This window comes from Streptomyces rubradiris (assembly GCF_016860525.1).
Classification (GTDB): domain Bacteria; phylum Actinomycetota; class Actinomycetes; order Streptomycetales; family Streptomycetaceae; genus Streptomyces; species Streptomyces rubradiris.
This window is the reverse complement of record NZ_BNEA01000015.1, coordinates 4,728,341-4,843,683: the sequence shown is the minus strand read 5'-3', so window position 1 is coordinate 4,843,683 and position 115,343 is coordinate 4,728,341. Positions and strand designations below refer to the sequence as shown.

Annotated in this window: 95 protein-coding genes, 3 tRNA genes, 1 pseudogene and 1 riboswitch (2 of these 100 running past the window's edge); of the genes and pseudogenes, 37 read left to right on the top strand and 62 right to left on the bottom strand. The window is 72.4% G+C overall.

What is annotated here, in order from left to right; genetic code table 11:
* Together Srubr_RS34795 and Srubr_RS34790 are read right to left on the bottom strand one after the other, a co-directional pair.
* A protein-coding gene (locus Srubr_RS34795) for a 4-hydroxybenzoate 3-monooxygenase (protein WP_189991999.1) crosses the window boundary here: on the bottom strand, positions 1-853 show its 5' portion. The gene continues 323 nt to the left of window position 1, outside the view; only the first 853 of its 1,176 coding nucleotides appear in the window; it begins with the start codon at positions 851-853; its stop codon lies beyond the left edge, outside the window.
* A 262-nt stretch (positions 854-1,115) separates the two neighbouring features.
* Positions 1,116-1,199 (bottom strand) — tRNA-Leu (locus Srubr_RS34790).
* Positions 1,200-1,615: 416 nt separating this feature from the next.
* Between Srubr_RS34790 and Srubr_RS34785 the strand changes: the two genes are divergently transcribed.
* Both Srubr_RS34785 and Srubr_RS34780 read left to right on the top strand, forming a co-directional pair.
* Complete coding sequence (locus Srubr_RS34785) at positions 1,616-2,386, top strand: ABC transporter ATP-binding protein (protein WP_189992001.1); 771 nt, start codon at positions 1,616-1,618, stop codon at positions 2,384-2,386.
* The gene (locus Srubr_RS34780; protein WP_189992004.1) at positions 2,386-4,914 is read left to right on the top strand and encodes an ABC transporter permease; all 2,529 of its coding nucleotides are present in this window, start codon (positions 2,386-2,388) and stop codon (positions 4,912-4,914) included. The genes Srubr_RS34785 and Srubr_RS34780 overlap by 1 nt, the downstream gene beginning before the upstream one ends.
* Before the next feature lie 62 nt (positions 4,915-4,976).
* Here Srubr_RS34780 and Srubr_RS34775 read toward each other — a convergent pair whose 3' ends face one another.
* From Srubr_RS34775 to Srubr_RS41130, 15 genes are all read right to left on the bottom strand, one after another.
* Complete coding sequence (locus Srubr_RS34775) at positions 4,977-6,269, bottom strand: SAM-dependent methyltransferase (RefSeq protein ID WP_189992007.1); 1,293 nt, start codon at positions 6,267-6,269, stop codon at positions 4,977-4,979.
* Between the two features lie 218 nt (positions 6,270-6,487).
* Entirely contained in the window at positions 6,488-7,867 is a 1,380-nt protein-coding gene (locus Srubr_RS34770; protein WP_189992009.1) for an NAD(P)/FAD-dependent oxidoreductase, read from the bottom strand.
* A 444-nt stretch (positions 7,868-8,311) separates the two neighbouring features.
* On the bottom strand, positions 8,312-9,253 hold the full coding sequence (locus Srubr_RS34765) for a Ppx/GppA phosphatase family protein (protein WP_189992011.1): 942 nt from the start codon (positions 9,251-9,253) through the stop codon (positions 8,312-8,314).
* The gene (locus Srubr_RS34760) at positions 9,250-9,786 is read right to left on the bottom strand and encodes a DUF501 domain-containing protein (RefSeq protein ID WP_189992013.1); all 537 of its coding nucleotides are present in this window, start codon (positions 9,784-9,786) and stop codon (positions 9,250-9,252) included. The genes Srubr_RS34765 and Srubr_RS34760 overlap by 4 nt, the downstream gene beginning before the upstream one ends.
* A gap of 29 nt (positions 9,787-9,815) precedes the next feature.
* Complete coding sequence (locus Srubr_RS34755; RefSeq protein WP_189992015.1) at positions 9,816-10,292, bottom strand: FtsB family cell division protein; 477 nt, start codon at positions 10,290-10,292, stop codon at positions 9,816-9,818.
* Between the two features lie 105 nt (positions 10,293-10,397).
* Positions 10,398-11,678: a phosphopyruvate hydratase gene (gene eno, locus Srubr_RS34750; protein ID WP_189992017.1), complete on the bottom strand. Its 1,281-nt coding sequence runs from the start codon at positions 11,676-11,678 to the stop codon at positions 10,398-10,400.
* 398 nt (positions 11,679-12,076) lie between these two features.
* The gene (locus tag Srubr_RS34745; protein WP_189992019.1) at positions 12,077-12,826 is read right to left on the bottom strand and encodes a LysM peptidoglycan-binding domain-containing protein; all 750 of its coding nucleotides are present in this window, start codon (positions 12,824-12,826) and stop codon (positions 12,077-12,079) included.
* 5 nt (positions 12,827-12,831) lie between these two features.
* Positions 12,832-13,006: riboswitch (cyclic di-AMP (ydaO/yuaA leader) on the bottom strand.
* 183 nt (positions 13,007-13,189) lie between these two features.
* A complete protein-coding gene (locus Srubr_RS34740; RefSeq protein ID WP_189992021.1) occupies positions 13,190-14,323 on the bottom strand; it encodes a LysM peptidoglycan-binding domain-containing protein in 1,134 nt (377 codons plus the stop codon).
* 168 nt (positions 14,324-14,491) lie between these two features.
* A complete protein-coding gene (locus Srubr_RS34735) occupies positions 14,492-15,724 on the bottom strand; it encodes a cytochrome P450 family protein (protein WP_189992741.1) in 1,233 nt (410 codons plus the stop codon).
* A 731-nt stretch (positions 15,725-16,455) separates the two neighbouring features.
* Positions 16,456-17,508 (bottom strand): nucleoside triphosphate pyrophosphohydrolase, encoded by a 1,053-nt coding sequence (locus tag Srubr_RS34730; protein WP_189992023.1) that lies wholly within the window; start codon positions 17,506-17,508, stop codon positions 16,456-16,458.
* 159 nt (positions 17,509-17,667) lie between these two features.
* Positions 17,668-18,321 carry a SurA N-terminal domain-containing protein gene (locus tag Srubr_RS34725; RefSeq protein WP_189992025.1) on the bottom strand — a complete coding sequence of 218 codons (654 nt, stop codon included), beginning with the start codon at positions 18,319-18,321 and terminating at the stop codon, positions 17,668-17,670.
* 151 nt (positions 18,322-18,472) lie between these two features.
* The gene (locus Srubr_RS34720) at positions 18,473-19,300 is read right to left on the bottom strand and encodes a glycoside hydrolase domain-containing protein (protein WP_189992027.1); all 828 of its coding nucleotides are present in this window, start codon (positions 19,298-19,300) and stop codon (positions 18,473-18,475) included.
* Between the two features lie 74 nt (positions 19,301-19,374).
* Positions 19,375-20,868, bottom strand: coding sequence for a serine/threonine-protein kinase (locus tag Srubr_RS34715; protein WP_268257572.1), 1,494 nt, complete (start codon positions 20,866-20,868; stop codon positions 19,375-19,377).
* Positions 20,869-20,906: 38 nt separating this feature from the next.
* Positions 20,907-21,578, bottom strand: a complete 672-nt coding sequence (locus Srubr_RS34710) for a hypothetical protein (RefSeq protein ID WP_229926550.1) — start codon at positions 21,576-21,578, stop codon at positions 20,907-20,909.
* 184 nt (positions 21,579-21,762) lie between these two features.
* Complete coding sequence (locus Srubr_RS41130; protein WP_229926551.1) at positions 21,763-24,420, bottom strand: N-6 DNA methylase; 2,658 nt, start codon at positions 24,418-24,420, stop codon at positions 21,763-21,765.
* Positions 24,421-24,617: 197 nt separating this feature from the next.
* Here Srubr_RS41130 and Srubr_RS34695 point away from each other — a divergent pair, with 197 nt between their 5' ends.
* Together Srubr_RS34695 and Srubr_RS34690 are read left to right on the top strand one after the other, a co-directional pair.
* Entirely contained in the window at positions 24,618-25,334 is a 717-nt protein-coding gene (locus Srubr_RS34695) for a hypothetical protein (protein WP_229926552.1), read from the top strand.
* 151 nt (positions 25,335-25,485) lie between these two features.
* A complete protein-coding gene (locus Srubr_RS34690; RefSeq protein ID WP_189992034.1) occupies positions 25,486-26,232 on the top strand; it encodes a hypothetical protein in 747 nt (248 codons plus the stop codon).
* 31 nt (positions 26,233-26,263) lie between these two features.
* Here the strand turns inward: Srubr_RS34690 and Srubr_RS34685 are convergent, their stop codons facing one another.
* Together Srubr_RS34685 and Srubr_RS34680 are read right to left on the bottom strand one after the other, a co-directional pair.
* Positions 26,264-27,007, bottom strand: a complete 744-nt coding sequence (locus tag Srubr_RS34685) for a GNAT family N-acetyltransferase (RefSeq protein WP_189992037.1) — start codon at positions 27,005-27,007, stop codon at positions 26,264-26,266.
* A 49-nt stretch (positions 27,008-27,056) separates the two neighbouring features.
* Positions 27,057-27,773, bottom strand: a complete 717-nt coding sequence (locus Srubr_RS34680; RefSeq protein WP_189992038.1) for an HNH endonuclease family protein — start codon at positions 27,771-27,773, stop codon at positions 27,057-27,059.
* Positions 27,774-27,961: 188 nt separating this feature from the next.
* Between Srubr_RS34680 and Srubr_RS34675 the strand changes: the two genes are divergently transcribed.
* Positions 27,962-28,738 carry an SDR family NAD(P)-dependent oxidoreductase gene (locus tag Srubr_RS34675; protein ID WP_189992040.1) on the top strand — a complete coding sequence of 259 codons (777 nt, stop codon included), beginning with the start codon at positions 27,962-27,964 and terminating at the stop codon, positions 28,736-28,738.
* A gap of 27 nt (positions 28,739-28,765) precedes the next feature.
* Here Srubr_RS34675 and Srubr_RS34670 read toward each other — a convergent pair whose 3' ends face one another.
* From Srubr_RS34670 to Srubr_RS34655, 4 genes are all read right to left on the bottom strand, one after another.
* The gene (locus Srubr_RS34670; RefSeq protein ID WP_189992042.1) at positions 28,766-29,125 is read right to left on the bottom strand and encodes a MerR family transcriptional regulator; all 360 of its coding nucleotides are present in this window, start codon (positions 29,123-29,125) and stop codon (positions 28,766-28,768) included.
* Between the two features lie 30 nt (positions 29,126-29,155).
* Positions 29,156-32,704 carry a transcription-repair coupling factor gene (mfd, locus tag Srubr_RS34665; RefSeq protein ID WP_189992045.1) on the bottom strand — a complete coding sequence of 1,183 codons (3,549 nt, stop codon included), beginning with the start codon at positions 32,702-32,704 and terminating at the stop codon, positions 29,156-29,158.
* 297 nt (positions 32,705-33,001) lie between these two features.
* Positions 33,002-35,581 (bottom strand): ABC transporter permease, encoded by a 2,580-nt coding sequence (locus Srubr_RS34660; RefSeq protein ID WP_189992047.1) that lies wholly within the window; start codon positions 35,579-35,581, stop codon positions 33,002-33,004.
* Positions 35,578-36,366 carry an ABC transporter ATP-binding protein gene (locus tag Srubr_RS34655; RefSeq protein ID WP_189992050.1) on the bottom strand — a complete coding sequence of 263 codons (789 nt, stop codon included), beginning with the start codon at positions 36,364-36,366 and terminating at the stop codon, positions 35,578-35,580. The genes Srubr_RS34660 and Srubr_RS34655 overlap by 4 nt, the downstream gene beginning before the upstream one ends.
* A 445-nt stretch (positions 36,367-36,811) precedes the next feature.
* Between Srubr_RS34655 and Srubr_RS34650 the strand changes: the two genes are divergently transcribed.
* Entirely contained in the window at positions 36,812-38,308 is a 1,497-nt protein-coding gene (locus Srubr_RS34650; RefSeq protein ID WP_189992052.1) for an MFS transporter, read from the top strand.
* Between the two features lie 15 nt (positions 38,309-38,323).
* Here the strand turns inward: Srubr_RS34650 and Srubr_RS34645 are convergent, their stop codons facing one another.
* From Srubr_RS34645 to Srubr_RS34635, 3 genes are all read right to left on the bottom strand, one after another.
* Positions 38,324-39,211 carry a cellulose-binding protein gene (locus Srubr_RS34645; RefSeq protein ID WP_229926553.1) on the bottom strand — a complete coding sequence of 296 codons (888 nt, stop codon included), beginning with the start codon at positions 39,209-39,211 and terminating at the stop codon, positions 38,324-38,326.
* Positions 39,212-39,433: 222 nt separating this feature from the next.
* Positions 39,434-42,559 (bottom strand): SUKH-4 family immunity protein, encoded by a 3,126-nt coding sequence (locus tag Srubr_RS34640; RefSeq protein ID WP_189992054.1) that lies wholly within the window; start codon positions 42,557-42,559, stop codon positions 39,434-39,436.
* Positions 42,560-42,569: 10 nt separating this feature from the next.
* The gene (locus tag Srubr_RS34635) at positions 42,570-43,565 is read right to left on the bottom strand and encodes an SMI1/KNR4 family protein (protein ID WP_189992056.1); all 996 of its coding nucleotides are present in this window, start codon (positions 43,563-43,565) and stop codon (positions 42,570-42,572) included.
* 299 nt (positions 43,566-43,864) lie between these two features.
* Between Srubr_RS34635 and Srubr_RS34630 the strand changes: the two genes are divergently transcribed.
* Together Srubr_RS34630 and Srubr_RS34625 are read left to right on the top strand one after the other, a co-directional pair.
* Positions 43,865-44,380 carry a YwqJ-related putative deaminase gene (locus tag Srubr_RS34630; RefSeq protein ID WP_189992058.1) on the top strand — a complete coding sequence of 172 codons (516 nt, stop codon included), beginning with the start codon at positions 43,865-43,867 and terminating at the stop codon, positions 44,378-44,380.
* 46 nt (positions 44,381-44,426) lie between these two features.
* Positions 44,427-44,921: an SUKH-3 domain-containing protein gene (locus tag Srubr_RS34625; protein WP_189992060.1), complete on the top strand. Its 495-nt coding sequence runs from the start codon at positions 44,427-44,429 to the stop codon at positions 44,919-44,921.
* A gap of 57 nt (positions 44,922-44,978) precedes the next feature.
* On the opposite strand, the gene Srubr_RS34620 is transcribed toward Srubr_RS34625, so the two are convergent.
* Complete coding sequence (locus Srubr_RS34620; protein ID WP_189992062.1) at positions 44,979-46,301, bottom strand: sensor histidine kinase; 1,323 nt, start codon at positions 46,299-46,301, stop codon at positions 44,979-44,981.
* A 166-nt stretch (positions 46,302-46,467) separates the two neighbouring features.
* Here Srubr_RS34620 and Srubr_RS34615 point away from each other — a divergent pair.
* From Srubr_RS34615 to Srubr_RS34585, 7 genes and pseudogenes are all read left to right on the top strand, one after another.
* Positions 46,468-47,075 (top strand): annotated as a pseudogene (locus Srubr_RS34615) (hypothetical protein).
* Between the two features lie 29 nt (positions 47,076-47,104).
* Positions 47,105-47,176 (top strand) — tRNA-Gln (locus Srubr_RS34610).
* A gap of 115 nt (positions 47,177-47,291) precedes the next feature.
* Positions 47,292-48,740 carry a bifunctional UDP-N-acetylglucosamine diphosphorylase/glucosamine-1-phosphate N-acetyltransferase GlmU gene (glmU, locus tag Srubr_RS34605; RefSeq protein ID WP_189992064.1) on the top strand — a complete coding sequence of 483 codons (1,449 nt, stop codon included), beginning with the start codon at positions 47,292-47,294 and terminating at the stop codon, positions 48,738-48,740.
* A 154-nt stretch (positions 48,741-48,894) separates the two neighbouring features.
* Complete coding sequence (locus Srubr_RS34600) at positions 48,895-49,875, top strand: ribose-phosphate diphosphokinase (RefSeq protein WP_181793527.1); 981 nt, start codon at positions 48,895-48,897, stop codon at positions 49,873-49,875.
* A 206-nt stretch (positions 49,876-50,081) separates the two neighbouring features.
* The gene (locus Srubr_RS34595; protein WP_189992066.1) at positions 50,082-50,675 is read left to right on the top strand and encodes a 50S ribosomal protein L25/general stress protein Ctc; all 594 of its coding nucleotides are present in this window, start codon (positions 50,082-50,084) and stop codon (positions 50,673-50,675) included.
* Between the two features lie 69 nt (positions 50,676-50,744).
* Positions 50,745-51,347, top strand: a complete 603-nt coding sequence (gene pth / locus Srubr_RS34590; RefSeq protein WP_189992069.1) for an aminoacyl-tRNA hydrolase — start codon at positions 50,745-50,747, stop codon at positions 51,345-51,347.
* 92 nt (positions 51,348-51,439) lie between these two features.
* A complete protein-coding gene (locus Srubr_RS34585; RefSeq protein WP_189992071.1) occupies positions 51,440-51,946 on the top strand; it encodes a hypothetical protein in 507 nt (168 codons plus the stop codon).
* Positions 51,947-52,033: 87 nt separating this feature from the next.
* On the opposite strand, the gene ppc is transcribed toward Srubr_RS34585, so the two are convergent.
* Positions 52,034-54,766, bottom strand: coding sequence for a phosphoenolpyruvate carboxylase (gene ppc / locus Srubr_RS34580; RefSeq protein WP_189992073.1), 2,733 nt, complete (start codon positions 54,764-54,766; stop codon positions 52,034-52,036).
* A gap of 306 nt (positions 54,767-55,072) precedes the next feature.
* On the opposite strand from ppc, the gene Srubr_RS34575 reads away from it, so the two are divergent.
* Together Srubr_RS34575 and Srubr_RS34570 are read left to right on the top strand one after the other, a co-directional pair.
* Positions 55,073-56,080, top strand: a complete 1,008-nt coding sequence (locus tag Srubr_RS34575) for an acyl-CoA desaturase (RefSeq protein ID WP_189992074.1) — start codon at positions 55,073-55,075, stop codon at positions 56,078-56,080.
* Positions 56,077-56,754, top strand: coding sequence for a TetR/AcrR family transcriptional regulator (locus tag Srubr_RS34570; RefSeq protein ID WP_189992077.1), 678 nt, complete (start codon positions 56,077-56,079; stop codon positions 56,752-56,754). The genes Srubr_RS34575 and Srubr_RS34570 overlap by 4 nt, the downstream gene beginning before the upstream one ends.
* A gap of 103 nt (positions 56,755-56,857) precedes the next feature.
* On the opposite strand, the gene Srubr_RS34565 is transcribed toward Srubr_RS34570, so the two are convergent.
* Complete coding sequence (locus Srubr_RS34565) at positions 56,858-57,670, bottom strand: trans-aconitate 2-methyltransferase (RefSeq protein WP_189992079.1); 813 nt, start codon at positions 57,668-57,670, stop codon at positions 56,858-56,860.
* Positions 57,671-57,758: 88 nt separating this feature from the next.
* Here Srubr_RS34565 and tamR point away from each other — a divergent pair, with 88 nt between their 5' ends.
* Positions 57,759-58,256, top strand: a complete 498-nt coding sequence (gene tamR, locus Srubr_RS34560) for a MarR family transcriptional regulator TamR (protein WP_030616064.1) — start codon at positions 57,759-57,761, stop codon at positions 58,254-58,256.
* On the opposite strand, the gene Srubr_RS34555 is transcribed toward tamR, so the two are convergent.
* Positions 58,215-58,982 (bottom strand): LuxR C-terminal-related transcriptional regulator, encoded by a 768-nt coding sequence (locus Srubr_RS34555; protein WP_189992080.1) that lies wholly within the window; start codon positions 58,980-58,982, stop codon positions 58,215-58,217. The genes tamR and Srubr_RS34555 overlap by 42 nt on opposite strands.
* A gap of 328 nt (positions 58,983-59,310) precedes the next feature.
* Here Srubr_RS34555 and Srubr_RS34550 point away from each other — a divergent pair, with 328 nt between their 5' ends.
* On the top strand, positions 59,311-59,751 hold the full coding sequence (locus Srubr_RS34550) for a GNAT family N-acetyltransferase (RefSeq protein WP_229926554.1): 441 nt from the start codon (positions 59,311-59,313) through the stop codon (positions 59,749-59,751).
* A gap of 16 nt (positions 59,752-59,767) precedes the next feature.
* On the opposite strand, the gene Srubr_RS41480 is transcribed toward Srubr_RS34550, so the two are convergent.
* The 4 genes from Srubr_RS41480 to galT all read right to left on the bottom strand — a co-directional run bounded on the left by Srubr_RS41480 (position 59,768) and on the right by galT (position 63,236).
* Positions 59,768-59,893 (bottom strand): hypothetical protein, encoded by a 126-nt coding sequence (locus tag Srubr_RS41480; RefSeq protein WP_268257570.1) that lies wholly within the window; start codon positions 59,891-59,893, stop codon positions 59,768-59,770.
* A gap of 168 nt (positions 59,894-60,061) precedes the next feature.
* On the bottom strand, positions 60,062-61,216 hold the full coding sequence (gene galK / locus Srubr_RS34545; protein WP_189992084.1) for a galactokinase: 1,155 nt from the start codon (positions 61,214-61,216) through the stop codon (positions 60,062-60,064).
* A complete protein-coding gene (gene galE / locus Srubr_RS34540) occupies positions 61,216-62,178 on the bottom strand; it encodes a UDP-glucose 4-epimerase GalE (RefSeq protein ID WP_189992085.1) in 963 nt (320 codons plus the stop codon). Before galE ends, galK begins: the two co-directional genes overlap by 1 nt.
* On the bottom strand, positions 62,175-63,236 hold the full coding sequence (galT, locus tag Srubr_RS34535; RefSeq protein WP_189992087.1) for a galactose-1-phosphate uridylyltransferase: 1,062 nt from the start codon (positions 63,234-63,236) through the stop codon (positions 62,175-62,177). Before galT ends, galE begins: the two co-directional genes overlap by 4 nt.
* A 177-nt stretch (positions 63,237-63,413) precedes the next feature.
* Between galT and Srubr_RS34530 the strand changes: the two genes are divergently transcribed.
* Together Srubr_RS34530 and Srubr_RS34525 are read left to right on the top strand one after the other, a co-directional pair.
* Positions 63,414-65,105 carry a sodium:solute symporter family protein gene (locus tag Srubr_RS34530; protein WP_189992089.1) on the top strand — a complete coding sequence of 564 codons (1,692 nt, stop codon included), beginning with the start codon at positions 63,414-63,416 and terminating at the stop codon, positions 65,103-65,105.
* Positions 65,106-65,126: 21 nt separating this feature from the next.
* Positions 65,127-65,462, top strand: coding sequence for a hypothetical protein (locus tag Srubr_RS34525; RefSeq protein WP_189992092.1), 336 nt, complete (start codon positions 65,127-65,129; stop codon positions 65,460-65,462).
* A gap of 142 nt (positions 65,463-65,604) precedes the next feature.
* On the opposite strand, the gene Srubr_RS34520 is transcribed toward Srubr_RS34525, so the two are convergent.
* From Srubr_RS34520 to Srubr_RS34505, 4 genes are all read right to left on the bottom strand, one after another.
* Positions 65,605-66,291: a helix-turn-helix transcriptional regulator gene (locus Srubr_RS34520; RefSeq protein ID WP_189992093.1), complete on the bottom strand. Its 687-nt coding sequence runs from the start codon at positions 66,289-66,291 to the stop codon at positions 65,605-65,607.
* A gap of 174 nt (positions 66,292-66,465) precedes the next feature.
* Positions 66,466-68,259: an outer membrane protein assembly factor BamB family protein gene (locus Srubr_RS34515; protein ID WP_189992095.1), complete on the bottom strand. Its 1,794-nt coding sequence runs from the start codon at positions 68,257-68,259 to the stop codon at positions 66,466-66,468.
* A gap of 76 nt (positions 68,260-68,335) precedes the next feature.
* The gene (locus tag Srubr_RS34510; protein ID WP_189992097.1) at positions 68,336-70,270 is read right to left on the bottom strand and encodes an outer membrane protein assembly factor BamB family protein; all 1,935 of its coding nucleotides are present in this window, start codon (positions 70,268-70,270) and stop codon (positions 68,336-68,338) included.
* A 237-nt stretch (positions 70,271-70,507) separates the two neighbouring features.
* Positions 70,508-72,316 carry an ABC-F family ATP-binding cassette domain-containing protein gene (locus Srubr_RS34505; protein ID WP_189992099.1) on the bottom strand — a complete coding sequence of 603 codons (1,809 nt, stop codon included), beginning with the start codon at positions 72,314-72,316 and terminating at the stop codon, positions 70,508-70,510.
* Between the two features lie 182 nt (positions 72,317-72,498).
* Between Srubr_RS34505 and Srubr_RS34500 the strand changes: the two genes are divergently transcribed.
* Complete coding sequence (locus Srubr_RS34500) at positions 72,499-73,089, top strand: Uma2 family endonuclease (protein WP_189992101.1); 591 nt, start codon at positions 72,499-72,501, stop codon at positions 73,087-73,089.
* 3 nt (positions 73,090-73,092) lie between these two features.
* Here the strand turns inward: Srubr_RS34500 and Srubr_RS34495 are convergent, their stop codons facing one another.
* From Srubr_RS34495 to rsmI, 6 genes are all read right to left on the bottom strand, one after another.
* On the bottom strand, positions 73,093-73,986 hold the full coding sequence (locus Srubr_RS34495) for a 4-(cytidine 5'-diphospho)-2-C-methyl-D-erythritol kinase (protein WP_189992103.1): 894 nt from the start codon (positions 73,984-73,986) through the stop codon (positions 73,093-73,095).
* The gene (gene rsmA / locus Srubr_RS34490; RefSeq protein ID WP_189992105.1) at positions 73,983-74,852 is read right to left on the bottom strand and encodes a 16S rRNA (adenine(1518)-N(6)/adenine(1519)-N(6))-dimethyltransferase RsmA; all 870 of its coding nucleotides are present in this window, start codon (positions 74,850-74,852) and stop codon (positions 73,983-73,985) included. Before rsmA ends, Srubr_RS34495 begins: the two co-directional genes overlap by 4 nt.
* A 66-nt stretch (positions 74,853-74,918) precedes the next feature.
* Positions 74,919-76,304 (bottom strand): resuscitation-promoting factor, encoded by a 1,386-nt coding sequence (locus tag Srubr_RS34485; protein WP_189992107.1) that lies wholly within the window; start codon positions 76,302-76,304, stop codon positions 74,919-74,921.
* Positions 76,305-76,437: 133 nt separating this feature from the next.
* Positions 76,438-77,337, bottom strand: coding sequence for a TatD family hydrolase (locus tag Srubr_RS34480; RefSeq protein ID WP_189992109.1), 900 nt, complete (start codon positions 77,335-77,337; stop codon positions 76,438-76,440).
* Between the two features lie 47 nt (positions 77,338-77,384).
* A complete protein-coding gene (locus tag Srubr_RS34475) occupies positions 77,385-77,831 on the bottom strand; it encodes a hypothetical protein (protein ID WP_189992110.1) in 447 nt (148 codons plus the stop codon).
* A gap of 287 nt (positions 77,832-78,118) precedes the next feature.
* Entirely contained in the window at positions 78,119-78,967 is an 849-nt protein-coding gene (rsmI, locus tag Srubr_RS34470; RefSeq protein WP_189992111.1) for a 16S rRNA (cytidine(1402)-2'-O)-methyltransferase, read from the bottom strand.
* Positions 78,968-79,072: 105 nt separating this feature from the next.
* On the opposite strand from rsmI, the gene Srubr_RS34465 reads away from it, so the two are divergent.
* The 3 genes from Srubr_RS34465 to Srubr_RS34455 all read left to right on the top strand — a co-directional run bounded on the left by Srubr_RS34465 (position 79,073) and on the right by Srubr_RS34455 (position 84,340).
* The gene (locus Srubr_RS34465) at positions 79,073-80,830 is read left to right on the top strand and encodes a dolichyl-phosphate-mannose--protein mannosyltransferase (protein ID WP_189992112.1); all 1,758 of its coding nucleotides are present in this window, start codon (positions 79,073-79,075) and stop codon (positions 80,828-80,830) included.
* A 109-nt stretch (positions 80,831-80,939) separates the two neighbouring features.
* Entirely contained in the window at positions 80,940-82,577 is a 1,638-nt protein-coding gene (locus Srubr_RS34460) for a penicillin-binding transpeptidase domain-containing protein (protein WP_189992114.1), read from the top strand.
* A 95-nt stretch (positions 82,578-82,672) separates the two neighbouring features.
* On the top strand, positions 82,673-84,340 hold the full coding sequence (locus Srubr_RS34455) for a penicillin-binding transpeptidase domain-containing protein (protein ID WP_189992116.1): 1,668 nt from the start codon (positions 82,673-82,675) through the stop codon (positions 84,338-84,340).
* On the opposite strand, the gene Srubr_RS34450 is transcribed toward Srubr_RS34455, so the two are convergent.
* Positions 84,341-84,679 carry an SsgA family sporulation/cell division regulator gene (locus Srubr_RS34450; protein WP_189992118.1) on the bottom strand — a complete coding sequence of 113 codons (339 nt, stop codon included), beginning with the start codon at positions 84,677-84,679 and terminating at the stop codon, positions 84,341-84,343.
* Between the two features lie 148 nt (positions 84,680-84,827).
* Here Srubr_RS34450 and Srubr_RS34445 point away from each other — a divergent pair, with 148 nt between their 5' ends.
* From Srubr_RS34445 to Srubr_RS34430, 4 genes are all read left to right on the top strand, one after another.
* Positions 84,828-85,883, top strand: a complete 1,056-nt coding sequence (locus tag Srubr_RS34445) for an energy-coupling factor ABC transporter permease (RefSeq protein ID WP_189992120.1) — start codon at positions 84,828-84,830, stop codon at positions 85,881-85,883.
* Position 85,884: 1 nt separating this feature from the next.
* On the top strand, positions 85,885-86,646 hold the full coding sequence (cbiQ, locus tag Srubr_RS34440) for a cobalt ECF transporter T component CbiQ (protein WP_189992122.1): 762 nt from the start codon (positions 85,885-85,887) through the stop codon (positions 86,644-86,646).
* Positions 86,634-87,392, top strand: coding sequence for an energy-coupling factor ABC transporter ATP-binding protein (locus Srubr_RS34435; protein ID WP_189992124.1), 759 nt, complete (start codon positions 86,634-86,636; stop codon positions 87,390-87,392). The genes cbiQ and Srubr_RS34435 overlap by 13 nt, the downstream gene beginning before the upstream one ends.
* Positions 87,393-87,515: 123 nt before the next feature.
* The gene (locus tag Srubr_RS34430) at positions 87,516-88,676 is read left to right on the top strand and encodes a serine hydrolase domain-containing protein (protein WP_189992745.1); all 1,161 of its coding nucleotides are present in this window, start codon (positions 87,516-87,518) and stop codon (positions 88,674-88,676) included.
* 34 nt (positions 88,677-88,710) lie between these two features.
* Here Srubr_RS34430 and Srubr_RS34425 read toward each other — a convergent pair whose 3' ends face one another.
* Positions 88,711-88,989 (bottom strand): DUF1876 domain-containing protein, encoded by a 279-nt coding sequence (locus Srubr_RS34425; RefSeq protein WP_189992126.1) that lies wholly within the window; start codon positions 88,987-88,989, stop codon positions 88,711-88,713.
* Between the two features lie 69 nt (positions 88,990-89,058).
* A complete protein-coding gene (locus Srubr_RS34420; RefSeq protein WP_189992128.1) occupies positions 89,059-89,571 on the bottom strand; it encodes a YbaK/EbsC family protein in 513 nt (170 codons plus the stop codon).
* Between the two features lie 111 nt (positions 89,572-89,682).
* On the opposite strand from Srubr_RS34420, the gene Srubr_RS34415 reads away from it, so the two are divergent.
* Positions 89,683-90,111 carry a hypothetical protein gene (locus Srubr_RS34415; protein WP_189992130.1) on the top strand — a complete coding sequence of 143 codons (429 nt, stop codon included), beginning with the start codon at positions 89,683-89,685 and terminating at the stop codon, positions 90,109-90,111.
* Positions 90,112-90,198: 87 nt separating this feature from the next.
* On the opposite strand, the gene Srubr_RS34410 is transcribed toward Srubr_RS34415, so the two are convergent.
* A complete protein-coding gene (locus Srubr_RS34410; protein WP_189992133.1) occupies positions 90,199-92,403 on the bottom strand; it encodes an MMPL family transporter in 2,205 nt (734 codons plus the stop codon).
* A gap of 117 nt (positions 92,404-92,520) precedes the next feature.
* A complete protein-coding gene (locus Srubr_RS34405; RefSeq protein WP_189992135.1) occupies positions 92,521-93,114 on the bottom strand; it encodes a TetR/AcrR family transcriptional regulator in 594 nt (197 codons plus the stop codon).
* A gap of 187 nt (positions 93,115-93,301) precedes the next feature.
* Between Srubr_RS34405 and Srubr_RS34400 the strand changes: the two genes are divergently transcribed.
* Positions 93,302-96,610: a S41 family peptidase gene (locus tag Srubr_RS34400; RefSeq protein ID WP_189992137.1), complete on the top strand. Its 3,309-nt coding sequence runs from the start codon at positions 93,302-93,304 to the stop codon at positions 96,608-96,610.
* Positions 96,611-96,617: 7 nt separating this feature from the next.
* Here Srubr_RS34400 and Srubr_RS34395 read toward each other — a convergent pair whose 3' ends face one another.
* From Srubr_RS34395 to Srubr_RS34380, 4 genes are all read right to left on the bottom strand, one after another.
* Positions 96,618-96,815, bottom strand: a complete 198-nt coding sequence (locus tag Srubr_RS34395; RefSeq protein WP_189992139.1) for a hypothetical protein — start codon at positions 96,813-96,815, stop codon at positions 96,618-96,620.
* Positions 96,816-96,903: 88 nt separating this feature from the next.
* Positions 96,904-97,788 (bottom strand): SDR family oxidoreductase, encoded by an 885-nt coding sequence (locus Srubr_RS34390; RefSeq protein ID WP_189992141.1) that lies wholly within the window; start codon positions 97,786-97,788, stop codon positions 96,904-96,906.
* On the bottom strand, positions 97,785-98,720 hold the full coding sequence (locus Srubr_RS34385; protein WP_189992143.1) for an alpha/beta fold hydrolase: 936 nt from the start codon (positions 98,718-98,720) through the stop codon (positions 97,785-97,787). Before Srubr_RS34385 ends, Srubr_RS34390 begins: the two co-directional genes overlap by 4 nt.
* Positions 98,717-100,225, bottom strand: coding sequence for a flavin-containing monooxygenase (locus Srubr_RS34380; protein WP_189992145.1), 1,509 nt, complete (start codon positions 100,223-100,225; stop codon positions 98,717-98,719). The genes Srubr_RS34385 and Srubr_RS34380 overlap by 4 nt, the downstream gene beginning before the upstream one ends.
* Positions 100,226-100,403: 178 nt before the next feature.
* Between Srubr_RS34380 and Srubr_RS34375 the strand changes: the two genes are divergently transcribed.
* Positions 100,404-101,024: a MerR family transcriptional regulator gene (locus Srubr_RS34375; protein WP_030779089.1), complete on the top strand. Its 621-nt coding sequence runs from the start codon at positions 100,404-100,406 to the stop codon at positions 101,022-101,024.
* A 50-nt stretch (positions 101,025-101,074) separates the two neighbouring features.
* Here Srubr_RS34375 and Srubr_RS34370 read toward each other — a convergent pair whose 3' ends face one another.
* Positions 101,075-101,878: an exodeoxyribonuclease III gene (locus Srubr_RS34370; protein WP_189992146.1), complete on the bottom strand. Its 804-nt coding sequence runs from the start codon at positions 101,876-101,878 to the stop codon at positions 101,075-101,077.
* 78 nt (positions 101,879-101,956) lie between these two features.
* Here Srubr_RS34370 and Srubr_RS34365 point away from each other — a divergent pair, with 78 nt between their 5' ends.
* Positions 101,957-102,433, top strand: coding sequence for a GNAT family N-acetyltransferase (locus Srubr_RS34365; protein WP_189992148.1), 477 nt, complete (start codon positions 101,957-101,959; stop codon positions 102,431-102,433).
* 96 nt (positions 102,434-102,529) lie between these two features.
* On the opposite strand, the gene Srubr_RS34360 is transcribed toward Srubr_RS34365, so the two are convergent.
* The 7 genes from Srubr_RS34360 to galU form a co-directional block, all read right to left on the bottom strand.
* A tRNA-Ala gene (locus tag Srubr_RS34360) sits at positions 102,530-102,603 on the bottom strand.
* Between the two features lie 82 nt (positions 102,604-102,685).
* Positions 102,686-103,921, bottom strand: a complete 1,236-nt coding sequence (sepX, locus tag Srubr_RS34355; protein ID WP_189992150.1) for a divisome protein SepX/GlpR — start codon at positions 103,919-103,921, stop codon at positions 102,686-102,688.
* Positions 103,922-104,048: 127 nt separating this feature from the next.
* On the bottom strand, positions 104,049-104,663 hold the full coding sequence (locus Srubr_RS34350) for a GNAT family N-acetyltransferase (RefSeq protein WP_189992152.1): 615 nt from the start codon (positions 104,661-104,663) through the stop codon (positions 104,049-104,051).
* Positions 104,664-104,683: 20 nt separating this feature from the next.
* Positions 104,684-105,184, bottom strand: a complete 501-nt coding sequence (locus Srubr_RS34345) for a MogA/MoaB family molybdenum cofactor biosynthesis protein (RefSeq protein ID WP_189992154.1) — start codon at positions 105,182-105,184, stop codon at positions 104,684-104,686.
* A complete protein-coding gene (gene moaC, locus Srubr_RS34340) occupies positions 105,181-105,660 on the bottom strand; it encodes a cyclic pyranopterin monophosphate synthase MoaC (RefSeq protein WP_189992156.1) in 480 nt (159 codons plus the stop codon). The genes Srubr_RS34345 and moaC overlap by 4 nt, the downstream gene beginning before the upstream one ends.
* Before the next feature lie 126 nt (positions 105,661-105,786).
* A complete protein-coding gene (gene glp, locus Srubr_RS34335; protein ID WP_189992158.1) occupies positions 105,787-107,109 on the bottom strand; it encodes a molybdotransferase-like divisome protein Glp in 1,323 nt (440 codons plus the stop codon).
* Positions 107,106-108,017, bottom strand: coding sequence for a UTP--glucose-1-phosphate uridylyltransferase GalU (gene galU / locus Srubr_RS34330; protein WP_189992160.1), 912 nt, complete (start codon positions 108,015-108,017; stop codon positions 107,106-107,108). The genes glp and galU overlap by 4 nt, the downstream gene beginning before the upstream one ends.
* 96 nt (positions 108,018-108,113) lie before the next feature.
* Between galU and Srubr_RS34325 the strand changes: the two genes are divergently transcribed.
* Positions 108,114-108,734 carry a 5-formyltetrahydrofolate cyclo-ligase gene (locus tag Srubr_RS34325; protein WP_189992162.1) on the top strand — a complete coding sequence of 207 codons (621 nt, stop codon included), beginning with the start codon at positions 108,114-108,116 and terminating at the stop codon, positions 108,732-108,734.
* Positions 108,735-108,837: 103 nt separating this feature from the next.
* Here the strand turns inward: Srubr_RS34325 and Srubr_RS34320 are convergent, their stop codons facing one another.
* A complete protein-coding gene (locus Srubr_RS34320; RefSeq protein ID WP_189992163.1) occupies positions 108,838-111,753 on the bottom strand; it encodes a penicillin acylase family protein in 2,916 nt (971 codons plus the stop codon).
* Positions 111,754-111,958: 205 nt separating this feature from the next.
* Between Srubr_RS34320 and Srubr_RS34315 the strand changes: the two genes are divergently transcribed.
* The 3 genes from Srubr_RS34315 to Srubr_RS34305 form a co-directional block, all read left to right on the top strand.
* On the top strand, positions 111,959-113,497 hold the full coding sequence (locus Srubr_RS34315; RefSeq protein ID WP_229926578.1) for a potassium/proton antiporter: 1,539 nt from the start codon (positions 111,959-111,961) through the stop codon (positions 113,495-113,497).
* A gap of 406 nt (positions 113,498-113,903) precedes the next feature.
* Positions 113,904-115,202 carry an MFS transporter gene (locus Srubr_RS34310; protein ID WP_189992165.1) on the top strand — a complete coding sequence of 433 codons (1,299 nt, stop codon included), beginning with the start codon at positions 113,904-113,906 and terminating at the stop codon, positions 115,200-115,202.
* Between the two features lie 67 nt (positions 115,203-115,269).
* On the top strand, positions 115,270-115,343 hold the start of the coding sequence (locus Srubr_RS34305) for an FmdB family zinc ribbon protein (protein WP_189992168.1). 232 nt of this gene lie beyond the right edge of the window; only the first 74 of its 306 coding nucleotides appear in the window; its start codon is at positions 115,270-115,272; its stop codon lies off the right edge, out of view.

Genomic DNA, 115,343 nt, shown 5'->3' with positions numbered 1-115,343 from the left:
CGGCGAGGAAGAGCCGGCCGTGCCGCATCGGCTCGTGCACGAAGGAGCGCATGGGGGTCACCGACTTCTGGGTGATGGGGCCGCGTTCCAGCCGCCAGTCGTCGTCCGTCTCCAGCCGCCTGTCCAGCTCGTCCCAGATCTCCTCGTCGCCCCACTGCCCGGCGTCCGTTCCCGCGGGGACCTGGAGGTAGAGCCGGGAGACAGCCGGGGACCGCATGGACAGCAGGGCGAAGCCGCGCTCGTGGCGGGCGTAGACGAGTTCGTCGTGCGAGGGGGCGACGTCGGCGAGGATCCCGAGCCAGGCGTACGGGTACGACCGCTCGAACACCCGGGAGACCCCGTCCGGGAAGGCCTTGCGGGCCACCCCCCAGAACCCGTCGCAGCCGACGACGTACTCGCACTCCAATACGTCTTCGCGCCCCTGGTACCGGAACGGGACCCGCGGCCGGTCGCCCCCGGCTCCCTCCACCGCCAGGGCCTCGGCCTCGAACAGCAGCGGCCCGCCCTCCTCCAGCTGGAGCGCGATGAGGTCCTTGCAGACCTCGGTCTGGGCGTAGACGGTCACGGACCGCCCGCCGGTGAGCGCGGGGAAGTCGACGCGGTGCCGGCGCCGGTCGAAGCGCAGCTCGATCCCGTCGTGCCGCAGTCCCTCCCGGTCCAGCCGCTCCCCGGCCCCGGCGGCGCGCAGCACGTCGACCGTGCCCTGCTCCAGGATTCCGGCGCGCTGCCGCCGCTCGACGTAGGCACGGTCGCGGCTCTCCAGGACGACCGACTCGATCCCGGCGCGATGAAGCAGCCGCGCGAGCAACAGCCCGGCCGGCCCCGCCCCGATGATCCCCACGGTGGTACGCATCGACCGTCCCCTTCTCTTCGCCTTGTTCGCCAGGTGAACTTTCCTTCACCAGTTGCCCGCGAGTCTCGGCCCCTCGGGTCCGGACTGTCAATGGCCTGGGCCGCATCGGGGGATCAGGGGTACGCCAGCGGCCGGCGACGCGGTGGCAGCGGTCACGGGAGGGCGTCGAGGGAGGAGGAGGGGTTTCCAGGAAGCGGCCAAGCCGACGGAGCGTCCTCATACCGCGGTCGTAACCGTACAAAACGCGCCAAGAGGCGGAAAGTGCCCGGAGCCGGACTCGAACCGGCACGCCCGCGAAGGGGCAGCGAGGTTTAAGCTCGCCGTGTCTGCATTCCACCATCCGGGCTTGCCAGGGGCTCCGCATCGAGTGGTCCGAGCCTATCGGGACCCCTCCCCCGAACAGCGGATGGGTGACCCGATGTTGTCTTATTTTATTGACGTCTGAGTGGGCATCAGCGGACGGAACTAGCCATCCGCACTTGCCAACAGCGTGCCGCGAGAGGTGCGCGCGTGTACGCGAAATGACGGAATTTCACCGCTCGAACAAGACCGGTCCACCGGTTAACGAGATACCGGACATCCGTCGGAGCGCCCCGCGCCCCCTCAGGGTCGGCCGTCCTCCCCAGGTATGACACGGCGGCCCCGCGTCCGACCCCAGTCGCCCCCCGGAACCGGAACAGCGACTGACTCCGGGCGCGCACCGCGCCGGGACGATGGAACGGTCCCCAGGAAACACGTCGTCCCGAGTAGGAGCACCGTCCCGTGACCACCACACCCACCGCCGGCCGGACCACCGCCGTAGCCGCGCGCGCCATGGAGCTGTCGAAGATCTACGGGCAGGGTGAGACCCGGGTGGTCGCCCTGGACCGGGTCTCCGTCGGCTTCCGGGCCGCCGAGTTCACCGCCATCATGGGCCCGTCCGGCTCCGGCAAGTCCACGCTGATGCACTGCGTGGCCGGTCTGGACACCTTCTCCTCCGGATCCGTGCGGATCGGCGACACCGAGCTGGGCTCCCTGAAGGACAAGCAGCTCACCAAATTGCGCCGGGACAAGATCGGCTTCATCTTCCAGGCGTTCAACCTGCTGCCGACGCTGACCGCGCTGGAGAACATCACCCTCCCGATGGACATCGCCGGGCGGAAGCCGGACAAGGCGTGGCTGGATCAGGTCATCCAGATGGTGGGTCTGTCCGGGCGCCTGGGCCACCGGCCCTCCCAGCTGTCCGGCGGCCAGCAGCAGCGCGTCGCCGTGGCCCGCGCCCTCGCCTCCAAGCCCGAGATCATCTTCGGTGACGAGCCCACCGGAAACCTGGACTCGCGTTCCGGCGCCGAGGTCCTCGGCTTCCTGCGCAACTCCGTGCGCGAGCTGGGCCAGACGGTGGTCATGGTGACCCACGACCCGGTGGCCGCCGCCTACGCGGACCGGGTGATCTTCCTGGCCGACGGGCGGATCGTCGACGAGATGTACGGCCCCACGGCCGAGTCCGTCCTCGACACCATGAAGCAGTTCGACGCGAAGGGCCGTACCAGCTGATGTTCCGCACCGCCCTGCGCAACGTCCTCGCGCACAAGGCCCGGCTGTTGATGACCGTGCTCGCCGTCATGCTCGGCGTGGCGTTCGTCTCCGGGACCCTCGTCTTCACCAACACCCTCTCCGACGCCTACCAGAAGAGCTTCGCCAAGGGCTTCGACCAGGTCGACGTCGCCATACGGGCCAAGTCCCAGGCGTCCAAGGGCGACCGGGTCGGCAAGGACGCCGAGCTGACCCAGGCCCTGCTGGACCGGGCCGCCAAGGTTCCCGGGGCCGCGTCCGCCACCGGTGTCGTCACCGGCTTCACCGCCCTCGCCGGCAAGGACGGCGAACTCGTCGGCGGCGACTGGCAGTCGGCCGGCGGCAACTACTGGGGCACCAAGGACCCCCGCTACCCCCTGGTCAGCGGCCACGCCCCGCACGGCAAGGACGAGGTGGTGATCGACTCCGCGACGGCGAAGCGGGCCGGCTTCAAGGTCGGCGACACCGTGCGCCTGTCCGTCGACGGCCCGGTCCTCACCCCCACCGTCAGCGGCATCTTCACCACCGACGACGGCAACGTGGCCGCCGGCGGCAGCCTCACCCTGTTCGACACGCCGACCGCGCAGTCCCTGTTCGGCAAGAAGGGCACGTACGACGAGATCGACGTGCAAGCGGCGGCCGGTACCAGCCAGGAGGCGCTCAAGTCCGCGGTGGACAAGGCCCTGCCCGCGGGGCTGGTGGAGACCGCCACCGGCGAGCAGCTCGCCGACGACCAGGCGGTGGCGATCGCCGACTCCATGAGCGGCCTGAAGCAGAGCCTGCTGGTGTTCGCGGGCATCGCCCTGTTCGTCGGCACCTTCATCATCGCCAACACCTTCACCATGCTGGTCGCCCAGCGCACCCGTGAGCTGGCCCTGCTGCGGGCGGTCGGTGCCTCCCGCCGCCAGGTCACCCGCTCGGTGCTCGTCGAGGCGTTCGCGGTCGGCGCGGTCGCCGGTGTGGCCGGTCTGGTGGCCGGTGTCGGCATCGGCGCGGGTCTGCGCTCCCTGCTGCGTTCCATGGGCGAGAGCGTGCCCGACGGACCGCTGGTGATCAGCCCCGGCACGGTGGTCGCCGCCCTCGCCGTCGGCATCCTCGTCACCGTGCTCGCCGCCTGGCTGCCCGCCCGCCGGGCCGCGAAGATACCGCCGGTGGCGGCGATGAGCAGCCTGCACGCCAAGGCCACCACCAAGTCCCTGGTCCTGCGCAACACGCTCGGCTCGCTGTTCGCGGCCGCCGGTGTCGCGGTGGTCCTCATGGCCACGAACATGGACGCCGACTCCGCCCAGGGCCCGATGGGCATCGGCGCGGTCCTGCTGATCATCGGCGTGTTCGTGCTGACCCCGCTGCTGTCCCGTCCGCTGATCGCCCTCGCCGCTCCGGTGCTGCGCGCCTTCGGGGTGTCGGGCAAGCTGGCCCGCCAGAACTCGGTGCGCAACCCGCGCCGTACCGCGGCCACCGCCTCCGCGCTGATGATCGGCCTGACCCTGATCACCGGCATGACGGTGATGGCGGGCAGCCTGCAGTCCTCCATCGACCGGCTGGCCAGCTCGGCGATCCGCGCCGACTACGTCGTCTCGATGGCCAACCGCGGCCCGCTCTCCCCCGACGTGGCAAAGAAGCTCGCCACCGCCGACGGGGTCACCGCCAGCAGCCCGCTGCGCAGCGCCGAGTCCCGCATCGACGGCGGCACCGAGTGGCTGACCGGCGTCGACGGCGCGGCCATCGGCAAGCTGACCGACCTGAAGGTGACGGACGGCTCCTTCGCGGTGGACGGCACGCGGATCGTCGTGGACCAGGACCGGGCCAAGGAGCACGGCTGGAAGGCCGGTTCGCAGCTCACCGCGCACTTCGAGGACGGCGCGGCCCGCCGGCTGACGGTCGCGGGGGTCTACGAGGGCAACGACATGATCAACGGGATCATCCTCGACAACAAGGTCCTCACCCCGCACCTGACCGATCCGGCCGACATGCAGGTCATGGTCAAGATGGCGGACGGCGCGTCCGACGCGGCCAAGGACGGCCTGGTGAAGACCCTCGGCACCAACCCGGCGGTCAAGATCCAGGACAAGCAGGACATCTCCGATGAGATCGGCAATGTGTTCACGCAGGTGCTGAACATGGTCTACGGCCTGCTCGGCATGGCGGTGATCGTCGCCGTGCTGGGCGTCGTCAACACGCTGGCCATGTCCGTCTTCGAGCGCGCGCAGGAGATCGGCATGCTCCGCGCGATCGGCCTGGACCGCCGGGCGGTCAAGCGGATGGTCCGCCTGGAGTCCCTGGTGATCTCCCTGTTCGGCGGCGTGCTGGGCCTCGGCCTGGGCGTGTTCTTCGGCTGGGCGGCCGGCGAGCTGCTGGCCACGAAGATACCGACGTACGAGCTGCAGCTGCCGTGGGGCCGGATGGCGGTCTTCCTGCTGCTGGCGGGCGTGATCGGCGTCCTGGCCGCCCTGTGGCCGGCCCGCCGCGCGGCCCGGCTGAACATGCTCGCGGCGATCAAGGCCGAGTAGCGGTCGCACGCACAAAGTGGAGGGGGCCCCTCGAGGAGGGGCCCCCTCGCCGTGCGTAACGGTCAGCCGTGCCAGGTGCGGGGCCGCAGGCCGAGCCCGGAGGCGCCGGAGACGGGGGTGCGGATCGCGAGGACCTGGTTGACACCGATCCGGTTGCGTTCGAAGGCGAGCGCGGAGGCGGCCATGTACAGCCGCCACACCCGGGCCCGGCCCGGGCTGGTGAGCCGGACCGCGCGGTCCCAGTCGTCCTCCAGGTTGGCCACCCAGCGGCGCAGGGTGCGGGCGTAGTGCTCGCGGATGGACTCCACGTCCCGCACCTCGAACCCGGCCCGCTCCAGCTGGGTGACGGTGGTGCCGACGGGGGCGAGTTCGCCGTCGGGGAAGACGTAGGAGTCGATGAACTCGTCGACCTGGTACGCCGACTCGTCCCGCTGCGGGCGGCGGGCGATCTGGTGGTTGAGCAGCCGGCCGCCGGGCTTGAGCAGCGCGTACAGCTGGCGGGCGTACTCCAGGTAGCGTTCGGCGCCGACGTGTTCGGCCATGCCGATGGAGGAGATCGCGTCGTAGGGGCCGTCCACGACGTCCCGGTAGTCCTGGACCCTGATCTCCACCCGGTCGGTCAGGCCCGCGTCGGCGACGCGCTTGCGGGCGTAGGCGGCCTGCTCCTGCGACAGGGTGACCCCGACGACGCTCACCCCGTGCTCGCGGGCCGCGTGGATGGCCATGGAGCCCCAGCCGCAGCCGACGTCGAGCAGCCGCTGACCCTCCTTCAGACCCAGCTTGGCGCAGATCAGTTCGAGCTTGTCGCGCTGGGCGGTCTCCAGGGTGCCGTCCTCCTCCCAGTAGGCGCAGGAGTACACCATGGAGGGGCCGAGGACGATCTCGTAGAAGTCGTTGCCGACGTCGTAGTGGTGGCTGATGGCCCGCTTGTCGGTGCGGCGGGTGTGCAGGTGCCGGCGGGGTCTGCGCATCTCCTCGCGCGGCGGGGTGGGCGGGATCGGCGGGCCGGCCAGTTTCAGCAGGTCGCGGGCGGCGGCCCGGACGGCGGGGTCGCGCACGGCCTGACGCAGGGTGCGGGCGTCCTCGCCGCGCTCCCAGACGAGGCCGGCCATGGCGTCCAGCACGGTGTACAGGTCGCCCTCGACGTCCAGGTCACCGGCGACCCAGGCGCGGGCGAGGCCGAGTTCACCGGGTTTGAAGAGCATCCGGCGCAGGGCGCGGCGGTTGCGCACCACGAGGGCCGGCGCGTCCGGCGGGCCGGCCTGCGATCCGTCCCAGGCCCTCAGCCGCACCGGGAGCGGGGCTCCCAGCACCTGCTCGGCAAGACTCCTCAGCCGCTGCGCGGCGTCGGCCATGACGCACACCTCCGTGACGGACGATCCCGGAATGCCAACACCACGTAAACACACGCGGGCCCCGGCCGTAGTCCCCGCGCCGTGTTGCGGCCGGGTAAAAAGCCGGTATGCGCCGGCCGCTTCCGGCCCGGGGGCGATCGGTTCCGGACAGCCCGAAGGGGCCGCCCGCACCACGGATGGCAGGCGGCCCCTTCGGGGTCGAAAGAGTGACCGGGAGGTCAGGAGGCCTTGGCCTTCTCCTCCGGCTTGGCGGCGGCGACCGGGGCCGGCTTGGCGGCCTCGTAGAACTCCTCGCGCGGGTTCTCCATGGCGCCCAGGGAGACGACCTCGCGCTTGAGGAACATGCCGAGCGTCCAGTCGGCGAAGACCCGGATCTTGCGGTTCCAGGTCGGCATCGCCATACCGTGGTAGCCGCGGTGCATGTACCAGGCGAGACGGCCCTTGAGCTTGATCTTCATCTTGCCCATGACGATCATCGCCACGCCCTTGTGCAGGCCGAGGCCGGCGACCGCGCCCTTGTTGGCGTGCTCGTACTCCTTCTGCGGGAAGCCCCGCATGCCGGAGACCACGTTGTCGCCGAGGACCTTGGCCTGGCGCAGCGCGTGCTGGGCGTTCGGCGGGCACCAGGCGTTCTCGTTGCCCGCCTTGCGGCCGACGAGGTCCGGGACCTGCGCGTTGTCACCGGCGGCCCAGATGTAGTCCGTGCCCTTGACCTGGAGCGTGGGCTCGCAGTCGACGTGGCCGCGCGGGCCGAGGGGCAGGCCGAAGCGGGCGAGGGCCGGGTTCGGCTTGACGCCGGCCGTCCACACGATGGTGTTGGCGTCGACCTCGAGGCCGTTCTTCAGCACCACGTGGCCGTCGACGCAGGAGTCCATGGAGGTGGAGAGGTAGATCTCCACGCCCCGGCTCTCCAGGTGCTCCTTGCCGTACTGGCCGAGCTTGGGGCCGACCTCGGGCAGGATCTTGTCGGCGGCGTCGACGAGGATGAAACGCATGTCCTCGCGGGACACGTTCTTGTAGTACTTGGCCGCGTCCCGGGCCATGTCCTCGACCTCGCCGATGGTCTCCGCGCCCGCGAAGCCGCCGCCGATGAAGACGAAGGTGAGCGCCTTGCGGCGGATCTCCTCGTCGGTCGTGGAGTCGGCCTTGTCCAGCTGCTCCAGGACGTGGTTGCGCAGGCCGATGGACTCCTCGATGCCCTTCATGCCGATGCCCTGTTCGGCGAGGCCGGGGATCGGGAAGGTGCGGGAGACCGCGCCCATGGCGATGACCAGGTAGTCGAAGGGCAGCTCGTACGCCTCGCCCACCAGCGGGGCGATCGTGGCGACCTTGCGGTCCTGGTCGATGGTGGTGACCCGACCGGTGAGGACCTCCGCCTTCGGCAGCACGCGTCGCAGCGGGACGACGACGTGGCGAGGGGAGATGCTGCCGGCGGCGGCTTCGGGGAGGAAGGGCTGGTAGGTCATGTACGACCGGGGGTCGACGACCGTGACGGTCGCCTCGCCGTAGCGCATCTTCTTGAGGATGCGCCGAGCTGCGTACAGGCCTACGTACCCACCGCCTACTACGAGGATCCTGGGACGCTCCGTGGTGCTCATGCCATCGAGTATCCACCCGCCCCAAGGGGGGTGCTCGTGCGCCCCTTCACAAGAACCGACAGGCCCTGTGTTAAACTCCGCGACCCGCGTGACCGAGGTCATGCGGCCCAGCGGGAACCGCGCGGCGGTTCGCCCCGTTGTCAAGGCCGCGTGAGCAGCCTCTCCGGAGTCGCGGGGTGGTCGTGGAAGTGTCGTGAAGCCTCCGGATCAACCTCCTCCAGGGCCCGTTCGCGTCCTTCATCTGAACATGTTCAAACGGTCTTTGATGCCCCGGAAGGGCCAACCGGCCCCGTTCGGGGGACCCCCGGGACCGAATTCCTTGTGAAGAACTTCACGAAGCTTTCCGCGCGCATGCGACGAAGGGCCCCCGAGGGGGCCCTCCAGGACGCTCAAACGTTATCCAACCTGCTCAGCGGTCGGCTACCGGTGAGTAACAAAAGAGACCTACGCCACCGACCACGCGATGCCGTCCAGGATGTCGTGCTCGCTCACCACGACCTCCTCGGCGCCGGTGCGTTCCATGATCGCGAGCAGCACGAGGGCGCCCGCGCCGATGACGTCGACCCGGCCCGGATGCATGGACGGGACGGCGGCGCGCTCGGCGTGCGTGGAGCGCAGCAGCCACTCGGTGATCTCCCGGACCCGGCCCTGGGAGATCCGGGAGTGGTGGATGCGCGCGGAGTCGTACTCGGGCAGTTCCTGGGCGATCGCGGACACCGTGGTGACCGAGCCGGCCAGACCCACCAGGGTGCGCGCCTCGCGCAGCGGGACCGTCCGCTCGGCCAGGTCCAGGGCGGCCTCCACATCGGCCCTTATGGCGGCGATCTGCTCCCCGGTGGGCGGGTCGGAGACCTCGCCGCCGTGCACCAGGTGCCGCTCGGTCATGCGCACGCAGCCGATGTCCACCGACCGCGCGGCGCGCACGTGGTCGTCGCCGACGACGAACTCGGTGGAGCCGCCGCCGATGTCCACCACCAGGTAGGGCCGGGTGAGGTCGGTGCGCCCGGTGAGTTCCTTCGTGGCGCCGGTGAAGGAGAACTCGGCCTCCTGGTCGCCGCTGATGACCTCCGGCTCCACCCCGAGGATGTCCAGCACGCCGCGCGTGAAGTCCTCGCGGTTCTCGGCGTCCCGGGAGGCGGAGGTGGCGACGAAGCGAACCCGCTCGGCGCCGTGCTCCTTGATGATCCCGGCGTACTCGCGGCAGGCGGCGAAGGTGCGCTCCAGCGCCTCCGGGGCGAGCCGGCCGGTGCGGTCGACGTCCTGGCCGAGCCGCACGATCGTCATCCGGCGGTCCAGCTCGGTCAGTTCCCCCGTCGCCGGGTCGGCGTCGGCGACCAGCAGCCGGATGGAGTTCGTGCCGCAGTCGACGGCCGCCACACGGGTCACTTCGCGTCCTCCTCGGGGGTGCCGGCGGTCACGCACGCGCCCTTGCGCCACCACTCCGGCAGCATCGCCAGGGCCTCGTCGCCGAGCGGGTTCACGCCCGGCCCTGCGGCCAGCGAGTGGGCGACGAGGACGTGCAGGCACTTCACCCGGTCGGGCATGCCGCCCGCGCTCGGGAAGCCCTGGAGGACCTCGATCTCGTCCCGGCGCCGGATGTAGTCCTCGTGCGCGGCCCGGTAGGCGGCGGCCAGCCCGGGGTCGCTCTGGAGCCGCTCGGTCATCTCCTTCATGACGCCGTTCGCCTCCAGCGTGCCGATGGCGGAGGACGCCTTCGGGCACGTCAGGTAGTACAGCGTCGGGAAGGGCGTGCCGTCGGGCAGGCGCGGCGCCGTCTCCACGACGTCCGGCTGACCGCACGGGCAGCGGTGCGCGATGGCCCTGAGGCCCCGCGGCGGGCGGCCCAGCTGCTGCTTGAAGGCCTCTACGTCCGCGTCGGTGGGCTCGGTGCGCGGAGTGGGCGGCGGAGGGGTTTCCATGACTGGCTGCTCGGAGACTTTCTGTCGGTTCACTGGTCGGAGGCGTCGGACTTGTCGACGCCGTCCCAGACGTTCGCGTACCAGGGCCGGCCGGCGGCCCCGAGGTCGGCGCGGGACTGCTTGGCCGCACCGGGGTCGACGACCACGTACCCGGTCTCGCCGGGCCGTACGTAGTGCAGCCGGCGGCGGATCTGCTGCTCGGCGTAGGCGTCGTCCTGCCAGCGCGCCTTGAGGTCCCGCAGCCGCTCCACCCGCTCGCGGGCCTGCCGCTGCTCGCGCTGGAGGTCGGCGATCTCCGCACGCTGGGAGACGTACTGCCGCATCGGGTAGGCGAGGGCGACGACCATCGTGCACAGCACCAGCGCGAGCAGCGCCGCCCGGCCGGTGAGCCGGGAGCGGCGGGCCTGCCGTTTGGTCTGCGAACGGTAGACGCGGGCCGCGGTCTGCTCGCCGAGCAGCCTGATCCTGGTCGCGGTGGAGAACCGGTCACGGTCCTTCACGCCCATCTTCCCCGCCTCCCGTCACACGCGCGTACGTCCCCGGACACGGTACGGGACCGGGTACGGGGACGTACGTACGACTGGCTAGGACTTAGCCCAGGTTGGGTCGGCTCAGCCCTTGAAGCGCGGGAACGCGCTGCGGCCGGCGTAGACCGCGGCGTCGTCGAGGATCTCCTCGATGCGCAGCAGCTGGTTGTACTTGGCGACGCGCTCGGAGCGGGCCGGGGCGCCGGTCTTGATCTGGCCGCAGTTGGTGGCGACGGCCAGGTCGGCGATGGTGACGTCCTCGGTCTCGCCGGAGCGGTGGGACATCATGCACTTGAAGCCGTTGCGCTGGGCCAGCTCGACGGCGTCCAGGGTCTCGGTCAGCGAGCCGATCTGGTTGACCTTGACCAGCAGGGCGTTGGCGGCGCCCTCCTCGATGCCCTTGGCCAGACGCTCGGGGTTGGTGACGAACAGGTCGTCGCCGACCAGCTGCACCTTGTCGCCGAGCTTGGCGGTGATGGTCTTCCAGCCCTCCCAGTCGTCCTCGAAGAGCGGGTCCTCGATGGAGACCAGCGGGTACGCCTCGACCAGCTCGGCGTAGTACTCGGTCATCTCGGCGGCGCTGCGGTTCTTGCCCTCGAAGACGTAGGAGCCGTCCTTGTAGAACTCGGACGCGGCGACGTCGAGCGCCAGGGCGATCTGCTCGCCGGGGGTGTAGCCGGCCTCCTTGATCGCCTCCAGGATGAGGTCGAGGGCCTCACGGTTGGAGCCGAGGTTCGGGGCGAAGCCGCCCTCGTCGCCGAGGCCGGTGGACAGGCCCTTGTTCTTCAGGACCTTCTTCAGGGTGTGGTAGACCTCGGTGCCCCAGCGCAGGGCCTCGGAGAAGGACTCCGCGCCGATCGGGGCGATCATGAACTCCTGGATGTCCACGTTGGAGTCGGCGTGCGAGCCGCCGTTCAGGATGTTCATCATCGGCACCGGCAGCAGGTGCGCGTTCGGGCCGCCCAGGTAGCGGAAGAGCGGCAGGTCGCTGGCCTCGGAGGCGGCGTGGGCGACGGCGAGCGAGACGCCCAGGATGGCGTTGGCGCCGAGGGAGCCCTTGTTGTCGGTGGCGTCCAGGTCGAACATGGCCTGGTCGATCAGGCGCTGCTCGGTGGCGTCGTAGCCGACCAGCTCCGGGCCGATCTGCTCGATGACGGCGAGGACGGCCTTCTCGACGCCCTTGCCCTGGTAGCGGTTCGGGTCACCGTCGCGCAGCTCGATGGCCTCGAAGGCGCCGGTCGAGGCGCCGGACGGCACGGCGGCACGACCCGTGCTGCCGTCGTCGAGGCCGACCTCGACCTCGACCGTGGGGTTGCCTCGGGAGTCCAGGATTTCCCGGGCTACGACGACGTCGATGGACGGCACGAGCATCTCCTTCTTGGATGTGACGCTGGAAGTGCGGGGCTGGTGTGCCTTGCGACTAGAGCCTAACCGTCCCGGGCCGCTCGGCCATCGACCGACCGCCCCGTGGACAGAGCGACGGTACCTTTTGTTTCTGAACGAAACAAAGGGGGCCGGGTCATTCCGGGGCCAGGGGCGCCGGGCCGGACGCGGAAAACCCCGCCCTGGCGCGTACGGGGGAACACGCGCCGGGGCGGGGAGCCCTTGGGGGACGGGGGTGGCCCGCACGGGGCCTTGGGGGGCCGCCTGGATGTACGGGCCTTGGGGGCCTTGGCCGTACGGACCCTGGGGGCCGTGGCCGTACGGGGCCCGGGGGAGCCTGGGGCCCGCCGGGATGTGCGGGCCGTGGGGTCCCGGGGGGCTTACTTCAGGTGGAGCTGCTGGCCCGGGTAGATGAGGTCGGCGTCCTGGACGATGTCCTTGTTCAGCTCGAACAGCTTCTGCCAGCCGCCCGCGACGTGGTGCTCCGCGGCGATGGTGCTGAGCGTGTCGCCCTCGACGACCTTGTACTCGCCGTCGCCCTTCTTGACCTTCTTGCCAGTCGGGGTGGTGACGGTCTTGCTCGCGCCGCCGGTGCTCTTGCCCGAGCCGGTGCTCTTGCTGGTGCTGGTGCTCTTGCCCGTGGAGGCGGCCGGACGCTCGGCGGAGCGGGAGGCGGCCTGCTGGTCGGCGGAGCGGGTGGAGGTGCCCGAGTCCTGGGCGGACGGGACGGACGGCGCCGGGGCGGAGCCGTTGTACGGGGTGCTCGACAGGCCGGTGCCGCAGACCGGCCAGGCGCCCTTGCCCTGGGAGGCGAGGACCTTCTCGGCGACGGCTATCTGCTGCGACTTGCTGGCCTGGTCGGCGGTGGCGGCGTACTGCGTGCCGCCGTACGCGGCCCAGGTGGAGGCGGAGAACTGCAGACCGCCGTAGTAGCCGTTGCCGGTGTTGATGGACCAGTTGCCGCCGGACTCGCACTGGGCGACCGCGTCCCACTGGGAGGCGGTGGCGGCGGAGGCGTTGCCGGCCGCCATCAGCGGGGCGGCGACGGCGGCACCGGTGACACCGGCGAGCGTGACGGCGCGGACGGCCTTGGACGGACGACGGTGCTTGCCCTTGCCGGAAAACAGCATGGATCGATTCCCCTCACCGACGCCTGCGAGGTGAGCTGTCGGGTTCGGGCCGGTTGAGTTGCCCGGCCGCGTCCGACGCTTTCGCGTGACGCGGCTTCACCCCCAGCCGGTCCCAGCCTCAACTGCTGGGCCCGGCGCTTACCTTGGGTCCCCCGCTCCTGCCTACGGCGCTTGACGCGACGACTGTTCCCGGGCGACCGCCGGCAGGATTCGGCGTGGCGGAAGCCGGGGCTCGCGGTGACGAGCGGCCTCGACCGTAGACAGGTGATCGCCGGAATTTCAAAGACGATCAGGGCTTCTGAGACTCATCCCACACTTTCGCCAAACCGGACATCAGGGCAGTAAGTGGGGCACCAAGTCCCGCTACTTCGCGTCCGATTCGCCCTGGACGTTCAGGGTCTGACCGGCGGTGATGTGGTTCGGGTCGGCACCGATGGCCTTTTTGTTGCCGGCGTACAGCGCGTGCCACCCGCCGTCGACGTCAAGGGAGTCGGCGATGGAGGACAGCGAGTCGCCCTGGCGGACGGTGTAGGTGTCCGTTTCACGGGAGGCGTGACGGCCGGACGCAGTACCGTTCTGACCGTTTGTCAGGGTTTCGTCCGCACTGGGGCCCCGGTGGCGTCCGCCGGTGCCGACGGTTCCGGTGTCGACCAGACTCCAAGACCCGGCCGCCTGCTGCGGGTTGCTCACGGTCCCGGCGTCCGGGGTGGCCGTCGGGGCGCCGCCGGGGTACTGGGTGTTTCCGGTGTCGGGCGTGGGGGACTTGTCGGACTTGGTGGTGTCGGTGCCGGTGGAACCGGGGGTCTCGCCCGCCCCCTTGTCGGCCGCCTTGTCCGCTTCTTCGCCGGCGGCCTTGCCCGTACCCTCGCCACCCTTGCCGGCCTTGTCGCCCTTGTCCTGCTTGGTGGACGGCGTGCCGGTCGGGTCCGAGGAGGGGCCGGACCCCGGGTCGGCGGTGGAGCCGGTGGAGCCGGTGGAGGGCGACGCGTCCGGCCGGCCGGACGGGTCGGAGGTTCCGGGAGCCTTGGACGTACCGGAGCCGCCTGCCGATCCGGACGCATCCGCCGAACCGCCGGTGCCGCCGGAGTCGTCGACGCCCGTGTCGACCTCCATGGACCCCGAGTTCCGCGTCAGGCCGGACAGCAGGGCACAGGTGGCCCAGGGGGTCGTACCCCGGTCGGCCAGGATCTTCTCGGCGACGGCGATCTGCTGCTGGCGGCTGGCCTGGTCGGGGCTGGCCGCGTACTGGCCGCCGCCGTACTTGTCCCAGTCCTCCTGCGAGATCAGCAGGCCGCCGTAGTACCCGGTGCCGTTGTCCGCGCTCCAGGAGCCGCCGCTCTCGCACTCGGCCACCTTGTCCCACGTGGTGCCGTCGGCCGCGTTGGCGCTCGCCGCGCCGAGGAGCGGGATGGCGATGGCGGAGCCGGTCACTCCGGCCGCGACAAGGAGGGCCGGAGCCTGGCGGGGGCGACGGTGTCGACCGTTCCCGGAGAGCATGCAGAAGCCTTTCGAGCGACAGCAGGACCGGCGCGGCGGTTGGAGCCGCTCGCCGCGCTGATGGGTGAACGTATCGGCAGACGATCACTTGTCACAAGTTCATGCCGCACAGATCACGTGAAGATCACAGGGTTGAGAAAGTGTCACCTTTGTCTGGAGAGACTGTGTTCAGGCGGGCGGTGTGAACTCCACCGGCAGGGTGCGCAGGCCGCGCATGATGAGCCCGCCGCGCCAGCGCAGGTCGGCCGGATCCGCGGCGAGCCGCAGGTCGGGCAGGCGGGTGAACAGGGTGGCCAACGCGGTCTGGCCCTCCAGCCGGGCGAGCGGAGCGCCCAGGCAGTAGTGGATGCCGTGGCCGTACCCGAGGTGCTGGTTGTCGCGGCGGCCGAGGTCCAGCGCGTCCGGGTCGGCGAACCGCTCCGGGTCCCGGTCGGCGGCGGCGAGGACGACGAGTACCGGGTCGCCCGGCGCTATGTCCTGCCCGCCGATGGTCAGCGGCTCGGTGGCGAACCGCCAGGTGGCCAGCTCAACCGGGCCGTCGTAGCGCAGGAGTTCCTCGACGCCCGTCTCCAGCAGGTCCCGTTCACCACGGGCCAGGGAGTCCTGGAGCCGGGCGCGCTGGCCGGGGTGGGTGAGCAGGGCGTAGGTGCCGTTGCCGATGAGGTTGACGGTCGTCTCGAAGCCGGCGAACAGCAGGATGAAGGCCATCGCGGCGGCCTCGTTCTCGGTGAGGTGCTCGCCGTGGTCGGAGGCGCGGATCAGGCCGGAGATCAGGTCCTCGCCGGGCGCGGGCGTGGCGGACAGCGCCGCGCGCTTCCGGTGGATCAGCTCGGCGAGATAGCCGCGCATCTTCTTCACGGACCGCGCGACCCCTCCCCTCGGTCCTCCCCCGTGCCGGATCATCATGCCCGCCCAGTCCCGGAAGTCGTCCTGGTCCTCGCGCGGGACGCCGAGCAGGTCGCAGATGGCGTAGATGGGCAGCGGGAAGGCGAACTCGTGGATGAGGTCGGCGGAGCCGGTCTTCGCGAACCGGTCGATGAGCTGGTCGGTCAGCTCCTGCACCCGGGGGGCGAACTCGGCGACCCGGCGCGGGGTGAACGCCTTGCTGACCAGCCTGCGCAGCCGGGTGTGGTCCGGCGGGTCGATGTTCAGCAGGTGCGTCATCAGCTCGGCCTTGCGCTCGCCGGGGATGCCGGTCTTGCCCTTGGCGTGCGCGGGCTCGTCGTGGTGGGCCGGGTTCTTGCTCAGCCGCTGGTCGGCCAGGGCCTGCCGGGCGTCGGCGTACCGGGTGACCAGCCATGCCTCGACCCCGCTCGGCAGCCGGGTGCGGTGCACGGGGGCGTGCTCGCGCAGCCAGGCGTAGGCCGGGTAGGGGTCGGCGGCGAACTCCCACGTGAACAGGGCGGGGGCCGGCTCGTCGGCGGCGGCCGGCTCGTCCGCGAGGGCCGAGTGCTCGGCGGGGGCCGGCTCCTCCGCGGCGGCCGGCTCCTCCGCGGCGGCCGAGTGCTCGGCGCGGGTCGGCTCGTCCGCGGGGGCCGACTGCTCGGCGGGGGCCGGCTCCTCCGCGAGGGCCTGCCCGTCCGCGGGGGCCGACTGCTCGGCGGGGGCCGGCTCGTCCGCGAGGGCCTGCCCGTCCGCGGGGGCCGACTGCTCGGCGGGGGCCGGCTCGTCCGCGAGGGCCTGCCCGTCCGCGGGGGCCGACTGCTCGGCGGGGGCCGGCTCGTCGGCGGCGGCCGGCTCGTCCCCGAGGGCCGAGTGCTCGGCGGGGGCCGGCTCCTCCGCGGGGGCCGAGTGCTCGGCGCGGGTCGGCTCGTCCGCGGGGGCCGACTGCTCGGCGGGGGCCGGCTCGTCCGCCGGGGTCGGCTGGTGGGCGGGGGCCGGCTGGTCGGGGTGGTGCTGGTCGGTCACTCTTCGACGGTATCCGGCGGAGCGGGCACCTCGCCGAGCGCCTTCGGGCGGCGGGGCGGCGGGCAACTGGGTGGCGGGGCGAGGGCCCGGTCCGGCGGCCGGGCTACGGGGCAGCTGAGCGGCGGCCCAGTCCCGGCGGCCGGGCAGCGGGGCAGCTGAGCGGCGGCCCAGTCCGGTGGCCGGGCGGTATCAGGTGGGGCCCCGGGAGCCGGAAGGTGGTCCGCCTACGCCTCGTCCTCCTTCCCGCCGCCCGCCGCGCGCGCCGCCTCGCTGTCCTTGATCGCGTCCCGGTACACCCGGGCCGCCGCCCGCAGCGCCGCCTCCGGGTCGACGCCGTCCGCCTCGGCGGCGACCGCCAGCGCCAGCAGCTCGTACCCGATGCCCTCGCCGCGGGGCAGGGGCACCTCCAGGCCCGCCGTGCGGACGCGGGAGGCGAGCTTGGCGGCCAGGGCCAGGCCGGGCTGGCCGAGCGGGACGCCCTCCGTTATGGAAGTGCGCCGCTTCTCCTCGGCCTTGGTGCGCAGCCAGTGCGCCTTGACGTCCTCCGGGGTCTCCGCCCGCTCGTCGCCGAAGACGTGCGGGTGGCGGTGGATCAGCTTGGTGACGATGCCGCCGGCCACGTCGTCCACGGAGAACGGCGCGTCCGGGTCCTCCTCGGCTATCCGGGAGTGGAAGACGACCTGGAGGAGGACATCGCCCAGTTCCTCGCGCAGTTCCTCGCGGTCGCCGGCCTCGATCGCCTCGACCAGTTCGTATGCCTCCTCGATGCCGTACTTGGCCAGGCCCTCGTGGGTCTGCCGGGAGGACCAGGGGCACTCGGCGCGGATGCGGTCCATGACCTGCACCAGGTCCAGCAGGCGGGCGCCGGGCAGGTCGTAGGAGGCGGGGAGCAGCTCCAGCTCCGGCATGGCGACCCGGCCGGAGCCGGCCAGCCGGGCGAGGCCGTCGGTGAGCGCCGGTTCGCCCTCGCCGGTCGCCACGACCACCACCGTCCGGCCGCCGGCACAGGCGTCGACCAGCTCCCGCGCGGTGGGGGACGCCTCCGTGACCGCTATCCCGGCCTCGCGCAGATACGGCAGCTGCGGGTGCGCGCCGTCCGCGCACAGCACGGTGTCGGCGGCGCGCAGGGCCTGCCAGGCGGGCCAGGACAGCAGGCCGGGGGCGACGCGGTGGCTGGTGGTCAGCAGGATGACGCGGCCGGGGGCGGCTTCCCGGCCGGGGGCGGGGCTGGGGTCGGCGCTGGGTTCGTGGCGGGCTTCGGCGCTGGATTCGTTCACGATCCGAACGTAACCCACGCCGCGGAGGGGTGGACCGAGTTATCCACAGGGCTCAGGCGCTCGTGTGATCGTACGACCGGAAGTTCCGGTTCCGATTCCGTTTCCGGGTTCCGGTCCGGTACGGGATCCGCACCGGCCGCCACCCCGCCCGGTCCCCGTCTACATCGTCACCGGCTGTCCGCCCGCCACCGCCGTGGCCTCCCGTACCCATGGCGTCTTGGCGTCCACCCGGCTGCTCTTCTGCACGTCCCAGGAGCCGTAGCGCGGGTTGAGGTCCACGTGGAGCTCCGTGGACGCCTTGGACAGGGCCTTCCAGAACGCGGGCTGGCTGGTGTCGGTGCCGAGCTCGGCGGCGAGCTTCTGCGCCTCCAGTTGCAGGCGCAGGTTGTCGTCGAGGCGGGCCGGCGCGATGCCGTACTTCTGCAGCCAGGCCGTCTCCAGGCCCTTGCCGCCGCCGGCCTGCCGTTCGAGGCCCGCGCGCATCCGCTGGATCTCCGCGCGGGTGACCGTGACGCCCTTGTCCCGGGCGGCGCGGTGCAGCACCCGGTCGAGCACCATGTTGTGCAGGGTGTCCCGGGTGAGGCTGCTGGTGGAGGAGACGACCTGCTGGTACTGCGTCTCGTCCGGGACCGCGGCCCGCTGGGCCCGGCGGACCTCCTGGACCCGGCTCTCCAGCTGGGCCACGGTGATCCGCTGTCCGCCGACGACGGCCGCGGCGCCCGGGTGCGCCTCGCTTCCGCAGGCGGTCAGCAGGGGGGCCGCGGCGGCGATCGCGGCGGTGAGGACGAGCGCGGTGCGACGGCGGCGGTGCAAGGTGAACCTCCTGGGGGGAGATTGTGCGACGGTGCACAAAGTCTTGCGGTGATCGATGGTAGGCAGTGGGCAGGCCGCGGCCAACCCATTCGACCAACGATTCGCACCCGCTTCGGGCACCGCCGCGCCGCTCGGGGAGCGGGCCGCCGGGTCAGCCGATGATGGCCACCGGCGCGTCCCAGGAGTTCCGGTCCACGGTCAGCGTGACACCGCCGCGCGTCTCCTTGCTGTTGACCAGGTACTGGTGGCCGCGGCTGTGCGGGGTGAACTGACCGGCGCCCCACGGCCAGTCCGCGGTCGTCGTGTCCTTCTTGTCGTACAGCGCGTACCAGAGGTTGCCCGGCAGGTCCTTCTTGTCCGCGGCGGTGGCGACGGCCTTGGCACTGGAGCTGGTGAAGCCGTAGTAGCCGGCCCGGTAGGTCTTGGCGCGCAGCGTCTTCGTGAAGGAGCGCACGTACGTCAGGACGGCGTCGTTGCACGCCTTGTTCTTGATGTCGTACGCCTCCATGTCCAGGTAGATGGGGCTGCCTGCCTTCATGCGGAGCGCGGAGGCCTTGGCCACGGCGTCGGCGGCGTCCTTCGCGCCCAGCGAGGCGGCCGTCGCGGCGGACAGCTTCTCGGGGCTGGAGCCGGTCTGGCAGGGCGGCTGCGCGCCGACGTAGATCGGGATGAGCTTCCAGCCGAGGGAGTTCACCGACTTCACCCAGGAGGCGGTGAGGTTGGGCTGGGCGCAGCCGCGGTTCTTGCCGCCCACGTAGACGGCGACGGCGCCGTAGTAACCGGTGTGCCAGGCCTTCATCGCGGACAGCGACGGCGCGGTGCAGGTGTCGAAGGCGCGGCCGGTGAACGTCTTCTGCGCGGGCCAGCTGGTGGCGGCCATGGAGGTCTGGGCGGCGATGCCGGCCCCGGCGGCCACCACCACGCCGACCGCTCCCCACGCGATGTATCTGCGCTTCTTGGACTGCCGGTGTCCGGCCATGTATCCCACCCCTGTTCGTGTACGGCGGCTCGCGCGCGTGCGTGCGCGCGTGCCTGGCGAAGCCGACGGACAATCTATCCGCGCACCTGTCCGAGCCACTGGAGGGTCCGCCGGATCTCCACGGCCAGCGGATGGCCGGGGCCGTGCAGCCGCTCGACGTCCGTCACCAGCCGCGCGAGCGTGTCGTGGGCGGCCGCCCGGTCGCCGAGCGCGAGCAGCAGATGACCGACACGCCGGCGCACCTCGTGGGCGAGTCCCGGGTCCCCGGAAACGTACTGGTTCTCGTAGTACGGCAGCAGGGCGCGGTACTCGGCCAGTGCCGCCGCCGGTTCGCCCAGTTGCTCCAGGCACTGCGCGGCCTCGTAGCGGTAGCGCAGTGCCTGCGCGTCCGCCTGGCCCGCCTCGGCGGCGCGTTCGTCGGCGAGGCGGCGCAGTTCGGGCAGCGCGCGCCGGTACTGGCCGTCGTCCAGGAGCGTGGCCGCGTACTGCTTGCGCAGGGTGCGTACGACCGGGGAGTGCTCGCCGTGCTGTTCGGCGGCGGCCGGCAGGATCGCGCCCAAAATGTCCACGGCCTGCGTGATACGGCCCTCGCCCAGCAGTTGTTTCGCCTCGTCCACAGCGGCGGCGACATCGGGCTTCTCGATCTCCGGCGGCGCGGGCGTGACCGGAGCGGGCTGGTGCGCGGGGGTCCGCGCGCGGTCCGGCCAAGGGGCGTGCGGACGCAGGAAGGGGCGCGTGGGGTCCAGGGGCGCCCCGGTTGGTGTGCCGCGCGCCGGCAGCAGCAGCGCCAGGTCCTCGTAGACCTCCTGCGCGGACGCCGGCCGGTGCTGCGGGTCCTTGGCCAGCAGGCGCAGCACCAGGGACTCCAGCGCCTCGGGGACCTCGGGTCGGATCCGGCGCACGGGCAGCGGCGGCTCGTACAGGTGCCGGTGCAGCACCCCGAGCGCGGTGGAACCGGCGAACGGCACCTCCCCGCTGAGCAGTTCGTGCATCAGCACACCGAGCGCGTACAGGTCGGTGTACGGGCCGACCGCGCCGCCCATCGCCTGCTCGGGCGCCATATAGGCCGGCGAGCCGATCGGGGAGCCGGTGTGCGTGAGCCGGGTGGTGTCGGTGTCCATCACCGAGGCCACGCCCAGGTCGAGCACGGTGACCGTGCCGTCCTGCTTCACCATCACGTTGCGCGGCTTGAGGTCGCGGTGCACGATCGGCACGGCGTGCACGGCGCTCAGCACGGCGCACAGTTGCGCGGCCACCGCGACCGCCCACGGCCACGGGTACGGGTCGTGCTCGGCGAGGTGGTCGGACAGGTCGGCGCCGTCGACGTACTGCATGACCAGGAACAGCTCGTCGCCCTCGCTGCCCGCGTCGTGCACCGTCACCAGGCCGGGGTGGTCCACCTGCGCGGTGGTCCGGCACTCGCGCAGGAACCGGCGGCGCAGCTCGTCCGTCTCCTGGCCCGCCACCTTGTCCGGGCGCAGCAGCTTCACCGCCACCCGCCGGTCCAGCCGCCGGTCGTACGCCGTCCAGACCTGGCCCATGCCGCCCTGCCCGATGAGCGTGGACAGTTCGTAGCGCCCGGCGACGACTCGTCCCGTCGTCACGCTCACCGACCGCCCTCGTGGCCGTCCTGCCGGCGCAGGTAGTCACTCAGCTCGTCCAGCTCCGCGCGCACCTGCTCGATCCGCGCGGGCGCCGGGGGCCGCGGCAGCGGGGCGGCCGACGGAGGCGCGGGAACGGGCGCGGGCGGGGGCGCGTACGGGGCCGGGGGTGGGGGCGGGGGCGTGGCGGTGGGTACGGCCGGGGCGGACGCGGTCGGCGCGGCCGGTACGACCGGTACGGGCGGTACGGGCGGTATGAGCGCCGTCGGCGCCGGGGTCGGTACGGTCGTCGCGCCGTACGCGGCCGCGGGGGCCGGGTAGCCGTACGTCGGCGCCCCGGGCACCGCCGCGTACGCCTGCCGGCGCAGCGCGAAGTGCTGGATGTCCGCGGCCAGGTAGTACGCGATCGAGCCCACGAGCGTGCCCAGCACCAGTATCAGGCCCACATAGCCGCCCGTGGTGTGGATCTCCTCGCCCGGCTCCAGGCCCAGCAGGACGACGGCGAGGATGTCGGCGGCCAGCACCGCCACGAACAGCCCCCAGTCCAGCGACCGGCGCGTGACGATCGCCAGCCGCAGCAGCAGCGCCCAGGACATGAAGCCGATGGTCAGGATTCCGAGCGCCACGAACAGCACACGCAGGCAGACCAGCCACGCGGTGTGCGGTGGCTGCGTCACCGGCTGTCCGTGGCCGTGGCCTTGCATGGCTGCTCCCGGTCCTGGAAGTGGGCGTGCCGCCCGCCCGGCGGGTCGGCGGGCGGGCGGACCACGCCGCTCGTGCGATGGTCGCTTCGAGCATATGGCCCGGCACGGACAAATGATCGAGGCTGTACCGAACCGTTGTCCGCCCGCCCGCGCGCCATCAGTCCGGTGCCACCGTGCCGTCGGTGAGCCCGTCGTACATCCCGCGCACCAGCTGCTCCCCGAGCCGGCTCGCGTGCCTGAGCGCCCGCTCGAACTCGTCGAGGGCACGGAAGCGCGCGCCGTAGCGGCGCTGTTCCTCCAGCGGGAGCCGGGGCAGGTGCAGCCGGCGCACGTCCAGCCGGGTCGCCGTGGAGGCGTAGCTGCTGGCCTGCCGGTTGTTGGCGGTACCGCGCAGGAACCCGGCCAGGAACCACGGATCGAGCGCCGTGCGATCGGGACGCAGCAGCACCAGGTTGCGCCCCAGGGCGACGCCCCCTGTCGCCTCGTCGATCACGCGCGCCACCGCGCCCCCGCCGAGCACGGGTACAACGACGTCGCCGGGCTCGGTCAGCACGGCCTCCTCCTCGCTCTCGGGCAGCGTCCCGGAGGGCGACGTCCCGGCGAGGACGTCGTGGTCGGTGAGCACCGGCACGCGCGCGTGGCCGCCGTTTCCGCCGGTACGCATCACCAGCGCGCCCCCGCGCGCGAGCTCGCCGACGGTGGTCAGCGGCCAGCGCGCGGGCGGGGCCGGGTCGGCGGGCGGCGGGGTGAGGTCGGCGGTCAGCCGCAGGGTCGCGCCCAGGCGCTCGCGCACCCGCGTGAGCTGCTCCGCGCCGTCGGCCACCGCGGCCGGCGGCAGATGCCGGGCGGGCGCCAGGTCCACATCGTCGTCGAGGAGTTCGATCACCGGCACGGAACGGGCGAGGCCGGGCCGCTCCGCGAGCCGCCCCTCGCGCGCGAAGGCACGCCAGGCGTCCAGTACCGCCTCCCGTACCGCCTCCCAGTCCGGGCCGCCCCGCGCCTCCCCGGCGAACCTCCCGGTGTCCACGAGCAGCACCTCGGGCGCCGCCGGTGTCCGGTCGGGCCGGCGCAGCACCCACAGGTGCAGCGGGATGTTGTACGGCGGTGCCGCGCCGACCGGCAGCGCGGCCACGGCCCTGAGCGCGCCCCGGCGCAGCAGATCGGCCCGGATCCGGCGGCCGGAACGGCGGGAGGCGGCGGCCGGCGGCATCAGCAGGACGGCGGTACCGCCGTCGGTCAGCCGGGCCAGCGCGTGCTGCACCCAGGCCAGCTCCGACTCCGTGCGCGCCGGGAAGCCGTACTCCCAGCGCGGGTCGTAGGCGAGTTCGTCGTGACCCCAGTTGCGCTCGTTGAACGGCGGATGGCACAGCACCGCGTCGGCGAGCAGCCCGGGGTGGGCGTCGGCGCGCAGGGTGTCGCCGACGGCGGCACGCACGGTGGCCCGGCTGTGCAGCGCCAGCCGCAGCGTGCTGAGCGCGGCGAGTTCGGGCGCGCTGTCCTGGGCGTACAGCTCCTGACCGGGGCGGGGGTCCACGGCGCGCAGCAGGGCACCGGTGCCGCAGGCCGGGTCCAGGACGGTGCGGGCCGGGCCGGCCAGGTCGGCCATGAGGCCCGCCAACTCGGCCGGGGTGAGCGTGTACTGGCGGGGGTTGGCGTCCAGGTGCCGGCCCAGCAGGAACTCGAACGTCTGCCGGGCACCGATCTCGGCGGCGAGTTCGGCGGCACCGCGGAGGAGGGGGACGGAGGGGAGGAGTTGGGGGCCGGTGGGGGTGGTCAGGGCGGGAGTGGGGGTGGGAGTGGGGGTGGCGGGGGCGGGGACGGCGGGGGTGGTCGGGGCGCTGGGGGTGCCGGCGGCGCTTGTGGGGGTGCCGGGAGCGGGGCTGTGAACAGTGGGCCGAGTGGGTCGGTTGTGAACGGCCGACGCGTTGTGAACCGGTGATTGGCCGTGGCTGGTTGGGGCGTTGTGAGCGGGTGACTCGTTGTGAACGGGCGGCTCGTTGTGAACGGTGGGCGGAGTGTTCACAGCTGGTGCCGATGACGATGTGTTCACAGCGGGCTGGGTGGGGGCGGAGTTCACACCGGGCGCGGTGGGTTCGGGGTTCACAGCAGGCACGGTGAGATCCGAGTTCACATCGGCCGACCCTGACTCCCAGTTCACACCGGCCGACCCCGGCTCCGAGTTCACACTGGCCGCCCCTGACCCAGAGTTCACACCGGGCGACGCGAAACCCGCGTTCCCAACGGACGTGTGGCTCGGCCCGTTCACACCGGCTTGCCCAAACGCCCCGCTCACACCAGCCCGCCGGAACGCCGCGTTCACGCCATCACCGGCACCCGCGGCCACCCCGGCACCGGCGCCCGCCCTCACACCCGCACCCGCGCCCGCGCCTCCAACCCCCGCTCCCCCGCGCCCCCGTACTCCCCCCACTCGCGGTGTCAGCACCTTCTCCAACGCCCCCGGCAGCATCGCGGCCAGCCTCGCGTCGGAGCCAGCGCTCGCGTCGAGCCAGACCGTGGGGCGCTCGTGGATCAGCAGCAGCACGCAGCCGGTGTGCACCAGGGCCGTCAGCGGGCCCTCCGGGTGGCCGGCGAGTTGCTGCCAGACGCGTTCACGCAGCGGTACTTCCGCGAGTTTTCCCTGCTTGCGCAGCCAGGCCTCGACCTCGGCGAGGGCGAAGGAGGGGCTGGTCTCGGTGCCACCGACCGGCTTGGGGAAATCGGCGTGCCGGCGGCGCCAGTTGCTGACGGCGGCCCGGCCCACTCCGGCGAGTCGGGCGATCCCCGCCGCGGTCACCTCTGTCGCGTTGTCCTGCACCGGCTTCGCTCCCCTCGTCCCGTGTGTGCGCCGAGCATACCGGCGTACACAAAGATCGATGGGTTCACGGACGTGTACTCACCCCCAAGTGTGAACCGTGTTGACTCGGTTCACACGCTCTGTTGTTATTGACCCAGCGAACGAGCGGTCGCCGGAGGGGGAGACCGTCCGCATTCGGGGAGGGATACGTCATGGGCATGAGGGCCAGGCTCGCGGTCGGTGCGGTGGTGGGGCTCGCCGTCATCGGGGCCGTGTCCGCCACCGTCGGCAGCCATTCCAAGGCCGGCGGTTCGGGTGACGGCGCCCGGGCCGGCTCCTCGCCCTCGGCCCCACACAAGCCCGGCGGTGCAAGCGAGAATTCGGGCGGCTCCGCCGACTCAAGGCGCGCCCGGGCGGCCGAGAAGATGAAGACCACCTTCGGGGACAACGGCGACTACCAGGTGGGCACCGACATCAAGCCGGGGACATACCGCACGACCGGCAACCCCGATGACACGTGCTACTGGGAGCGCGCCAGGGACGCCTCCGGCCAACCGGACGCCACACTCGCCGGCGACCGGCTCAACGGCACGGGTTACGTGACCGTCATGCCCACCGACAAGGTGTTCCGGTTCTTCGGCTGCGCCGACTGGGAGCTCGTGGACCCGACTGCCCCCACGGCGAAGGGCACTCCCGCCACCTCCATGGACGGCGACGCGGGCATGTTCCAGGTGGGGACGGACATCGCGCCGGGCACCTACAAGTCGACCGGGAACACCGGCGGCACCTGCTACTGGGAGCGCACCAAGGACGCCGAGCACGGCCCGGACTCGTTCCTCGCCGGTGACCATGTGACCGGTACGGCCGTCGTCACCCTCAGCGCCTCGGACGGCTACTTCAAGACCGACGACTGCGGTGACTGGAAGAGGATCTGACCCGTTTGCCCGCCCCGGCGCGGGGACACCCACACCCAGCGCCGTTACGGCACCTCACCCCACCACCCCGTAGAACCCCCGTACCACTCACCCCCCACGGAGCCGTCCGGCTCCCCGCTCACCAGAACACCTATCTCACCAAGGAACCCCCATGCGTCGTACCGCGTTTGCCGCTCTCTGTCTCGCCGCCGCGGCCACCGCCGGCCTCACCACCGGCTGCCAGTCCGGGGACGACTCGGCCGACAGCAAGCCGAAGGGCCCGTTCGCCGGGCTGAGCGGCGGTCAGATCGTCGAGCGGTCGATGAAGACCACCACCGGTTCCTCGTCGCTGCGTATGAAGGGCCGGGTCCCCGACGACGAGAGCAAGGGCTTCATCGACATCGACATGGCGCTCGACAAGCAGGGCCGGTGCGCCGGCACGCTGAGCTTCAGCGGCCAGGGCAAGGCCGACCTGATCAGGTCCGGCGGCACGATCTACATGAAGTACGACGAGAAGTTCCTGCGTGCCCAGAGCGAGGAGTCCAAGGAGGACACCGACGCGGCGGTCGGCATGCTCGCCGGGAAGTGGACCAAGACGGCCGCCAAGGGCCAGGACGCCAAGGACATCGCGAGCTTCTGCGACCTGGACACGATCCTCGGTGACATGAAGGACGGCGACACGGAGGCCACCCGCGGCAAGACCACGAAGGTCGACGGCAAGCCCGCGATCGTCCTGCACGAGAAGGACGGAGCGGACGACTACACGGCGCACGTGGCGACCGAGGGCAAGCCGTACCTGCTGCGGATCGACAGCGGCGCCAAGGCCAAGGAGCAGATCCACCTGTCCTTCAGCGACTTCGACCGGCCGGTCGCCGCGGACAAGCCCGCGGGGGAGATCATCGACCTGGACGCGCTGTAAGGGCCGGTACGGGGCCGGGCCCGGCGCGGGGTCACAGCGGGTGCCACATCCAGACGTTGGGTTCGACGTAGACGGCGTACCCGCGTTCCGGTTCGCAGCGGACCGGGACCAGCGCGCCGGGCACCTCGATGTCGCCGGGGCGGTCGAAGGGCAGCCCGGTCCAGCGGCGCCACTCCTCCAGCGAGCCGCCGACGGTCATGGAGGCCGGGGCGATGGAGTCGATGGTGGCGCCGGCCCGGGCGTGGACGCGCAGCCACGGGTCCTCGGGCAGCCCGTCGGGGCGGACCCGGTGGGCGTACTCGGCGATCGGGGTGCGCGGTTCGCGGTGCTTGGCGCTCGGCCGGACGGGGGCGACGACCTCGCGGAAGCCGCGCTCGCGGGCGTTGTCCCGTATCGCGGAGAGCAGGACGGCGGACAGGCCCCGGCCCTGGGCGTGCGGGGCGATGGTGACCGAGATGGCGCTGACCGTGTCCGGGCAGGTGCCGTGGCGCAGGTCGGCGAAGGCCCATGCCAGGACCTGGTCCCAGCCCCGGGCGGGCAGGGTGCCCCGGCCCGGCGCGTGCAGGGCGAAGGGCACGCTGTAGGCGTGGGCGACGACCCGGCCGTCCCCGTCCTCGGCGAACAGGGCGTATTCCGGCAGTTCGGTGGGGATGCGGCCGTAGTGGGTGGCGCCCACGAGGTCGTGGGTGACGAACTCGGGCCAGGTGTCGGGCATGTCGAACACCGCCGGCAGCCGGTCGGGCCGCTCGGCGAGGCTGCTCACCTTGATGTCCATAGGGGTCACGGTAGGCGGGGCGGGCCCGCCGGGACAGTGATTTACCTGGTCACCGGGCCCGGAAGCGTTCGGGCGCCCGGGTCGGGTTGCCGCCGGTGGGCAGCTTCTGGTCCGGGCAGCCGGTGAGGACCTTCTTCATGGCCGACTGTTCGGCGGCGGTGACCCACAGGCCGTACTTCTTCTTGACCGCCACCTGGGCGGCGACGTACTCGCACCGGTAGGCCTTGTCGGGCGGGAGCCAGGTGGCCGCGTCGCCGTCGCCCTTGCCGCGGTTGGTGCGCGCGTCCACGGCGAGGAGGTTGAGCGGGTCGTTGGCCAGGGCGATGCGCTTGCCGGGGTCCCAGTACTTGGCGCCCTTCTGCCAGGCGTCGGAGAGGGCCACGACGTGGTCGATGTCGACCTGGCTGCGACCGCGCCGGTAGGTGATCCTCTTGCCGGAGTAGGGGTCGGGGTCCAGCAGGCCGTAGGTGACCTTGCAGGTGCCTCCGGTGAACTTCACTTCCTTCAGGTCGCGTTTGAGGATGTCGTCGCGGGTGTCGCAGGAGTTGGAGTCGGTGTCGGCCCACGCGGTGCCGAAGCGGTCTCGGGAGTAACCGCTCTTCGGCGCGCGTCCCTTGACGGTCAGTGACTCGGCGGCGGCCAGGGCCGCGCCGCCGCCTTTGCCCTCCCCGGGCCCGGCGGACCCCTTGTCCTGCTCGGCCGTGCAGCCGGTCACGGCGACCAGCGTGGCCACGGCGGTGACCACCCCGCCCCTCAGACGCGTCACGGTGCGCCCCCCTTGCTCGTGCTGGTCCGCCCTTCAAGCGGGGCGGGTCGTTCCGCCCTCCACGGTAACTTCCCGTCGCCGCCCAGCAGATGGGGCGTTATCTGATAATGGCAGGAAAAGTACTGTTTCATCCGGTGAACATGCGCCGCTTGACCTTGTCATTGGCGTCAGGGTCCGACGATCCCGGCATGAGCGAGAACAGCACCTCCCGCACCAGCCCCTCCCCGCACCCTCGTACGGTCCTCGTGACCGGTGCCGGTACCGGCATCGGCCGGGCGACGGCGCGCGCGTTCGCCGCCGAGGGCGCCCGGGTCGTCGCCGTCGGCCGCCGTTCCGCGCCGCTGGCCGAGACCGCCGAGGGGCACCCCGGGATCACGCCCCTGTCCGCCGACCTGACCGCCGAGGACGGGCCCGCCGCCGTCGTACGGACCGCGCTGGAGCGCTACGGCCGGATCGACGTGCTGGTCAACAACGCGGCCGTGGTCACCACCGACTCCCTGCGCAGCTACACCCGCGCGTCGGTACGGCCGCTGCTGGAGACCAACCTCCTCGCGCCCGTGCTGCTCACCCAGGCCGCGCTGCCCGCACTGGAGGAGAGCCGGGGGGTGGTGGTGAACGTGACGACGGCGGTGGGCCAGCGCGGCTGGCCCGGCAACTCGCTCTACGCGGCGGGCAAGGCGGCGCTGGAGGTGCTGACCCGCAGCTGGGCGGTGGAACTGGCGCCGCACGGCATCCGGGTGGTCGCGGTGGCCCCGGGCGCGATCGAGACGCCGATCGCCGACCACTCCGGCTACACCCCCGAGCAGCGGGCCGCCATCCGGCGATGGCAGCTCGCCCACACCCCGCTCGGCCGGATCGGCCGCCCCGAGGAGGTCGCCTGGGCCATCACCCGTCTCGCCTCCCCGCGGGCGTCGTTCGTGACGGGCGTCGTACTGCCCGTGGACGGCGGCGCGGTCGTCTCCTGACCCGACTCAGGCGGGTCGGCCACTTCTTCAGGGGACCTCGGCGCCCGCCTCCCGCAGAGCCGCCGCCAGCCGCTCCCGCAACTCCGTCTGGGCCGCTATGCGGGCGTCCAGGACGGCCAGCCGGTCCCGGGCGACCTTCAGCGCCTTCGCGGAGGCGGGGCCGGCGGTGACGTCACCGTCGAGGCAGGGCAGGAACACCAGGACGTCGTCCAGGGTGAGGCCCGCCGCGAGCAGCCGGCGGATGTTGCGCACCCGCACGACCGTGCCGACGTCGTACTCGCGGTAGCCGTTGGCCGCGCGGGCGGAGGTGATCAGGCCCTGCTGTTCGTAGTGGCGCAGGGCGCGCGGTGTCGCTCCGGTCGCCTCGGCCAGCTCACCGATACGCACGCGCGCCCCCGTCCACGTCCAGGTCCTCCGCTACCCCAGGACGGAGGTGAGGAACTCGCCGACCCAGGCCAGCAGTTCCCGGCCGACCAGCGGCTTGCCGCCGACCTTGGCGGTCTTCGGGCGCGGGACCAGCACCTGGTGGGCGGCCGGCTTGATGACCGTACCCGGGTAGAGCCGCTTGAGCCGCAGTTCCTGAGACTCGCGCAACTCCACCGGCGCGAAGCGGATGTTGGTGCCCTGGAGCACGATCTCGCCGACGCCGCAGGCGCGCGCGAGCATCCTCAGGCCGGCCACCAGCAGCAGGTTCTCCACCGGTTCGGGCAGCTTGCCGTAGCGGTCGGTGAGTTCCTCGCGGACCGCCTTGATGTCCTCCTCGCTGTTGGCGGAGGCGATCGAGCGGTAGGCCTGGAGGCGCAGGCGCTCGCCGGGCGCGTAGTCGTGCGGGACGTGCGCGTCGACGGGCAGCTCGATCTTGACCTCCAGCGGCGGCTCCTCCGCCCCTCCCGCCGAAGGCTCCCCTGCCTCCAGCTGACGCCGGTAGTCCGCGACGGCCTCGCCGACCATGCGGACGTACAGGTCGAAGCCGACGCCCGCGATGTGGCCGGACTGCTCGCCGCCCAGGAGGTTTCCGGCGCCGCGGATCTCCAGGTCCTTCATCGCCACGTACATGCCCGCGCCCATCTCGGTGTGCTGGGCGATGGTCGCCAGGCGCTCGTGCGCGGTCTCGGTGAGCGGCTTCTCCGGCGGGTACAGGAAGTAGGCGTACCCGCGCTCGCGGCCACGGCCGACCCGGCCGCGCAGCTGGTGCAGCTGGGACAGGCCGAAGGTGTCGCCGCGCTCCACGATCAGGGTGTTGGCGTTGGAGATGTCGATGCCGGACTCCACGATCGTGGTCGACACCAGCACGTCGAACTTCTTCTCCCAGAAGTCGACCACGACCTGTTCCAGCGCGGACTCGGACATCTGGCCGTGGGCGGTGGCGATGCGCGCCTCGGGGACGATGTCGCGGAGCCTGGCCGCCGCGCGGTCGATGGACTCGACGCGGTTGTGGATGTAGAAGACCTGGCCCTCGCGCAGCAGTTCGCGGCGGATGGCGGCGCCGATCTGCTTCTCCTCGTACGGCCCGACGAAGGTGAGCACCGGGTGGCGCTCCTCGGGGGGCGTGGTGATCGTGGACATCTCGCGGATGCCGGTGACCGCCATCTCCAGGGTGCGCGGGATCGGGGTCGCGGACATCGTCAGCACGTCGACGTTGGCGCGGAGCTTCTTCAGCTGCTCCTTGTGCTCGACGCCGAAGCGCTGCTCCTCGTCGACGATGACCAGGCCGAGGTCCTTGAACTTGGTCTCGGAGGAGAACAGGCGGTGGGTGCCGATGACGACGTCCACCGAGCCGTCCTTCAGGCCCTCCAGGACGGCCTTGGCCTCGGTGTCGGTCTGGAACCGGGACAGGGCGCGCACGTTGACGGGGAACTGCGCGTACCGCTCGGAGAACGTGCCGTAGTGCTGCTGCACCAGCAGGGTGGTGGGCACCAGGACGGCGACCTGCTTGCCGTCCTGTACGGCCTTGAAGGCGGCCCGCACCGCGATCTCGGTCTTGCCGTAGCCGACGTCGCCGCAGATCAGCCGGTCCATCGGGACCGACTTCTCCATGTCCTCCTTGACCTCGGCGATGGTGGTGAGCTGGTCCGGGGTCTCGGCGTAGGGGAAGGCGTCCTCCAGCTCGCGCTGCCAGGGGGTGTCGGTGCCGAAGGCGTGGCCGGGGGCGGCCATGCGCGCGCTGTACAGCTTGATCAGGTCGGCGGCGATCTCCTTGACGGCCTTCTTGGCGCGGGCCTTGGTCTTGGTCCAGTCGGCGCCGCCGAGACGGTGCAGGGTGGGTGCCTCGCCGCCGACGTACTTGGTGATCTGCTCCAGCTGGTCGGTCGGGATGTACAGCCGGTCGCCGGGCTGGCCGCGCTTGGCGGGCGCGTACTCCACGACCAGGTACTCGCGGGTGGCGCCCTGCACGGTGCGCTGCACCATCTCGATGTAGCGGCCGACGCCGTGCTGTTCGTGGACGATGTAGTCGCCCGGCTCCAGGGTGAGCGGGTCGATGGTCTTGCGGCGGCGGGCCGGCATGCGGGCGCCGTCGCGGCCGGCGGTGCGCTGCCCGGAGAGGTCGGTCTCGGTGAGCACGGCCAGCTTGAGGGCGGGGTCCACGAAGCCGTACTCGATGGAGCCGCAGGAGACGTGCACCACGGAGGGGGCGAGTTCGCCGAGGTCGGCGTCCAGGCGGGCGGCGATGCCCTCGCCGCCGAGTACCTCCACGGTGCGGGCGGCCGGGCCGTGGCCCTCGGTGACGAACACCGTGCGCCAGCCGTCGGCGAGCCAGCCCTTGGTGTCGGCGAGGGCGCGCGCGGTGTCGCCGCGGTAGGTCTCGGGCGCGTGCATGCCGAGCTTGAGGGTGTCGGCGTCGCCCGCGGCGTCGGCGTCGGCGGCGAACGGGGAGACCGACCACCACATCATGTCCAGCTCGCGGGCACGGTCACGGACATCGGCGAGGGACCACAGGGAGGCCGCGCCGACGTCGATGGGGGCCTCGCCGCCGCCGGCGGTGGCCGCCCAGGACGCCTGGAGGAACTCCTGGCTGGTGGCGACGAGATCGGCGGCGCGGGTGCGGACCCGCTCCGGGTCGCAGACGACGGCCATGGCGCCCTTGGGCAGCACGTCGAGCAGCAGCTCCATGTCGTCCACCAGGACGGGGGCCAGGGACTCCATGCCCTCCACCGCGATGCCCTCGGCGATCTTGCCGAGCAGTTCGCCCAGCTCGGGGTGGTCCTCGGCGAGGGCACGCGCGCGTGTGCGGACGTCGTCGGTGAGCAGCAGCTCGCGGCACGGGGGCGCCCACAGGCCGTGTTCGGCGACTTCGAGGGAGCGCTGGTCGGCGACCTTGAAGTAGCGGATCTCCTCGACCTCGTCGCCCCAGAACTCGATGCGCAGGGGGTGTTCCTCGGTGGGCGGGAACACGTCCAGGATGCCGCCGCGCACGGCGAACTCGCCGCGCTTCTCGACCAGCTCCACGCGCGCGTAGGCGGCGGCCGCGAGGGCTTCGACGATGTCGTCCATATCGGCGCTCTGCCCGGTGCGCAGGGCCACCGGTTCCAGATCGCCGAGGCCCTTGACCTGTGGCTGGAGCACGGAGCGCACGGGGGCCACGACGACGGAGACGGGGCCGGTCTCGGGGTCGTCGGGGCGGGGGTGGGCGAGGCGGCGCAGGACGGCGAGGCGGCGGCCGACGGTGTCGCTGCGGGGGCTGAGCCGCTCGTGCGGGAGGGTCTCCCAGGAGGGGTACTCCACGACGCCCTCGGGCGGCAGCAGGGAGCGCAGGGCCGCGGCCAGGTCCTCGGCCTCGCGGCCGGTCGCGGTGACCGCCAGCACCGGGCGGCCGGCGTCCCGGGCCAGGGCGGCGACGGCGAAGGGCCGGGCCGCCGGGGGGCCGACCAGGTCGACGTGCGGGCGGTTGCCGTCCGCTGCCGCGCGCATCGCTTCCGCGAGGGCGGGGTCCTTGACGACGGCGTCGAGCAGACCGTGCAGGCTCATGGAGGCTTTTTCCGTCCAGGGGGTCGGCAACACGAAGGGCCCGACTCGTGTGGCGGGCCGGGGCTGTCCAGCGTACGACGGTGTCGGCGCCGCCGCTGGAGCCTGTGGACAACCCCGCGCCCTGGGTACGGGCTCGGGTACGGGCCCTGTGGAAAACCCGGGACCGCCCGCACACGACCCGGCGCCGGGAAGCCCCGAGGCTCCCCGGCGCCGGACGCTCCCCCGCGTCCCCTGTGCGCGGTGGCCGTCGGCCGCGGCCCGGCCCCGCCGTGCGCGGTGGCCGGCCGGGCCGGTGCGCTAGTCGGTGGCGATCGCGTTCAGGACGTTCATCCGGGCCGCCCGGAACGCCGGGACCAGCGCGGCGAACAGGCCCACGAAGGCCGAGCCGATGAACACGCCGGTGATCGTCGGCCAGGGGATGTCGAGGACGTTCAGGCCCTCCAGGGCGAGGAGCTGCTGCGCGGTGGCGCCCCAGCCCATGCCGAGGCCGAGGCCGAGCAGGGCACCGAAGACGGCGATCACCACGGACTCCAGGCGGATCATGCGGCGCAGCTGGCGGCGGGAGAGGCCGATGGCCCGCATCAGGCCGATCTCCCGGGTCCGCTCGACCACGGACAGCGCCAGGGTGTTCACCACGCCGAGGACCGCGACGATGATCGCCAGCGCCAGCAGGCCGTAGATCATGTTCAGCAGCTGGCCGATCTGGTCCTTCAGTTCCTGCTTGTAGTCGGTCTGGTCGCGCACGGTGTACTGCGGGAACTCGTGCAGCGCCGACTTCAGCGCCTGGTAGGCGGGCTTCTCCTGGCCGTCCTCGGCGGTGGCGAACAGCAGGTCGTCCAGCGGCATGCGGTCGGCGGGGACGTACTTGGCGACCGTGGTGATGGAGGCGTACATCGCGCCCTTGTCGATGACGGCCTCGTCGCTGGTGATCGCGCGGACGGTCAGCTTCGCCGTCCCGCCGTCCTCGAAGCGGACGGTGACCGTGGAGCCGAGCTTGATGCCGTGCTCCTTCGCGAAGCCCTCGAAGACGGACATCGAGTCGGGCCGGTAGGCGTCGGCGAGGTCGCCGGCGACGGTCTTGGTGCGCACGTCCCGGGCGTACGCCGGGTCGGCCGCGTTGATCGTCTCCTTCGGGACGGTACGGCCGTCCGGCGTGGTCAGGGTGGCGTCCAGGAGCTTGTACTCGGTGACCCGGGCCAGGCCGGGCGTGTCCTTGACGGCCCGCACCGCCTGCTTGGTGATGACCTCGCCGTTGTCCTCCTGGATGATGAAGTCGGCGCCGACGGTCTTGTCCAGCTGGTCGGTGGCGGAGGCCACCATGGAGGAGCCGACCACCGACAGGCACGCCACCAGGGCCAGGCCGATCATCAGGGCGGCGCCGGTGGCGCCGGTGCGGCGCGGGTTGCGCAGCGCGTTGCGTTCGGCCATCCGGCCGACGGGTCCGAAGACCCGCAGGAGGACCGCGCCGAGGACGCGGACCAGCGCGCCGGCGAGCAGCGGGCCGACGACGACGAAGCCGATCAGGGTGAGCAGCACGCCCAGGCCCAGCCAGCCGGAGCCGGTCTTGGCCTGCTCGGCGGTGGCGGCCGTGTACAGGCTCCAGCCGCCGGCGGCGGTCAGCAGCAGGCCGAGGACGGCGCGGACGGCACCGGACCGGGCGTCGGCGGGGGCGCCGGCGTCGCGCAGGGCGGCCATCGGGGAGACCTTGCCGGCGCGCCGGGCGGGCAGATAGGCGGCGAGGACGGTGACGGCCACGCCGAGGAGCAGGCCGAGCGCGGGGGTGGTCCAGGCCACCGTCAGGTCGTCGGTGGACAGCTTCATGTCCATCTGCCCCATGAGCTTCATCAGGCCGATGGCGAGGCCGACGCCCGCGCCGACGCCGAGGACGGAGCCGACCACGCCCAGCAGCAGCGCCTCGACCAGGACCGAGCGGTTGACCTGCTTGCGGGAGGAGCCGATGGCGCGCAGCAGGCCGATCTCCCGGGTGCGCTGGGCGACCAGCATGGAGAAGGTGTTGATGATCAGGAAGATGCCGACCAGGAAGGCGATCCCGGCGAAGCCGAGCATCGCGTACTTCATGACGTTCAGGAAGCTCTGGAGCTCCTTCTGGTTGGCGTCGGCGACCTCCTTGGCGGTCTGCACCTTGTAGTCCTGGCCGAGGACGGCGACGACGTTCTTCTTCAGCCGCTCGTCGCTCACGCCGCCGGCGGCGGTGACGTTGACGGTGGTGTAGACGCCGGTGCGGCCGACGAGGGTCTGCTGGGCGGTCCTGGTGTCCAGGTAGAAGATCGCCGCGCCGGGGTTGGTGACCTTGAAGGCGGCGATGCCGGACACGCGCGCGTGGTGCGTGCCGACGGCCGTGATGATGCCGATCTCGTCGCCGCGCTCAAGGCCGTGCCGGTCGGCGGTGTCGGCGTCGATCATCACCTGGTCCGGGCCCTTGGGGGCGGTGCCGGAGGTGATCTCCATGGTGCGGGCGTCGTTGCCGTTCCAGCTGCCGACGATGGTGGGCCCGCCGTTGCCGGGCGACAGCTTGTCCTTGTCGGCGTCCACGACGGTGACCGAGGTGGAGAACACCGTGCCCTCGGCCGACTTCACGCCCTGGGCGCCGCGGACCTTGCCGACGACCGAGGCCGGCAGCACGGGCGGCTTGCCGGTGCGGGTGGTGGTCTGCCCGGTGTCGGAGGCGCTTGCGGGGCTGACCTGGACGTCGGAGCTCGTGGCCTGGAACAGCTTGTCGAAGGTGGTGTTCATGGTGTCGGTGAACACCAGCGTGCCGCACACGAACGCCACCGACAGCAGCACGGCGACCGCCGACAGCGCCATGCGTCCCTTGTGCGCGACGAAGTTGCGCATCGAGGTCTTGAGAACGGTCACGACGTACGTCCCCGGGCGTCGAAGTCCTTCATGCGGTCCAGGACCTGTTCGGCCGTCGGCTGGTACATCTCGTCGACGATGCGGCCGTCGGCGAGGTAGAGCACGCGGTCGGCGTAGGAGGCGGCCACCGGGTCGTGGGTGACCATGACGATGGTCTGGCCGAGTTCGTCCACCGAGCGGCGCAGGAAGCCGAGCACCTCGGCACCCGCGCGCGAGTCGAGGTTTCCGGTCGGCTCGTCCCCGAAGATGATCTCCGGGCGGGCGGCGAGGGCGCGGGCCACGGCGACGCGCTGCTGCTGGCCGCCGGAGAGCTGGGTGGGGCGGTGCTTGAGGCGCCCGGTGAGCCCGACGGTCTCCACCACCCGCTCCAGCCAGGCCCGGTCGGGCTTGCGGCCGGCGATGTCCATGGGCAGCGTGATGTTCTCCAGGGCGTTCAGCGTGGGCAGCAGGTTGAACGCCTGGAAGATGAAACCGATGCGGTCCCGGCGCAGCTGGGTGAGCTTCTTGTCCTTCAGGCCGGTGATCTCGGTGTCGTCCAGGTGGATGTGACCGCTCGTCACCGTGTCCAGGCCGGCCAGGCAGTGCATCAGGGTCGACTTGCCGGACCCGGAGGGGCCCATGATCGCGGTGAACCGGCCGCGGGCGACGTCCACGTCCACGCTGTCCAGCGCGACGACACGGGTCTCCCCTGTCCCGTACGCCTTCACGACCTGGCGCGCCCGCGCCGCGACGGCCGTACGCCCTCCAGTACCCCCGTGCCTGGGAATCGTTACAGCCGATGTCACGGTATGTCTCCTATGTCGGTCGACAGGGCGGTGCACGGCGCCCGGAGGTGCCGGGTCGTCGTCTGAGTACGTCGATGAGTCTCGCGGTCGGCGAGGGCGTCGCGCGCTGGTGCGGAGCCCCTTCTTTCCGGGGGGAAAACCCCACCCCCGCCGGTGTGGTTCGCCGCCCCCCAGCGGCGTGAGACCAGGTTATGGAGTGCCCTCGGCCGGGCTCCTCCTCCGCCGGGACGAACCCTCCCCGAGCCGGGGTACGGAGGAACCCCTAGGAGGCCTCCATCGTCGGGTGGAGGCATTCCCGGGAATGCCTCCACCCTTCGGCGCGCGCCGCCTCCGCCCGGCGCCAGGCCGGGGCCCCGGCCCGCCCTCCGTGGAAAGCTGTCGTCGCAGACATGGGTGCAGGGGACACCTGGGTAGCTTCCGACGGGAAGCAGGGGAGGGGTTTGCGGTGGGGAGTACGACACCCGCGATACGCGGCGGCGCGGCCCGGCACCAGGGAGAACGGCGCCGGGGGGCGGTCGTGGCCGCCCTGATGCTGGCGATGGCACTGGCCGCGCTGGACTCCACCGTCGTCTCCACGGCGGTCCCCCAGATCGTCGGCGACCTGGGCGGCTTCTCCGTCTTCTCCTGGCTGTTCTCCGGCTACCTGCTCGCCGTCACCGTCACGCTCCCCGTCTACGGCAAGCTCTCCGACACCTTCGGCCGCAAACCGGTGCTCGTGGTGGGCGCCGCCGTGTTCCTCGCCGGGTCGCTGCTGTGCGCGGTCGCCTGGAACATGGGCGCGCTGATCGCGTTCCGGATCGTCCAGGGCCTGGGCGGTGGGGCGTTGCAGGGCACCGTGCAGACGCTCGCCGCCGACCTGTACCCGCTGGCCGAGCGCCCGAAGATACAGTCCCGGCTGTCCACGGTCTGGGCGGTCTGCGCGGTGGCAGGGCCCGGACTCGGCGGAGTGCTCGCCGCCTACGCCGACTGGCGCTGGATCTTCCTGATCAACCTGCCGATCGGCGCGGCCGCCCTGTGGCTGATCGTGCGTCACCTGCACGAGCCCGAACGGGAAACCGCCCGCCACGCGCGCGTGGACTGGGCCGGCGCGCTCGCGGTGTTCGCGTGCGGCGGGGTGCTGCTGACCGCGCTGGTGCAGGGAGGGGTCGCCTGGCCGTGGCTGTCGGCGCCGTCACTGGCTCTGTTCGGCGCGGGTCTCGCCCTGGTCGCCGTGGTGGTGGCGGTGGAGCGACGGGCCGCGCAGCCCATCATCCCGGGCTGGGTGTGGCGGCGCCGGACGATCGCCGCCGTCAATCTGGCGCTCGGCGCGCTGGGACTGCTGATGGTGGCGCCCGCGGTGTTCCTGCCGACGTACGCCCAGTCGGTGCTCGGACTCGGCGCGGTGGCCGCCGGGTTCGTGCTGTCGGTGTGGACGCTGAGCTGGCCGGTGTCCGCCGCGCTCAGCCAGCACGTCTACCGGCGGATCGGCTTCCGGGACACCGCGCTGATCGGCATCGGCCTCGCCACGCTCATCCTCCTGGCGTTCCCGTTCCTGCCCTACCCGGGGGCCTGGTGGCAGCCGACGCTGCTGATGCTGCTGCTCGGCGGGGCGCTGGGCCTGTTCCAGCTGCCGCTGATCGTCGGGGTGCAGTCGACGGTGGGCTGGTCGGAGCGGGGCACCGCGACCGCCTCGGTGCTGTTCTGCCGGCAGACCGGCCAGACCCTCGGCGCGTCCCTGTTCGGCGCCATCGCCAACGGGGTGCTGGCCGCGCGGCTGGGCGGGGCCGGCGACCTGGACTCCGTCACCCGCGCGCTGGACACCGGCACGGCCCCGGAGGCGACCCGGCGGGCCATCGCCGACGCGGTCCACGCCGTCTACCTCGGCGCGGCGGGCGCGGCGGCCCTGGCGTTCGTGGTGCTGCTGCTGGTGGCACCCCGCCGGTTCCCGGTGCTCCCGGAGTGAGCCCCGCGGGCCCGCTCACTCGGTGACGGCTCTTCCGGTCAGCGACATCAGGTTCTCGCGCGCGCAGTCCATGTGCGCCTGCACGGCGTCCCAGGTGTCGCCGTGCTCGCGCAGCACCCGCTCGGTCTCCTGGGCGATGCGCTCCTCGCGCACGCGCGCGTCCGCGACGATCTCGGCGGCACGCGCGCGTGCCCGCTCCTCACACCGGCGGGCGTACTCCCCGGCCTCCTCCACGGCCCGCCCGGCCGCCGCCAGCGCGGCCTCGGCCCGGCTCGCCCGCTCGGCGTGCCGGGCGTCCAGCTCCGCCGCCCGCTCGGCCGCCTCGCGTTCGGCCGCCGCCCAGCGTCCGGCGTTCTCCCGGGAGTTCTCGGCCAGCATCCCGGCGGCGCGCTGGCGTGCCTCGCGCACCAGGGCGAGGGCCTCCATGCGCGCCGCCCGCACCTCGCGCCGGGCCCCGACCCGGATGCCGTTGGCCTCGGCGCGCGCGGCCAGGACGCGTCCGCGCGCGTGCTCGTCGGCCGCCGCGCGGACCGCGTCCGCCGCCTCTCGCGCCTCCCGGCGGACCCGCTCGGCCTCCGCCTCGGCCCGCGCGACGTGCTGCGCGGCCGCGCGCCGGGTGCGCTCCCTGAGGTCCGCCGCCTCGCTCTGCACCCGCTGGAACAGCCGCTGGGCGCCCTCCCCCAGCGCCTCGTACGTCTGCGGCTGGAGCCCGGCGACCACCTCGCCCAGCCGCGCCGCCTCCGCCTCCATGTCCTTGGCGAGCACGGTCAGCCGGGCGGCCCGCTCCCAGGCGGCGTCCCGGTCCTCGGACAGCGCCTCCAGGCAGGCGTCGACCTGGTCGGGGCGGTAGCCGCGCCCCCGGACGGTCGCGAAGCCGTGCGGCGGCATCGATGCGCTGCTCACCCTGGGACTCCTCTCCACCGGACCTACACGACAGAATGATTTCGTGCATATCTTGATGGATCGGACATAAGCGGTCATAACCCGACACTCCGCAGAACGGCGCGCGGACACGGAACGCGCGCCGGGCACACACCGGGCACGCGACCGGCAAGCGTCGGGCCCTTCACGCACGCGCGAAGGGCCCGACAGCGGCACGCAGCGGACGTGCCCGCGCTGGAAGGGCTACAACAGCCCGTCCCACATCTGCTCCAGCAGCACCGACCACCAGCTCTCCGGCGAACCGAGCGCCGCCGGGTCCAGGGCGGCCAGCTGCGCCTGGAAGTCGACGGTCCAGCGGCCCGCCTGCTCCTGGTTCAGCCCGTACCTCAGACGCCACATCCGGCCCAGCAACGCCAGACAGCGCACGAACTCCGGCAGCCCGGAATTCACGAACTGCGGCGGCACCGGCGCACCGCCCGGACCCGCCTCCACCGGCACGGCCACGATGCTCGCCGTCCCGTACTGCACACAGACCGCCTTGCCGAAGTCGGTGCCCATCACCAGGTACGAGCCCGCGTCCGGCGCCGCCATCACCCCGCGCTCGGCCGCCAGCTCCGCCAGCGTCGGCACCGGACGGCCCGGCTGCGCCTGCGCCCAGAAGAACGGGCCCATGTCCAGCGGCAGTCCGGCCACCACCAGGGTGTGCGCCACGATCGGCGGCACACCCTGCCGGGACACCGCCTGCTGCTCGAACCGGAAGATCCCCGGCCCGAACGCGGCCGCCAGCTCCTGCGCGACCCCCTCCGGCGGCACCGGCGGCGCGGCCTGCACCGGCGGCAGCGGCGCCCGCACCGGCGCCGGCCGCGCCGGGCCGTCCGCCACCTGGTGCAACTCGCCCTGGTGCGCCAGCAACTGATGCATGCCCTGACGCCGGCCCGCGTGGTCCGTGCCGTACGGCGCGATGCTCGTGATCCGCGCCTGCGGCCACTGCTCCCGGATCATCCGCGCGCAGTAGGCACCCGGCAGCTCACACGACTCCAGCTCGGTGTGCAGCTCCAGCACCTGGTCCGGCGGCACGTTCATGGCCCGCAGCTCGTGGAAGATCTGCCACTCCGGGTGCGGCATGCCCGGCGCCGAACGCCGGATCAGCTGCTGCTCGGAACCGTCCTGCGCGCGGTAGCGCAACACGGCCTGATAGCCCGGACCCACCGTCGGCTGCCCCTGCGGATACCCGTACGCCGGCCCCGGTACGGGCGCACCGGGCGGCGGCATCGCACCGGGCGGCATCGGGGGCGGGGTGCCCTGAGCGCCCGGAGGCATGCCCGGGGCGCCGCCCGGCACACCAGGGGCGGGCGGGGACGGCGGCGCGGCGTTCGGGGCGGCACCCGGGGGCGCGACGGCACCCGGACCGCCGGTCACGGGGGGTGCGGCCAGCATGGTCTCGGCCTGGTGCACGGCACCGGGAGCGCCGGGGGCGCCCGGAGCACCTGGAGTACCTGGAGCGCCCGGAGCATGCGGCGCGGCAGGAGGCTGGGGCGCGCCGGGTACGGGGGCGCCCGGGGCGTGGGGCGCGCCCGGGGGCTGCGGGGCACCCGGCGCCGGGGGCATGCCGGGCGCGCCCGGGGCCGCGGGGGCTCCGGGCGGGGTGGGCATGCCTTGGGCACCCGGCGCACCAGGGGCACCAGGGGCACCCGGCGACTGCGGGGCCGCCGACGGCTGGGGCGCGCCCGACGGATGGGGCGCCCCCGGCGGATGGGGCGCGCCGGGAGGCTGGGGTGTGCCTTCGCCCGGTCGGTTCGGGTCGGCCAGCATCGTGGCCGCCTGGTGCACACCCCCCGGAGGCGTACCACCCGGGGCACCCGGGGGCGCGGCGGGCGGGTTGGGGGCGCCCGGAACGTTCGGCGCGCCCGGCGCCCGCGTTCCCTCCGCGCCCCCAGGACCGGCCTGCCCCTCGGGACCCTCCGGCCCGAGCGCCGACACCAGCTGCGTCGGCACGTACCCGCCCGCGGGAGCGCCCGGCGGCGTCGCACTCCCCGGACGCGCGCCCGGCATGCCCGGGGCGCCCGGCGGCGGAGGGGGCGTACCCACTCCCCCGCGCCCCTTCTTCGGCGGCGGTGCCGCCTTGCTCGTCGCGGCGTCCGCGATGTCCCCCGCGTGCGGCGGCAGCGGACGCGCGGGCGCACCCGGACCCGCCGGAGGCCGCGGCGCGCCCGGCGCACCACCCGGCGCACCACCCGGCGCCTGCGGATAGCCGTATCCCGGAGCGCCGCCCGGCCCCTGCGGGTAGCCGTACGACGGAACGGGCGGCGGGAGCGGCGCGGACGTGCCGCCCTGCGGGGCGCCCGGCGCCCCGCAGGCCATGGGCGGAGGCGGGGGCGGAGTGCCGTGCGCGGGAGGGTACGGCGGTACACCCGGCGCGGGCGTACCCGGAGCCGCCTGCGCCTGCGCCTGCGCCTGCGCCTGCGCCTGCGCCTGCGCCTGCGGATGACCGTACGCCGACGCGCCCGGTGCCGGCGGGGACGTGTCGTTCCGGCCGGCGCCCGGCGCGTCCGGCGCGTCCGGCGCCGGTGCGACCGCCGTCGGCGGCAGCTGGCTGCCGCCCGACATCAACGCCGTCGGCGCGTCCGCCGCGACCGCCGGAGGCCGCGGCGCGTCGTCCGAGTCGCTCAACGGCGGCGCGAACACCGTCGCGGGCAGCGGCACGGAACGGTCGTCCTCACCGGACCCCGCGTTCGTGTCGGTCCCGGCCCACGGCGTGGCGCCCTCGGGCACCTCCGCGGGAGCGGGCACGCCCGGCACACCGGCCGTCCCCGGAGCACCCGGCGCCGTACCCCCGCCCGAAGCCGGCCCACCACCCGACTCCGCCGAAGCAGAGTCCGAGGCCGAGGCCGAGGCCGTATCCGAGGCCGAGGCCGTATCCGAGGCCGAACCTGGAGCCGGAGCCGCCCCCACCGTCGACCCCGTCGAACCGCTCGAACCCGCCGCGCCCTGTTCACCCGCCCCCAACTTGTCCGCCGCCTCCTGCAACCACTCCGGAGGAGTCAGCAGGAACGACGTCTGGTTGAGGTCCAGCCGCGCGGGCGCCGGCACCGCGTCCTGCGGCTCCCCGGCACGGCCGTACTCCTCCTCGTACCGGCGGATCACCTCACCCACCGGCAGCGCGGGCCACAACGTGGCATCCCCGCTGTCCCGGGCGATCACCAGCCGCAGACCGCCCGCGTCCGAACGCGGACCCTCCGCCCGGTCCTCGCCCCACACCACGAACCCCAGCCCGAACTCCCGCACCCGCACCTCACGGTGCTGGTACACGGGCACGTCGCCGTTGATCCACTCCTCGGCGCGCTCCTGCGCCTGCGCGTACGTCACCATCGCGTGCAGCTCACTCCCCCACCGGACCGGAAGACACCGGGACGACCCGGACGAAGCCGCCGTCCACCATCAGACCGGCCACCGTCTCCAACTCCGGCGGACCACCGGCCAACCGGGACAAGAACGCGTCGAAGTCGTCACCGCACGGCAGCAGCAGACGCTCCACCCGCTCCGCCGGCGACCACGCCGCGTCCACGTCCCGCACATCGTCGTACGCGCAGAACCACACCGAACCGGCCCGCTCGCCCTTCACCTTCACCGCGAGCAACCCGCCCTGCACGAACCCCACCCCGAGGTAATCCTTCGTCAGGTGGTCGCGCAGGCACTTGTTCACATACACCAGGTCATTGACCGCGGCCTCGTCCCGCACCGTGAAGAACGGCTGGTCCACCAGCAGCCCCAGCCCGGCGTCCAGCGCCGCGCCGACCGGCGCACAACCGCCCGCCGCCTTCAGGAACGAACGGTAGGCACCCGGCAACCGGTAACCCAGGTCCTCCTCGATCCCCTGCACCTGCGCCTCCGACACCGCCACACCCGACTTCGGCAGCCCGAAGTGCACCGGCCGCGACTCCTGCAACGGCCGCGTCCCGCGCTTGGCATGGTCCACCCGCGCCGTCGCCACCCCGCCGTGATGCCTCAGCAGCGCCTTCACCTCGACCGGAATCAACTCCAGCCGCCGGGTGCCCGCCACGTGATGCCACGTCCAGCCGTGCGGCGTCGCCACATTCGGCACCGTGTCCCACAACTCGTGCCCCGCCGCCGCCAATGCCGCGTTCGCCGACACGTAGTCCGTCAGCCGCAGCTCATCGACCCCGAAACCCTCCGGCGGCTCGGCGATCTCCACCGCCACGCGCGCGTACGGCGAGAAATCCGGATAACCCCGCTCGTCGACCCGCACCCCCCTCGGATGACGTGCCGCCCGGACCGGATCCGGAAAGTGCACGACCTGCCCGGCATAGGCCGCGTTCGGCGGCGCGGCTTGCTGCCCGAGCCGACCTGTCGTCATGACGGATGCCCCCTGCGGCGTTCTCTCTGGCCGTGAACGGCGGTGTCGATCGCGGATGGCGCCCACCCTATGCGGAACACCAACCCCGGTCACCGGCCCACCGCAACACCGCCCACACCCACACCCACCCGCACCCGCAACCCGCGCCCGCACCGGCGGCCACCACCGTGACCAGCCGTCACCCCACCGTCACACCCCGCCCCGGAACAGGCGTGTCACACCGCCCCAGCTTCCCCACCAGCCACGGCATTTGGCACCCTAAGTCCTTCGGGGGACGCCCCAGGGGAGGGACAACGATCATGACAACCTTGCAGACCGGAGGTGCCGACGTGCGGGCCGGCGACCCTCGCATCGACTGGAGCGGCACCGAAACACCCCCCACCCCCACCCTCCGGCACCGCCGCGACGGCATCCTGCCCGCCATCGCCGCCGCCCTCTCCGTCCGCGGCACCACCCTCACCTGCACCGCCGCCCGCGGCGACCGGCCCCCCACCCTGCACCCCCTCGTCCAGGACTTCCTCGACACCCTCCCCAGCACCCAGCGCGACCGCTTCACCGGCCGCTGCGCCGAGACCATCCTCATCTCCCGGCACCTCACCACCGCCGACGCCGCCCGCAGCAAACGCGCCGCCCGCAGACCCATGACCAACGGCGAAGCCCGCAAAGCCCTCAAACACGCCAAACTCACCACCCGCCGCATACGCGAGGACGGCGACCCCTTGCACGGCCGCTTCGCCGCCCCCTGCCGCGCCTGCACCGCCCTCAGCGCCCACTTCGGCGTCCGCATCGTCGACACCACCCCCACCGACGGCTGACCCCACCACCACGAACCACCCGGCAAGCTCGACGAACGAAGGGCAGATGCACCCCGACCGCACGTCTACCACGCGCTTCCCCGTACCCGTCGACGCCGCCCTGCGCGCCGCCGGCTGGCAACCCGGACGCTGGGACATCAAACAGGCCGAGATCTGGGCCGACGCCCTGCGCACCCACACCTCACCCGCCGGACACCGGCACACCGTCTTCCCCGCCGCCGTCGAAGCCTGGGCCGAATTCGGCGGCCTCACCATCACCCCCACCGGCCCCGGCCGCCAGATCGCCCCCACCACCCTCCACCTCGACCCCCTGCACGGCCTCCACCTCGCCCGCACCCTCGGCGACCTCGGCCACGCCCTCGGCACCCAGCTCTGCCCCCTCGGCGAGGAAACCGACACCGCCGCCCTCCTCGCCATCGACGCCGAAGGCCGCGTCTACACCATCGACCACACCGGCGACTGGTACACCGGCCCCGACATCGACCGCGCCCTGACCACCCTCATCACCGGCATCCAGCCCGTACGCCTCACCGCCGGCTGACCCCCCGCGCCGATGGCCGGCGGCTGGGCGGTCACACCCCGGCCCGCCCCCCACGGCTCACGCCGCCGGAATCACCGCCGACACCCGGAACCCACCCGCGTCCGTCGGCCCCGACACGAACACACCACCCAGCGCCACGACCCGCTCCCGCATCCCCACCAGGCCGTTACCCCCCGACGGCAACCCCGCCGCCGACGCCGACGCCGGCTCCGGCGGCGGCTCGTTCTCCACCTGCATCGCGATCTCCGACACCCGGTGCGCCAGCCGCACATACGTCTTCGCACCCGCCGCGTGCTTGTGGACGTTCGTCAACGCCTCCTGCACCACCCGGTACGCCGTCTGCTCGACCTCCGCCGGATACGACCGCACCTCCCCCTCCACCGACAGATCCACCACCATCCCCGCGGCGGCCGACTGCCCGACCAACTCCTCCAGCTCCGACAGACACGGCCCCTCCCCCGCCTCGGCCGCCGCACGCGACTGCGCCGCACGCGACGCCGCCGCCTCGGCCGCCTCCCCCACCGCCGCCAACGGCACCCCCGAAGGACGACGCACCGCGTCCCCACCCGCCCGCAGCACCCCGAGCATCTCCCGCAACTCCGTCAACGCCTGCCGCCCCATATCCCCCACCAGAGCCGCGTTCCGCACCGCCTTCTCCGGATCCTTCCGCGCCACCGCCTGCAACGCCGCCGCGTGCACCACCATCAGACTCACCCGGTGCGCCACCACGTCGTGCATCTCCCGCGCGATCCGCGTCCGCTCCTCGTTACGCGCCCACTCCGCCCGCTCCTCCGCCCGCTCCGCGAGCAACTGAAGCTCCCGCTCCAACGAATCCGCCCGCTCCCGCAGACTCTCCATCAACCGCCGCCGCGCCCCCACGTACAACCCGAGCAGCACCGGCGGAGCCGTCAGCCCCAGCGACGTCGTCACCGCCGCGAACGGCAGGAACCAGTCACCCAGCGTGAGATCACCGCGCGCCATGTCCTGCCGCACCCGCACGAACGTCACCACCGCCGTGCCCAGCAACGACATCCCCGACAACGCCCCGATCACCCGGCGCGGCAGCTCGCACGACGCCAGCGTGTACAGGCCGACGACACCCATCAGGAAGCCCATCTCGGCCGGCGTCACCGCGATCGCCACCAGCACCACGGCGATCGGCCACTTCCGCCGCACCAGCAGCACCGCGCCCGCGATCAGCCCGAACAGCACGCCCACGGACACCGGAATCCCGGCCTCCCGGGCGAACGGAACCCCCTCCGCGGCGCACTCCGCGGCGGACAGCAGCGCGAGCCCCCCGTCGAGCACCGCGCTGCGCCGCCTGGCCCACCACCATGGCCCGGTCAAGGCCCTGGCGTGCTCTTCCCCCGTCGTGGTCATGCCTCCAGCCTACGGGCGGCGGGTGCGGCATTTCCGGTGACTTTCACCTACCTCCACACACCACACTCCGTAACCGAACGACACCGAAACCTCCCTCTATCCCTCGAACTGGTGAACCTTTCCCGTTCGACCCCGGAACCTCCCATTCCGGCCGGACGGTATGCCCATGGCACAGACGTACGGCACATACGCCGACTTCGAGGGGCTGCGGGAGCGGGCAGTGGCGTTGCGGCGGGAAGGACTGAGCCGGCGCCAGATCCGCGACCGGCTGCACGTCGACAACAACGACATCCTCAACCGCCTCCTGGAGGGCGAGCCACCACCCGAGTGGACAAAGCGCCCGAACGCCAAGGACGACCTGCGCGACCGGGCGAGAGCGCTGCGCCTCCAGGGCTGGACGTACGACCGGATCCAGCTGGAGCTGGGGTGCTCGAAGAGCTCCATCTCCCTGTGGGTCCGGGACCTGCCGAGGTTTATCTGGCGTGGCTCGACCTGCTCCGGGTGGAACGCGAGCGCCTCAGGTTCAACGTGATGATCCACGAGAACGCCGACATCGAGGGGGCCGAGCGCTACTGGGCCGACCTGATCGGCGCCGACACCTCGGCCTTCAACAAGACCACCTTGAAGAAGCACAACCCCAAGACGGTCCGCAAGAACACCGGGGACGCCTATCGCGGCTGCCTGGTGATCAAAGTCCTGAAGGGCGCCGAGTTGTACCGTCGCATCGAAGGCTGGTGGTGCGGCATAGTAGGGGCGGCGACCTCAACGGACTAGCGAAATGTCCGTTTAGGTAGCTTATGCACTCCCCTGTGGTGTAATGGGCAACACGGGTCACTTTGGATGATTTGTTCCAGGTTCGAGTCCTGGCAGGGGAGCTCACACCATCACCGGGCCCTGACACCACCGTCAGGGCCCGCCCCCGCATCCCCCACCCCTCCCCCCGGTATCCTGCGGCTGTCACCCACCCACCCCCAGCCGAAGGGCAACCCCGTGAGTGCCATCCGCCCGGCAGCCGTCGTCGTTCTCGCAGCGGGTGAGGGCACCCGTATGAAGTCGGCCACACCCAAGGTCCTGCACGAGATCTGCGGCCGCTCCCTCGTCGGCCATGTGCTGGCCGCCGCCCGCGCGCTGACCCCCGAGAACCTCGTCGTCGTGGTCGGCCACGCCCGCGAGCAGGTGAGCGCCCACCTCGCCGAGATCGACCCGGACACCAGGACCGCCGTGCAGGCGGAGCAGAACGGCACCGGGCACGCCGTACGGATGGGCCTGGAGGAGCTGGGCGGCGCGGTGGACGGCACCGTCGTGGTGGTGTGCGGGGACACCCCGCTGCTGACCGCCGAGACGCTCCAGCGGCTCACCGACACGCACCACGCGGACGGCAACGCCGTGACCGTGCTGACGGCCGAGGTGCCGGACGCCACCGGCTACGGCCGGATCGTGCGGGACGAGGCGACGGGTGCCGTCACCGCGATCGTGGAGCACAAGGACGCGTCCGACGCCCAGCGGTCGATCCGGGAGATCAACAGCGGTGTGTTCGCGTTCGACGGGCAGCTGCTGGCGGAGGCGCTGAAGCAGGTGCGCACGGACAACAGCCAGGGCGAGGAGTACCTGACGGACGTGCTCGGGATCCTGCGGGACGCCGGGCACCGGGTGGGCGCGTCGGTCGCGGCCGATCACCGGGAGATCGCGGGTATCAACAACCGGGTGCAGCTGGCCGAGGCGCGCCGCATCCTGAACGACCGGCTGCTGACGCGGGCGATGCTGGACGGGGTGACGGTGGTCGATCCGGCCACCACCTGGGTGGATGTGACCGTGACGTTCGAGCGGGACGCGGTGGTGCTTCCGGGTACGCAGCTGACCGGGTCCACGCATCTGGGCGAGGGTGCCGAGGTCGGGCCGAACAGCCGGCTGAGGGACACGCACGTGGGTGCGGGGGCGCGGGTGGACAACACGGTGTCCGACGGGGCCCGGATCGGCGCGGGGGCGAGCGTGGGGCCGTACGCGTATCTGCGGCCCGGTACCCGGCTGGGTGCGAAGGGCAAGATCGGTACGTACGTGGAGACGAAGAACGCGTCGATCGGGGAGGGCACGAAGGTGCCTCACCTGTCGTACGTCGGGGACGCGACGATCGGTGAGTACACGAACATCGGCGCGGCGAGCGTGTTCGTGAACTATGACGGTCAGGACAAGCATCACACGACGATCGGGTCGCACTGCCGGACGGGGTCGGACAACATGTTTGTGGCTCCTGTCACGGTCGGGGACGGTGCTTACACCGCCGCCGGGTCGGTGATCACGAAGGATGTGCCGCCGGGTTCGCTGGCCGTGGCCCGTGGCCAGCAGCGGAATATCGAGGGTTGGGTGGCCCGGAAGCGGCCGGGGAGCGCGGCGGCGAAGGCGGCCGAGGCGGTGTCCCGCCGGGGCGAGAGCGAGGACTGACCGGAAACGTGTGCGCCAAACACGGCGTACCGTGATAAGTGCACATCCGCACATGTGCACCCCGCACCCTTACCAGCTGATTCGGCCTCTCATGCCCAGCCGAGAGGTCGCCGAGCAGCCGGCTGGCTGAGACAACCTCTGAGGAGACTGTGCTGTGACCGGGATCAAGACGACCGGCGAGAAGAAGTTGATGTTCTTCTCCGGCCGCGCCCACCCCGAGCTTGCCGAGGAGGTCGCCCAGCAGCTGGGTGTCGGGGTCGTCCCGACGAAGGCCTTCGACTTCGCGAACGGGGAGATCTACGTCCGTTACCAGGAGTCGGCGCGTGGTGCGGACTGCTTCGTGATCCAGAGCCACACGGCTCCGATCAACCAGTGGATCATGGAGCAGCTGATCATGATCGATGCGCTGAAGCGGGCTTCGGCGCGGTCGATCACCGTCATCGTGCCGTTCTACGGTTACGCGCGGCAGGACAAGAAGCACCGGGGTCGTGAACCGATTTCGGCGCGTCTGATCGCGGATCTGATGAAGACGGCGGGTGCCGACCGGATTCTGACGGTGGATCTGCACACGGATCAGATCCAGGGCTTCTTCGACGGTCCGGTGGACCACCTGTTCGCGCTGCCGCTGCTGGCGGACTATGTGGGCAAGAAGGTGGACCGGGACAAGCTGACGGTGGTGTCTCCGGACGCGGGCCGGGTGCGGGTGGCGGACCGGTGGTGTGACCGGCTCGGTGCGCCGCTGGCGATCGTGCACAAGCGTCGTGACAAGGACGTGGCGAACCAGGTGACGGTCCACGAGGTGGTGGGCGAGGTCAAGGGCCGGGTCTGTGTGCTGGTGGACGACATGATCGACACCGGTGGCACGATCTGTGCGGCTGCCGACGCGCTGTTCGCGCACGGTGCGGAGGATGTCATCGTGACGGCGACGCACGGTGTGCTGTCGGGTCCGGCGGCGGACCGGCTGAAGAACTCGCGGGTGAGTGAGTTCGTGTTCACGAACACGCTGCCGACGCCGGCGGAGCTGGGCCGGGATCTGGACAAGATCACGGTGCTGTCGATCGCTCCGACGATCGCGAGTGCGGTGCGTGAGGTGTTCGAGGATGGTTCGGTGACGAGCCTGTTCGACGAGCAGTGAGGTTTCTGCTGGTCCGTGGAGCGGGCTAGCGGGTGATCCTTTTGGGTGCGGCCTCCCCTGCCGAGTAGACTGCTTGAGTTGCTCGGCGAGGGAGGCCGTACTCGTGTCTGCGAATACGGCGGTCCGTTATCGACGCGCTCTTCGTAGCAGGCCGTTCGTGGCCGGGTGACCACGTCCGTTCCGAGTTCCTACGAGGAGTGATTGTTATGTCCGAGGTGAAGCTCTCCGCCGAGTCCCGCAAGGAGTTCGGCAAGGGTGCGGCCCGTCGCATCCGCCGTGACAACAAGGTGCCGGTCGTTCTGTACGGCCACGGCTCCGAGCCGGTGCACCTGACCCTGCCGGGCCACGAGCTGCTGCTGGCGCTGCGTACGCCGAACGTCCTGATCTCGCTGGACATCGACGGCAAGACCAACGAGCTGGCGATTCCGAAGGCCGTGCAGCGTGACCCGCTGAAGGGCTTCCTGGAGCACGTGGACCTGCTGCTGGTCAAGCGTGGCGAGAAGGTCACGGTCGAGATCCCGGTGCACACCGAGGGCGAGCTGGCCCCGGGTGGCAACCTGCTGGAGCACGTCCTGGACGCGCTGCCGGTCGAGGCCGAGGCCACGCACATCCCGGAGGCCGTGACCGTCTCCGTGGAGGGTCTGGAGGCCGGTGCCTCGATCCACGCCAAGGACATCGCGCTGCCCAGCGGTGTGTCGCTGGCCGTGGACGAGGACGCGGTCGTCATCCAGGTGCTGCAGGCGCAGGCCGAGGAGACCGCGGGCGAGTCCGCCGAGGGTGAAGAGGCTGCCGAGGCCTGAGCCTCGTAGTCGTCGTTTCGTCAGCCGCTGTTCCCGTGGGGGGCAGCGGCTGGCGCGTATCGAGGAGAGATGGACGTGACCACTCCCGCCAGTGCCCCCTGGCTGATCGTCGGGCTCGGCAATCCGGGTCCGGAGTACGCGATGAACCGGCACAATGTCGGTTTCATGGTGGCGGACCTGCTCGCGGAGCGGATCGGGGGGAAGTTCAAGCGGGCGGGCAAGGCGCAGGCGCAGGTGCTGGAGGGCCGGATCGGTCCTGTGGGGCCGGCGAACCGCCGGGTGATCCTGGCGAAGCCGATGTCGTTCATGAATCTGTCCGGTGGTCCGGTGAACGCGTTGCGGGACTTCTACAAGGTTCCGGTGGGGAACGTCGTGGCGGTCCATGACGAGCTGGACATCGACTACGGCACGCTGCGGCTGAAGCTGGGCGGCGGGGACAACGGGCACAACGGTCTGAAGTCGGTGACGAAGGCGATGGGGCCGGATTACCACCGGGTGCGGTTCGGGATCGGCCGGCCGCCGGGGCGGATGCAGGTGGCCGATTTCGTGCTGAAGGACTTCTCGTCGGCGGAGCGCAAGGAGCTGGACTACTTCGTGGACCGGGCGGCGGACGCGGTGGAGTGCCTGGTGACGGAGGGGCTGGAGCGGGCGCAGGGCGCGTACAACTCGTGAGGGTGCCCTCCGGGTGGGCGTGGCGTCGTACAACTCGTGACTTGTCCGCCCAGGCCACCCACCGGAGTTGACCGCTCGTAGGGGTATGGCCAATGATCCCGGCCATGCCTGCCACCGCCAGTACCGCTCGTCAGGCGTCCGGGACCGCGCTGCGGTTCGGCCGGGTCGCCGTGATGGGTGCGTTCGCCGCACTGATCCTGTTCGCCGGGGTGTGGGGTTCCTGGGGGACCGCACAGCACGTGATGCTGGCGAAGGGGCGTGAGTCCGGCGCGGTGCGGGTGACGCGGTGTGCCGGGGACACCTGTACGGGGCCGTTCACGCCGGAGTCGGCGGGGGGCCGGGCCCGCGCGAGTGTGGAGCTGGACGCGTCGGTGGGGGTGCGTGCGGGGTCGACGTACGACGTGGTGTTGAAACCCGGTACCGGGGAGGCGGTGCGGTCGGGTCCGGCGGGGATTCTGCTGGCGTGGCTGCCGCTCGGCGGGGCGCTGTTGCTGGCGTCGGTGGTGGTCGCGGGCGGGATGCGGCTGACGCGGCCGGCGTGGGTGCTGGGGCTGGCCGGTGCGGGGCTGCTGACGGCGGCGTTCGTGGCGGTGCAGTGAGCTGAGCCGAGCCGAACCAGGAAAAGGGGGTGCCCCCGGGGTCGTACGACCTCGGGGGCACCCTTTTGTGCGATTGACCAGCCGGTGTCAGCCGGTGTTGCGCAGGCCCGCCGCCACGCCGTTGACGGTGAGGAGCAGGGCGCGGGAGAGCAGCGGGTCGGGGTTGACGCCGGCCGCGACCGCTTCGCGCTGCCGCTTGAGCAGGGCGACCTGGAGGTAGGAGATGGGGTCCAGGTAGGCGTCGCGGATGGCGAAGGTCTGCTTGAGGACGGGCTGGGCGTCCAGCAGTTCCTTCTCGCCGGTGACCTTCAGGACCTCGGCGACGGTCAGCTCGTGTTCGGCCTTGATGGTGTCGAAGACGTGCTTGAGCTCGTCGGGGACGAGGGTGTCGACGTAGTGCCGGGCGATCCGCAGGTCCGTCTTGGCGAGGGTCATCTCGACGTTGGAGATGAAGTTGCGGAAGAAGTGCCACTCCTGGTGCATCTCGTCGAGGACGGTGTCCAGGCCGGCCTCGCGCAGGGCCTTCAGGCCGGAGCCGACGCCGAACCAGCCGGGGACGATCTGCCGGGACTGGGTCCAGCCGAACACCCACGGGATGGCGCGCAGGCCGTCGAGCGAGACGCCGGAGCCGGGGCGGCGGGAGGGCCGGGAGCCCAGGTGCAGGTCGGCGAGCTGGTCGACCGGCGTCGACGCGAGGAAGTACGTCGGCAGGTCCGGGTCCTCGACCAGGCGGCGGTAGGCGGCGTGGGCGGCGTCGGAGACGACGTCCATGGCCGCGTCCCAGCGGGCGAGGGCCTCGTCGGACTGGCGGGGGGCGGTGTGCAGGGCGGATGCCTGGAGGGTGGCCGCGACGGTCAGTTCCAGGTTCTCCCGGGCGAGGGAGGGGATGAGGTACTTGTCGGAGATGACCTCGCCCTGCTCGGTGACCTTGATCTCGCCCTCCAGGGTGCCCCAGGGCTGGGCGAGGATGGCGTCGTGGGAGGGGCCGCCGCCGCGGCCGACGGTGCCGCCGCGGCCGTGGAAGAGGCGCAGCCGGACGCCGTAGCGGTGGGCGACGTCGCGCAGCCGGCGCTGGGCGCGGTGGATCTCCCACTGGCTGGTGGTGATGCCGCCGAACTTGGAGGAGTCGGAGTAGCCGAGCATGACCTCCTGGACGTCGCCGCGGAGCGCGACCAGGCGCCGGTAGGACGGGTCGGAGAGCATGTCCTCCAGGATGGTGTCGGCGGCCTTCAGCTCTTCGGTGGTCTCCAGCAGCGGGACGATGCCGATCTTGGCCCAGCCGGCGTGCAGGTCGATCAGGCCGGCCTCGCGGGCGAGGACGGCGGCGGCGAAGACGTCGTCGGCGCCCTGGCACATGGAGATGATGTAGGACTCGATGACCTCGGGGCCGAAGACCTCCAGGGCCTTCTTGACGGTCTGGAAGACGCCGAGGGTCTTCTGTCCGGCGGCGTCGACGGGGGCCGGGGTGGGGGCGAGCGGCCTTCTGGAGCGCAGTTCCTTGGCGAGGAGCTTGGCCCGGTACTCGCGGGGCATGTCGGCGTAGCGCCAGGACTCCTCGCCGAGCCGGTCGAAGAGCTGGCCGAGGGCGTGGTGGTGGGCGTCGGCGTGTTCGCGGACGTCCATGGTGGCGAGCTGGAGGCCGAAGGCGGCCAGGGTGCGGATGGTGCGGGCCAGGCGGCCGTCGGCGAACAGGCCGCCGCGGTGTTCGCGCAGGGAGGCCTGGATGATCCTGAGGTCCTTCAGCAGCTCGGCGGTGCCGAGGTAGTCGCGGCCGTCCTCGTGCGGGGTGCCCTTGGCGAGGCGCTGCTTGGTGTTGACCAGCTTCTGCCGGATGCAGGTGGCCTTGAGCCGGTAGGGCTCCTCGGCGTTCAGGCGCTTGTAGCGGGGGCTGATCCCGGGGAGCAGCTCGAGGTCCTTCTGGAGGGAGTCGAGCAGTTCCTGGGTGGCTCCGGTGTAGCGGATGGAGTTGGAGAGCAGGCCGCGCAGTTCGTCGATCGTCTCCAGGGCGTCGTTGATGCCGTGTTCGTGCTGGAGGATGAGGACGTCCCAGGTGACCTGGGGGGTGACGTTGGGGTTGCCGTCGCGGTCACCGCCGATCCAGGTGCCGAAGGTGAGCGGGCGGGTGTCGTCGGGGAGCTTGACGCCGACGCGCTCGAGTTCCGCGGTGAGGTCCTCCAGGACGTCGCCGACGGCGCCGGCGTGCAGTTCGTCCAGGTAGTAGATGGCGTTGCGGGCCTCGTCGGCGGGTTCGGGGCGTACGACGCGCAGCTCGTCGGTCTGCCAGACGAGGTCGATGTTCTCGGCGAGGCGGACGTCGTGGCGGCGGCGGTCGGTGTCGAGGACGGGGGTGTCCAGGAGGGCCGCGATGCGCCGCAGCTTGTTGAGGACGGACCGGCGGGCGGCCTCGGTGGGGTGGGCGGTGAAGACCGGGCGGACGTTGAGGTTCTGCACGGTCTGGCGCAGGTGCTCGGGGTCGGCGTCCTTGAGCCGGTCGGCGGTGCGGGCGAGCAGGCCGCCCTCGGCGGCGCGGCGGGCGCGCAGCTCGCGGCCGCGGTGCACCTGCTCGGTGACGTTGGCGAGATGGAAGTAGGTGGAGAAGGCGCGGACCAGCTTGGCCGCGGTCTCCAGTTCGGTGCCGCGCAGCAGCTCGGCGGCGGCTTCGCCGTCCTCGCGGGTGAGGCGGCGGACCTTCTCGACCAGTTCGAGGAGTTCGGGGCCCTCCTGGCGGACGAGGGTCTCGCCCAGGAGGTCGCCCAGCCGGCGGATGTCGGCGCGCAGCTCGCTGCTGGTTGTGGTGGTCTGGTCGTCGGCACTGCTCACAGGTTGCGGCTCCTTGCAGTGTTGAAGCTCGGCTGGCGGGGAACCCGGCCGGCCACCGCGCGGCGGGGCGCCGCATACGGGCCGTGGCGTCCGGGAAGGAAACTTCAGCGGACCGCGCTGTCCGACCGGTTCCAAGGATAGGTGGCGATGTGGACGCGCAGGGTCTGGGGCTCTTGCCGCGGCATGACGCGCTGCCATACTTACGATGCCGTAGGTTACGGGACCGTAGGGAAGTACCGTCGAGTCCCGTCCGGTCCCGGCGGCCCCCGGCAACCGACTCGACTCTCGACCCCACAGGGGACGCGTATGACCTCAAGCTCCGATGTGATCGCAGAGGCCCGTGAGGCCACCGACACGGCTGTTCCGTCCGCCACGCTGGGCGGGGAACAGAAGCGCTCGATCGAGCAGATCACGCTGCTGCTCTTCATCACCGTGCCGTTCCTCGCGCTGGTGGCGGCGGTGCCGCTGGCCTGGGGATGGGGGGTGAGCTGGCTCGATCTGGGCCTGCTGGTGTTCTTCTACTTCCTCGGCTGCCACGGGATCACGATCGGTTTCCACCGGTACTTCACCCATGGCTCGTTCAAGGCGAAGCGGCCGCTGCGGATCGCGCTGGCGATCATGGGGTCGCTGGCGGTGGAGGGCCCGCTGGTGCGGTGGGTGGCCGACCACCGCAAGCATCACAAGTTCTCCGACGCCGAGGGCGATCCGCACTCCCCGTGGCGGTTCGGGGAGACGGTTCCGGCGCTGATGAAGGGCCTGTGGTGGGCGCACATCGGCTGGATGTTCGACGAGGAGCAGACCCCGCAGGACAAGTACGCCCCGGACCTGATCAAGGACCCGGCGATGCGGGCGATCTCCCGGCAGTTCGTGATGTGGACGCTGGTGTCGCTGCTGCTGCCGCCGCTGATCGGCGGTCTGGTGACGATGTCGTGGTGGGGCGCGTTCACCGCGTTCTTCTGGGGTTCACTCGTCCGGGTGGCGCTGTTGCACCATGTGACGTGGTCGATCAACTCGATCTGCCACGCGGTGGGCAAGCGGCCGTTCAAGTCGCGGGACCGTTCGGGCAACGTGTGGTGGCTGGCGATCCTGTCCTGCGGCGAGTCCTGGCACAACCTGCACCACGCCGACCCGACCTCGGCGCGGCACGGCGTGATGCGCGGCCAGTTGGACTCCTCGGCGCGGTTCATCCGCTGGTTCGAGCGGCTGGGCTGGGCGTATGACGTGCGCTGGCCGTCACGCTCGCGTATCGATTCGCGGCGGAACACCGAGGAAGGCGGCTCCCGGCGCCGGAGGGAGACCGCCGAGGCGGCATGATTGACGCCGTGGCGACCGACTCCAGCAGCACTTCAGGCAACGACAAGCAGCGGCGGACCCGCCGGACCCGTATGACCGGTGCCGAGCGCCGCCAGCAGTTGCTGGAGATCGGTCGCACCCTTTTCGCGGCGAAGGGCTTCGAGGGCACGTCGGTGGAGGAGATCGCGGCGAAGGCCGGGGTGTCCAAGCCGGTGGTGTACGAGCACTTCGGCGGGAAGGAGGGGCTGTACGCGGTGGTGGTGGACCGGGAGATGCGCCGCCTGCTGGACATGGTCACCAGCTCGCTGACCGCCGGCCATCCGCGTGAGCTGTGCGAGCAGGCGGCGTTCGCGCTGCTGGACTACATCGAGGAGTACACGGACGGGTTCCGCATCCTGGTCCGGGACTCGCCCATCCCGCAGTCCACGGGGTCATTCGCGTCCCTGATCTCCGACATCGCCACCCAGGTGGAGGACATCCTGGGCCGCGAGTTCAAGTCGCGGGGCTTCGATCCGAAGCTCGCCCCGCTCTACGCCCAGGCGCTGGTCGGCATGGTGGCGCTGACCGGGCAGTGGTGGCTGGACGTGCGCCGGCCGAAGAAGGCGGAGGTGGCGGCGCACCTGGTGAACCTGGCGTGGCACGGCCTGGACGGCCTGGAGCAGAAGCCGCGGTTGATAGGTCACCGCAAGGCGTAGGGCGTGAGCCGAGTTCACAGCGTCCCCTTCAGCGGGGCCGCTTCACGGCGGGCGTCGGCCGGCCGACCGACGGCTACAGCAACGCACCGGCACGACGGTCTCCCTACGCCGGTTTCACCGCGACCGCGAACAGGCGGCGGAACGGCAGGACCGTGCCGTAGGGGGCGCCCGGGTAGGCGGTGCGCAGCAGGGCGCGGTATTCGGTGAGGAACGCCTCGCGGGCCTCGGGGTCGTCGGCGAGGGCGGTCAGCGCGGGGCGCAGCGCGGTGCCCTTCGCCCAGTCGAGCACCGGGTCCTCGCCCTGGAGGACGTGCTGGTAGGTGGTCTGCCACACGTCGGCCGCGCAGCCCAGGCGGGTGAGGCGGTCCAGGTAGAAGCCGGGGGCGTGCACGGAGTCGGTGGCGCGGACGGCGCCGGCGAGGCGGGTGCGCCAGCGTGGGGCGGCGACGAGGTCGCGCAGCAGGGTGTGCAGCGGGGCGTCGAGGTTGTCGGGGACCTGGAAGGCGAGGGCGCCGCCGGGGGTGAGTGCGGCGGTCCAGTCGGCGAACCGGTCGGCGTGGCCCGGCACCCACTGCAGGGTGGCGTTGGAGACGATCAGGTCGTACGGCTCCCCGGGCGTCCAGGTCCGTACGTCGGCGTGGGCGAAGTCGAGCCGGCCGCCGCCCGCCGTGGGTCCCTCGTGGTCGGCGCGGGCCCGGTCGAGCATCTCGGGGGAGTTGTCGTACCCGGTGATGCGGGCGGTGGGCCATCGTCCGGCGAGCAGGGCGGTGACGTTGCCGGGGCCGCAGCCGAGATCGGCGACGCGGGGGCGGTCGCCGGGCGGGTCCGCCAGGCGTGCGAGGAGGTCGGTGAAGGGGCGGGTGCGGTGGCCGGCGTGGCGGAGGTACCGGTCGGGGTCCCAGCGGGGTGTGGTCATGGGTCCACTGTCCTCCCGCAACTGTCTCCATATCAAGAGGCTTGATATCAAGAGACTTCATGTCGACACAACCACTACACTGATCTCCATGGAGGACGAGGTCGATCGGCTGGTCGCAGCGTGGCGCCGGGAGCGCCCGGACCTCGACGTGGAGCCGCTGGAAGTGCTGAGCCGGGTGAGCCGACTCGCCCGGCACCTGGACCGCGCCCGCCGGCTCGCCTTCTCCGAGCACCAGCTGGAGCCCTGGGAGTTCGACGTGCTGACCGCGCTGCGGCGCGCGGGCACGCCGTACCAGCTCTCCCCCGGCCAGCTGCTGACCCAGACCCTGGTCACCTCGGGCACGATGACCAACCGCATCGACCGGCTGGCGAAGAAGGGCCTGGTGGAGCGGCTGCCCGACCCCAGCGACCGGCGCGGCGTGCTGGTCCGGCTGACCGACGAGGGCCGGGACCGCGCGGACCAGGCACTGGCCGGACTGCTGGAGCAGGAGCGGGCGATCCTCGCCGAGCTGTCCCGCGCCCAGCGCGCGGAACTGGCCGGGCTGCTACGCCAGCTGACCGCCCCGTTCGACAACATCCCCGGCTAGGTCCACCGGCCCGACCCCGGCCCGCCGGGCGAGCGCGACGGCCGCCAGCGTGGAGTGGACGCCCAGCTTGCCGAGGACGTTCTGCATGTGGGTGCGGACGGTGTGCGGGGAGAGGAACAGCCGCTCGGCGACGGCCTTGCGGCCCAGCCCGGCGACCATGCAGCGCAGCACCTCCCGCTCCCTGGGGGTGAGGGACTCCACCAGCCGCTCGCTCTCGGTGCGGTGCCGGCGGGCCGCCGTCAGCTCCTTGAGCACCCCGGTGAGCAGCGCGGGCGGCAGATGCGTCTCGTCGCGCAGCACGCCCCGTATCACCGTCAGCAGCCGGGACAGCGAACAGTCCTTGGCGACCCAGCCGGAGGCACCGGCCTGGAGGGCGAGGGCAGCGCGGCGCGGGTCGTCCTTGTCGGCGAGGACGACGGACCGCACCCCGGGCTGGGCGGTGCGCACCCCGGCGACCAGGGAGATGCCGTCCACCAGGCCCTCCTCGGTGCCGTCCCGCACCGGTACCGCCGGGCGGGCGCCGGGCGGGGGGCCGCCGAGGTCGGCGTCGACCAGCAGCACGTCGTAGCGGCGGCCCTCGCCGGCCGCCCGCTCCAGGCAGCGCAGCGCGGCCGGGCCGCTGCCGGCCGCGAAGACGTCGACGTCCGGTTCGGCGGCCAGGGCGGCGGCCAGCGACTCGGCGAAGATGCGGTGGTCGTCGACGACCAGGACTCGGATACGAACCACGTAACCCCCTTCCCCGTGGCTCCGCGAGGAGCAGGGGATGTCCAAGGTCCGGAAAGCTCCGGAAATGAGCCGGCTTCCGGGACATGCCCGGAGAAGGTCCGGAGAACGACGACCGGCACGGGCACGACACCGGCGGACAGGGGCGACGCGCCGCGCGGCCGCCGCCGTCGCGGAGACTGCCACCCCCGACCGCGGGCGCCGTACCCGCGTGTCTCGCCCCCTGAGCGGCACCGGCCCCCACCGGTGCTGCTCCACAGAGTACGGATGCGGGCACGCAGCGGAAGGAGATTTGCAGAACTGACCCTCCGGCACGTTTATGGTGTGCCGCATGTTTCGTATCGAGACGGAAGTCGACAAGGCGCGACGCGATCTGCTCCGCTCACGCTTGCGGGACACCAACACGGCGGCGTCGCCGGTGCTGGCCGCGCTGCGCGGCACCCCCGGCGAACGCGAGGCCCCGCTGCACGTGTGGGGGCTGGACGCGGCCGGCGACCTGGCGGGCGGGCTGGTCGGCCACACCTGGACGTCCTGGCTGCACGTCACCTACCTGTGGGTCGACACCCGTCACCGCGGCACCGGTCTCGGCGCCCGCCTGCTCGCCGAGGCGGAACGGCTGGCCGCCGCCCGCGGCTGCGCCGCCGCCCGCGTGGAGACCTGGGACTTCCAGGCGCCCGGCTTCTACCGCAGGCAGGGCTACGAGGTGGTCTGCGTGATCCCCGACTACCCGCCGGGGATCACGGAGTACACCCTGACCAAACGCCTGGGCTGACGGGCTCCTCGCCCCCTCATCCGCTCTGCGGGTACCGGGGCAGTTCCCCGGGCAGGGGACGGGAGCCCTCGCACCCGGCCAGGTCGTAGGCGTGCCGGGTGAGCCGATAAGCGAAGTCGGTCAGCGTCTGCCGCAGCGGCACGCCCGCGGCCCTGGCGGGCCCGTCGACTGCAAGCCGTGAAGTCGTCGAAGTACGCACCCTACTCGCCCTCACCAACCGGTCGGCTGTACAGGCGTGTTGGCCTCACGACACCGGCCTCGCGTCCGACGAGCGGGGGCGAGGCCGGTGGGTTCCGGGGCAGGAAGGGGGTCAGACCAGCCGTCGGGCGCCCGCCGAGGGGACCGCCTCGAAGACGCGGGGCGCGGTGAAGCCCGCTGCGGCGAAGGCCTCCTCGACGGCCTTCGTCAGGGTGTCGACGTCCGCCGCCTCCGTCAGGACGATCGCCGAGCCGCCGAAGCCGCCGCCGGTCATCCGGGCGCCGAGGGCGCCGCCGGCCAGGGCGGTGTCCACCACCAGGTCCAGCTCCGGGCAGGAGATGCGGAAGTCGTCGCGCAGCGAGGCGTGCCCCTCGGTGAGGACCGGGCCGATGGCCCGGGGGTCGCCGGCCCGCAGCAGCGCGACCGTGCGTTCGACCCGCTCGTTCTCCGTCACGATGTGGCGGACCAGGGGGGCGACCTCCTCCTCGCCGCCGAGGCGGGCGAGGGCCGCGTCCAGGCCGTCGTACGGGATGTCGCGCAGGGCGTCGACACCGAGCAGGGCCGCGCCCTTCTCGCAGCCGGCCCGGCGCTTGCCGTACTCGCCGCCGCTGTGCGCGTGCTTGACCTGGGTGTCCACCACCAGCAGCCGCAGGCCCGCGGCCGCGAGGTCGAAGGGGATCTGCCGCTGGGACAGGTCGCGGGTGTCCAGGAACAGCGCGTGGCCGGCCTCGCAGCAGGCCGACGCCGTCTGGTCCATGATGCCGGTGGGCGCGCCGACGTAGACGTTCTCGGCGCGCTGGCACAGCCGGGCCAGCCGCCAGCCCTTCAGGCCCAGGCCGTACAGGTCGTTCAGGGCGAGCGCGATCACGACCTCCAGGGCGGCGGATGAGGACAGGCCCGCGCCGGTCGGGACCGTGGACGCCAGGTGGACGTCGGCGCCGGTGATCTCGTGGCCCGCCTCGCGCAGCGCCCAGACCACGCCCGCCGGGTAGGCCGTCCAGTCGTGGTCGCCGCCGGGCGCGAGGTCGTCCAGGCGCAGCTCGGTGATGCCGCCCCCGATGTCCGCCGAGTGCAGGCGCAGCAGGCCGTCGGTGCGGCGGGAGACCGCCGCGACCGCCTGGTGCGGCAGGGCGAACGGCATGACGAAGCCGTCGTTGTAGTCGGTGTGCTCGCCGATCAGGTTGACCCGGCCCGGCGCCGCCCAGACGCCCTCGGGCCGTGCCCCGTACAGCTCGGCGAAGCGGTCCGCGACCTGCTGTGCCCCCACTAGTGCTCCCTCGTGATGCTCTGCGCGAACTCCCACGCGTCCGCGACGATGCCCGCGAGGTCCGCGCGGGACGGGTTCCAGCCCAGCTTCTCGCGGGCGGTGTCCGCGGCGGCGACCAGGACCGCCGGGTCGCCGCCGCGGCGCTCCGCGGTCACCTCCGGGATCGGGTGGCCGGTGACCTCGCGGACGGTCTCGATGACCTCGCGCACGGAGAAGCCGTTGCCGTTGCCGAGGTTGCAGATCAGGTGCTCGCCGGGGGCGGCGGCGCCCAGGGCCAGCAGGTGGGCCTCGGCCAGGTCCGCCACGTGGATGTAGTCGCGGACGCAGGTGCCGTCGGGGGTCGGGTAGTCGTCGCCGTAGACCGAGATGGCCTCGCGGCGGCCCTGGGCGACCTGGAGGACCAGCGGGATCAGGTGCGACTCGGGGTCGTGGCGCTCGCCGTACGCGCCGTAGGCGCCGGCCACGTTGAAGTAGCGCAGGGAGACCGCGGCCAGGCCGTGGGCGTGCGCCTCGCCGGTGATCATGTGGTCGACGGCGAGCTTGGAGGCGCCGTAGGGGCTGGTGGGCCGCGTCGGGGCGGTCTCCCGGATGGGGGTCTGCTCGGGCTCGCCGTAGGTCGCCGCGGTGGAGGAGAACACCAGCTTGCGCACGCCGGCCTCGCGCATCGCGGCGAGCAGCGCCATGCTGCCGCCGACGTTGTTGTCCCAGTACTTCTCCGGCTTCAGCACCGACTCGCCGACCTGCGAGAACGCCGCGAAGTGCAGCACGCCGTCGAAGGACGGGTCGAGCCACTTGGCGGCGTCGCGGATGTCGCCCTCGACGAAGGCGGCCCCGGCGGGCACGCCGGCGCGGAAGCCGGTGGAGAGGTTGTCGAGGACGGTGACCTCGTGCCCGGCCTCCAGCAGGTGCTGGGCCACGACGCTGCCGACATATCCGGCGCCACCCGTCACCAGGTACTTCATGAACTCGCTACCTCTCGCAGTCGCTCGGCCGCGCGCTCCGGCGGCACGTCGTTGATGAACACGCTCATGCCGGACTCGGAACCCGCGAGAAACTTCAGTTTGCCGGAAGTGCGGCGGATGGTGAAAAGCTCGAGGTGGAGCGCGAAGTCGTCGCGCGTCACGCCGTCGAACTCCTCCAGCGTGCCGAACGGGGCCTGGTGCCAGGCCGCGATGTACGGCGTCGGAGGCTCATCTTCGCCGAAGATCCGGTCGAACCGCTTCAAGAGTTCCAGATACACCTGGGGGAACTCTGTGCGGGCCGCCTCGTCCAGCGCCAGCAGGTCGGGCACCCGGCGCCTGGGGTACAGGTGGACCTCGTACGGCCAGTGGGCCGCGTACGGCACGAAGGCCACCCAGTGTTCACCCTCCAGGACGACCCGCTCGCCGGCCAGTTCGCGTTCCAGGACGGCGTCGAAGAGGTTCTCCCCGCCGGTGGCGTCCTTGTGGGCGGCGAGCGAGCGGAGCATCAGCGCGGTGCGCGGGGTGGTGAAGGGGTAGGCGTAGATCTGCCCGTGCGGGTGGCCCAGGGTCACGCCGATCTCGGCGCCGCGGTTCTCGAAGCAGAACACCTGCTCGACGGAGGGCAGATGGGACAGCTCGGCGGTGCGGTCCGTCCACGCGTCCAGCACCAGGCGGGCCTGCTCGGGGGTGAGGTCGGCGAAGGAGGCGTCGTGGTCGGAGGTGAAGCAGACGACCTCGCAGCGGCCGGAGTCGCCGGCGAGGGAGGGGAAGCGGTTCTCGAAGACCACGACATCGTACGAGGAGTCGGGGATCTCGCTGAGCCGGTCGCCGCGCGTGGGGCACAGGGGGCACTCGTCGGCCGGCGGGTGGTAGGTGCGGCCCTGGCGGTGCGAGGCGACGGCGACGGCGTCGCCGAGCAGCGGGTCACGGCGGATCTCGGACGTGGTGACCGTACGGTCCAGGGGACGCCGGTCGGCCGCGTCGCGCACGGTGTCGTCCCGAAGGTCGTAGTAGATCAGCTCACGACCGTCGGCAAGCCGGGTCGGGGTCTTCTTCACTCCGGACTCCTCCACGTCCCCACTCCATCACTCAACACAATCAAACATAACAGAGCACAACCCGACACCGACGTGCTCGATCACAATCAAACAAAGAACACCAGTCACAGTGTTCAAATACCGAACACGGCGGCGTAGGTTCCGCTTGGATCAGTTCGCGCAACGAAGCGAGTTCTCATGCAAACCCCCACATACGCCCCCACCCAACTGGCGGCGGAGCTACGGCTCCCCACCAACTGGCTGGACTACACGATCCTGGCGATCTACTTCGTCGTCGTCCTCGGCATCGGCCTCGCCGCCCGCCGCTCCGTCAAGACCAGCCTCGACTTCTTCCTCTCCGGACGCTCGCTGCCCGCCTGGATCACCGGCCTCGCCTTCATCTCGGCGAACCTGGCAGCCACCGAGATCCTGGGCATGGCGGCCAACAGCGCCCAGTACGGCGCCTACACCGTCCACTGGTACTGGATCGGCGCCATCCCCGCCATGGTCTTCCTCGGCCTGGTGATGATGCCCTTCTACTACGGCAGCAAGGTCCGCTCGGTCCCCGAGTTCCTGCTGCTGCGCTTCGACAAGGCCGCCCACCTGCTCAGCTCGGCGCTCTTCGCGTTCGCCTCGGTCCTGATCGCCGGCGTCAACCTCTACGCCCTCGCCCTCGTCGTCGAGGCCCTGCTCGGCTGGCCGAAGTGGGTCGCCATCGTCGTCGCCGGCGCCCTGGTGCTCGGTTACATCACCCTGGGCGGCCTGTCCTCGGCGATCTACAACGAGGTCCTCCAGTTCTTCGTGATCCTCGCCGCGCTCATCCCCATCACCGTGCTCGGCCTGAAGAAGGCCGGCGGCTGGGACGGCCTGACCGACAAGCTCACCGCGCGGCACGGCGCCGACTTCACCACGGCCTGGGGCGGCACCGGCATCGGGGAGGCCAATCCGCTCGGCGCCAACTGGCTCACCATCGTCCTCGGCCTCGGCTTCGTGCTCTCCTTCGGCTACTGGACGACCAACTTCGCCGAGGTGCAGCGCGCCCTGTCCGCGAAGAACCTCTCCGCCGGGCAGCGCACCCCGCTCATCGCCGCCTTCCCGAAGATCTTCATCGTCTTCCTGGTGATGATCCCGGGGCTGGCCGCCGCCGCGCTGGTGCCGAACATCGGCAGTAAGGAGTCGGGGCTCCAGTACAACGACGCCATCCCCTACCTGATGCAGGAGCTGCTGCCCAACGGCGTGCTCGGCATCGCCGTCACCGGTCTGCTGGCGGCCTTCATGGCCGGCATGGCGGCGAACGTGTCCTCGTTCAACACGGTGTTCACCACCGACATCTGGGCCAAGTACGTGGTGCGGGACCGCGAGGACGAGTACTACGTGCGGTTCGGCCGGCTGATCACCGTGATCGGGGTCTGCGCCTCCATCGGCACGGCGTTCCTGGCGTCCTCGTTCTCGAACATCATGAGCTACCTGCAGACGCTGTTCTCCTTCTTCAACGTGCCGATGTTCGTCGTCTTCATCATCGGCATGTTCTGGAAGCGCGCCTCCGTCAAGTCCGGCTTCTGGGGCCTGCTCGCCGGCACCACCGCGGCGATGATCAACTACTTCGTCTTCTACAAGCAGGGCGTCATCTCCATCCCCTCCGACCAGGGCGCCAACTTCGTCTCCGCGATCGCGGGGTTCGTCGCCGGCGCGGTCGTGATGATCGCGGTGTCCCTGTTCACCAGGCCGAAGCCGGTGGAGGAGCTCCAGGGCCTGGTCTACGGCACCCGGTCCCCGGGCATGTCCGAGCCGCCCGCCGAGGGCGACGACGCGTGGTACCGCAAGCCGGCCCTGCTGGGCTGGGGCGCGGTCGTCCTGGCCGCCGCCTGCTACATCCCGTTCTCGTTCTGACACGGGAGGATCGAGGAAACCATGACCGAGCACCCTGAGCACCGTCCGCCGCACTACACCGAGCACGACGTCCAGCGGGAGGTGACCGAGCTGGAGACCAGGTCCGCGACGGCGGCCCGCATCTTCGACCTGCGCCGCATCATCGGCGGGCTGTTCGTGGTCTACGGCGTCATCGTCACCGTCACCGGGATCACCGACTCCCAGGCCGCGATCGACAAGGCCGAGGGCGTCAACATCAACCTGTGGACCGGGATCGGCATGCTGCTGCTGGGCGTCTTCTTCCTGGCGTGGCTGAAGCTGCGGCCCACGGTGCTGCCTCCCGCGGAGGACCGGCCGGAGGAGCACCCCGGGGCCTGAGGCCGTACGCCGGCTGCGGGGGCGTGGGGGGCTGGTCGCGCGCACGCGGCGGAGCCGCATATCGGCACAGCCCCGCGCCCCTGGGGAATCGCGGTGCCGTTGGCTTTCACGGTGCCGCCTGACAGCCCGCGCGCCGGCCCGCCTACCCCGGGCCCGTTCTCCCGCGGGGGCCCGCCCGTTCCAGCAGGCCCGTGCGGGCGGCCAGGGCCGCCGCCTCCAGACGGGAGCCGACGCCCAGTTTCATCAGGACCCGCTGGACGTGGGTGCGGGCCGTGCTGGGGGCGATGCCCATGCCCGCCGCGATCAGCCGGGTGTCCTCGCCGTCGGCCACCCGGACCAGGACCTCCACCTCGCGCGGCGTCAGCATCTCCAGCAGCCGCTGGGCCTCGTCGTCGGGCTGCGCGGCCGGGTTCAGCAACTCGCCGAACGCGCCCTGGAGCAGCTGCGGGGCGACGGCCGCCTCCCCGGCGCGGGCCTTCATCATGGCCCGCTCCACGCCCTCGATCCGCTCGTCGTGCCGTACGTACCCCGACGCGCCCGCCGCGAAGGCCGCCGCGATGCCGCGCGGCGACGGCACCGGGCCGAGCACCACCACCGCCACCTGCGGACGCTCCCGCTTGATCTTGACCACCGGGTCGAAGGCGCCCGGCTCGGCCGGTGCCGCCGTGCCCAGCAGGCACACCTCGGGTGCCCGCGCGATCACCAGGTCCGCCGCGCCCGCGGCCGGTGCCGCCGCGGCGACCACCCGGTGCCCGCGCAGCTTGAGCGCCGACGCCAGCGCCTCCGCGAGCAGGCGATGGTCGTCGACGACCACGAGCCGCACTCCCATTGAGCAACCCCCCAGTCCCCCCGGCACCCCCGCGCTTCATGCCCCCGGAAGCTACACGCTTGTTCGACGTCGCGCTGCCCCTCCCGAAGAGAAGTGCCCCGGATCGATGAAATCCGGGGCACCGCTGGGCAGTTCACTCCTTCGGGCGAGTCCGGCGACGCCGCCGGCGGCCGGTCAGCCGTCCGTGCCGAATGCCATCACCAGGTACTCCTCGTCGTACGTCCGGTCGCGCTTGTGGGCGAACTGGGCCGACATGTACAGGCGGCCCTTGCCGAAGAGCACCTCGGCGTACTCGGGCTGCAGGTTTCTCTCCGCCGTGTGCACGCTGCGCTCGGCGGGGTTCTCCAGCAGTTTGGTCACCTTGAAGGTGCCGCCGTCGATGCTGACGACCTGGCCGCCCTTGCTCCACGGCGGCGCGTTGTAGGCCAGCAGGTTTCCGCCGTCCATGCGCAGCGGGGAGAGCGTGTAGCCGTCGCCGGCCTCGGCACGCTGCCCGGTCGGCTTGCCGGTGCGCAGGTCGAAGGCGACGATCTCGTTCGTCCTGCTGTGCTCGGCCCGGCCGTCGTGCGGCTCGGTCATCAGGTACAGCCTGCCGCCGCCGGCGACGACCTGGTTGCAGCCCTCGACGCGGGTGATGCCGTCGCAGCGGCCCCCGTAGGTGTCGCCAGGCGCGGCGATCCGGGCGAGCAGCCTGCCGGTCCTGTCGTCGATGGAGAAGTAGTCCGAGACACCGCTGCCGTCGCCCGCGGCGTCACCGACGTCGGCGGCGACCACGAGGGGGTCGGTGGACACGACGGACGCGTACTCGACGCCGTCGGGCATCTCGTACTCGGAGATCACCTTGCCGGTCTTCGGCTCGATGTTCTGGATGTGCAGCTTCCGGTTGTCGTACGGGCCGCACTTGCGCACCGCGACCAGCCGGGCGCCGCCGCCGTAGCCGTCGTCGGAGCAGGAGTCGCCCGCCTTGGGCTGCCACAGTGCCTTGCCGGAGTCGATGTCGAACGCGGCACCGCCGTCGGAGCTGCCGACCGCGACCGTGTGCTGGGCGACCGTCACATTCTCGAAGGTGACCGGGTAGTCACCGGAGTTGATCGTCTTCGTCCACAGCCGCTTCCCCGCGGCGAGGTCGATCGCGGCGACCTGGCTGCACCCCGCGGAGGAGTCCTTCGGGGGCATCTTCGGCTGGAAGGTGACCGCCGTCCGGCCGTCCTCGTTCACGTGGTCGCTGGCCGCGCAGATGGGGCCGGGCAGCTTGACCGTCCACAGCCTGCTGCCCCGGACCGGGTCGTAGCCGGTGATCTCCGCGATGCCGCTCTTGGCGTACACCGTGTCGGTCAGCCAGGAGCCGGAGGTGACGACCGTGTCGTCCGTCGTGGGCAGCTCCACCTTGAACAGCACCTTGGCGGCCGGGTCGGCCGGCACCTTCTCCTTGCCACCGCCGCCCCCGCTCGCGGAGCCGCCGGAGCCGCCGCTCGCGGAGCCGGTCTGGCCGGCGGAGGAGACGGGGTCGTGGGAGGGGCCGTCGTCCCCGGCGGAGCCGGCGTACCAGATGCCGCCGCCGATGATCAGCGCGATCGCGGCGACCGCCGCCACCACGATGAACAGGGTGGTGTTCCGCCGACCGCCGCCCGGCACCGGCCGGGGCGTCATCGGCGCGGTCGGCGGCTGCCCCGGACCCGGGTAGCCGTAGCCCGGCTGCATGCCCTGCACGGGCTGGGCGGGCTGGGCGGGCTGGGCGTAAGGGTTGTGCGGCTGGGGGGCGTAGCCGGCGGGCGGCGGGCCGCCGTACGCCGGGGGCTGGGCCGGCTGGGCCGGCGGCTGCTGGGCATACGGGCCCGGCTGCGCGCCGGGCGGGCCGTAACCGGGCCCCGGCGGGGGCGGCGGATAGCCGTAGCCCGGCTGCGGGGGCTGCGGCGGATAACCGTTTCCCGGCTGCGGGGGCTGGTGGGGCGGGGGCGGCTGGGTCATGGCGGCGGGTACCTCGGTGACGCTCTGCGGGCGGACGGCGAGAAGGGGAGCGGGAAGACGGGAGCCGACGCCCGGCTCAGTCGCCGAAGGCCATGATCAGCTTCTCCTTGGAGTCGTCGTCGCCGGACAGCCGGCCCGCGGAGACGAACAGCCGCCCGCCGGTCCAGTCCAGGGCCCCGTCGTAGAAGGTGTTCTCGACACCGGCGGCGCCCCGCGGGTTGCGCAGCAGCGCGGTCGTGCCGTGGGAGGACCCGGCCGTCGGCACCGACACCACCTGGCCGCCGCTGTCGTACGACGGCTGAACATACGCGATGAGCTTGCCGCCCTCGGTCTTCACCGGGTACATCGGCCGGTCGCCCGGGGACTTCACCCGCCACTTCTCCTTGCCGTCGGTGAGGCCGACGGCCACGATCTCGTTGGCGCTGACGGTGGCGTCGGTGGGCAGGTAGAGCGTGTCACCGTCGACCGCGACGCCCTGACAGCCCTGCAACTCGCGTTGCAGAACCGCCCAGCCGCAGCGGGGGGCGAACTTCTCGTCCACCGCGACCTGCGAACGGACCTTGCCGTCGTCGGTGAGGGCGGAGATGTTCCAGGTCTTCTTCTCGCGGTTGGTCAGGTACACCACGAGCGGGTCGACCGAGTAGGTGCGGCTGACCTCCCAGCCCTTCTTGAGCTTCTGCGTCCAGCGCACGGTGCCGTTCGCCGGGTCCAGTTCCTGGATCTCCTCGTGCTCGTCGGAGCCGCCGACGCCGCAGGAGGACACCTGGATCAGCCGGTCGGTGCCGCCCGCGTAGGCGGCCGGGAAGCAGGCCGCGCCGTACCGCTTCTTGTCGTACAGCTTCTTGCCGCTGTCGATGTCGTACGCCGTGCCCGACTGGGAACGGCCCACCATCAGCGTCTTCCCGCTGACCGTCAGCTCGATGGTGAGGGCGCTGTCGAACAGGCCGCCGTCGGCGACCTCGCCGCTCCAGCCCTTCTCGCCGGTGCGCAGGTCGAGCTGCTGGAGCTGGTTGCACTTGGCGCGCTCGCCGCCCCCGTTCAGGTACGCCACGACGATCTTGTCGTCGGCCGACTTGTGCGGGGTGACCGCGCAGATCTTCTGCGGGAAGGAGACCGGCCCCCAGGCGGTGCTGCCGTCCGCGGTGCCGAAGGCGAAGACCTGCTTGTAGGCCGCCTTCACCGCGGTGTCGCCGGCGATCCACATGCCGGGCGCGTCGGCGCCGGACGCGGGGGCGTCGGGGGGCGGCGCGTACCAGAGGACCTTGGCCTCGCCGGGGCCGCGTCCGTCGTTGAGGTGGTCCGGGTCCGCGCCGCCGGAGGTCGTCGGCGAGGCGGTGCCGGAGGGCCCGGGGCCGTCGCTGCCCTGGGCGACGGGCTTCCCGCCGCCGCCCTTGTCGTCGCCGCCCGCGGTGACCGCGAACACCGTGCCGCCGATGACGAGCAGCGCGGCGACCGCGGCCCCGACGACCAGCGCCGTCTTCTTCTTGGCGGCCGGTCCGCCGGACGCCGGCCCGGGTATGCCGGGCGCGGCCCCGGGCATGCCCGGGTACGGCGGCTGCGGCGGCTGTCCGTAACCGGGCTGCGGGACGCCGTACGGACCCGGCTGCGGCGGCTGTCCGTAACCGGGCTGCGGGACGCCGTACGGACCCGGCTGCTGCGGCGCCTGCTGCGGGTACCCGTAGGGGCCCGGCTGCGGCTGTCCGTAGGGGCCCGGGGCGGCGCCGTACGGGCCGGGCTGCGGGTAGCCGTAGCCCGGCTGGGGCTGCGGGGGCGCGGCGGGCGGCTGGGGCGCACCGAAGCCGCCCTGCGCCGGGGCCGTCTGCGGGGGCTGGGGTGCGCCGAAACCGCCCTGCGCCGGGGCCGTCTGCGGGGGCTGAGGGGCGCCGAACCCGCCCTGGGCGGGCGGGGGTTGGGGGGCGCCGAAGCCACCCGGGCCCGGCGGCTGGTCCTGTGGTGCTTCCTGCGGTGCTCCGAATCCGCCCTGCGGCGGCTGGTCGGGCGGCTGGGTCATCAGCGCTCTTCCCCCTCGTTCACTGATTTTTAGCCACGCCCCGAAGCACGCGACGGACGGCTCTGGGCCGCTTCTCAGACGATTTTCAGACGGCTCTTTCTATCACCCGGCGGTGACAGCGCAGGGGGCCGTGCCCTCCCCGGTTCCCAAGGGAGGACCGGCCCGTGACGCCGTCGTTACGCGTCTTCACGCCCCCTTCACCCGGCGCACGCGCCCCCTTCGCGCGCCGGGTCGAGGTCAGGCGTCCTCGGCCAGTTCCAGCCAGCGCAGCTCCAGTTCCTCCCGCTCACCGGCGAGGTCCCGCAACTGGGCGTCCAGTTCGGCCACCTTCGTGAAGTCGGTGGCGTTGTCGGCGATCTGCGCGTGCAGCTTCGTCTCCTTCTCGGAGATCTTGTCCAACTGGCGCTCGATCTTCTGGAGTTCCTTCTTCGCGGCGCGCTGGTCGGCGGCGCTCTTCTCCGCCGTGACCGGCTTGGGCGCCGCGGCGGCGGCCCGCTCGGCGACCGCCTCCTCCATGCGCCGGCGCCGCTCCAGGTACTCGTCGATGCCGCGCGGCAGCATCCGCAGGGTGCCGTCGCCGAGCAGCGCGAACACCCGGTCCGTCGTCCGCTCCACGAAGAACCGGTCGTGGGAGATGACGATCATCGAGCCGGGCCAGCCGTCGAGGACGTCCTCCAGCTGGGTCAGGGTCTCGATGTCGAGGTCGTTGGTGGGCTCGTCCAGGAAGAGGACGTTGGGCTCGTCCATGAGCAGCCGCAGCAGCTGGAGCCGCCGCCGCTCGCCGCCGGAGAGGTCCCCGACCGGCGTCCACTGCTTCTCCTTGCCGAAGCCGAACGTCTCGCACAGCTGCCCGGCCGTCATCTCGCGCCCCTTGCCGAGGTCGACGCGCTCCCGGACCCGCTGTACGGCCTCCAGCACCCGCCAGGTGGGGTCGAGTTCGGCGACCTCCTGGGAGAGGTAGGCGAGCTTGACGGTCTTGCCGACGGCGATCCGGCCCCCGGCGGGCTGCTCCTCGCCGTCGGTGCGGGCGGCGGCGGCCATGGCGCGCAGCAGCGAGGTCTTCCCGGCGCCGTTGACGCCGACCAGGCCGATCCGGTCGCCCGGTCCGAGCTGCCAGGTGACGTGCTTGAGCAGCACCTTCGGCCCGGCCTGGAGGGTGACGTCCTCCAGGTCGAAGACCGTCCTGCCGAGCCGCGAGGAGGCGAACTTCATCAGCTCGCCGCTGTCCCGGGGCGGCGGCACGTCCGCGATCAGCTCGTTGGCGGCCTCCACCCGGAAGCGCGGCTTCGAGGTCCGCGCGGGCGCGCCGCGCCGCAGCCAGGCCAGCTCCTTGCGGATCAGGTTCTGCCGCTTGGCCTCCTCGGTGGCGGCGATCCGCTCGCGTTCGGCGCGCGCGAAGACGTAGTCCGAGTAGCCGCCCTCGTACTCGTACACGTCACCGCGCTGCACGTCCCACATGCGGGTGCAGACCTGGTCCAGGAACCAGCGGTCGTGGGTGACGCACACCAGCGCCGAGCGCCGGTTGCGGAGGTGCTCGGCGAGCCACGCGATGCCCTCGACGTCGAGGTGGTTGGTGGGCTCGTCCAGGACGATCAGGTCCTGTTCCTCGATGAGCAGCTTGGCCAGCGCGATGCGGCGCCGCTCACCGCCGGAGAGCGGTCCGATGACGGTGTCCAGCCCCTTGGGGAAGCCCGGCAGGTCCAGCCCGCCGAACAGTCCGGTCAGCACGTCCCTGACCTTGGCGTTGCCGGCCCACTCGTGGTCGGCCATGTCGCCGATCACCTCGTGGCGGACCGTGGCGGCGGGGTCGAGGGAGTCGTGCTGGGTGAGCACGCCGAGCCGCAGCCCGCCGGAGTGCGTGACCCTTCCGGTGTCGGCCTCCTCCAGCTTGGCGAGCATCCGGATGAGGGTGGTCTTCCCGTCGCCGTTGCGTCCGACGACCCCGATCCGGTCCCCTTCCGACACGCCGAGCGAGACGCCGTCCAGCAGGGCACGGGTGCCGTAGACCTTGCTGACGTTCTCGACATTGACCAGGTTGACGGCCATTTCACTCCTGTGCGCGGGGCGGTATCGACATGCGGCTCCACCGTGTGGGTCAGCCTTCTAGCGTAGGGCTTCGGGGGTGAGGGGCGGGGCGCGAGGGGGTTGTCACTCTTTGTGATGACGTGATCGGGATTGGACCGCTACGGTGGAGGGCAGGCACCAGGATCTTGTCCATGGGAGGAACCATGACAGCCCAGCCTGCTGAGCAGTCGGGGTGGCGAATGCCCCCGCTGGACGGCTACACCATCGACGACCTGCTCACCCTGCCGGATCTCCCGCCGCACACCGAGCTGATCGACGGGAGCCTGGTCCTCGTGAGCCCGCAGCGTTACTTCCACTTCGCCACGATCGACTTGTTGGTGGCCGGACTGCGCAGCACCGTACCGTCCCACCTGAAGGTGGCACGCGAGATGACGGTGGTACTGGATCGTCGTAACGGGCCCGAGCCGGACATCTCCGTGATCAAGGCCGCAGCCAGGAAAGGGTTGAGGCAGACGTACTTCGAGGGTAAGGACGTCGTACTCGCCGTCGAGGTCATCTCCCCTGAGTCCGAGGCCCGCGACCGGCTCACGAAAACGCACAAGTACGCCGCAGCAGGCATCACGTACTACTGGCTGGTCGAGATGACCGAGCCGGATCAGTATCCCGCCGTCGAGATCTTCGAGCTGTCGGAGGCCACGGGCACGTACCGGTCGATCGGCACCTACCGGGACCGCGTCAAGGTCGACAAGCCCTACCCCATCGACATCGACCTCACCGCCATCGACAACCTCTGAGCCTCAGAGAACCGTAGCCCCCGCCACCGGCCCCGCCGCCACCCGTACCGCCCCGCACGTCCCCGACACCCGCAGGGCCTCGGCCACCTTCTCCGCCGCCTCGGCGTCCCGGGCGAGGAACGCCGTCGTGGGACCGGACCCGGAGACCAGCGCGGCCAGTGCCCCCGCGCCGCGCCCCGCCGCCAGCGTGTCCGCCAGCTCCGGGAAGAGGGACAGCGCCGCCGGCTGGAGATCGTTGGAGACGGTCGCGGCCAGCGCGTCCGCGTCGCCCTTCGCCAGCGCCGCCAGCAGGTCCGCCGAGGCCACCGGCTCCGGGATCTCGCGGCCCTCGGCCAGCCGGTCGAACTCGCGGAACACCGCCGGCGTGGACAGCCCGCGCCCGGCCATCGCGAACACCCAGTGGAAGGTGCCGCCGACCTCCAGGGCGGTCAGCCGCTCACCGCGCCCGACGCCGAGCGCCGCCCCGCCGACCAGGCTGAACGGCACATCGCTGCCCAGCTCGGCGCAGATCTCCAGCAGTTCCTCGCGCGAGGCGCCCGTGCCCCACAGCGCGTCGCAGGCGAGCAGCGCGCCCGCGCCGTCCGCGCTGCCGCCCGCCATGCCGCCGGCGACCGGGATGTCCTTGGCGATGTGGAGGTGCACGTTCGGCTCGATGCCCCGGCGCCCGGCGAGGGCGATCGCCGCGCGCGCGGCGAGGTTGGTGCGGTCCAGGGGGACCTGGCCGGCGTCCGGGCCGTCACAGGTGATCCGCAGTTCCTCGGCCGGGGTCACCGTGACCTCGTCGTACAGGCCGACCGCGAGGAAGACGTTGGCCAGGTCGTGGAACCCGTCGAGGCGGGCGGCGCCCACCGCGAGCTGGACGTTGACCTTGGCCGGGACGCGTACCGTGACGCTCACTCGCCGCTCTCCTTGTGTTCCGCGATCCGCGCGAATTCCTCGACCGTCAGCGACTCCCCGCGCGCCTGTGGCGACACCCCGGCCGCGACCAGGGCCGCCTCGGCCGCCGCCGCGGAGCCGGCCCAGCCGGCGAGCGCGGCCCGCAGGGTCTTGCGGCGCTGCGCGAACGCCGCGTCGACCACCGCGAAGACCTCCCGCTTGGTGGCGGACGTCTTGATCGGCTCGGTCCGCCGGACCAGGGACACCAGTCCGCTGTCGACGTTCGGCGCCGGCCAGAACACGTTCCGGCCGATGGCCCCGGCCCGCTTGACCTCGGCGTACCAGTTGGCCTTCACGGACGGCACGCCGTACACCTTGTTCCCGGGCGCGGCGGCGAGCCGGTCGGCGACCTCGGACTGCACCATCACCAGCGTCCGCTCGATGCTCGGGAAGGTGTCGAGCATGTGCAGCAGCACCGGTACGGCCACGTTGTACGGCAGGTTCGCCACCAGGGCCGTCGGCGCGGGGCCGGGCAGCTCGGTGACGTGCATCGCGTCGGAGTGGACCAGCGCGAAGCGGTCGACACGCTCGGGCATGCGCGCGGCGATGGTCGCGGGGAGGGCGGCGGCGAGCACGTCGTCGATCTCGACGGCGGTGACCCGGTCGGCGACCTCCAGCAGCGCGAGGGTGAGCGAGCCGAGCCCGGGGCCGACCTCCACCACCACGTCGTCGGGGCGGACCTCGGCGGTGCGCACGATCCGGCGGACGGTGTTGGCGTCGATCACGAAGTTCTGGCCGCGCTGCTTGGTGGGGCGGACGCCGAGCGCTGCCGCGAGCTCACGGATGTCGGCGGGGCCGAGGAGGGCGTCGGGGGTGGGGCTGGTCACGGGACAAGGGTACGGGGGTGCGGGGGGCCGGGGTGCCGCGGGAGGCGCGAGCGGCGGGCCGGGGGACTACCCCCGCAGCCTCGCGCCGCAGTGCGGCCACGGGCTCGGCCCCCGCTGTACGTACAGCTTCTTCGCGCGGTACGTCTGTTCCGCCGGGGAGGCGTCCTGGGGGCGGCCCTTGCCGCCGAGGGCGTGCCAGGTGCGGGCGTCGAACTGGTAGAGGCCGCCGTAGGTGCCCGAGGGGTCGACGGCGTCCGGGCGGGCGCCGGACTCGCAGACGGCGAGGGCGTGCCAGTTCAGGTGGTCGGCGTCGTGCACGGAGGCGGGCCGGGGCCGGGTGCCGACCTTCACCACCTGGGTGCGTGGCGCGCGCACCAGCTCGGTGCTCTCCGGGCGCGGGCGCTGCCGGACCCCGTTGACGGTGCGCACGTAGTAGACGGTGCGGCGCAGCCCGGGCCGGCCGGGCTGGGTGACGACCTCGGTGCCCTGGAAGAGCGCGGCATCGGCGATCCGTACGGCCGGGAACGGGATCGGCTCCTCGTGGACCTCCCGCCGGCCGGTCACCCGCAGCACGGTCACGGTCTGTCCGTCGCGCGGGAAGCTGTCCCCCGGGACGGAGAGGGTGTCCTGGCCGCGCAGGGTGATCCCTGCCTCCTCGACCACCTCGCGGACGGTGGCCGCGTTGGTGCGGACGGTCCGGGTCCGGCCGTCCGCCATGACGGTGACGGCCCGCTCGGTGCGCACGTCGAGCGCGAGCCCGGCGCGTGAGATGCGCCGGGAGCGGGAGGCCGACAGATAGGCGCCCTCGGCGCGCACCCCCAGCTGGTCCAGTGCGCCGGCCACGGTGTGCGCCGTCGTCCACACCTGCTGCCGGTGGCCGTCCAGGGTGAGCCGTACGGGGCGGCCGTAGCGCACCGCGACCTCGTCGCCGCTGGTGAGTTCGGTGCCGGGGGCGGGCGCGACCATGTCGTGCGCCCCCACCCGTACGCCCTCCTCGGCGAGCAGCTCGCCCACGTCGTCGGCGAAGGTGTGCAGGGTGCGCCGGTCGCCGTCGACGCTCAGCTCGATCGCCTTGTCCTTGGCGACGAAGGCGGTGGTGCCGCCGGCGAGGAAGGCCACGACGAGCGCCTGTGGCAGCAGGCGGCGCACGGCGGATTCCGGGCGCTCCCCACCGCGGACCCTGCGCCGGCGCGCGGCCCGCCCGTCCGGCTCCTCGCCGTCGCCGTCCGCCCGGAGGCCCGGGCGGACCACCAGGAGGTCCACGGAGCCGTGCTCGCGCGCCTCCTCCCCCGGCGGCCCGCCCGCGCCCTGCCGCGGCAGCACCGGCTCGCCCGCCCGCGCGTGCGCCACCGGGTTCGCGTCGTACCGGCCCGGCGGCGCGCCGCCGCTTTCGTCGGGCGGTGCGGCGCCGGGGCCGTACGCCTCATACGTCTCGTACTGCGACTTGCTCACGGCCGACACGCTCCAGAGGGCCAGAGGGGTCCGGATCGGGCCCCCAGAACCTAGCGGAGCGGCGGTCACTCTCCAAAGCGGCACGACTACGTACGGTCGCCGCGGGTGGGCGACCGGCGGCGGCCGGTGACCGTCAGTAGTCGAAGGCGCGGGCGGTGTTCGCGGCCAGGGCCGTCGCCAGCGTGTCCTCGTCGATGCCGCGCACGGCGGCCATCGCGCGGACCGTGACCGGAACGAGATACGGCGCGTTCGGCCGTCCGCGGTACGGCGCCGGGGTGAGGAACGGCGCGTCGGTCTCCACCAGGACCAGCTCCAGCGGGGCGACGGCGAGGGCGTCGCGCAGGTTCTGGGCGTTCTTGAAGGTGACGTTGCCGGCGAAGGACATGAAGTAGCCCTCGCGGGCGCAGATCCCGGCCATCTCGGCGTCGCCGGAGTAGCAGTGGAAGACGGTGCGCTCGGGGGCGCCCTCCTCCTTGAGAATCCGCAGCACGTCGGCGTGGGCGTCGCGGTCGTGGATGACGAGCGCCTTGCCGTGCCGCTTGGCGATCTCGATGTGGGCGCGGAAGGACCGTTCCTGGGCGGCCTTGCCCTCGGGGCCGGTGCGGAAGTAGTCCAGGCCCGTCTCGCCGACGCCCTTGACGTGCGGCAGCGCGGCCAGCCGGTCGATCTCGGCGAGGGCCTCGTCCAGCGCCGCGTCCCCGCCCGCCGCGCGGGCTCCTTGCCTGGACCAGCCATCGGGGTCGCCGTGGACGATGCGCGGGGCCTCGTTGGGGTGCAGGGCGACGGCCGCGTGGACGCTGTCGTGCGCGGCGGCGGTCTCGGCGGCCCACCGCGAGCCCTTGATGTCGCAGCCGACCTGGACGACCGTCGTGACGCCCACCGAGGCGGCCTTCGCCAGGCCCTCCTCGACCGTGCCGGACTGCATGTCGAGGTGGGTGTGGGAGTCGGCGACGGGCACCCGCAGCGGTACCGGAAGCGGCGGCGCGGCGTTCTTGTCGTCGCCCTTGGAGCTGTGGCCGGCGTTCGAAGGCATGCCCCGATCCTACGAAAGGGGCATGCCCCGGCCGTCCGGTGCTCCGCTCAGCCCGCCTTGCGGTGGAACGGGTGCAGCAGGCCGGACAGGTGCCAGTGGTGCGGCCGCCCGGCCCGCCCCGGCACCTCGACCGGGCCCGCCGCCGGCACCCGCGGCACCTCGACCGGGCCCGCCGCGGGCACCCGGTGGGGCCGCCCGTCGGCCGCCGCGCGCACGGAGGCCACCTGGCCCGCGCGCATGATCCGTACGAGGTGGCCGTCGCAGTACTGGCAGACCGGCCGGCTCAGCGGCGACGGCACCACCCGGCCGTCGGCCAGGTACCGCACGACCTGCTCCCCCTCGGCGTTCGTGCGGTGCTCGACCGCGTACGACTGCTCCCAGCCGTGCCCGCAGCGCATGCAGGCGAAGGCGTACGACTCGTGAACGACGTCGGTGGCCGAACCGGCGTCGGTGGCCGAACCGCGGAGACCGGTCTGCCCTGCTATGTCACTCATGCCAGCTCCTTCTTGCCCGGGTGCGTCCCTGTTGGACGGGTGCGTCCCACCGCCCAGTGGACGCCTCCCGGGGCGCGAAAGCATCCGACCTGCCAAGTGTTAACGCCGATTTGGCCACGGCTTGCCCGAGCGTGCCGATTGGGACGACTGGCTTTGCCATCGAGGCCGGCCTTTTGCCGACGTATGGGGGGCGCCCTAAGGGGCGCGGGGAACTGCGCGATCAACCACGACGGACCAGCAGCCCGCTACGCACAGGCCCCCTACGGCGCCACCCGGCGAGACCCCCCTCACTCACCGGCCCGCTTGGCGGCCACAACGGCGTCGAAGACCACCCGCTTGGGCACGCCCGCCTCCACCGCCACCGCCGCGATCGCCTCCTTGCGCCGCTCCCCGGCCTCCTCCCGGACCCGGACCCGGCGCACCAGTTCCTCCGCGTCCAGTTCCTCCGGCCCGGTCTCCGGCGCCCCCTCGACCACGACGGTGATCTCCCCGCGCACGCCGTCGGCGGCCCACCGCGCCAGCTCGGCCAGCGGGCCGCGCCGCACCTCCTCGTACGTCTTGGTCAGCTCGCGGCAGACGGCGGCCCGCCGGTCCGCGCCGAAGACCTCGGCCATCGCGGCGAGGGTGTCGTCGAGCCGGTGCGGGGCCTCGAAGTAGACGAGGGTGCGCCGCTCGGCCACCACCTCGCGCAGCCGGGACAGCCGCTCGCCGGCCTTGCGCGGCAGGAAGCCCTCGAAACAGAACCGGTCCACGGGCAGCCCGGACAGGGCGAGCGCGGTGAGCACGGCGGACGGGCCGGGCACGGCGGTGACCCGGACGTCCCGCTCCACGGCGGCGGCGACCAGCCGGTAGCCGGGGTCGGAGACGGACGGCATGCCCGCGTCGGTCACCAGCAGCACGCGCGCCCCGCCGAGCAGCTCGTCGACCAGCTCGGGGGTGCGGGCGGACTCGTTGCCCTCGAAGTAGGAGACCACCCGGCCCTTGGGGGTGACACCCAGCGCCTGGGTGAGCCGGCGCAGCCGCCGGGTGTCCTCGGCTGCGACCACGTCGGCCGCGGCCAGCTCCTCGGCCAGCCGGGGCGGCGCGTCCGCGATGTCGCCGATGGGGGTACCTGCCAGGACAAGGGTTCCAGTCACGCCCCCATCCTCCCAGGGCCCGCGCCGGGGAGGGAAAACGCGCGCCCGGCGACCGGTACCGCACATGCACGGGACTCGCACAGGACGGTTCCCTACGATGGCGCGGTGACCAGTACCGCGTCCTCCATGGACCTCCGGCAGGGCCAGGCACCGCACGATGGGCGGCCGTCGTGGCAGCGGCGGCTGCGCCGATTCGGTTACGCGCCGGGCAAGGACGCGCCGGCCGGTGACGTACGCGACCGGCTGGTGCCGCCGTACGCGCAGCCGAGCCCCCGGCTGTGGCGGGTGCTGGGCGCCTCGCCGGTCCTGGCCGAGCGGCTCACGCGCTGGTCGGGCTGGGGCGGGCCGCTGCTGGTGACGCTGGTGGCGGGCCTGACGCGGTTCTGGAACCTGGGCAGTCCGCGGGCGGTGATATTCGACGAGACGTACTACGCCAAGGACGCCTGGGCGCTCGTCCACCGCGGTTTCGAGGTCAGCTGGGACCAGTACGGCAAGAACGCCAACGACATGGTGCTCCGGCAGCACGGCGGCCTGGCGGTGCCGACCGACCCGTCGTACGTGGTGCACCCGCCGGTCGGCAAGTACGTGATCGGGCTCGGGGAGCTGCTGTTCGGGTTCGACCCGTTCGGCTGGCGGTTCATGACGGCGCTGCTCGGAACGCTGAGCGTGCTGCTGCTGTGCCGGATCGGGCGCCGGATGTTCCGCTCGACGTTCCTGGGCTGTCTGGCGGGCGCGCTGATGGCGGTGGACGGGCTGCACTTCGTGATGAGCCGGACGGCGCTGCTGGACGGCGTGCTGATGTTCTTCGTGGTCGCGGCGTTCGGCGCGCTGGTGGTCGACCGGGACCGGGCCCGGGAGCGGCTGGCCGCCGCGCTGCCGGCCGGGCCGGACGGCCGGGTCCGGCCGGACGCGTCCGTCGCCGACGCCTTCCGGTTCGGCCTGCGGCCCTGGCGCTGGACGGCGGGCGTGCTGCTGGGCCTGGCCGTGGGCACGAAGTGGAACGGCCTGTACGTGCTGGCGGCGTTCTGCGTGCTGACGGTCCTGTGGGACGTCGGCACCCGCAAGGTGGCCGGCGCCCGTCACCCGTACCTGGCGGTCCTCAAGTACGACACCGGTGCCGCGTTCGTGGCGACGATCCCGGTGGCGCTGGTGGTCTACGTGGCCTCCTGGACCGGCTGGATTCTCTCCCCCGCCGACGGCACGGGCGGCTACTACCGCGACTGGGCGGCCACCGACGGCAGGGGCGGCACCTGGTCGTTCCTGCCGGACTGGCTGCGCAGTCTGTGGCACTACGAGCACGAGGTGTACAAGTTCCACGTCGGGCTGGACCAGCCGCACACGTACCAGTCCAACCCGTGGAGCTGGATCGTGCTGGGCCGCCCGGTGTCGTACTTCTACGAGTCCCCCGGGCCCGGCACCGACGGCTGCCCGGCGGACGCCGGGGAGAAGTGCGCCCGGGAGGTGCTGGCGATCGGCACGCCGCTGCTGTGGTGGGCGGCCTGCTTCGCGATCGCCTATGTGCTGTGGCGCTGGGCCTTCCGCCGGGACTGGCGGGCCGGCGCCATCGCCTGCGGGATCGCGGCCGGCTATTTGCCGTGGTTCCTGTACCAGGAGCGGACGATCTTCCTCTTCTACGCGGTCGTCTTCCTGCCGTTCCTGTGCCTGGCGGTGGCGATGATGACGGGCGCGGTCATCGGCCCGCCGCGCTCCTCCGACACCCGCCGGGTGATCGGCGCGACGGCGGCGGGCGTCCTGGTCCTGCTGATCGCCTGGAACTTCATCTACTTCTGGCCCCTGTACACGGGCACGGCCATCCCGATGGACTCGTGGCGGTCGCGGATGTGGCTGGATACGTGGGTTTAGGCGTCACGGTTCGACAACACCCGCCCCAAGGGCACCGCAACCGCTTACAGTTCCTCCGCACGTCGAATTGAACGTGTTCAACAGGCTGAACGGGAGGGGGGACCGCGTCATGCGCAACGGGGTCAAGGCGGCCGTGGTGGGCGGGGTGTGCGTCACGCTGCTGAGCGGCGCCGGCTACGGGCTCTACACCTTCGCGTCCGCGATGAGCGGTGACAGCGGCACGGCGGCCGGCGTGGCGCCCCCGCGGACCGGGCCGCCCAGCGGCCCGGAGGTGAAGGAGACGGCCAACGCGTTCTTCGCCGCCTGGGAGAAGGGGGACGCGGCGACCGCGGCCTCCTACACGAACTATCCGGAGGCGGCGAAAACGCTGCTGACGGCCTACGGCCAGGACGCGCACATAGCCGAGGTGCGGATCGCACCGGGCACCCCCGACGGCGCCACGGTGCCCTTCGCGGTGACCGCGACGGTGTCCTACGACGGCGCCTCCAAGCCGCTGTCCTACCGCGGCACCCTCACCGTCGTACGCGGCGTCACCTCGCACCGGGCGCTGGTCGACTGGCGGCCCTCCGTCGTCCACCCCCGGCTGCGCCAGGGCGACACGCTGGCCACCGGCGAGTCGTCCGCCCCGCGGATCGAGGCCGTGGACCGCACCGGGAAGGTGCTGGACCGGGGGAAGTACCCCTCGCTCGGCCACCTGCTGGACGAGTTGCGCGGCCGGTACGGCGACAGGTCCGGCGGCCGGCCCGGGGTGGAGCTGGTGATCCGGCACCAGGCCGCGCCGGACGGCGGCCAGGCCGCGGACACCCCGCTGGTCACCCTGGTCAAGGGCAGACCGGGCCGACTCCCCACCACGCTCAGCGCGAGCGTCCAGGCGGCGGCCGAGGCGGCCGTGATGAAGTACCCCGAGTCCTCCGTGGTGGCCGTCAAGCCGAGCACCGGGGAGATCCTCGCCGTCGCCAACAACCGGAACGACGGCTTCGACGCGGCCCTCCTCGGCGAACGCGCCCCCGGCTCCACCATGAAGATCGTCAGCGCGGCGACCCTCATCGACAACGGCCTGACCACGGCGGACGGCCCGGCCCCCTGCCCGCCCTCGGCCGTCTCGGAGAGCCAGACCTTCCAGAACCTCCAGGGACTGGCGCCCGACGAGCACGCCACCCTCGCCGACAGCTTCGCCCGCTCCTGCAACACGGCGTTCATCAAGTTCGCCGACGACCTGAAGCCCGACTCCCTCACCCGGGAGGCCGAGGACCGGTTCGGGCTGGGCCGCAACGACTGGCAGGTCGGTGTGCCCACCTTCGACGGCCGGGTCCCCGCCTCCGGCGGCCCGGACACCGCCGCCAGCCTGATCGGCCAGGGCCAGGTGCAGATGAGCCCGCTGAACATGGCCTCCGTGACGGCGACCGCGATCACCGGCGCCTTCCGCCAGCCGGTGATCGTGCCGCTGAGCCTGGACGGCCGCGCACCGGCACGCGCGCGCGGCCTCGCGCCGGACACCGTCCGCCAGCTGCGCGCGATGATGAACCGCACCGCGCGCACCGGCACCGCGGCCGGGGTGATGGCCGGGCTGAGCGGGGACGTCGGCGCCAAGACCGGCTCCGCCGAGGCCGACGACACGGCCGGCTCGGACAGCTGGTTCACCGGGTACCGGGGCGATGTCGCGGCGGCGGCCATGGTCCAGGACGGCGGGCACGGCATCGACGCAGCCGGGCCGATTGTCGCAACCGTGCTACGGAACGCCGGTTGAGATCACCCGTGAAGACGGGGACCGTAAGGTGAAAGCCGTCGTTGGGAGTGTGAGGGCTTAGGAGAGCCTGGGAAGCGCGCGGAGGAACTGAGGCTGTGGGCAAGAGAAGGCGCGTCGCCGAGCGGCGGAAGACCCGGCCCGCCGTGCTCGGCGGGATGCTCGCCGTGGTCGTCGGCGGCGCCGGGGTCGGCCTCTACGCGCTCTACGACGGCGGGGCCGCGGCCGACGAGGGCACCGCCGCCACGGCCCGCCACAAGAGCGTGAAGACCGGCCCGCTCACCGCCGCCGAGGTCCGCACGGCCACCACCCGCTTCCTCACCGCCTGGCAGCACGGCAAGGCCGCCGAGGCCGCCGCCGCCACCGACGACCCCGCGGCGGCGGCCCCGCTGCTCACCGGCTACACCAAGGACGCCCACCTGAAGGACGTCACCCTCACCCCCAAGGCGGCCAAGGGCGGCACGGTGCCCTTCGATGTCCGCGCCACCGTGGCCTACAAGGGCATCAGCAAGCCGCTGGCCTACGGCAGCTCGCTCACCGTCGTGCGCCGCCCGGGTGACGGCGAGCCGCGGGTCGACTGGCACGCGGCCGTCGTCCACCCGGACCTCAGGGACGGCGACCGGCTGGTGACCGGCGCCTCCGGCACCCCGCCGGTCAAGGCGCTGGACCGCGACGGCGGTGAGATCACCGCCGCCCGGTACCCGTCGCTGGGCACGGTGCTGGACGGGCTGCGGGAGAAGTACGGCAAGACCGCCGGCGGCCAGGCGGGCGTCGAGCTGCGCGTGGTGCGCGGCGAGGAGTCCAAGGCCGCCAAGCTGTCCGACAAGACGCTGGCGGAGCTGAGCGAGGGCACCCCGGGCACGGTGCGAACGACGCTCAGCCCGGCGCTCCAGGCGGCGGCCGAGCGGCAGGTGGACAAGCGGGCGAAGGCCTCGGTGGTCGTGCTGCGGCCCTCCACCGGCGAGATCCTCGCGGTCGCCAACAGCGGGCACGGCTTCAACACCGCCTTCCAGGGCTCCCTGGCACCCGGCTCCACGATGAAGGTCATCACGGCCTCGCTGCTCATCGACAAGGGCCTGGCCTCGGCGGACAAGCAGCACCCCTGCCCGAAGACGTTCACCTACGGCGGCTGGAAGTTCCACAACGACGACGACTTCGAGATCAAGGGCGGCACGTTCAAGGCGAGCTTCGCCCGCTCCTGCAACACCGCCTTCATCAGCCAGGCGAAGAAGCTGGACAACGACGACCTGACCCGGCAGGCCCAGCAGGTGTTCGGGCTGTCGATGAACAACTGGGCGATCGGCGTGCCCAGCGTCGACGGCTCGGTGCCGGTGCAGTCGGCGGCGCAGATGGCGGCCGAGCTGATCGGGCAGGGCGGAGTGCGGATGAACCCGCTGAACATGGCGTCGGTCGCGGCCACCGTGAAGGCGGGCTCCTTCCACCAGCCGTACCTGGTCGCCCCGTCCGTCGACCACCGGACGCTGGCCACCGCCGCGCGCACCCTGTCCCCGAAGACCCTCTCCCAGCTGCGCGAGCTGATGCGGTACACGGCCGCCTCCGGCACCGCGGCGGAGGCGATGGCGGGGCTCGGCCCGGACTACGGCGCGAAGACCGGCTCGGCGGAGGTGGACGGCCAGAAGAAGCCGAACGGCTGGTTCACCGCCTACCGGGGCGACCTCGCCGCCGCGGGCGTGGTCCAGGCGGGCGGCCACGGCGGCGACACGGCCGGTCCCATCGTGGCGTCGCTGCTGAAGCTCGGCGGCTGATCAGCCGCGGACCGGCTCGGCGGTGTAGGTGCGGCGCAGGAACCGCAGCAGGGTCTTGGAGTCGAACTGCACGACTTCCACGCCGTGGCCGGTGTGGAACTCCACGACGGCCTGGACCCGCCCGCAGGGCCACACCCGCACGTCGCCGGTCCCGGCCGGCGCGCGCAGTCCCCGTTCGAGCAGCGCCCGGGAGAAGGTCCACTCGTGCGGCCCGGGCAGTCCGATGCGGACGGAGCGGGGATCGCGGTCGGGGTCGTAGCGCAGCACGACGGGCACGGCCCCCGGGCCCTCCTCGTCCGTGACGATGTGAGCGCGTGCGTACTGTTCGACCACAGACATCGGACCGCCCTTTCACGCACGGTGACCTATGTGAAAGCTGTTCTTCCGCTTCCATCCAGAGTGGCACATTTTCCGGTTCGCGCCCCGGTGGGAGACGAGACTTTGTCTCTCTTGCGAGGGGTTCGCAACAAGGGCCTAAAATCGTCGGGTGCACGTACCTGACGGATTCATAGACGCCCCGACCTCCGCGGTCACCGGAGTGGTCGCCGCGGGCGCCCTCGCGGTGAGCCTGCGCGGTGCCCGCCGCGAGCTGGACGAGCGCACCGCACCGCTGGCCGGTCTGGTCGCCGCGTTCATCTTCGCCGTACAGATGCTCAACTTCCCCGTCGCCGCCGGAACCAGCGGACACCTCCTCGGCGGTGCCCTGGCGGCGATACTCGTCGGACCGTACACGGCCGTGCTGTGCGTGTCCGTGGTGCTGCTGATGCAGGGCGTGCTGTTCGCCGACGGCGGGCTGACCGCGCTCGGCGTGAACATCACCGACATGGCGCTCGTCACCACCGTCGTGTCGTACGCCGTCTTCCGCGGCCTGCTCGCCGTGCTGCCCCGCAAGCGGCGCTCGGTGACCGTGGCGTCCTTCGTCGCCGCGCTGGTCTCCGTGCCCGCGGCCGCCGTCGCCTTCACCCTGATCTACGCGGTCGGCGGCACCACGGACGTCCCCATCGGCAAGGTCGCCACCGCGATGATCGGCGTCCACGTCCTCATCGGCATCGGCGAGGCGGTCATCACCGCGCTCACGGTCGGCGCCGTCATCGCCGTCCGCCCCGACCTGGTGCACGGCGCGCGCGGCCTGCGCCAGCGGCTCCAGCTGCGGGTGAACGGCGCCCTGGTGGACGCCCCCGCGGCCGAGCCCGTCACCCCGGCGCCCGCCGCGGCCCGCACCTCGCGGCGCACGCTGTGGGTGACCGGCCTGGTCACCTCCCTGGTCCTGGCCGGCTTCGTCAGCTTCTACGCCTCCGCCAACCCCGACGGCCTGGAGAAGGTCGCGCACGACAAGGGGATCGACAAGAAGGAGGAGGAGCACGCCACGGCCGACTCGCCGCTGGCCGACTACGGCGTGAAGGACATCTCCAACGCCCGGCTGTCCGGCGGTCTCGCGGGCGTCATCGGCGTCGGCGTCACCGTCGTCGCGGGCAGCGCGGTGTTCTGGGCGCTGCGCAGGCGGCGCAGTGACGACGCCTCCCCGGTGAACACGAGCGTCTGAGGTGGGAGCGGGACACGCGCACCGGCTGTACCGGCAGGGGCACTCGCCCGTGCACGGGCTGCCGCCGCACACCAAGCTGGCCGCCACGTTCCTGTTCGTGGTGGTCGTGGTGTCGACCCCGCGCGAGGCGATGTGGGCGTTCGCGGCGTACGCCGTGCTGCTCGCGTCCGTCGCGTACCACGCGCGCGTGCCCGCCGGTTTCCTGCTGCGGCGGCTGCTGATCGAGGTGCCGTTCGTGGCGTTCGCGGTGCTCATGCCGTTCGTCGCGGAGGGCGAGCGGGTGCACGTCCTCGGGCTCTCGCTCAGCGTGAACGGGCTGTGGGGCGCCTGGAACGTGCTCGCCAAGGGCACCCTCGGCGTCGCCGCCTCCGTACTGCTGGCCGCCACCACCGAGCTGCGTGAACTCCTGCTCGGCCTGCAACGGCTGAAGCTGCCGCCGCTGCTCGTGCAGATCGCCTCCTTCATGATCCGCTACGGCGACGTCATCACCGACGAGATGCGCCGGATGCGGATCGCCCGGGAGTCGCGCGGCTTCGAGGCGAAGGGCGTGCGGCACTGGGGCGTGCTCGCCAAGTCAGCCGGCGCGCTGTTCATCCGCTCCTACGAACGCGGGGAGCGGGTCCACCTGGCCATGGTGAGCCGGGGCTACGCCGGATCGATGCCGGTCATCGACGAGGTGACCGCCTCCGGCGCCCAGTGGCGGCACGCGCTCGCCCTCCCCTGCGCCGCCCTCGTCGTCTGTCTGCTGGGATGGTTCCTGTGACTGCTTCTCTGGAGGTCTCCGGCCTCGCCTTCGCCTACCCGGACGGACACCAGGCCCTGTTCGGCGTGGACTTCTCCCTCGCGCGCGGCGAACGGGTCGCCCTGCTCGGCCCCAACGGCGCCGGCAAGACCACCCTGGTCCTGCACCTCAACGGCATCCTGAGCGGCGGCACGGGCACGGTGACCGTGGCCGGGCTGCCGGTCGGCAAGCAGCACATGGCCGCGATCCGGCAGAAGGTCGGCATCGTCTTCCAGGACCCGGACGACCAGCTATTCATGCCGACCGTGCGGGAGGACGTGGCGTTCGGCCCGGCCGCCGCCGGGATCAAGGGCGCCGCGCTGGAGGAACGGGTGAACACCGCGCTGGAGCGGGTCGGCATGCGGGACTTCGCCGACCGGCCGCCGCACCACCTGTCCTTCGGGCAGCGCCGCCGGGTCGCGGTGGCCACCGTGCTCGCGATGGAACCGGAGATCCTGGTCCTGGACGAGCCGTCGTCCAACCTGGATCCGGCCTCCCGCCGTGAGCTCGCCGACATCCTGCGCTCGCTGGACGTGACGGTCCTCATGGTCACGCACGACCTGCCGTACGCGCTGGAGCTGTGCCCCCGCTCCCTGATCCTCAGTGACGGCGTGATCGCGGCGGACGGCCCGACCGGCGAGCTGCTCTCCGACGAGGAGCTGATGCGGGCGCACCGGCTGGAGCTGCCGTTCGGCTTCGACCCGAAGTCCGTGGCCATGGGCGCCTGACGCCCCGCCCCACCCCGGCAACGTCGATGTAACGATTCCGCTGGGCCGGTTCCACCGAGGAATCGCAGGCGTGCGTGCCCTGTTGCACCCACTGTCGCAGGCGATCGGGAAGGGATGGCGGACGTGGACGTGAACGGCACAGTGGCCGAGGGCTTCGAGCCGGTCAGGGAGGCGTTCGCCGGGAACTTCGCACGGCTCGGCGAGCGCGGCGCGGCCGTCGCGGTCTACCGGGACGGGCACCGGGTGGTGAACCTGTGGGCAGGCACCCGGGACATCGACGGTACGGCGCCCTGGGAGCCCGGCACCGCGCAGATCGTGCGCTCGGCCACCAAGGGCGTGGCCGCCGCCGGCCTGCTGCTCCTGCACCAGCGCGGCGAACTGGACCTGGACGCCCCCGTCGGCACGTACTGGCCGGAGTTCAAGGCGGCCGGCAAGGAGCGGGCGCGGGTGTGGCACCTGCTCGCGCACCGGGCGGGCGTACCCGTCCTGGACCGCCCGCTGTCCCCCGCCGAGGCCGCCGACCCCGACCTCGGCGCCGCGGCCGTGGCCGCCCAGGCGCCGGTGTGGGAGCCGGGCACCGACCACGGCTACCACGCCCAGACCTACAGCTGGCTCACCGGCGAACTGCTGCGCCGGATCACCGGCCGCCCGGTGGGCGAGTGGATGTCCGAGGAGATCGCCGGGCCGGCCGGTGCCGACCTGTGGCTCGGGCTGCCGGAGGCGGAGCGGGCCCGCGCCGGCCGGGTCGGCCCGGCGGCGACGCCCGAGACGGCGGGCGGTCTGAAGACCCGTCCCAAGCGCGCGGTGGCCGAGGCCTACGCCGACCCGGACTCCCTCACCCGCCGCGCGTTCGCCGCGATCACCCCGCAGCCGGACGAGAACGACCCCGGCTACCGCGCCGCCGCCCTGCCCGCCTCCAACGGCATCGCCACGGCCGACGGGCTGGCCCGCTTCTACGCCGCGCTGATCGGCGAGGTGGACGGCGGTACCCGCCTGTTCACCCCGGACACCATGGAGCTGGCCCGTACCGAGCGGTCCGCCGGGCCGGACCGGGTGCTGGTGGCCGGCACCCGCTTCGGCCTCGGCTACATGCTGCACGGCGCCGCGTCCCCGCTGCTGTCCCCCGGCTCCTTCGGGCACCCCGGCCGCGGCGGGGCCCTCGCCTTCGCCGACCCGGAGTCCGGCATCGCCTTCGGCTACGTCACCAACGGCTTCCGCGCGAGCGTGACGGCGGACCCGAGAGCGCAGGCGCTGGTACGGGCCGTCCGCACGGCGCTCGCCTGAGCCACGACCGCGCCCGGCGCACGCCGGGCGCGGATCACACGTGGATCGGGTGGGAGGTCCGCCCGGACGCCGAGTCGATCTCCTCGTGCGCCTTGGTCAGCAGTTGCATGGCCAGGTCGTTCAGGGCGCGGGCGCCGGCGATCTCCTCGCCGACCCGGGGCTGGTTGGCGTCGACCTGGTGCCTGCTGGCCCGGCCGTGCGCCCGTACCTCGCTGCCGTCGGGCAGGCGTACCAGGGCCGCCGCGCGCGTGTGCTGGTCGTCCTCCTCCTTGAACTCCAGCTCGACGTGCCAGCCGACAGGGGTGTGCGTCATCACGACCACCTCCGAGAATCGCTGCTTCCAGGGTGCGCCCTGTCCCCCCGCCCCGTCATGTCGGCGGTGTCAGGCGGTGCGTTCGCGTACGTCCGCGACGGTGGCGCCGGCGTGCATCACCAGGTCCTTCGGCGCCACGGGGAAGACGGTGTGGGGCGTCCCGGCCGCCGCCCACACCAGGTCGTGCTCCAGCAGAGCGCGGTCGGCGAGGACCCGGGTGCGGGTGCGGTGCCCGAAGGGCGGCACCCCGCCGATGGCGTACCCGGTGGTCTCCCGCACCACCCGGGCGTCGGCCCGGCCGACCTTCCCGGCGCCCAGTTCCTCGCGCACCCGCTCCACGTCCACCCGCGAGGCCCCGTCCATCAGCACCAGCACGGGCTCCCCGTCGGCGGCGAAGACCAGGGACTTGCAGATCTGGCTCAGTCCGCACCCGATCGCGGCGGCGGCCTCGGCCGCGGTCCGGGTGGCCTCCGGGAAGCGGCGGGTGCGGGCGAGGAGGTCCTCCAGCCCGAGCTCCCGCAGCGCTTCGGCGAACCGGGGGTGGGCTCCGAATTCCTCGGTGTCGGCGTCTGTCGTCGTCATGCGGGGCACGCTACGACACACCCGGCCGCCGCTCACGCGGGTTTCGGTCCCCGGAACCGGAGGGGACCCCGGTCCGTCGTCATAACGCATCCCGGCGGAGGAGAAGTGACGGTGACCCGGGTTTCCCTGACGGGCGGCGGGGCGCGCCTGGTGACGGCCGCCGCCGCCCTGGTGCTGCTGTCCCCCCTGGCCGGCTGCTCCTCCGCGGCCACCGCCGTCGAGGCGTGCATGGGCAAGCGGGCCGTCTCGGCCACCTCGGGGGAACTCGCCGGCACCTACGTGGGGGAAGCCCACGCCAAGGGCGTGACGCTCACCCTTGAGGCGTCGGACGACGGCACCGGCGGGAAGGTGACCGTGCGCAACTGGCCGACCGGCTCCGACGAGTACGGGCACGTCCGGCTCTCCTTCACCGAGCCGGAACGGTTCCTCCAGGAGGACACCCTGGACAGCCTGTCGATCGCCAAGGACTCCCGGCGGATGTACCTCTACGAGGACGACGACCCCGAAGTGTGCCCCACGTTCCGCCTGCGGCGCACCTGAGCGGCCCCGGACGGCGAGAAGCCGGTGAGGGTGCGTCCCCGTCCCCACGGGCACCCTCACCGGCCGACCGGTGCCGGAAGCGGTACGTCAGGCGCGTACCAGTTCCTTCTCCTCCTCCGGCTCGGCGTGGGTGCGCAGGCCCTCGCCCTCCACGTCCACGTTGGGCAGCGCGCGGTCCAGCCACTTCGGCAGCCACCAGGCCCGCTTGCCGAGCAGCGCGAGGACCGCCGGGACGATGGCCATGCGGACGACGAACGCGTCGAAGAAGACGGCGATCGCGAGGCCGAAGCCGATCATCTTGACCATCGACTCGCTGGAGCCGATGAAGCCGGAGAAGACGGCGATCATGATGACGGCGGCGGCGGACACGACCCGGGCGCCGTGCTTGAAGCCGGTCACCACGGCCTGGCCGGGCGTCTCGCCGTGGACGTACGCCTCCCGCATCCGGGTCACGAGGAACACCTCGTAGTCCATCGCGAGGCCGAAGACGACGCCCACCATGAAGATCGGCATCATCGACATCACCGGGCCGGTCTGCTCGACGTTCATCAGGCCGGACAGCCAGCCCCACTGGAAGACCGCGACGACGGCGCCGAGCGCGGCGAGCACCGACAGCAGGAAGCCGAGGGCCGCCTTCAGCGGGACCAGCACCGAGCGGAACACCACGATCAGCAGCAGGAACGCGAGCCCCACCACCAGGGCCAGGTACGGCAGCAGCGCGTCGTTCAGCTTCTGCGAGACGTCGATGTTCATCGCCGTGGAACCGGTGACGAGCACCTCGGCGCCGGTGTCCCGGGTGATCTCCGCGCCCTTGTCACGGATGGCGTGCACCAGGTCCTCGGTGGTCACCGAGGACGGCTTGGAGTTGGGCACCACGGTGATCGTCGCGGTGTCGCCGGCCTTGTTGGGCGCGGCCGGGGTGACCGTGACGACGTCCTTCAGGCCCTTGATCTCGGCGCCGACCTCGGCGAACGCCTCCTTGGGCCGGGCGCTGTCCTTGGCGTCGACCACGACCATCAGCGGGCCGTTGAAGCCGGGACCGAAGCCCTCGGAGAGCAGGTCGTAGGCGCGGCGCTGGGTGGTGGAGACGGGCTGGGAGCCGTCGTCGGGCAGGCCCAGCTCCAGGGAGGCGACCGGGAGCGCCGCCGCGCCGAGGCCGAGGACGCCGAGCAGCAGCACGGCGACCGGGCGGCGCACCACGAACCGGGCCCAGCGGGTGCCCATGTTGGGGCGGCCGGGCCGCCCCGGCGTACGGCCGCCGCCGAGCAGCTTGCTCTTCTCGCCGGCCGGCTTGACCTTGCGGCCGGCGTAGCCGAGCAGCGCCGGGATCATCGTCAGGGCGATGAGGACGGCGATGGCGACCGTGCCCGCCGCCGCGATGCCCATCTTCGTCAGCATCGGGATGTTGACGACGGACAGGCCGACCAGGGCGATGACGACGGTCAGGCCGGCGAAGACCACCGCGGAGCCCGCCGTGCCGACGGCGCGGCCGGCGGCCTCCTCGCGCTCGCGGCCCTCGGCGAGTTCGGCTCGGTAGCGGGAGACGATGAACAGCGCGTAGTCGATGCCGACGGCGAGGCCGATCATCGTGGCCAGGGTGGAGGTGGTGGAGCCCAGGTCCAGCGCGGAGGCCAGCGCGGTGATCGAGGCGACGCCGATGCCGACGCCGATGATGGCGGTCAGCAGCGGCAGGCCGGCGGCGAGCAGCGAGCCGAAGGTGATGACGAGGACGACGGCGGCGATCGCGATGCCGATGATCTCGCCGGAGCCGGTCTCCGGCGTCGCGTTCAGCGCGTCACCGCCGATCTCGACGGTCAGTCCGGCGTCCCGCGCGTGCTGCGCGGCCTCCTTGAGGTCGTCGCGGGTGGTGTCCGCCAGCTCCATGCCGGAGACCTTGTACTTCACCGACGCGTACGCGATGGTGCCGTTCTTGCTGACGGCGTGCCCGGTGTAGGGGTCGGCGACGGAGGCGACCTCGGGGCCGCCACCCAGTTCCTTGACGGTCTTCTCGACGGCCGCCTTGTTGCCGGCGTCCGTCATCTTCTCGCCGCTCGGGGCCTTGAAGACGACCCGGGCGGTGGCGCCGTCGGCGCTCATCCCGGGGAAGCGCTGTTCCAGCAGGTCGAAGGCCTTCTGGGCCTCGGTGCCGGGGATGGAGAAGGAGGTGTTGCCGGGGGCCGGCGCGGAGGCGGCGCCCACCCCGGCGAGGGTGAGCAGAGCGACCCATATCAGGGCGACGAAGTGCCGTCGCCGGAAGGCGAGGCGGCCGAGTTTGTACAGGAACGTAGCCACTTAAGGCGTTCTCCCGGTCAAGTCGTGGGTTCAGCTGGGCAGGGGTGATCAGCCCGACGACGTGAGCGGTGACGTCAGGTGGTGGGCTTGCTGGGGAGGTGGGGGGTTGCGTCGGTTTCAGACGCCGAGGGCGGGGAGGACCACGGCGTCGATGTACGAAAGGAGGAAGTCCTGTGTCGGCGGCTGTTCGTCGATCAGGGTGCGGGCGGCGAACGCGCCGATCATCATGTGGAGCACGAACCCGGTCGCGGGGTTGTCCGCGCGGACCTCGCCCCGCTCGACCGCCCGCTGGAGCATCCGGCGCAGTTCGGCCAGCTCCGGCTCGATCAGGTGTTCCCGGAATGCCTGGAGCAGGTCCGGGTTGCCGTGCACCGCCATGGCCAGGCCCCGCATCAGCGCGGAGTTCTGCTCCATCTCGCAGTCGTCGGCGTGCAGGATGAGGGCGTGCAGGTCGCCCTTCAGCGACCCGGTGTCGACCGCCGCGGCCCGGCCCGGCTTGTGATGCCGGACGGCCTTCGCGACCAGCTCGGCCTTGCCGCCCCACTGGCGGTAGAGCGTGGCCTTGCTGGAGCGGGTGCGGGCGGCCACGGCGTCCATGGTGAGGGCGTCGTAGCCGACCTCCCGGAGCAGGTCGAGCACGGCCTCGTACAGCTCGGCCTCGCGCTCGGGCGTGATCCGACTGCGGCGCGTCGTCGCGACGCCTTCGGTCATGCCACTCACCTCCGCTCCGGGTCTTCCGCCTTCGTATCACCGAAGATACCCCGCGGACTAAGCGAAACGAAACGGTTTCGTACGTGGGCTGGGTCACGAACGTGAAGAGCCCGTAAGGAGACGCCTCCGCCACGGGCGCCCCGGTCACGAGTTGCCGGTGCCCGGTGCCCGGAAAAGCATGGGGAGGGTGAGCTATCTGCGCTTCCCCCACCTCAGCGGCGACCTGCTGTGCTTCGTGGCCGAGGACGACCTCTGGCTGACCCGCCTCGGCGCCCCGGAGCGCGCCTGGCGGCTCACCGCGGACCGCACCAAGGCCGGCCATCCGCGCTTCTCCCCCGACGGCCGCCACATCGCCTACACCTCCTGGCGCAGCCTCGTCCCCGAGATCCACCTCGTCGACGTGGACGGCGGCGGCCCCGCGCGCCGGCTGACCTACTGGGGCAGCGTCGACACCCAGGTCTGCGGCTGGACCCCGGACGGCGACATCCTGGCCGTCGCCTCCCACGGCCAGCCCTTCTCCCACTTCACCTGGGCCTACAAGGTGCCGCCCGACGGCGACCCGGGCGGCCGGCTGCCCTGGGGACCGGTCTCCGACATCCAGGTCACCGGCGCCGGCGGCGAGCGCCGGACGCTGCTGCTCACCGGCACCCCGCCGCACGAACCGGCCTCCTGGAAGCGCTACCGCGGCGGCGCCACGGGCCGCCTGTGGCTGCACGGGCGGCGGCTGCTGGCGGACCTCGGCGGCCATCTGGCCTGCCCCATGTTCGTCGCCGGCCGGATCGCCTTCCTCTCCGACCACGAGGGCGTCGGCAACCTCTACTCCTGCGCGCCCGACGGCACCGGCCTGCGCCGCCACACCGACCACGACGCCTTCTACGCCCGGCACGCCGCGAGCGACGGCAGCCGAGTGGTGTACCAGTGCGCGGGCGACCTGTGGCTGGTGGACGACCTCTCCCCCGGCGCCGGACCGCGCCGGCTCGACGTCCGGCTCGCCGGGCCCCGCACCGGCCGCCGCCCCTACCAGGTGCCGGCCGCGCAGCACGTCGACGGCATCTCCGTGGACGAGACCGGCCGGGCCAGCGCGGTCGTCGTCCGCGGCAGCCTGTACTGGCTCACCCACCGCGACGGCCCGGCCCGCACCCTCACCGAGACACCCGGCGTACGGGTACGGCTGCCGGAGATGCTGGGCTCGACCGGGCAGGTCGCCTGCGTCACCGACGCCGAGGGCGCGGACGCCGTCGAGATCTCCCGGCTCCCGCGCGCCACCGGCGACCGCGCCCCCCGCCGGCTGGCCTCCGGCGCCCTCGGCCGGGTCCTGGAACTGGCCTCCGACCCGCTGGGCGAACGGCTCGCGGTCGCCTCGCACGACGGACGGCTGCTGCTCATCGACGTACCGGACGAGCCCGAAGAGACGGCTGCGGAGGACACGGGCACGGTCACCGAGCTGGTCCGCTCCGGCAACGGGCCCGTCCGTGACCTCGCCTTCTCCCCGGACGGCGCCTGGCTCACCTGGTCGCACCCCGGCATCGGCCGCTCGCTCAGGCAGATCAAGCTGGCCCGCATCAAGGACCGGCTGATCGTGGACGTGACCAACGGCCGCTTCGAGGACGAGAACCCGGTCTTCACCCGCGACGGCCGCTACCTCGCCTTCCTGTCCTGGCGCGGCTTCGACCCGGTCTACGACGTGCACACCGGCGACCTGTCCTTCCCGCTCGGCTGCCGCCCCTACCTCGTCCCGCTGTCCTCGGCGACCCCCTCCCCCTTCGCGCTCAATCCGGAGGGCCGGCCGGCGGCCGGCGGGCTGGACCCGCTGGAGGACGAGGAGACCGGCGAGGCCGGCACGGTCACGGTCGAGGTGGAGGGGCTGGCGAACCGGGTCACCCCGTTCCCGGTGATCGCCTCCAAGTACTCCGGGCTCGCCCCGGTCGCGGGCGGCGGCCTGGTCTGGCTGCGCTGGCCGATCTCCGGCGCGCTCGGCGAGACCTTCGTCAACCCGGCCGACGTCAGCGGACGCCCGACCCTGGAGTACTTCAACATCACCAAGGCGAAGAAGTCCGAACTGGTCGACCACCTGGACTGGTTCGCGGTCAGCGGCGACGGCACCCGGCTGGTCGTGGTGGACGAGGGCGACCTGCGGGCGGTGCCGTCGACCGAGGTGGGCGACGGCGACACGACCGTGTGGATCGACGTGCGCCGCATCCTGCACGAGGTGGACCCGCCCGCCGAGTGGCGCCAGGCGTACGACGAGGCGGGCCGGCTGATCCGCGCCTACTTCTGGGACCCGGGCATGTGCGGCATCGACTGGGACGCGGTCCTCGACCAGTACCGCCCGCTGGTCGAACGCGTCGCCTCCCCCGACGAGTTCGCCGACCTGCTGCGCGAGGTCCTGGGCGAACTGGGCACCTCCCACGCCTATGTCACCGCCGCCCGCCGCAACGAGGGCCCGGCCCACTACCAGCGCTGGCAGGGCCTGCTCGGCGCCAACTTCGTCCGTCACGAGGGCCGTTGGCTGGTGCGGCGCATCCTGGCCGGCGACTCCTCCGACTCCCGGGCCCGCTCCCCGCTGGCCGGCACGGGCATCCGCGAGGGCGCCGTCCTCACCCATGTCGACGGCCGCCCGGTCGATCCGCTGACCGGCCCCTACCCGCTGCTCGCCGGTTCCGGCGGCACGACCGTGGAGCTGACGTTCACCCCGCCGGACGGCGAGCCCGGCGGACCCCGGCGGGTCGCCGTCGTCCCGCTCGTCGACGAACGGCCGCTGCGCTACCAGGACTGGGTGGCCAAACGCCGTGAGGTCGTACGGGAGTTGAGCGACGGCAAGTGCGGCTATCTGCACATCCCCGACATGGGCGGCTCCGGCTGGGCCCAGTTCAACCGCGACCTGCGCATGGAGATGTCCCGGCCGGCGCTGATCGTGGACGTGCGCGGCAACGCGGGCGGGCACATCAGCGAACTCGTGGTGGAGAAGCTGACCCGTACGATCCTGGGCTGGGACCTGACCCGGGACGCACAACCGGTGTCGTACGCCTCCAACGCCCCGCGCGGGCCGGTGGTGGCCCTGGCCGACGAGGCGACCTCCTCGGACGGCGACATGATCACGGCCGCCTTCAAGCTGCTGGAGCTCGGTCCGGTCGTCGGCCAGCGGACCTGGGGCGGGGTCGTCGGCATGACCGGGCGGCACCGCCTCGGCGACGGCACCGTCATCACCGTCCCGATGAACGCGGCCTGGTTCGACGCCTACGGCTGGTCCGTGGAGAACCACGGCGTCGCCCCCGACGTCGAGGTGCTGCGCACCCCCGTGGACTGGGCCGAGGGCCGCTACCCGGTGCTGGGCGAGGCCGTCCGGCTGGCCCTGGAACTGCTGGAGACCCGCCCGGCGGCGGTCCCCCCGGACTACTCCGGCGTGCCCGACCGGACCCGCCCGAAGCTGCCCCCGAGGCCGGCCGGACAGACAGGGGCGTGGGGTGCCCCCGGCGAAGGGCACCCCACGTCATAGGACCGGACTAGGCGTCGTAGTCCTGGTTGAACCGGTCCCGCACCTGCTGCTCCGTGTCCTCGATGTCACGGTGGTTCTGGGTGCCGCGCTGCGGCTGGCCCTGCCGGCCCTGCTGACCGGCCTTCTGACGGGCCTGCCCCGCCTCCTCCTGGGCCTTCTGCTTGGCCTGGCGGGACTTGTCCTGCATCTGGTCCTTCATACCCATGTGGGTTCACTCCCGAAGTGGGTGGGGATTCGGCCCCTCGCTGGGGCCTCGACCAGATTCACACGGCCCAACACCCTCCGCATGTCGATCAGTTACCGTGCGTGGCGCGGGCCGCCTCGTCGGCCGCCCCACCTGCGCCGACGAGCCCGGAGGACATCCCCCGCAGCCGGGGCGCGAACCGCTTCATCTCCCGCTGCCCGACCGTCCCGATGAGCGCCGGCAGACAGCCGCGCACCCCCTGCATGCCGCGCAGCCACCCCTGCCCGTACACGTGCGCCGAGCGCCGCTCGATCCCGGCGACGAGCCGGTCCACCGCCGGACCCAGCGGGTAGGTCTTGTTCGACGGCCAGGGCAGCCGCTGCCGCAGCTCGCGCATCACGTCGTCCTGGTCGGCGCCGCGCACCATGTCGGTGTCGGTCCACGACAGGTAGGCCACGCCGACCCGCACGCCCTGGTGGCCGACCTCGGCGCGCAGGCTGTGCGCGTACGCCTCCACGCCCGCCTTGGACGCGCAGTACGCCGTCATCATCGGCGCGGGCGTGAGCGCGGCCAGCGAGGCGATCTGCAGCAGGTAGCCCCGGCTCTCCGCCAGCACCGGCAGGAAGGCGCGCGCGGTCACCGCCGAGCCGATCAGGTTGACCTCGATCACCCGCCGCCAGGCCACCGGATCGGAGTCCGTGAACGGACCGCCGGTCGCCACACCGGCGTTGGCGACGACGATGTCGACCTTCCCGAAGCGCTCCTTCACCTCCCGCGCGACCCGGCTCATGGTCTCGTGGTCGGTGACGTCGGCGTACCAGTAGGCGCTGTCGTGGTGCAGCCGCCCGGAGACCTCCTTGAGCGCCTCCTCCTCCAGCCCGACCAGCGCCAGGCGCGCCCCGCGCGCTGACAGTTTGCGCGCCAGCAGCTCTCCGACACCGCGCGCGGCCCCCGTGACGACCGCGACCTGTCCTTCCAGGCTCACCCTGCTCATGCGCCCTCCTTGATCCGCACGGGGGCGGCCCCCGTGACATACGTGCCGACGAGTTCACGGATGCGGGCGGTCACCGTCTCCGGCGCCTCGACGGGGGTCATGTGGCCCACGCCGGCCAGCTCGGTGAGGCCGAGGCAGTGCGGCAGCGCGGCGGCCAGCGCGCGGGCGTGCACCGGGGGCGTGAGCCGGTCGGCGGCGCCGCACAGCACGGCGGTGGGCACGGTCAACCGCCGTACGCCGTGGTCGAGGTCGAGCGTGGCCAGCACCTTCGACCACGCGTGGCGCACCGCGCGGGGACAGGCGTGCACGATCCGCGCGCACGCCTCGACCCGGTCGGGGGCGCAACCAGCGCCCATGGTGGCGTACTTGAGGACGCTCTTCGCCACCGGCGTGACCGGTCCGAGCGGGGCGCGCGAGCCGAGGACGCGCCCGGTGAGCCAGGTGCGCACCCGCCCGGCGCGCAACGGCACCACGCGGGACTCGGCGACCAGCCGCGAACTGCCCGTGCTGCACAGCAGGACGGCGGCGGCGTGCTCCCGGAAGCCGGGGCGCCCGGCGGCGGCCATGACCGTCATGCCGCCCATGGAGTGGCCGGCGATCACCGCCTTCTCCCCGGGCGCGAGGGCCGCCGCGAGCACCGCCTCCAGGTCGTCCGCCAGCGCGTCGGTGGTGCACACGGGGTGCGCGGGGCTGCGCCCGTGCCCCCGCTGGTCGTAGACGATCACCCGGTGACCGGCGGCCAGCTCCCGTATCTGCGCCGCCCAGAACGCCGTCGAACAGGTCCAGCCGTGGGCGAGCACGACGGCGGGCGCGTCCTCGGGGCCGTGCACCTCGACGTGCAGCCGGGCACCGTCGGCGGAGACGGCGGTCAGGGTGCGGGCGGGCTCGGGCGGGACGTACGGGCCGGGGGCGGCCGGGGTGCGGCGGCTCACGCGAGCGCCTCGCTCCTGCGGCCGGCCACCGGCGCGGGCTTGCGGATCACCTCGTACTCCGCGAGGTCCACCCGCCGGGTCGCGCGCCGGAACTCGGTGGTCGTGCCGGGCCAGATGGTGGTGTTGCGGCCGCTCGGGTCCAGGTACCAGCTGGTGCAGCCGCCGGTGTTCCACACGGTCCGCTTCATCCGCTCCTGGACCCGCTCGTTCCAGGCGTCCACGGCGGCGGGCCGGGCGTCCAGGGCGGTGCGGCCCCCGAGGACGTCGAGCTGGCGCAGATAGTCGGCCAGGTAGTTCAGCTGGGACTCGATCATCAGGATCATGGAGGAGTTGCCCAGGCCGGTGTTGGGCCCGATGATCGTCATCCAGTTCGGGAACCCGGCCGCCGAGGCGCCGCGCAGCGCCCGCATGCCGTTCTTCCAGGTCTCCGCGAGCGTGGTCCCGTCCGCGCCGACCACCCGCTCGGCGATGGGCATGTCCGTGACGTGGAAACCGGTGCCGAAGATGATCGCGTCGACCTCGGCCTCGGTGCCGTCGGCCGCCACGACCGTGGAGCCGCGGATCTCGGTGAGCCCGCTGGCGACGACGTCCACGTTGGGCCGGGCGAGCGCCGGGTAGTACTCGCTGGACAGCAGGATTCGCTTGCAGCCTATGCGGTAGTCCGGGGTGAGCTTGGCGCGCAGGGCGGGGTCCTTGATGGCGCGGGCCATGTTCCGCTTGGCGAGCTGTTCGACGAGCCCGAGTTCGTCGGGGTGCTTGGTGAACGCCTGCACCTGGAGTTCCCGGATGCCCCACAGCAGCCCGCGCCGGGCCTGCGCGGTGACGGGCAGGCGCCGGTGCAGCCAGCGTTCGGGTCCGCTGATGGCGCGGTCCACGCGGGGCATCACCCACGGCGGGGTGCGCTGGAAGAGGGTGAGCCGGCCGACCTGCGGCTGGATGGCGGGCACGATCTGGATCGCGGAGGCGCCGGTGCCGACCATGGCGACCCGCTTGCCGCGCAGGTCGTAGTCGTGGTCCCAGCGGGCGGAGTGGAACACCTTGCCCGGGAAGGAGTCCAGGCCCGGGATCTCGGGGATCTTCGGGTCGGACAGCGGCCCGGTGGCGGAGACGACGACGTCGGCGCGCAGGGTGCCGCGGGTGGTCTCGATGGTCCACCACAGGTTCTCGGCGTCCCAGGTCATCAGCTTGACCTCGGAGTCGAACCGGATGTGCGGGCGCAGCCCGAACAGGTCGGTGACGTGCTCCAGGTAGGCGCGGATGTGCCGCTGCCCGGAGAAGGTGCGCGGCCAGTCGGGGTTGGGCGCGAAGGAGAAGGAGTACAGGTGCGAGGGCACGTCACAGGCGCACCCGGGGTAGCTGTTGTCCCGCCAGGTGCCGCCGACGCTGCCGGCCCGTTCCAGGACCACGAAGTCGGTGACCCCCTCCCGGCGCAGCCGCACGGCGGCCCCCAGCCCGCCGAACCCGGACCCGATCACCGCCACCCGTACATGCTCGTGCTCGGCCATCCCGAAGCCTCCACGCATCACCTAGGAACTGTGCCAGTGAACACTGGCGCAATGGGACTGTAGAGCAGCTCCGTACCGAGCGGTAGGGGGCGGGGAAGGGAAAGTTACCGGGGGTACACCTTAGGCTGCGGGCGTGGCAGAGGACGCAGAGCACAGGGAAGGCCCGCGCGAGTACCGCATGGAGGAGCTGGCCCGGCTGGCCGGCATCACCGTGCGCACCCTGCGCTTCTACCGCGAGCGGGGGCTGCTCGCGCCGCCCCGCCGTGAGGGGCGCATCGCCTGGTACGACGACCACCACCTGGCCCGGCTGCGCACCATCGCGGCCCTGCTGGAGCGCGGCCACACCCTCAGCGGTATAGCGGAACTCGCCGAGGCGCTGGACCAGGGCCGCGATGTCGCCGACCTGCTGGGCGTGGGGCCGCCCACCGAGGAGGAGCCGGTCCGCCTCACCCCCGAGGAACTCGCCGCCCGCTTCGAGGGCGAGGTCACGCCCGAGAACCTGGCCGCCGCGATGGAGCTGGGCTATCTCGGCACCGACGGCGACGAGATCGTGCACATCAGCCGGCGGCTGCTGGACGTCTCCTCGGCGCTGGTGCGCGAGGGCATCCCGCTCGCCGAGGTCCTGGCCGCCGCCGCCCGCGTCCGTGAGCACGCCGAGGCGCTGGCCGACCTGTTCGCCGACGTGATCTCGCGCCACGCCCCCGAGGACGACCTACGACGGCTGCGCCCGCTGGCCCGCAGCGTGGTGGAGGCGGAACTCTCCCTGGCCCTGGACCGCCGGCTGAACAAGCGGGACTGAGCCGGCCCCGAGGCCCCTGGAGCGCGAGACCCCGTGGAGCCCGAGGTCCCCTAGAGGTCGTAGACGACGGTCACCGGCGCGTGGTCCGACCAGCGTTCGGCGTGCGTGGCGGCCCGCTCCACGAATCCCTTGACCGCCCGGCCGGCGAGCCCGGGGGTGGCCACGTGGTAGTCGATGCGCCAGCCGGAGTCGTTGTCGAAGGCCCGCCCGCGGTAGGACCACCAGCTGTACGGCCCCTCGGTGTCCGGGTGCAGCGCGCGCACCACGTCGACGTAGCCGCCCTCCCCGGCGGCGAACACCCGGCCGAGCCAGTCCCGTTCCTCGGGCAGGAAGCCGGAGTTCTTGGTGTTGCCGCGCCAGTTCTTCAGGTCGGCCTCGCGGTGGGCGATGTTCCAGTCGCCGCACACCAGCACCTCGCGCCCGTCGGCGGCGGCGCGCTCGCGCAGCTCCTTGAGGTGGACCAGGAACTCGGCCATGAAGCGGACCTTCTCGTCCTGCCGTTCGGTGCCGACCTCGCCGGAGGGCAGATAGAGGGAGGCGACGGTGACGCCGGGCAGCTCGGCCTCCGCGTACCGGCCGCTGCCGTCGAACTCGGCGGAGCCGAAGCCGACCCGGACCCGGTCGGGCTCGCGCCGGGTGTAGAGGGAGACACCGGCACGGCCCTTGGCGGCGGCCGGGGCGTGCACGACGTGCCAGCCGTCGGGCTGCCGGACCTCCTCGGGCAGCTGGTGCGGCTCGGCGCGCACCTCCTGGAGGCAGACGACGTCCGCGTCCGTTCCGGCGAGCCACTCCACGAAGCCCTTCTTGGCGGCGGCCCGCAGCCCGTTCACGTTCACGGTGGTCACAGTCAGCACCCCGGCACGATACCGGCACACTGGTCGGGGTCCGAAAATCCGGGCTCCCGCCGACCACATAGAAATACGATGTCCAGCATGAACATACGCCGCGTTCGCTTCGATCACCCCGACGCCGTCAAGCTCAACGACGAGGTCCAGGCCGAGTACCACCTGCGCTACGGCGACGGGGGCGACGCCACGGCCCTGGCGCCCGAGGACTTCGACCCGCCCCGGGGCGTGTACCTCATCGCGTACGACGAGCGGGACCGCCCGGTGGCGACCGGCGGCTGGCGCAGCCAGGACCTCAACGACGAGGGCTACGAGGACGGCGACGCCGAACTGAAGCGCATGTTCGTCATCGAGGAGATGCGCGGCCGGGGCCTGGCCCGCCGCATCCTCGCGGCCCTGGAGGAGGACGCCCGCGCGGCCGGCCGGGTCCGCATGGTCCTGGAGACGGGCACCAAGCAGCCGGAGGCCATCGCCCTGTACACCTCCAGCGGCTACGAGCCGTGCGCCAAGTTCGGCTACTACCGCCACCACGAGGAGAGCCTCTGCTACGCCAAGCCCCTGTGAGCCACCCGGCCGCCCCTCGCGGGAGGGGCACCTCCGGCATTCCTGAACGACGAAGATCCCGCCGGTCGTGATGACCGACGGGATCTCATCGTGCAGTGGACCTGAGGGGATTTGAACCCCTGGCCCCCTCGATGCGAACGAGGTGCGCTACCGGACTGCGCCACAGGCCCTTGCAACGAGTGAAACTCTAGCATCCCGATCCGGGTGCTCGGAAATCCGCTCCCTGACTGGTCAGGGCGGGCGTGACCGAGGTCACTCGTTGGCGGCGCGGGGCCGGTCGCCGTCCTCGTACTGGTCGAACAGCGGCGTACGGCCGCGCTCGCGTGCCCGGCGGGCCGCGGCGGGGCCGGCGCCGCGCGAGCGGGTCCGCGGCTGCGGGCGGGCCTCTCCGCGGCCCTCCGCCGGCTGGTCCGCCGCGGCCGGCTCCGGGCGTTCGCCCGTCCCGTCCCGCGGCGCACGGTCCGCCTCCTGCTCCGGCACGACCGCGCTGGACCGCGCCGAGCTCCAGGTGTCGGGCGCCCCGAGGTCCACGTCGGAGGTGGCGCGCGGGGCCACGGGCGCGGTGACGTACGTCGGCAGGGGCACCGGCACCGGGTCCCAGCTCTCCCCGTGCCCGGGCCGCCGCTGCCGCTCGCGCTGCTGGTCGACCCACTCGGCGTGGTCGGTCTGCTCCACGAGCGCCCGCCGGTCGGCGGCGAGCGCGGACAGCTCCGCGTCGTCCGGGCCGGCGTCCTGCCCCGCGTCCGCCTCGTCCGCGCCCGCGTCCTCCTCCAGGGACGCGCGGCTGCGCGGCCGGCGTTCCCGCAGGCGCTGGGCGGCGGCCTCGGCGCGGCGGCGGTCCATCTGGTAGGCGAAGCGGCGCCGTTCCTGCGTCCGCAGGTAGGCGATGTAGGCGCTGAGCAGCACGGCCGGGATGCCTGGCGCCCACAGGAAGGCGAGCCCGCCGACGGCGGCGATGACCGTGCCGAGGGTGAAGGCGAGGAAGAGCATCACCGTGGTGCGCCGGCGGCGCGCGAGCACCTTCGAGCGCTGGGCGCGCGCGGCGGCCGTCTGCGCCGAGGACGCGCGCCGTGCCACCGGTTCACGCTGCGGGGCGGGCACGGAGGCGGGGTCGGGCGCCGGCGCGGGGGACCGGCCGGGGTCCGGCTCGGCACCCGCGGCCACCTCCGGCCCGTCGTCCAGGGGCTCGGCGTCCAGGCTCTCCTGACGGCGGGTCGGAGGCACGGCGAAAGCCCGGACGTCCACCGAGTCGGTGACGGCGTCCGGGCCGACGGCGTCCGGCTCCCCCTCCTGGGCGGAGCGCGCCCGCAGGTCCCTGGCGTACCGGCGCTCCATGCCCGCCCGTCCGGAAAGCAGCCGGATGGCGGTGCTGAAGCGTTCCGTCGGACGGGCCTCGTTCAGCTCGTCCTGCCTACGGAGCCACATCGGCACCAAGTAGGCGGCCCAGGCCCCGACAATGACTGCGTAGATGAGGCCGCTGCTGCTCACGCCTCACACGGTAGAGGGGTTTGCGTGAGGCCATCCGCCAATTGGGCCGGTGTGTCGCACGATCTGGCTGATATTTCCAGCATTTTTCGCGACGATGCGATTTTCAATAATCGAACATATTTTCAATTCACGGGCTCTCGGTGTGCTGAGCCCGCTGAGAGCGTGCCCGGTGCCACCGCGTCAGCAAACCGTCGGGCACCTCTTCCGCGGTGAGCGCGAAGACCAGATGGTCGCGCCAGGCGCCGTCGATGTGCAGATAGCGCGGCCGCAGCCCCTCCTCGCGGAATCCGAGTTTCTCCACCACGCGGCGGCTCGGCCGGTTCTCGGGACGAATGCAGACCTCTACGCGGTGCAGGCCGACGGTGCGGAAGCAGTGGTCCACCACGAGCGCGACCGCCGTCGGCACCACCCCGCGCCCGGCCACCGCCTCGTCCACCCAGTACCCGATGTGCCCCGAGCACATCGAGCCCCAGGTGATCCCGGCGACCGTCAACTGCCCGGCCAGCCGCCCCTCGTACTCGATGACGAACGGCAGCATCCGGCCCGCGCCGGCCTCCGAGCGCAGGTGCCGGACCATCTGACGGTAGGTCGGCCGGTGCGCCACCGGACCGCTCGGCGTGGGCGGCGGGATGGTCGCCTCCCAGGGGCGCAGCCAGTCGCGGTTGCGCCGGTTCACCTCACGCCAGGCCCGCTGGTCGCGCAGCTTTATCGGCCGGAGGACGACCTCTCCGTCCGCCAGCACGACGGGCCAGGAAGGGCTGTTCAGCTCGCACCCCCGCTGCCGGGTCTCGGGTGGTCGCCGCCGCGGATCTGGTCGACGGCGTGCACCAGCAGCGGCTCCAGCACGGCCAGGCCGTCGCGCACTCCGCCGGTCGACCCGGGCAGGTTCACGATCAGCGTCCGCCCGGCCACGCCCGCCAGGCCCCGGGACAGCGCGGCGGTGGGCACCTTCTCCCGCCCGTGGGCCCGGATCGCCTCGGCGATGCCCGGCACCTCCCGGTCGATCACCGCGCGGGTGGCCTCCGGGGTGCGGTCGGTGGGCGAGATGCCGGTGCCGCCGGTGGTGACCACCACGTCGTACCCGGCCGCCACGGCCGCCCGCAGGGCCTCCTCCACGGGGGCGCCGTCGGGGACGACCCGCGGCCCGGCCACGTCGAGGCCGAGGCCCCTGAGACCGTCGGCGACCAGCGGGCCGCCCTTGTCCGGGTAGACGCCGGCGGCGGCCCGGCTGGAGGCGGTGATCACCAGGGCGCGGTAGCTCATGCCCGGCTCCAGTCGCCCGACTTGCCGCCCGTCTTCTCCTCCACGCGCACGTCCGTGATGACCGCCCCCTTGTCGACCGCCTTGACCATGTCGACCACGGTGAGCGCGGCGACCGTCACCGCGGTGAGGGCCTCCATTTCGACGCCCGTGCGGTCCGTGGTCTTCACGGTGGCCCGGATCTCCACGGCGTCGTCCGTGACCGACAGGTCCAGTGTCACACCGGACACCGACAACGGGTGGCACAGCGGGATCAGCTCAGGGGTCCGCTTGGCCCCCATGATCCCGGCGATGCGCGCGGTGGCCAGGGCGTCACCCTTGGGCATCCCCTCGCCGCGCAGCAGCTCGATCACCCGCGGTGACACGAGGACCCGGCCACTGGCACGGGCGGTGCGCGCGGTCACGTCCTTCCCGGATACGTCGACCATGCGGGCCGCACCCGCCTCGTCGATGTGCGTCAGCCGTTCCTGCGTACTCATGCTGTGGCGCTCCCGGTCCGGGCCCGCGCGGTGCGCGGCGCGGGCCTGCTGTGCGCGCAACGGTACCGCCAAGCCGGGCCGGACAGCGGACCAGGATCGTCCCGTGGACGGGCACGCGCGCGTGCCTCAGCCGAGCAGCACGACCTCCACCTCGCCGCCGGGCTCCACGGACTCCGTGTCCTCGGGGACGACGATCAGCGCGTCGGCCTTGGCGAGCGCCGCGATCAGGTGGGATCCGGCCCCGCCCACGGGGGTCACCTCGCCGTCGGCGTACCGGCCGCGCAGGAACTGGCGGCGGCCCCGGGGCGAGCGCAGCGCCGCGTCCGCCTTCAGCGTGGCCCGGGTGCGGGGGCGGTGGAGTCCGGTCAGGCCCATCAGGGCGCGGATGGCGGGGCGGACGAACAGCTCGAAGGAGACGTACGACGACACCGGGTTGCCGGGCAGGGCCAGCAGCGGGGTGTGGTCGGGGCCGACGGTGCCGAAGCCCTGCGGCTTGCCGGGCTGCATGGCGAGCCTGCGGAACTCCACGCCGCTGCCCGCCTCGTCCTCGTCGCCGACGGACGACAACGCCTCCTTGACGACGTCGTAGGCGCCCACGCTGACCCCGCCGGTGGTCACCAGCAGGTCGGCGCGGATGAGCTGGTCCTCGATGGTGGTGCGGAGCGTCTCGGCGTCGTCGGCGACCGCGCCCACCCGGTAGGCGATGGCGCCCGCGTCCCGCGCGGCGGCGGTGAGGGCGAAGCTGTTGGAGTCGTAGATCTGCCCGGGGGCCAGTTCCTCACCGGGCTGGACGAGTTCGCTGCCGGTGGACAGCACGACCACGCGCGGGCGCGGGCGGACCCGCACCGTGCCGCGGCCGATCGCGGCGAGCAGCGCGATCTGCGGCGCGCCGAGGACCGTACCGGCCTCCAGGGCGAGCTCGCCGGCCCGTACGTCGCTGCCCTCGGCCCGCACGTGCGCGCGTGCCTCGGCGGGCCGGTACACGTGCACCTGCCCCTCCGCGCCCTCGGGGGCCAGGCTGCGCGCCCGCATGCCGCTCGCCGGGCCCTCGCCGAGCCCGCCGTCGGTCCACTCGACGGGGACGACGGTCTCGGCGCCGGGCGGCAGCGGGGCGCCGGTCATGATGCGCGCGGCCTGCCCGGGGCCGACCCGTACCGGATCGGCGGCGCCGGCCGCGACGTCCCCGACGACCTCCAGGACGGCCGGGAACTCCTCGCTCGCGCCGGCGACGTCCGCGACCCGCACCGCGTACCCGTCCATGGAGCTGTTGTCGAACGGGGGCAGGGAGACCGGCACCGTGACGTTCTCCACCAGGACGCAGCCCTGGGCGTCGAGCAGTTGCAGCTCGATGGGCTCCAGGGGGCGGACGGTGGCGAGGATGTCGTCCAGGTGCTCGTCCACCGACCACAGGTCGTCCGGGCCGGCGGGACGGGTCGCGGCGCTGCTCAAGACTGCTGCATCTCCTCGGCTACATAACTGCGGAGCCAGGTCCGGAAGTCCGGGCCCAGGTCCTCACGTTCGCACGCGAGTCTGACAATGGCACGCAGATAGTCGCCGCGGTCGCCGGTGTCGTAGCGGCGGCCCTTGAAGACGACGCCGTGCACGGGGCCGCCCACCTTCTCGTCCTGGGCGAGCTGCTGGAGGGCGTCGGTGAGCTGGATCTCGCCACCGCGGCCGGGCTCGGTCTCGCGCAGGACGCCGAAGACACCCGGGTCCAGGACGTAGCGGCCGATGATCGCGTAGCTGGACGGGGCGTCCGCCGGGTCCGGCTTCTCCACCAGTCCCGTCACCTTCACCACGTCGCCGTCGGCGGTGGCCTCCACGGCGGCGCAGCCGTAGAGGTGGATCTGCTCGGGGGCGACCTCCATGAGGGCGACGACGCTGCCGCCGTGCTGCTCCTGGACCTCGATCATGCGCCGCAGCAGCGGGTCGCGGGGGTCGATCAGGTCGTCACCGAGGAGGACGGCGAAGGGTTCGTGGCCGACGTGCGGGGCGGCGCACAGCACGGCGTGACCGAGTCCCCTGGGGTCGCCCTGGCGGACGTAGTGCATGGTGGCCAGGTCGCTGGACTCCTGCACCTTCGCGAGCCGCTCGGCGTCGCCCTTCTTCTCCAGTGCGGATTCCAGCTCGTAGTTGCGGTCGAAGTGGTCCTCCAGCGGGCGCTTGTTGCGTCCGGTGATCATGAGGACGTCGTCGAGCCCCGCCGACACGGCCTCCTCGACCACGTACTGGATCGCGGGCTTGTCGACGACGGGCAGCATCTCCTTGGGAGTGGCCTTGGTCGCCGGCAGGAACCGGGTGCCGAGGCCGGCTGCGGGAATGACAGCCTTGCTGATCCTGGGGTGGGACTGAGTCATGCCCGCCACAATATCGGGTGCCTTTGTGCGGAAACTGTGACTCGGGTGGATTGCCGCTCATATGAGCGGCATGACGAAAGGCGGCGAGGACGGCCAGTGGAACACGACGGGCCCGCGGGCGGTGCCGACAAGCGCGCGCTGCGGCGGGAGTTGCTCGGCGCGAGGAGCGGATTGACGGCGGCCGGCGTCCGCGAGGCGGGCCGCGAGCTGGCCGAGCGCGCCCTGGAACTGCCCGAGCTGGCCGCGGGGCGGACAGTGGCCGCGTACGTCTCGGTGGGCGGCGAACCGTCCACCCTCCCGCTGCTGGAGGCGCTGCGCGCGCGAGGGGTGCGCGTGCTGCTCCCCGCGCTGCTGCCCGACAACGACCTGGACTGGGGCGCATACACCGGTCCGGACTCGCTCGAACAAATCCGGCACAGCGGAAAGATGGCGCTTTTCGAACCCTCCGGCCCGCGTCTCGGCCCGGACGCCGTGACGGGCGCGGACGTCGTCCTGCTGCCGGGTCTCGCGGTGGACGCGCGCGGGATGCGCCTGGGGCGCGGCGGAGGCTCCTACGACCGGGTGCTGGCCCGGCTGGAACGCGCGGGCGCGCGCCCCCTGCTCGTGGTGCTGCTCTACGACACCGAGGTCGTCCCGCGCGTCCCGGCCGAGGCGCACGACAGGCCGGTGCACGCCGTGGTGACGCCGTCGGGCGTGCGCCGCTTCCCGGTCACCTGACCCGGGAGACCCGCCTCCTGGAGGGCCGGAAAACCCGCCTGCGGGACGGAAACGGCCCTCCACGCGCGCGTGGAGGGCCGTTTTCAGCGGGGCGCCGTCGAGATCACGGCTTGAGGACGAGGGTGTCGCTCGTGCTCTTGTCCACCGCCTTGCCCGAGAACGACCAGGGCAGCAGCTCGCCCTCGGCCCACTTGCCGGTCTGGTCGGTGTAGTGCGCGTTGAACGCGTGTCCGGAGGCGCCGGCCAGGTTGATCCACTTCGACTTGTCCAGGTCGGCGAGGTTGACGACCATCCGCATGGACGGCACCCAGACCACGTCGTAGCCGCCGGCCGCGTTCCAGCCGGTCGCGTTCACCGCGGCCTCGCCGCCGCTGAGCTTCCAGGGGCCGCGGTTCAGCAGGAGCTGCAGGGCCTTGGGACCCTCGGTGCCGAGCGTCTGGTTCTTCAGGAACAGCCGGTGCAGCCGGCCCCAGCTCCAGGTGTCGATGTCCTTGCCGAGCTTGGCGGTCAGCTCCCAGCGGGCGTCGATCATGGCCCGGGCGAAGAGCTGGTCGCGGTTGGCCGCGCCGGGGCGGGTGCCCGACTTGGGCGCCTTCCACCAGTCGCTGTCCGGCTTGTCCATCAGGGTGCGCACGACCTCGAACCAGCGGTCGCCGCCGTCCGGCTGCGCCTGGTCGGCGTCGCGCTGACCGCACTCGCGCACCTTGGTGTCGTCGTCCACCGGGCCGGTGCTGTCGATCTTGTCGACCCACAGGCACTGCCCCTTGACCCGCAGCTCCTTGGGCATCTTGTTGCCGAAGGCCAGCTTGAGGACGTTGCGCCAGACGGCGTTGAAGTACGCCGCCGCCGCCGAGTCGGCGTCCTGGGTGTAGTCCCAGCCCTCCAGCAGCTTCTGCGCCTGGCGGACCTCCGGGTCGGACAGGTTGATCTTCAGCAGCTTGGGCACCAGGAGCTTGGCGATCTCGCTGCTGTTGTCCAGCTGCATCTGCCGCATGTCGTCGGTGGAGACCTTGCCGCCGCCCTTGATCTTGGACTCGATCAGGTCGGTGACGCGCTGGCTGCGGGTGCCGTAGCCCCAGTCGGTGGTCAGCGTGTACGGGTACTTCTCCGGGTCGACCACGGCCTGGTTGGCGGTGACGATGTAGCCGCGCTCGGGGTCGTACTCGTAGGGCAGTTCGTCCTGCTCGACGAAGCCGGTCCAGCGGTACTTCGAGTCCCAGCCCGGTGCCGGGACGGCGCCGGTGACGCCCTCCGAGCGGGTGGGGATCCGGCCGGGCAGCGTGTAGCCGATGTGGTTGTCCGTGCTGGCGTAGACCAGGTTCTGCGAGGGCACGTCGAACTGGGCCGCCGCCGCGCGGAACTCGCTCCAGTCGGACGCCTTGTCCAGCGCGAACACGGCGTCCATGGTGGTGCCCGGGTCGAGCGCGGTCCACCGCAGCGCGATGCCGTAGCCGTCGCCGCGGTCGGGCGCGGCGGTGTTCACGGTGGCCTTCTTGCCGACCTGGACGAGTTCGTCGTCACGGTCGGACAGCAGCGGCATCCCGTCCTGGGTCTGGCGGACGACGATCGTCTTGGACTTGCCGCCGGCGACCTTGATCGTCTCCTCGCGGGTCTTGAACGGGCGGACCTTGCCGTCGTAGAGGTAGCCGTTCGCGCTGACCTTCTCCAGGTAGAGGTCGGTGACGTCGACACCGGAGTTGGTCAGGCCCCAGGCGATCTTCGCGTTGTGGCCGATGATCACACCGGGCATGCCGGCGAAGGTGTAGCCCGAGACGTCGTACTGGCACTTGTCGGAGACGCTCCGGCAGTGCAGGCCCATCTGGTACCAGACGGACGGCAGGGACGCCGACAGGTGCGGGTCGTTGGCGAGCAGCGGCTTGCCGGTGATGGTGTGCTTCCCGGCGACCACCCAGGAGTTGGAGCCGATGCCCTGGCCGTTCACGCCGACGGCCGTGGGCAGGTCGTCCAGGACCTCGGTGAGGCCCTCCAGCTGGCCGCTGAGCGTCGATCCGCCGCCGGTGGCGGTGGCGGAGCCGGAGGTGCCCGCCGCGCCCTGGGAGGAGCCGGTGAGGCCGCCGGTGAGGCCGGTCGTGCCCGTGGTGCCGGTCGTACCGGTGGTACCCGTCGTGCCCGTGCCGCCGGTCGTGCCCGTGCCGCCCGTCGCGCCCGTGCTGCCCGTCGCGCCCGTGCCGCCGGACGTGCCCGTGGCGCCGCTCTGCTCGAAGGCCTGGGTCAGTTCGTCGTACTGGCCCTCCTGCACGATCGGCTTGTTGCGGCCGGCCGGGTAGGCCGGGTACAGGTCCTGGATCTGCTGCGGGCCGAGGCGGCTGGTCATCAGGGCGCGGTCGATCTCGTCGCGCATGTTGCCGCGCAGGTCCCAGGCCATCGCCTTCAGCCACGACACCGAGTCGACCGGGGTCCACTTCTGCGGCTTGTAGTCGTTGGTGAGGCCCAGGGCCGCGTACTCGAGGGAGATGTCCTTGCCGTTCTTGCCCTCCAGGTAGGCGTTGACGCCCTTGGCGTAGGCCTGGAGGTACTTCTTCGTGGCGGCCGACAGCTTGGTCTCGTACTCCTGCTCGGCGATCCGGTCCCAGCCGAGGGTGCGCAGGAACTCGTCGTTCTCGACCTGGCTCTTGCCGAACATCTCCGACAGGCGCCCGGAGGTCATGTGCCGGCGCACGTCCATCTCGTAGAACCGGTCCTGCGCCTGCACGTAGCCCTGCGCCATGAACAGGTCCGCGTCCGAGGAGGCGTAGATCTGCGGGATGCCGTAGCCGTCCCGCTTCACGTCGACCGGACCGGACAGGCCGTCGAGCCGGAGCGTGCCGGTGGTCTGCGGGAAGGAGGCGCGTACGGTGCTGATCGTCCAGTACGCCCCGTAGGCGATGCCTCCGATGACGGCCAGGACCAGCACCAGCACGATCAGGCGGGCTTTGCGCCCCTTCTTCCTGCCGGACTTGACGGACGTGGCACCCGTGGTGGCGGTGTCACCCGTTGTGGCGGTGGTGTTGGGGGGCATCGCTGTCCTTGCTGTCCTAACGCGAGCGGCAGGTCGGGCTGTGACTTTGAATGAGCGCTGGAGCAACCATAGGCGCAGGGCCCCGTCCCGCTTGACGCGGAGTCGCGAACCAGCGCGCACGAGCGTTCGATCTTGCCCTGCCGAACGTCAAGAAAGCGTCAAGAGTTAGGTAAGGTAACGAAGTAACCGGAGGCGCCGACCCCACATACGGAGGTCCCCAGCCCCAGATACGAGGGAGGAACGCCCGCTGACTGTTCACCACCTCAACCAGCTCCTGCTCGTCTGCTCCGCCGTCCTGCTCGTCGCCGTCGCGGCCGTCCGGATCTCCTCCCGCAGCGGGCTCCCCAGCCTGCTCGTCTACCTCGGCATCGGCGTCCTCATGGGCCAGGACGGCATCGGCGGCATCCACTTCGACAGCGCCGAGGTGACCCAGGTCATGGGGTACGCGGCCCTGGTCGTGATCCTGGCCGAAGGCGGCCTCGGCACGAAGTGGAAGGAGATCCGGCCGGTCCTGTCCTCCGCCTCCGTGCTGGCCACGGCGGGCGTCGCGATCAGCGTCGGGGTCACCGCGGCGGGCGCGCACTACCTGGTGGGGCTGGAGTGGCGGCAGGCGCTCATCATCGGCGCGGTGGTGTCGTCGACGGACGCGGCGGCGGTCTTCTCGGTCCTGCGCAGGATTCCCCTCCCCGCGCGCGTGACGGGCACGCTGGAGGCGGAGTCCGGCTTCAACGACGCCCCGGTGGTCATCCTCGTCGTCGCCTTCTCCACGGCCGGCCCGGTCGAGCACTGGTACCTGCTGCTCGGCGAGATCGCCCTGGAGCTGGCCATCGGCGCGGCCATCGGGATCGCCGTCGGCTGGTTCGGGTCCTGGGGGCTCAGGCACGTGGCGCTGCCGGCCTCCGGCCTCTACCCGATCGCCGTGCTCGCGATCACCGTCGCCGCCTACGCCGCCGGCGCCCTGGCGCACGGCAGCGGCTTCCTCGCCGTCTACCTGGCCTCGATGATGCTCGGCAACGCGCGCCTGCCGCACTGGCCGGCCACGCGCGGCTTCGCCGAGGGGCTCGGCTGGATCGCCCAGATCGGCATGTTCGTCGTCCTCGGCCTGCTGGTCACCCCGCACGAGCTGGGCGACGACATCTTGCCCGCCGTGGTCATCGGGCTGGTCCTGACCATGGTGGCCCGCCCGCTGAGCGTGGTGGGCAGCCTGGCGCCGTTCCGGGTGCCGTGGCGGGAGCAGGCCCTGATGTCGTGGGCGGGGCTGCGCGGCGCCGTGCCCATCATCCTGGCCACCATCCCCATGGTGAACGGCGTCGACGCCAGCCGCCGCATCTTCAACATCGTCTTCGTACTGGTCGTCGTCTACACCCTGGTCCAGGGCCCGACCCTGCCCTGGCTGGCGCGCCTGCTGCGGCTGGGCGAGCAGGGCGAGGCGTCCGACCTCGGCATCGAGTCGGCGCCCCTGGAGCGGCTGCGCGGGCATCTGCTGTCCGTCACCGTTCCCGAGGGGTCGCGGATGCACGGCGTGGAGATCAGCGAGCTGCGGCTGCCGCCAGGCGCGGCCGTCACGCTGGTCGTCCGCGAAGAGGAATCGTTTGTCCCGCTGCCCACGACGGTGCTGCGGCGCGGCGACGAGCTGCTGGTCGTCGCCACCGATCCGGTCCGTGACGCGGCGGAACGGCGCCTGCGCGCGGTCGCCCACGGCGGCAAGCTGGCGGGCTGGCTGGGGACGAACGGCTCGCGCTGAGGGTCCGCCGCGAGGCCGCGTAGGAGCATGGTGCGCGTGTCAAGGGCGCTAGGGGGCGCTTGAAGGGCTCTTGAAGGACGCTGGGAAGGCGCTGGCAGGGCGCTGGGAGGATGCTGGGAAGGCGCTGGCAGGACGCGTTTCTTGGTGGCCGCTCCCCGTGGAAACTCAGGCGGACGACCGGATGGTGCTCGTTTTCACAGTCGCGCAAGCGGTGATCCCTGTACGATTGGGGCGCACCCTGATCGAACCAACTCTGCCTGACGCAGAGCTGGCGCGACCGTATGGCGGCCGGGTCGCCCCCACCTGAGCGGGCACCGGCATCTACCGCAGTCCGCGCAAGAGGACAGCTCTCGGCGCCCGGCCCGCACGGGGTCGCGCGCTACCAGGCGGCAGAAAGGCACGGGCCGTGGGATCCACGGTCACCACCAACGAACCGGAGAAGACCTCGCCGGCGTCCTCCCGCCCCGGATACGGACAGCTGCTGCGCACCCGCGGCGCCTGGACGTTCCTGCTGCCCGGCTTCGCGGCACGTCAGCCGTTCGCGATGCTCACCCTCTCCATCGTGCTGCTCGTCCAGCACACCACCGGCTCGTACGGCGCCGCGGGCGCCGTCGCCGCGGTCACCGGCGTCTCCATGGCACTGTTCGCGCCCTACAGCGGCCGGCTGGCCGACCGCTACGGCCAGCGCGCGGTCCTGGTGCCGGGCGTGCTGGTGCACACGGTCTCCGGCATCTCCCTGACCGCGCTCGCGCTGGCGCACGCCCCCCTGTGGGCGCTGTTCGTCGCGGCCGTCCCGACCGGCGCCTCGGTGCCGCAGGTCGGCCCCATGGTGCGGGCGCGCTGGGGGGTCAAGCTCCAGGGCTCGCCCCTGATGACCACCGCGGCGGCCTTCGAGTCGGTCACGGACGAGCTGACCTTCGTCTTCGGTCCCCTGCTGGCGACCGCGCTGTGCACCACCGTGGCGCCGGCCGCCGGCCTGATCACGGAGGGCGCGCTGACCCTCGTCGGCGGTCTCCTCTTCGCCGCCCAGAAGAGCACCGAGCCGTCGGTGTCCCAGGAGGCCGGGCACGCGCGCGTGCGGCACGCCTCGGCCCTGCGCGTCCCGGGCGTGTGCGTGCTGATCGTGATCTTCCTGGGCATCGGGTCGGTCTTCGGCGGCATGCAGGTCTCGCTCGCGGCCTTCACGGAGTCGATCGGCGAGCCCGGCCTGAACGGCGTCCTGTACGGCGTCTTCGCCGCCGGGAACATGCTGTCCGGCATCGTCTGCGGCGCGATCGCCTGGAAGACGGCGCCCCAGAAGCGCCTGCTGATCGGTTACGCGGCGCTCGCGGTGGCGGCGTCGGCGCTGTGGCCGGCGCACTCCGTCGCGCTGCTCGCCGCGCTCGGCCTGCTGGTCGGCATGTGCATCGCCCCGTCCCTGATCACCGGCTACACGCTGGTCGACGGACTGGTCCCGGCCGGCGCCCGTACCGAGGCGTTCACCTGGCTGACCGGCGCGGTCGCGCTCGGCCAGGCCGCCGCCGTGACGGTCGCGGGACAGCTGGAGGACCGGCTGTGGGACGGCGCCGGGTTCCTGGTGCCCATGGGCGGTACCGTGCTCGCGCTGATCACCCTGGTGGCCCTGCGCTCGCGGCTGGTCACACCGGACCGGAACCGCACCGTCGCGCGTGGCGTGGGTCACCGCACCCCGGTAGCGGTGGACTGATCCCCGGGAATACGTCACTATGGACCGTCGTTAGCACTCATTGAGTGAGAGTGCCAGGAGGAAGACAGTGCCGACCTACCAGTACCAGTGCACCGAGTGCGGCGAGGGCCTTGAGGCGGTGCAGAAGTTCACCGACGATGC

Excerpts from the sequence above, each read along its gene's own strand:
- Srubr_RS34585 (WP_189992071.1), top strand. The coding sequence starts at position 51,440 with ATGATCCCGGCCATGCCTGCCACCGCCAGTACCGCTCGTCAGGCGTCC.
- Srubr_RS34675 (WP_189992040.1), top strand. The coding sequence starts at position 27,962 with ATGAGCGAGAACAGCACCTCCCGCACCAGCCCCTCCCCGCACCCTCGT.
- Srubr_RS34745 (WP_189992019.1), bottom strand. The coding sequence starts at position 12,826 with ATGCTGTTTTCCGGCAAGGGCAAGCACCGTCGTCCGTCCAAGGCCGTC.
- Srubr_RS34770 (WP_189992009.1), bottom strand. The coding sequence starts at position 7,867 with ATGAGCACCACGGAGCGTCCCAGGATCCTCGTAGTAGGCGGTGGGTAC.
- Srubr_RS34595 (WP_189992066.1), top strand. The coding sequence starts at position 50,082 with ATGTCCGAGGTGAAGCTCTCCGCCGAGTCCCGCAAGGAGTTCGGCAAG.
- Srubr_RS34775 (WP_189992007.1), bottom strand. The coding sequence starts at position 6,269 with ATGGCCGACGCCGCGCAGCGGCTGAGGAGTCTTGCCGAGCAGGTGCTG.
- Srubr_RS34345 (WP_189992154.1), bottom strand. The coding sequence starts at position 105,184 with ATGAGCTACCGCGCCCTGGTGATCACCGCCTCCAGCCGGGCCGCCGCC.
- Srubr_RS34740 (WP_189992021.1), bottom strand. The coding sequence starts at position 14,323 with ATGCTCTCCGGGAACGGTCGACACCGTCGCCCCCGCCAGGCTCCGGCC.
- Srubr_RS34570 (WP_189992077.1), top strand. The coding sequence starts at position 56,077 with ATGATTGACGCCGTGGCGACCGACTCCAGCAGCACTTCAGGCAACGAC.
- Srubr_RS34760 (WP_189992013.1), bottom strand. The coding sequence starts at position 9,786 with ATGGAAACCCCTCCGCCGCCCACTCCGCGCACCGAGCCCACCGACGCG.
- Srubr_RS34550 (WP_229926554.1), top strand. The coding sequence starts at position 59,311 with ATGTTTCGTATCGAGACGGAAGTCGACAAGGCGCGACGCGATCTGCTC.
- Srubr_RS34475 (WP_189992110.1), bottom strand. The coding sequence starts at position 77,831 with ATGAGTGACATAGCAGGGCAGACCGGTCTCCGCGGTTCGGCCACCGAC.
- Srubr_RS34635 (WP_189992056.1), bottom strand. The coding sequence starts at position 43,565 with ATGACGACAGGTCGGCTCGGGCAGCAAGCCGCGCCGCCGAACGCGGCC.
- Srubr_RS34510 (WP_189992097.1), bottom strand. The coding sequence starts at position 70,270 with ATGACCCAGCCGCCCGACCAGCCGCCGCAGGGCGGATTCGGAGCACCG.
- Srubr_RS34720 (WP_189992027.1), bottom strand. The coding sequence starts at position 19,300 with ATGGCCGGACACCGGCAGTCCAAGAAGCGCAGATACATCGCGTGGGGA.
- Srubr_RS34500 (WP_189992101.1), top strand. The coding sequence starts at position 72,499 with ATGACAGCCCAGCCTGCTGAGCAGTCGGGGTGGCGAATGCCCCCGCTG.
- Srubr_RS34575 (WP_189992074.1), top strand. The coding sequence starts at position 55,073 with ATGACCTCAAGCTCCGATGTGATCGCAGAGGCCCGTGAGGCCACCGAC.
- Srubr_RS34405 (WP_189992135.1), bottom strand. The coding sequence starts at position 93,114 with ATGACCGAAGGCGTCGCGACGACGCGCCGCAGTCGGATCACGCCCGAG.
- Srubr_RS34435 (WP_189992124.1), top strand. The coding sequence starts at position 86,634 with ATGGTTCCTGTGACTGCTTCTCTGGAGGTCTCCGGCCTCGCCTTCGCC.
- Srubr_RS34565 (WP_189992079.1), bottom strand. The coding sequence starts at position 57,670 with ATGACCACACCCCGCTGGGACCCCGACCGGTACCTCCGCCACGCCGGC.
- Srubr_RS34450 (WP_189992118.1), bottom strand. The coding sequence starts at position 84,679 with ATGTCTGTGGTCGAACAGTACGCACGCGCTCACATCGTCACGGACGAG.
- Srubr_RS34365 (WP_189992148.1), top strand. The coding sequence starts at position 101,957 with ATGAACATACGCCGCGTTCGCTTCGATCACCCCGACGCCGTCAAGCTC.
- Srubr_RS34380 (WP_189992145.1), bottom strand. The coding sequence starts at position 100,225 with ATGGCCGAGCACGAGCATGTACGGGTGGCGGTGATCGGGTCCGGGTTC.
- Srubr_RS34515 (WP_189992095.1), bottom strand. The coding sequence starts at position 68,259 with ATGACCCAGCCGCCCCCGCCCCACCAGCCCCCGCAGCCGGGAAACGGT.
- Srubr_RS34375 (WP_030779089.1), top strand. The coding sequence starts at position 100,404 with ATGGAGGAGCTGGCCCGGCTGGCCGGCATCACCGTGCGCACCCTGCGC.
- Srubr_RS34690 (WP_189992034.1), top strand. The coding sequence starts at position 25,486 with ATGCGTCGTACCGCGTTTGCCGCTCTCTGTCTCGCCGCCGCGGCCACC.
- Srubr_RS34420 (WP_189992128.1), bottom strand. The coding sequence starts at position 89,571 with ATGACGACGACAGACGCCGACACCGAGGAATTCGGAGCCCACCCCCGG.
- Srubr_RS34620 (WP_189992062.1), bottom strand. The coding sequence starts at position 46,301 with ATGACCACGACGGGGGAAGAGCACGCCAGGGCCTTGACCGGGCCATGG.
- Srubr_RS34780 (WP_189992004.1), top strand. The coding sequence starts at position 2,386 with ATGTTCCGCACCGCCCTGCGCAACGTCCTCGCGCACAAGGCCCGGCTG.
- Srubr_RS34390 (WP_189992141.1), bottom strand. The coding sequence starts at position 97,788 with ATGAGCAGGGTGAGCCTGGAAGGACAGGTCGCGGTCGTCACGGGGGCC.
- Srubr_RS34525 (WP_189992092.1), top strand. The coding sequence starts at position 65,127 with ATGACCGAGCACCCTGAGCACCGTCCGCCGCACTACACCGAGCACGAC.
- galE (WP_189992085.1), bottom strand. The coding sequence starts at position 62,178 with ATGAAGTACCTGGTGACGGGTGGCGCCGGATATGTCGGCAGCGTCGTG.
- Srubr_RS34520 (WP_189992093.1), bottom strand. The coding sequence starts at position 66,291 with ATGGGAGTGCGGCTCGTGGTCGTCGACGACCATCGCCTGCTCGCGGAG.
- Srubr_RS34630 (WP_189992058.1), top strand. The coding sequence starts at position 43,865 with ATGACAACCTTGCAGACCGGAGGTGCCGACGTGCGGGCCGGCGACCCT.
- Srubr_RS34480 (WP_189992109.1), bottom strand. The coding sequence starts at position 77,337 with ATGCCTTCGAACGCCGGCCACAGCTCCAAGGGCGACGACAAGAACGCC.
- Srubr_RS34505 (WP_189992099.1), bottom strand. The coding sequence starts at position 72,316 with ATGGCCGTCAACCTGGTCAATGTCGAGAACGTCAGCAAGGTCTACGGC.
- Srubr_RS34695 (WP_229926552.1), top strand. The coding sequence starts at position 24,618 with ATGAGGGCCAGGCTCGCGGTCGGTGCGGTGGTGGGGCTCGCCGTCATC.
- Srubr_RS34640 (WP_189992054.1), bottom strand. The coding sequence starts at position 42,559 with ATGGTGACGTACGCGCAGGCGCAGGAGCGCGCCGAGGAGTGGATCAAC.
- Srubr_RS34685 (WP_189992037.1), bottom strand. The coding sequence starts at position 27,007 with ATGGACATCAAGGTGAGCAGCCTCGCCGAGCGGCCCGACCGGCTGCCG.
- moaC (WP_189992156.1), bottom strand. The coding sequence starts at position 105,660 with ATGAGTACGCAGGAACGGCTGACGCACATCGACGAGGCGGGTGCGGCC.
- galU (WP_189992160.1), bottom strand. The coding sequence starts at position 108,017 with ATGACTCAGTCCCACCCCAGGATCAGCAAGGCTGTCATTCCCGCAGCC.
- Srubr_RS34530 (WP_189992089.1), top strand. The coding sequence starts at position 63,414 with ATGCAAACCCCCACATACGCCCCCACCCAACTGGCGGCGGAGCTACGG.
- tamR (WP_030616064.1), top strand. The coding sequence starts at position 57,759 with ATGGAGGACGAGGTCGATCGGCTGGTCGCAGCGTGGCGCCGGGAGCGC.
- mfd (WP_189992045.1), bottom strand. The coding sequence starts at position 32,704 with ATGAGCCTGCACGGTCTGCTCGACGCCGTCGTCAAGGACCCCGCCCTC.
- Srubr_RS34460 (WP_189992114.1), top strand. The coding sequence starts at position 80,940 with ATGCGCAACGGGGTCAAGGCGGCCGTGGTGGGCGGGGTGTGCGTCACG.
- Srubr_RS34625 (WP_189992060.1), top strand. The coding sequence starts at position 44,427 with ATGCACCCCGACCGCACGTCTACCACGCGCTTCCCCGTACCCGTCGAC.
- Srubr_RS34395 (WP_189992139.1), bottom strand. The coding sequence starts at position 96,815 with ATGGGTATGAAGGACCAGATGCAGGACAAGTCCCGCCAGGCCAAGCAG.
- pth (WP_189992069.1), top strand. The coding sequence starts at position 50,745 with ATGGACGTGACCACTCCCGCCAGTGCCCCCTGGCTGATCGTCGGGCTC.
- Srubr_RS34425 (WP_189992126.1), bottom strand. The coding sequence starts at position 88,989 with ATGACGCACACCCCTGTCGGCTGGCACGTCGAGCTGGAGTTCAAGGAG.
- Srubr_RS34755 (WP_189992015.1), bottom strand. The coding sequence starts at position 10,292 with ATGGGCGTGAAGGACCGTGACCGGTTCTCCACCGCGACCAGGATCAGG.
- Srubr_RS34320 (WP_189992163.1), bottom strand. The coding sequence starts at position 111,753 with ATGCCCCCCAACACCACCGCCACAACGGGTGACACCGCCACCACGGGT.